The sequence below is a fragment of the Paenibacillus sp. Cedars genome (assembly GCF_003184205.1).
Lineage (GTDB): Bacteria > Bacillota > Bacilli > Paenibacillales > Paenibacillaceae > Paenibacillus_AQ > Paenibacillus_AQ glucanolyticus.
Window position 1 is genome coordinate 6,133,186 of record NZ_CP020866.1, and the last position, 115,343, is coordinate 6,248,528.

General features: G+C 52.5%; 95 protein-coding genes, 1 pseudogene and 1 riboswitch (2 of these 97 only partly in view). Of the genes and pseudogenes, 69 read left to right on the forward strand and 27 right to left on the reverse strand.

The annotated features are described in order from the left end of the window. The 9 genes from B9D94_RS29555 to B9D94_RS29595 form a co-directional block, all read left to right on the forward strand. A protein-coding gene (locus tag B9D94_RS29555; protein WP_148248609.1) for an endo-1,4-beta-xylanase crosses the window boundary here: on the forward strand, positions 1–1,005 show its 3' portion. Its footprint begins 12 nt before the window's first position; 1,005 of the gene's 1,017 nt are visible here — the last part of the coding sequence; the start codon falls outside the window, past its left edge; the stop codon is at positions 1,003–1,005. 192 nt (positions 1,006–1,197) lie between these two features. Next, positions 1,198–3,288, forward strand: coding sequence for an alpha-glucuronidase family glycosyl hydrolase (locus B9D94_RS29560; RefSeq protein WP_036640604.1), 2,091 nt, complete (start codon positions 1,198–1,200; stop codon positions 3,286–3,288). 232 nt (positions 3,289–3,520) lie between these two features. Then, a complete protein-coding gene (locus B9D94_RS29565; RefSeq protein WP_006207111.1) occupies positions 3,521–3,844 on the forward strand; it encodes a metal-sensitive transcriptional regulator in 324 nt (107 codons plus the stop codon). Between the two features lie 300 nt (positions 3,845–4,144). Continuing rightward, a complete protein-coding gene (locus tag B9D94_RS29570; RefSeq protein WP_036640228.1) occupies positions 4,145–4,345 on the forward strand; it encodes a cation transporter in 201 nt (66 codons plus the stop codon). A 36-nt stretch (positions 4,346–4,381) separates the two neighbouring features. Further along, positions 4,382–6,814 (forward strand): heavy metal translocating P-type ATPase, encoded by a 2,433-nt coding sequence (locus B9D94_RS29575; protein WP_148248610.1) that lies wholly within the window; start codon positions 4,382–4,384, stop codon positions 6,812–6,814. A 69-nt stretch (positions 6,815–6,883) separates the two neighbouring features. Next, positions 6,884–7,528, forward strand: a complete 645-nt coding sequence (locus B9D94_RS29580; protein ID WP_006207107.1) for a nitrite reductase — start codon at positions 6,884–6,886, stop codon at positions 7,526–7,528. Between the two features lie 456 nt (positions 7,529–7,984). Next, the gene (locus B9D94_RS29585; protein WP_036640223.1) at positions 7,985–8,416 is read left to right on the forward strand and encodes a MarR family winged helix-turn-helix transcriptional regulator; all 432 of its coding nucleotides are present in this window, start codon (positions 7,985–7,987) and stop codon (positions 8,414–8,416) included. 20 nt (positions 8,417–8,436) lie between these two features. Beyond that, positions 8,437–9,189, forward strand: coding sequence for an SDR family NAD(P)-dependent oxidoreductase (locus tag B9D94_RS29590; RefSeq protein WP_036640221.1), 753 nt, complete (start codon positions 8,437–8,439; stop codon positions 9,187–9,189). 34 nt (positions 9,190–9,223) lie between these two features. Beyond that, positions 9,224–9,982 (forward strand): SDR family NAD(P)-dependent oxidoreductase, encoded by a 759-nt coding sequence (locus B9D94_RS29595; RefSeq protein ID WP_036640218.1) that lies wholly within the window; start codon positions 9,224–9,226, stop codon positions 9,980–9,982. Positions 9,983–10,046: 64 nt separating this feature from the next. On the opposite strand, the gene B9D94_RS29600 is transcribed toward B9D94_RS29595, so the two are convergent. Both B9D94_RS29600 and serS read right to left on the reverse strand, forming a co-directional pair. Next, positions 10,047–11,084 carry an LLM class flavin-dependent oxidoreductase gene (locus tag B9D94_RS29600; RefSeq protein WP_148248611.1) on the reverse strand — a complete coding sequence of 346 codons (1,038 nt, stop codon included), beginning with the start codon at positions 11,082–11,084 and terminating at the stop codon, positions 10,047–10,049. A gap of 329 nt (positions 11,085–11,413) precedes the next feature. Then, positions 11,414–12,715: a serine--tRNA ligase gene (gene serS / locus B9D94_RS29605; RefSeq protein ID WP_148248612.1), complete on the reverse strand. Its 1,302-nt coding sequence runs from the start codon at positions 12,713–12,715 to the stop codon at positions 11,414–11,416. 427 nt (positions 12,716–13,142) lie between these two features. On the opposite strand from serS, the gene B9D94_RS29610 reads away from it, so the two are divergent. From B9D94_RS29610 to B9D94_RS29660, 11 genes are all read left to right on the forward strand, one after another. Further along, positions 13,143–14,126: an aldo/keto reductase gene (locus B9D94_RS29610; protein WP_006207101.1), complete on the forward strand. Its 984-nt coding sequence runs from the start codon at positions 13,143–13,145 to the stop codon at positions 14,124–14,126. A 200-nt stretch (positions 14,127–14,326) separates the two neighbouring features. Further along, positions 14,327–15,082, forward strand: coding sequence for a threonine/serine exporter family protein (locus B9D94_RS29615; RefSeq protein WP_036640211.1), 756 nt, complete (start codon positions 14,327–14,329; stop codon positions 15,080–15,082). 25 nt (positions 15,083–15,107) lie between these two features. After that, a complete protein-coding gene (locus tag B9D94_RS29620; protein ID WP_006207100.1) occupies positions 15,108–15,563 on the forward strand; it encodes a threonine/serine exporter family protein in 456 nt (151 codons plus the stop codon). Positions 15,564–15,923: 360 nt separating this feature from the next. Then, positions 15,924–17,687 (forward strand): LytS/YhcK type 5TM receptor domain-containing protein, encoded by a 1,764-nt coding sequence (locus tag B9D94_RS29625; protein WP_063478094.1) that lies wholly within the window; start codon positions 15,924–15,926, stop codon positions 17,685–17,687. After that, positions 17,674–18,471: a LytR/AlgR family response regulator transcription factor gene (locus B9D94_RS29630; protein ID WP_036640207.1), complete on the forward strand. Its 798-nt coding sequence runs from the start codon at positions 17,674–17,676 to the stop codon at positions 18,469–18,471. Before B9D94_RS29625 ends, B9D94_RS29630 begins: the two co-directional genes overlap by 14 nt. A 183-nt stretch (positions 18,472–18,654) precedes the next feature. Then, on the forward strand, positions 18,655–18,954 hold the full coding sequence (locus tag B9D94_RS29635; protein WP_006207097.1) for a DUF485 domain-containing protein: 300 nt from the start codon (positions 18,655–18,657) through the stop codon (positions 18,952–18,954). A 6-nt stretch (positions 18,955–18,960) separates the two neighbouring features. Next, positions 18,961–20,472 carry a solute symporter family protein gene (locus B9D94_RS29640; RefSeq protein WP_036640205.1) on the forward strand — a complete coding sequence of 504 codons (1,512 nt, stop codon included), beginning with the start codon at positions 18,961–18,963 and terminating at the stop codon, positions 20,470–20,472. A 156-nt stretch (positions 20,473–20,628) separates the two neighbouring features. Then, positions 20,629–22,161, forward strand: coding sequence for a solute symporter family protein (locus B9D94_RS29645; RefSeq protein WP_063479717.1), 1,533 nt, complete (start codon positions 20,629–20,631; stop codon positions 22,159–22,161). 204 nt (positions 22,162–22,365) lie between these two features. Then, positions 22,366–23,661: a GntP family permease gene (locus tag B9D94_RS29650; RefSeq protein ID WP_006207092.1), complete on the forward strand. Its 1,296-nt coding sequence runs from the start codon at positions 22,366–22,368 to the stop codon at positions 23,659–23,661. Positions 23,662–23,712: 51 nt separating this feature from the next. Beyond that, positions 23,713–24,861, forward strand: a complete 1,149-nt coding sequence (locus tag B9D94_RS29655; protein WP_006207091.1) for a glycerate kinase — start codon at positions 23,713–23,715, stop codon at positions 24,859–24,861. A 173-nt stretch (positions 24,862–25,034) separates the two neighbouring features. Next, positions 25,035–26,069, forward strand: coding sequence for a CdaR family transcriptional regulator (locus B9D94_RS29660; RefSeq protein WP_036640200.1), 1,035 nt, complete (start codon positions 25,035–25,037; stop codon positions 26,067–26,069). A gap of 224 nt (positions 26,070–26,293) precedes the next feature. On the opposite strand, the gene B9D94_RS29665 is transcribed toward B9D94_RS29660, so the two are convergent. Further along, positions 26,294–27,178, reverse strand: coding sequence for a class I SAM-dependent methyltransferase (locus tag B9D94_RS29665; RefSeq protein WP_148248613.1), 885 nt, complete (start codon positions 27,176–27,178; stop codon positions 26,294–26,296). Positions 27,179–27,384: 206 nt separating this feature from the next. Between B9D94_RS29665 and B9D94_RS29670 the strand changes: the two genes are divergently transcribed. The 3 genes from B9D94_RS29670 (at position 27,385) to B9D94_RS29680 (ending at position 28,844) form a co-directional block, all read left to right on the forward strand. Beyond that, entirely contained in the window at positions 27,385–28,125 is a 741-nt protein-coding gene (locus B9D94_RS29670; protein WP_006207088.1) for an HAD family hydrolase, read from the forward strand. A gap of 81 nt (positions 28,126–28,206) precedes the next feature. Then, complete coding sequence (locus tag B9D94_RS31715; RefSeq protein WP_234972725.1) at positions 28,207–28,368, forward strand: hypothetical protein; 162 nt, start codon at positions 28,207–28,209, stop codon at positions 28,366–28,368. 74 nt (positions 28,369–28,442) lie between these two features. After that, positions 28,443–28,844 (forward strand): VOC family protein, encoded by a 402-nt coding sequence (locus tag B9D94_RS29680; RefSeq protein ID WP_006207086.1) that lies wholly within the window; start codon positions 28,443–28,445, stop codon positions 28,842–28,844. Positions 28,845–29,023: 179 nt separating this feature from the next. Here B9D94_RS29680 and B9D94_RS29685 read toward each other — a convergent pair whose 3' ends face one another. Continuing rightward, positions 29,024–29,848, reverse strand: coding sequence for a helix-turn-helix domain-containing protein (locus B9D94_RS29685; protein ID WP_006207085.1), 825 nt, complete (start codon positions 29,846–29,848; stop codon positions 29,024–29,026). Between the two features lie 136 nt (positions 29,849–29,984). On the opposite strand from B9D94_RS29685, the gene B9D94_RS29690 reads away from it, so the two are divergent. Continuing rightward, entirely contained in the window at positions 29,985–31,946 is a 1,962-nt protein-coding gene (locus B9D94_RS29690; RefSeq protein ID WP_148248614.1) for a glycoside hydrolase family 127 protein, read from the forward strand. Between the two features lie 87 nt (positions 31,947–32,033). On the opposite strand, the gene B9D94_RS29695 is transcribed toward B9D94_RS29690, so the two are convergent. Next, positions 32,034–32,513, reverse strand: a complete 480-nt coding sequence (locus B9D94_RS29695; protein WP_006207083.1) for a glutathione peroxidase — start codon at positions 32,511–32,513, stop codon at positions 32,034–32,036. Between the two features lie 271 nt (positions 32,514–32,784). On the opposite strand from B9D94_RS29695, the gene B9D94_RS29700 reads away from it, so the two are divergent. Both B9D94_RS29700 and B9D94_RS29705 read left to right on the forward strand, forming a co-directional pair. After that, the gene (locus B9D94_RS29700; RefSeq protein WP_148248615.1) at positions 32,785–33,693 is read left to right on the forward strand and encodes an ABC transporter permease subunit; all 909 of its coding nucleotides are present in this window, start codon (positions 32,785–32,787) and stop codon (positions 33,691–33,693) included. A gap of 18 nt (positions 33,694–33,711) precedes the next feature. Beyond that, the gene (locus B9D94_RS29705; protein ID WP_006207081.1) at positions 33,712–34,611 is read left to right on the forward strand and encodes an ABC transporter permease subunit; all 900 of its coding nucleotides are present in this window, start codon (positions 33,712–33,714) and stop codon (positions 34,609–34,611) included. Between the two features lie 132 nt (positions 34,612–34,743). Here B9D94_RS29705 and B9D94_RS29710 read toward each other — a convergent pair whose 3' ends face one another. Together B9D94_RS29710 and B9D94_RS29715 are read right to left on the reverse strand one after the other, a co-directional pair. Further along, a complete protein-coding gene (locus B9D94_RS29710; protein ID WP_063478084.1) occupies positions 34,744–36,213 on the reverse strand; it encodes an alpha-amylase in 1,470 nt (489 codons plus the stop codon). A gap of 365 nt (positions 36,214–36,578) precedes the next feature. Further along, the gene (locus B9D94_RS29715) at positions 36,579–37,622 is read right to left on the reverse strand and encodes a YeiH family protein (protein ID WP_076150694.1); all 1,044 of its coding nucleotides are present in this window, start codon (positions 37,620–37,622) and stop codon (positions 36,579–36,581) included. Positions 37,623–37,781: 159 nt separating this feature from the next. Here B9D94_RS29715 and B9D94_RS29720 point away from each other — a divergent pair, with 159 nt between their 5' ends. Together B9D94_RS29720 and B9D94_RS29725 are read left to right on the forward strand one after the other, a co-directional pair. Continuing rightward, positions 37,782–38,678, forward strand: a complete 897-nt coding sequence (locus tag B9D94_RS29720) for a LysR family transcriptional regulator (RefSeq protein ID WP_076150695.1) — start codon at positions 37,782–37,784, stop codon at positions 38,676–38,678. Positions 38,679–38,844: 166 nt separating this feature from the next. Continuing rightward, positions 38,845–39,063: a DUF378 domain-containing protein gene (locus B9D94_RS29725; protein WP_036640179.1), complete on the forward strand. Its 219-nt coding sequence runs from the start codon at positions 38,845–38,847 to the stop codon at positions 39,061–39,063. A gap of 467 nt (positions 39,064–39,530) precedes the next feature. On the opposite strand, the gene B9D94_RS29730 is transcribed toward B9D94_RS29725, so the two are convergent. Further along, positions 39,531–40,568, reverse strand: a complete 1,038-nt coding sequence (locus B9D94_RS29730) for a glycoside hydrolase family 18 protein (protein ID WP_036640177.1) — start codon at positions 40,566–40,568, stop codon at positions 39,531–39,533. Positions 40,569–40,999: 431 nt separating this feature from the next. On the opposite strand from B9D94_RS29730, the gene B9D94_RS29735 reads away from it, so the two are divergent. The 8 genes from B9D94_RS29735 (at position 41,000) to B9D94_RS29770 (ending at position 52,194) form a co-directional block, all read left to right on the forward strand. Further along, entirely contained in the window at positions 41,000–41,971 is a 972-nt protein-coding gene (locus B9D94_RS29735; protein ID WP_006207076.1) for an ABC transporter permease, read from the forward strand. A gap of 16 nt (positions 41,972–41,987) precedes the next feature. Then, positions 41,988–42,896: a carbohydrate ABC transporter permease gene (locus tag B9D94_RS29740; protein ID WP_006207075.1), complete on the forward strand. Its 909-nt coding sequence runs from the start codon at positions 41,988–41,990 to the stop codon at positions 42,894–42,896. A 40-nt stretch (positions 42,897–42,936) separates the two neighbouring features. Continuing rightward, positions 42,937–44,544 carry an extracellular solute-binding protein gene (locus B9D94_RS29745; protein WP_006207074.1) on the forward strand — a complete coding sequence of 536 codons (1,608 nt, stop codon included), beginning with the start codon at positions 42,937–42,939 and terminating at the stop codon, positions 44,542–44,544. A gap of 131 nt (positions 44,545–44,675) precedes the next feature. After that, positions 44,676–46,064: an alpha-L-fucosidase gene (locus B9D94_RS29750; protein WP_148248616.1), complete on the forward strand. Its 1,389-nt coding sequence runs from the start codon at positions 44,676–44,678 to the stop codon at positions 46,062–46,064. Positions 46,065–46,128: 64 nt separating this feature from the next. Then, positions 46,129–47,415, forward strand: a complete 1,287-nt coding sequence (locus tag B9D94_RS29755; protein ID WP_148248617.1) for an alpha-L-fucosidase — start codon at positions 46,129–46,131, stop codon at positions 47,413–47,415. A gap of 63 nt (positions 47,416–47,478) precedes the next feature. Beyond that, complete coding sequence (locus B9D94_RS29760; RefSeq protein ID WP_148248618.1) at positions 47,479–48,501, forward strand: carbohydrate-binding family 9-like protein; 1,023 nt, start codon at positions 47,479–47,481, stop codon at positions 48,499–48,501. A 7-nt stretch (positions 48,502–48,508) separates the two neighbouring features. After that, on the forward strand, positions 48,509–51,142 hold the full coding sequence (locus B9D94_RS29765) for a transglutaminase domain-containing protein (RefSeq protein ID WP_148248619.1): 2,634 nt from the start codon (positions 48,509–48,511) through the stop codon (positions 51,140–51,142). A gap of 5 nt (positions 51,143–51,147) precedes the next feature. Then, entirely contained in the window at positions 51,148–52,194 is a 1,047-nt protein-coding gene (locus B9D94_RS29770; protein WP_076150699.1) for a glycoside hydrolase family 18 protein, read from the forward strand. 238 nt (positions 52,195–52,432) lie between these two features. On the opposite strand, the gene B9D94_RS29775 is transcribed toward B9D94_RS29770, so the two are convergent. From B9D94_RS29775 to B9D94_RS29805, 6 genes are all read right to left on the reverse strand, one after another. Next, on the reverse strand, positions 52,433–54,733 hold the full coding sequence (locus B9D94_RS29775) for a helix-turn-helix domain-containing protein (RefSeq protein ID WP_036640164.1): 2,301 nt from the start codon (positions 54,731–54,733) through the stop codon (positions 52,433–52,435). A gap of 325 nt (positions 54,734–55,058) precedes the next feature. After that, positions 55,059–56,636, reverse strand: coding sequence for an amidase (locus tag B9D94_RS29780; protein WP_148248620.1), 1,578 nt, complete (start codon positions 56,634–56,636; stop codon positions 55,059–55,061). A 371-nt stretch (positions 56,637–57,007) separates the two neighbouring features. Further along, entirely contained in the window at positions 57,008–57,781 is a 774-nt protein-coding gene (gene tatC, locus B9D94_RS29785) for a twin-arginine translocase subunit TatC (RefSeq protein WP_082834270.1), read from the reverse strand. Further along, complete coding sequence (locus B9D94_RS29790; RefSeq protein WP_006207066.1) at positions 57,738–57,959, reverse strand: twin-arginine translocase TatA/TatE family subunit; 222 nt, start codon at positions 57,957–57,959, stop codon at positions 57,738–57,740. Before B9D94_RS29790 ends, tatC begins: the two co-directional genes overlap by 44 nt. Positions 57,960–57,984: 25 nt before the next feature. Beyond that, a complete protein-coding gene (locus B9D94_RS29795) occupies positions 57,985–59,613 on the reverse strand; it encodes a PhoX family protein (RefSeq protein ID WP_006207065.1) in 1,629 nt (542 codons plus the stop codon). Positions 59,614–59,950: 337 nt separating this feature from the next. Next, positions 59,951–60,802, reverse strand: a complete 852-nt coding sequence (locus B9D94_RS29805; RefSeq protein WP_006207063.1) for a lipoate--protein ligase family protein — start codon at positions 60,800–60,802, stop codon at positions 59,951–59,953. Positions 60,803–61,198: 396 nt separating this feature from the next. Between B9D94_RS29805 and cysK the strand changes: the two genes are divergently transcribed. After that, on the forward strand, positions 61,199–62,113 hold the full coding sequence (cysK, locus tag B9D94_RS29810; protein WP_148248621.1) for a cysteine synthase A: 915 nt from the start codon (positions 61,199–61,201) through the stop codon (positions 62,111–62,113). A gap of 761 nt (positions 62,114–62,874) precedes the next feature. Here the strand turns inward: cysK and B9D94_RS29815 are convergent. Both B9D94_RS29815 and B9D94_RS29820 read right to left on the reverse strand, forming a co-directional pair. Continuing rightward, complete coding sequence (locus tag B9D94_RS29815; RefSeq protein ID WP_148248622.1) at positions 62,875–63,450, reverse strand: AAA family ATPase; 576 nt, start codon at positions 63,448–63,450, stop codon at positions 62,875–62,877. A 102-nt stretch (positions 63,451–63,552) separates the two neighbouring features. Then, the gene (locus B9D94_RS29820; protein ID WP_006207060.1) at positions 63,553–64,701 is read right to left on the reverse strand and encodes an epoxide hydrolase family protein; all 1,149 of its coding nucleotides are present in this window, start codon (positions 64,699–64,701) and stop codon (positions 63,553–63,555) included. Positions 64,702–64,890: 189 nt separating this feature from the next. Between B9D94_RS29820 and B9D94_RS29825 the strand changes: the two genes are divergently transcribed. From B9D94_RS29825 to B9D94_RS29845, 5 genes are all read left to right on the forward strand, one after another. Next, the gene (locus B9D94_RS29825; protein WP_148248623.1) at positions 64,891–65,448 is read left to right on the forward strand and encodes a CGNR zinc finger domain-containing protein; all 558 of its coding nucleotides are present in this window, start codon (positions 64,891–64,893) and stop codon (positions 65,446–65,448) included. 268 nt (positions 65,449–65,716) lie between these two features. After that, entirely contained in the window at positions 65,717–66,148 is a 432-nt protein-coding gene (locus tag B9D94_RS29830; RefSeq protein ID WP_006207058.1) for a YciI family protein, read from the forward strand. After that, positions 66,148–67,410, forward strand: coding sequence for an RNA polymerase sigma factor (locus B9D94_RS29835; RefSeq protein WP_006207057.1), 1,263 nt, complete (start codon positions 66,148–66,150; stop codon positions 67,408–67,410). Before B9D94_RS29830 ends, B9D94_RS29835 begins: the two co-directional genes overlap by 1 nt. Positions 67,411–67,531: 121 nt before the next feature. After that, positions 67,532–67,930: a VOC family protein gene (locus B9D94_RS29840; protein ID WP_006207056.1), complete on the forward strand. Its 399-nt coding sequence runs from the start codon at positions 67,532–67,534 to the stop codon at positions 67,928–67,930. Between the two features lie 66 nt (positions 67,931–67,996). Further along, positions 67,997–68,338, forward strand: coding sequence for a DUF1801 domain-containing protein (locus B9D94_RS29845; RefSeq protein ID WP_006207055.1), 342 nt, complete (start codon positions 67,997–67,999; stop codon positions 68,336–68,338). An 89-nt stretch (positions 68,339–68,427) separates the two neighbouring features. On the opposite strand, the gene B9D94_RS29850 is transcribed toward B9D94_RS29845, so the two are convergent. Further along, complete coding sequence (locus B9D94_RS29850) at positions 68,428–68,559, reverse strand: DUF4023 domain-containing protein (protein WP_006207054.1); 132 nt, start codon at positions 68,557–68,559, stop codon at positions 68,428–68,430. A gap of 138 nt (positions 68,560–68,697) precedes the next feature. Between B9D94_RS29850 and B9D94_RS29855 the strand changes: the two genes are divergently transcribed. Further along, the gene (locus B9D94_RS29855) at positions 68,698–69,210 is read left to right on the forward strand and encodes a hypothetical protein (RefSeq protein WP_006207053.1); all 513 of its coding nucleotides are present in this window, start codon (positions 68,698–68,700) and stop codon (positions 69,208–69,210) included. Positions 69,211–69,372: 162 nt separating this feature from the next. Here the strand turns inward: B9D94_RS29855 and B9D94_RS29860 are convergent, their stop codons facing one another. Both B9D94_RS29860 and B9D94_RS29865 read right to left on the reverse strand, forming a co-directional pair. Continuing rightward, a complete protein-coding gene (locus B9D94_RS29860) occupies positions 69,373–69,678 on the reverse strand; it encodes an antibiotic biosynthesis monooxygenase (RefSeq protein ID WP_006207052.1) in 306 nt (101 codons plus the stop codon). Between the two features lie 152 nt (positions 69,679–69,830). Then, complete coding sequence (locus B9D94_RS29865; RefSeq protein ID WP_006207051.1) at positions 69,831–71,060, reverse strand: DUF418 domain-containing protein; 1,230 nt, start codon at positions 71,058–71,060, stop codon at positions 69,831–69,833. Positions 71,061–71,201: 141 nt separating this feature from the next. Here B9D94_RS29865 and B9D94_RS29870 point away from each other — a divergent pair, with 141 nt between their 5' ends. The 12 genes from B9D94_RS29870 (at position 71,202) to B9D94_RS29930 (ending at position 87,710) form a co-directional block, all read left to right on the forward strand. Next, complete coding sequence (locus B9D94_RS29870) at positions 71,202–71,918, forward strand: response regulator transcription factor (RefSeq protein ID WP_006207050.1); 717 nt, start codon at positions 71,202–71,204, stop codon at positions 71,916–71,918. After that, positions 71,915–73,690, forward strand: coding sequence for a sensor histidine kinase (locus tag B9D94_RS29875; protein WP_148248624.1), 1,776 nt, complete (start codon positions 71,915–71,917; stop codon positions 73,688–73,690). Before B9D94_RS29870 ends, B9D94_RS29875 begins: the two co-directional genes overlap by 4 nt. 63 nt (positions 73,691–73,753) lie before the next feature. Next, positions 73,754–74,344, forward strand: coding sequence for a TetR/AcrR family transcriptional regulator (locus B9D94_RS29880; RefSeq protein WP_172964016.1), 591 nt, complete (start codon positions 73,754–73,756; stop codon positions 74,342–74,344). A gap of 58 nt (positions 74,345–74,402) precedes the next feature. Further along, positions 74,403–74,981 carry an NAD(P)H-dependent oxidoreductase gene (locus B9D94_RS29885; RefSeq protein ID WP_148248625.1) on the forward strand — a complete coding sequence of 193 codons (579 nt, stop codon included), beginning with the start codon at positions 74,403–74,405 and terminating at the stop codon, positions 74,979–74,981. A gap of 105 nt (positions 74,982–75,086) precedes the next feature. Continuing rightward, positions 75,087–75,188: riboswitch (purine riboswitch) on the forward strand. Between the two features lie 378 nt (positions 75,189–75,566). Next, a complete protein-coding gene (gene ade / locus B9D94_RS29890; protein WP_148248626.1) occupies positions 75,567–77,369 on the forward strand; it encodes an adenine deaminase in 1,803 nt (600 codons plus the stop codon). 288 nt (positions 77,370–77,657) lie between these two features. Further along, positions 77,658–79,061 (forward strand): cytochrome ubiquinol oxidase subunit I, encoded by a 1,404-nt coding sequence (locus B9D94_RS29895; RefSeq protein WP_006207046.1) that lies wholly within the window; start codon positions 77,658–77,660, stop codon positions 79,059–79,061. After that, positions 79,048–80,064: a cytochrome d ubiquinol oxidase subunit II gene (gene cydB / locus B9D94_RS29900; RefSeq protein WP_063478066.1), complete on the forward strand. Its 1,017-nt coding sequence runs from the start codon at positions 79,048–79,050 to the stop codon at positions 80,062–80,064. Before B9D94_RS29895 ends, cydB begins: the two co-directional genes overlap by 14 nt. Next, positions 80,064–81,839 carry a thiol reductant ABC exporter subunit CydD gene (cydD, locus tag B9D94_RS29905; RefSeq protein WP_148248627.1) on the forward strand — a complete coding sequence of 592 codons (1,776 nt, stop codon included), beginning with the start codon at positions 80,064–80,066 and terminating at the stop codon, positions 81,837–81,839. The genes cydB and cydD overlap by 1 nt, the downstream gene beginning before the upstream one ends. Continuing rightward, on the forward strand, positions 81,836–83,632 hold the full coding sequence (gene cydC, locus B9D94_RS29910; RefSeq protein ID WP_148248628.1) for a thiol reductant ABC exporter subunit CydC: 1,797 nt from the start codon (positions 81,836–81,838) through the stop codon (positions 83,630–83,632). The genes cydD and cydC overlap by 4 nt, the downstream gene beginning before the upstream one ends. A gap of 168 nt (positions 83,633–83,800) precedes the next feature. Further along, positions 83,801–84,829 carry a DUF2332 domain-containing protein gene (locus B9D94_RS29915; protein WP_063478063.1) on the forward strand — a complete coding sequence of 343 codons (1,029 nt, stop codon included), beginning with the start codon at positions 83,801–83,803 and terminating at the stop codon, positions 84,827–84,829. 299 nt (positions 84,830–85,128) lie between these two features. Further along, positions 85,129–86,517: a class II fumarate hydratase gene (fumC, locus tag B9D94_RS29925; protein ID WP_006207041.1), complete on the forward strand. Its 1,389-nt coding sequence runs from the start codon at positions 85,129–85,131 to the stop codon at positions 86,515–86,517. 155 nt (positions 86,518–86,672) lie between these two features. Beyond that, complete coding sequence (locus B9D94_RS29930; protein WP_040680055.1) at positions 86,673–87,710, forward strand: hypothetical protein; 1,038 nt, start codon at positions 86,673–86,675, stop codon at positions 87,708–87,710. Positions 87,711–87,811: 101 nt separating this feature from the next. On the opposite strand, the gene B9D94_RS29935 is transcribed toward B9D94_RS29930, so the two are convergent. Continuing rightward, on the reverse strand, positions 87,812–88,366 hold the full coding sequence (locus B9D94_RS29935) for a hypothetical protein (protein WP_231887956.1): 555 nt from the start codon (positions 88,364–88,366) through the stop codon (positions 87,812–87,814). A 522-nt stretch (positions 88,367–88,888) separates the two neighbouring features. Here B9D94_RS29935 and B9D94_RS29940 point away from each other — a divergent pair. After that, positions 88,889–90,811, forward strand: coding sequence for an amidase family protein (locus B9D94_RS29940; protein WP_148248630.1), 1,923 nt, complete (start codon positions 88,889–88,891; stop codon positions 90,809–90,811). A gap of 103 nt (positions 90,812–90,914) precedes the next feature. On the opposite strand, the gene B9D94_RS29945 is transcribed toward B9D94_RS29940, so the two are convergent. Together B9D94_RS29945 and B9D94_RS29950 are read right to left on the reverse strand one after the other, a co-directional pair. Beyond that, positions 90,915–92,504, reverse strand: coding sequence for a hypothetical protein (locus B9D94_RS29945; RefSeq protein WP_063478059.1), 1,590 nt, complete (start codon positions 92,502–92,504; stop codon positions 90,915–90,917). Positions 92,505–92,656: 152 nt separating this feature from the next. Further along, on the reverse strand, positions 92,657–94,009 hold the full coding sequence (locus B9D94_RS29950; RefSeq protein WP_063478058.1) for a hemolysin family protein: 1,353 nt from the start codon (positions 94,007–94,009) through the stop codon (positions 92,657–92,659). Between the two features lie 115 nt (positions 94,010–94,124). Between B9D94_RS29950 and B9D94_RS31220 the strand changes: the two genes are divergently transcribed. Beyond that, positions 94,125–94,427, forward strand: a complete 303-nt coding sequence (locus B9D94_RS31220; protein WP_172964017.1) for a hypothetical protein — start codon at positions 94,125–94,127, stop codon at positions 94,425–94,427. A 375-nt stretch (positions 94,428–94,802) separates the two neighbouring features. Here B9D94_RS31220 and B9D94_RS29960 read toward each other — a convergent pair whose 3' ends face one another. From B9D94_RS29960 to B9D94_RS29970, 3 genes are all read right to left on the reverse strand, one after another. Beyond that, complete coding sequence (locus B9D94_RS29960) at positions 94,803–96,662, reverse strand: LTA synthase family protein (RefSeq protein WP_006207033.1); 1,860 nt, start codon at positions 96,660–96,662, stop codon at positions 94,803–94,805. 269 nt (positions 96,663–96,931) lie between these two features. Continuing rightward, positions 96,932–97,621 (reverse strand): CidB/LrgB family autolysis modulator, encoded by a 690-nt coding sequence (locus tag B9D94_RS29965; protein ID WP_006207032.1) that lies wholly within the window; start codon positions 97,619–97,621, stop codon positions 96,932–96,934. Beyond that, positions 97,618–97,989, reverse strand: a complete 372-nt coding sequence (locus B9D94_RS29970; protein WP_006207031.1) for a CidA/LrgA family protein — start codon at positions 97,987–97,989, stop codon at positions 97,618–97,620. The genes B9D94_RS29965 and B9D94_RS29970 overlap by 4 nt, the downstream gene beginning before the upstream one ends. 126 nt (positions 97,990–98,115) lie before the next feature. Between B9D94_RS29970 and B9D94_RS29975 the strand changes: the two genes are divergently transcribed. The 11 genes and pseudogenes from B9D94_RS29975 to B9D94_RS30025 all read left to right on the forward strand — a co-directional run bounded on the left by B9D94_RS29975 (position 98,116) and on the right by B9D94_RS30025 (position 112,810). Continuing rightward, entirely contained in the window at positions 98,116–99,006 is an 891-nt protein-coding gene (locus B9D94_RS29975; protein ID WP_148248631.1) for a cidABC operon transcriptional activator CidR, read from the forward strand. A gap of 174 nt (positions 99,007–99,180) precedes the next feature. Beyond that, positions 99,181–100,734 (forward strand): annotated as a pseudogene (locus B9D94_RS29980) (catalase); the annotation flags it as partial. A 189-nt stretch (positions 100,735–100,923) separates the two neighbouring features. Further along, positions 100,924–101,967 (forward strand): oxidoreductase, encoded by a 1,044-nt coding sequence (locus tag B9D94_RS29985; RefSeq protein WP_006207027.1) that lies wholly within the window; start codon positions 100,924–100,926, stop codon positions 101,965–101,967. Between the two features lie 142 nt (positions 101,968–102,109). Further along, entirely contained in the window at positions 102,110–102,904 is a 795-nt protein-coding gene (gene pdaA, locus B9D94_RS29990) for a delta-lactam-biosynthetic de-N-acetylase (RefSeq protein WP_006207026.1), read from the forward strand. A 149-nt stretch (positions 102,905–103,053) separates the two neighbouring features. Beyond that, positions 103,054–105,342 carry an ATP-dependent DNA helicase gene (locus B9D94_RS29995; RefSeq protein ID WP_148248632.1) on the forward strand — a complete coding sequence of 763 codons (2,289 nt, stop codon included), beginning with the start codon at positions 103,054–103,056 and terminating at the stop codon, positions 105,340–105,342. A 395-nt stretch (positions 105,343–105,737) separates the two neighbouring features. Beyond that, the gene (gene rsgA, locus B9D94_RS30000) at positions 105,738–106,853 is read left to right on the forward strand and encodes a ribosome small subunit-dependent GTPase A (RefSeq protein ID WP_172964018.1); all 1,116 of its coding nucleotides are present in this window, start codon (positions 105,738–105,740) and stop codon (positions 106,851–106,853) included. Between the two features lie 226 nt (positions 106,854–107,079). Continuing rightward, on the forward strand, positions 107,080–107,562 hold the full coding sequence (locus B9D94_RS30005; RefSeq protein WP_148248633.1) for a MarR family winged helix-turn-helix transcriptional regulator: 483 nt from the start codon (positions 107,080–107,082) through the stop codon (positions 107,560–107,562). A gap of 11 nt (positions 107,563–107,573) precedes the next feature. Next, positions 107,574–109,301 (forward strand): ABC transporter ATP-binding protein, encoded by a 1,728-nt coding sequence (locus B9D94_RS30010; protein ID WP_036640103.1) that lies wholly within the window; start codon positions 107,574–107,576, stop codon positions 109,299–109,301. After that, positions 109,298–111,172, forward strand: a complete 1,875-nt coding sequence (locus B9D94_RS30015; protein WP_076150728.1) for an ABC transporter ATP-binding protein — start codon at positions 109,298–109,300, stop codon at positions 111,170–111,172. The genes B9D94_RS30010 and B9D94_RS30015 overlap by 4 nt, the downstream gene beginning before the upstream one ends. A 208-nt stretch (positions 111,173–111,380) precedes the next feature. Beyond that, entirely contained in the window at positions 111,381–112,274 is an 894-nt protein-coding gene (locus B9D94_RS30020) for a diacylglycerol/lipid kinase family protein (protein WP_172964019.1), read from the forward strand. Positions 112,275–112,357: 83 nt separating this feature from the next. Continuing rightward, on the forward strand, positions 112,358–112,810 hold the full coding sequence (locus tag B9D94_RS30025; RefSeq protein WP_006207019.1) for a hypothetical protein: 453 nt from the start codon (positions 112,358–112,360) through the stop codon (positions 112,808–112,810). Positions 112,811–112,901: 91 nt separating this feature from the next. Here the strand turns inward: B9D94_RS30025 and B9D94_RS30030 are convergent, their stop codons facing one another. After that, complete coding sequence (locus B9D94_RS30030) at positions 112,902–113,090, reverse strand: hypothetical protein (protein WP_006207018.1); 189 nt, start codon at positions 113,088–113,090, stop codon at positions 112,902–112,904. Between the two features lie 183 nt (positions 113,091–113,273). Beyond that, a complete protein-coding gene (locus B9D94_RS30035; protein ID WP_148248634.1) occupies positions 113,274–114,827 on the reverse strand; it encodes an FAD-dependent oxidoreductase in 1,554 nt (517 codons plus the stop codon). A 235-nt stretch (positions 114,828–115,062) separates the two neighbouring features. Here B9D94_RS30035 and B9D94_RS30040 point away from each other — a divergent pair, with 235 nt between their 5' ends. After that, positions 115,063–115,343, forward strand: partial view of a spore germination protein gene (locus tag B9D94_RS30040; RefSeq protein WP_006207016.1) — the start only. Its footprint extends 1,090 nt past the window's final position; only the first 281 of its 1,371 coding nucleotides appear in the window; the start codon lies at positions 115,063–115,065; its stop codon lies beyond the right edge, outside the window.

Sequence of the window (115,343 nt, forward strand, 5' to 3'; positions counted from 1 at the left end):
CATCGTAGTGAACCAAAGCTGAAGGAAATGTTCGCGGATGACTTTCTCATTGGAGCGGCCGTAAACCCGCTGACGATCGAAACGCAGGAGGAATTGCTATCCTATCATTTCAACAGCATTACGGCGGAAAATGAAATGAAGTTTGTCAGTGTGCATCCCGCGGAGGATACGTATACGTTCGAGGATGCGGATAAACTCGCTGCCTTCGCCCGCAAGCATGGAATGAAGATGCGAGGCCATACGCTGGTATGGCATAACCAAACGACCGACTGGCTGTTCCAGGACAAGAATGGGAACATGGTGGATAAAGCGACGCTGTACGAACGGTTGAAGTCGCATACCGATACGGTCGTGAAGCGATACAAGGATGATATTTATGCCTGGGATGTCGTGAACGAGGTGATCGCGGATGAAGGAGAAGAGCTCCTTCGTCCATCCAAATGGCTGGAAATCGCGGGTCCGGAGTTTATCTCCAAGGCGTTCCAGTTTGCGCATGAAGCAGATCCGTCGGCTGTATTGTTCTATAACGATTACAATGAGTCCCATCCGAACAAGCGGGATAAAATCTACACGCTGGTCAAGTCCTTGCTGGATCAGGGAACCCCTATCCATGGCGTAGGATTGCAGGCACATTGGAATCTGTACGATCCTGGCCTTGACGATATCCGCGCAGCGATTGAGAAGTATGCATCGCTCGGTCTGCAGCTTCAGCTGACGGAGCTCGATGTTTCGATGTTCCGGTTCGACGACACCAGAAAGGATCTGACCGAGGCGCCGGAGGAGCTTCTGGAGGCTCAAGCCAAGCGGTATGACGAGAAGTTTGGCATTCTGAAGGAGTATCGGGATCATATTACGTCCGTTACCTTCTGGGGTGCAGCCGACGATTACACCTGGTTGGACAACTTCCCGGTGCGGGGGCGCAAGAACTGGCCATTCCTGTTCGATGAGCTTCATCAACCGAAGCGTGCGTTTCACCGCTTGGTGGAGCGTATGGTCAAGTCGTAATTGCTTTTACAAGGATTCCTACATTCAATTTAATTACCATAGCTAATATATGAAGCGGCTGAGGCTGCCATCAGCTTGTCGTGCCGGTCCTTGTGGCCGGCATCTGTATTTTACTGCCTCAGGGCAGCAGGAACTAGTGGAGTGAGAAGCTGGGAAATCATTGGCCTTGCCCAAACGAAGGGGGAACTTACGTTGAACAGCACTTTATATAAAGCGTGGCTGCAATATGCGCCCATCGAGGATCGGGAGCTTGCTGCCGCCTACAGCAGGCAACTCGGCACCATTGTTGTGGATCAGCAGCAGTCCCGAGTTGCGAACGCGGCTGTCCAGGAACTGAAGCATGCGTGTCAATCCATGCTTGGCATCGTCCCGAATATCACCTCGGAAGCCTTGAACTCCTCCCATCTGGAGGTTCGTATTCATGTGGGGGCAGCTGCAGCAGCCGAAGGAGCCGCAGAAGGGATAACCGAGGCTATGGATAGGGGCCGGGCTGATACACAGCTGGATCCGGAGGGCTTCACGCTGGTACATTCAGGCCAAGGGCAGCAGGAGAAGCTTGTCCTGATCGGGGGATCAGGCAAAGGTATATTATACGGGGTGTTTCATTTGCTGCGGTTGCTGGCCTCCCATCAACCGCTAACCGGTTTGAAGGTGGCTGATCAGCCTGTGAATCGTCTGCGGATGATTAATCAATGGGATAACGTCGACGGCACCGTTGAACGCGGATATTCGGGTCAGTCGATTTTTTACGAGAACGGGCGGTTTACCGACAATCTGGAACGAGTGAGGGACTACGCCCGATTGCTGGCTTCGGTAGGCATGAATGCAATCTCCATTAATAATGTCAACGTGCATGAGATCGAGACGCGATTCATTACGGCCGAATATTTGCCAACGGTTGCGAAGGTGGCTGATATTTTCAGAGAATACGGGATTACACTGTATCTTAGCATCAACTTTGCGGCTCCGCTCCACATAGGGGGCGTATCCACCTCCGATCCGCTGAATGAAGAGGTTCGGCAGTGGTGGAAGGATGCGGCGGATGAAATCTACGATCATATCCCGGATTTTGGAGGCTTCCTGGTCAAGGCGGACTCCGAGCATCGGCCGGGTCCATTCGCTTATGGCCGGGACCATGCCGACGGCGCCAATATGCTCGCCGAAGCGCTGGAGCCGCACGGCGGACTCGTGATTTGGCGCTGCTTCGTATATAACTGCATGCAGGATTGGCGCGACCGCAGCACGGACCGTGCACGTGCGGCCTATGATCATTTTACCCCGCTGGATGGACGGTTTAAGGACAATGTGCTGCTGCAGATTAAGAACGGGCCTATGGACTTTCAAGTACGAGAGCCGGTATCGCCGCTGTTCGGCAGCATGAAAGAGACCAATCAGGTGCTGGAGTTCCAGGTTGCCCAGGAATATACCGGCCAGCAGCGTCATGTGTGTTATCTGGTGCCGCAGTGGAAAGAGGTGCTGGATTTTGATACCTATGCGGATGGGGCCGGGTCTGAGGTGAAGAAGATAACAAACGGCTCGCTGCATGGCATGAAATATAGCGGGATTGCTGCGGTGTCCAACATCGGGAATGATGAGAACTGGACGGGCCATACGTTGGCACAAGCGAATCTGTACGGCTTCGGACGGCTGATCTGGAATCCTGAATTATCCTCAGAGGGGATTGCAGAGGAGTGGACGAGGTTAACCTTCGGCAATGACGAGTCAGTTGTAAAAACGCTGTGCCGCATGCTCATGCAGTCGTGGCCGATCTATGAGAGTTATACGTCACCGCTCGGCGTGGGTTGGATGATTACACCGCATACGCATTATGGTCCGGATGTGGATGGCTATGAATATTCCCGGTGGGGTACGTATCACTTCGCGGATCGGGACGGCATGGGGGTGGACCGCACGATGGCGACGGGTACAGGCTACACTGCTCAGTACTTCGAACCAAATGCCGCTCTGTATGATTCACTGGAGGACTGCCCGGACGAGCTGCTGTTGTTCTTCCATCATGTCCCGTATTCCCATATGCTGAAATCCGGCAAAACCGTGATTCAGCACATATATGATACTCACTTCGAGGGAGCCGAGGCTGCCGCTGGACTGCTTGACGCCTGGACCTCGCTAGAAGGCAAAGTCGATCCGGAGCGTTTCGCTCAAGTGGCACAGCGGCTGGCCGATCAGGCTGAGCACGCCAAGCATTGGCGGGATGTAATCAATACGTACTTCTACCGCAAATCAGGCGTACCGGATGACTCGGGACGGATCATATATTAATTTGGGCGAAAATATAGGGGGTGCCCCATCAGATATTCCATCTGATGGGGCACCCTTTGGTTATAGCGATCCACAGAACCATTCATGTATCGATTCAACGAAATCTCATCCGTTCGGATAACCTCATTCCATAAACTGGGCTTTATAGGGTGGGGGGCTATATGATATACTAGGTTCAGGATAGATTAGATTCAAGATGAAGGAACGGGATTTAAAGGAGGGGGAAATGGGCATGACAACTGAGAACCATGTACATGATGCTTGTGCTGTAACCAGCGAGCGGAAGAGCCATCATTCCGATAAAACGAAAAGCAACCTCATCAGCCGGTTGAACCGGATCGAAGGGCAGATTCGCGGTGTGAAGGGCTTAATTGAGAAGGATACGTACTGTGACGATGTATTAAACCAGATTTCCTCGATCCAGTCGGCATTAAACGGTGTCAGCAAATTACTGCTGGAACATCATATGAAGAGCTGCGTCGTGGAGCGCCTTCAGGAAGGCGACGATGAGGTTATTACCGAGCTGTTAACAACGATGAATAAGCTGATGAAGTAACGGGGATGGGACTCTCAGCTGGAGAAGATCCGGTTGAAGTGAATAATGTATGGAGCTGCCACCTTCCGAAGGTGGCAGTATGTGTTTAGTCAAGGATGAATTCCGCACGGTTATGCGATGTATCCATGATATTGGAATTATTTTATAAAAAATCGATAATAACTGGTTGACTAAATATAGGGTAGGGGGGTATACTAACTTCAAGAAATAGAAATTACAAGTAAAGTTCAGCGGGAATCCGAATCGAGTTTCTTGGATGATTCATCAACAATAAAACCAAACCTAAAGGAGAGATTTAGAATGGAACAGGTAACCATGAAAGTAGAAGGCATGTCCTGCATGCATTGCGTGAATTCAATTGAAGGGGCACTGAAGCAGCAGAACATCGAGGGCCATGTAGACCTGAAGGCGGGCACCGTTTCCGTCAAATATGATGAAGCTAAGTTCAATCTGGAAGAAGTCAAAGAGATCATTGAAGAACAAGGGTACAACGTAGTTTAACCAAATGGCACGAGGATGAAGAGGGGTGAGGAGAAGATGGAAGCAGGAGCAACAATGGAGCCGAAGAAAACGTCGCTGCAGTTAAAAGGCATGACATGTGCCGCCTGTGCGAATCGGATCGAGAAGGGCTTAAGCAAAATGGAAGGTGTGCAGGAAGCCAATGTGAACTTTGCGCTGGAGAAGGCATCCGTGACTTTTGACCCGAAGGTGGTTACCGTCCAGGAGATGGAAGAGAAAATCGAGAAGCTGGGTTACGGAACAGCCAAGGAAACGGTTGATTTGCAGCTGATTGGCATGTACTGCGCGGCTTGCGCCGCGAAAATCGAGAAGGTTGTAAGCCGGATGCCGGGAGTTAGCGAAGCGAACGTTAACTTTGCCATGGAGACCGCCCGGGTGGAGTACAATCCTGCCGAGGTTAGCCTTGGCGATATCCAGCAGCGGGTCGAGAAGCTGGGATATCAAGCCGTATCGAAACGGGAGACGCTGGATCAGGAAGGTCACCGCAAGGAGGCCATCACCAAGCAGAAACGGAAGCTGCTCATATCGGCCATTCTGTCTCTGCCATTGCTATGGGCCATGGTGAGCCATTTTTCCTTCACCTCGTGGATCTGGATACCGGATCTGTTCATGAACCCTTGGTTCCAGCTGGCCCTGGCAACGCCCGTACAATTCTATATCGGAAAACAGTTCTACGTGGGGGCTTACAAAGCGCTCCGCAACAAAAGCGCCAATATGGACGTTCTCGTTGCACTCGGCACCTCAGCCGCTTACTTCTACAGCCTTTATCTAACGATCGATTGGGCAGCGGCCGGAGCGAGCGTACACCATGGGCCCGAGATGTACTATGAAACGAGTGCGGTTCTGATCACATTGGTGATTATGGGCAAGCTGTTCGAATCTATGGCGAAAGGCCGTACCTCAGAAGCCATCAAAACGCTGATGGGTCTTCAGGCCAAGACAGCCCTGGTCGTTCGTGGCGGACAGGAGATCACCATTCCGATTGAACAGGTGATGGCGGGAGATCTCGTATTGGTGAAACCGGGCGAGAAAATTCCGGTGGACGGGAAAGTAGTGGAAGGCACGTCGGCGGTGGATGAATCCATGCTGACCGGTGAAAGTATTCCTGTTGAGAAAAAAGCGGGCGATGCTGTCATCGGTGCCACCATGAACAAGAATGGACGCTTGACACTTGAAGCGACCAAAGTGGGCAAAGAGACAGCTCTCGCCCAAATTATCAAGGTGGTGGAGGAAGCACAGGGCTCCAAAGCCCCGATTCAGCGGGTGGCGGACGTCATCTCGGGAATTTTCGTTCCCATTGTGGTTGGAATTGCGGTGGTTGCCTTCCTCGTGTGGTTCTTCTGGGTAACACCGGGTAACTTAGCCCATGCGTTAGAGATTGCCATCGCCATACTGGTCATTGCTTGTCCATGTGCGCTGGGTTTGGCTACGCCAACCTCGATTATGGCCGGATCAGGCCGCGCGGCAGAGCTGGGCGTGCTGTTTAAAGGCGGGGAGCATCTGGAATCCACGCATAAAATCGACACGATCATTCTGGACAAAACAGGCACGGTCACCAAGGGTAAACCCGAGTTGACGGATGTTGAAGTGAACGACATTGACGAGGAGCTGTTCCTGCGTCTGGTTGGATCTGCGGAGAAGAGCTCCGAGCATCCGCTGGCTGAAGCGATTGTTGCCGGAATTGAGGCAAGAGGGACACAGCTCCCGGCTGTCGAGCATTTTGAAGCCGTTCCGGGCTATGGCATCCGTGCCAACGTGGAAGGACACGAGGTGCTTGTCGGTACACGTAAGCTGATGGCACAGCATAACGTGGCAATCAACTCGGTTCTGGCCCGAATGTCGGAGCTGGAGACCGAGGGCAAGACGGCTATGCTTACCGCGGTAGATGGCCGATATGCCGGTCTGGTGGCCGTGGCGGATACCATTAAGGAGACGTCCCGGGCAGCCGTAGCCAGACTGAAGCAAATGGGAATTGAAGTGATCATGATTACCGGTGACAACGAACGCACGGCTCAAGCCATTGCGAAGCAGGTGGGCATTGACCATGTGCTTGCTGAAGTGCTGCCGGAAGGTAAAGCGGACGAAGTGAAGAAGCTCCAGCAGCAGGGCAAGAAGGTCGCCATGGTTGGCGACGGCATTAATGATGCGCCGGCGCTTGCCGTTGCCGATATCGGCATGGCTATCGGGACAGGTACGGATGTGGCGATGGAAGCCGCGGACGTTACGCTGATGAAGGGTGATCTGAACAGCATTCCGGATGCCATCTATATGAGCCGCAAAACGATGAGCAACATTCGTCAGAACCTGTTCTGGGCGCTCGGTTATAACTCGCTTGGCATTCCGATTGCCGCCATCGGTCTTCTGGCACCTTGGGTGGCCGGGGCCGCCATGGCACTCAGCTCCGTATCGGTTGTGCTGAACGCCCTTCGTCTGCAGCGCATGAAGGTGTAACGGCAACGGATGAAGGATATTCGTAGAGCAAGGAAAAGATACTATGGTGACTTGATGGGAGTGTAGACATTGGCATCGCAAAAGTTTGCCGTAACCCCCGGCTTTGAAGTGGGCGGGACGCTGTTCCGCCCGCAGCAGCTGGCGGTACTGGGCTCCATCGTAGGTGAGGATGCCCGCATAGAGATGACAACCTTTAAGCAGCTGTACGTGGAGATGGATGAAGAGCGGGCGGAGGAGGCGAAGGCGAAGCTGGTGGCCGCAGGCCTTCAAGTTCATCCTGCCGGTTTTGTCTCCAAGAGCCTGATTACCTGTAATTTTTGCCGGGGAGCAGAGGATTCGGGCCTGGATGTTGCAGCTATGCTGGATGAAGTTATATCCGATCATCCGGTACCCAATCCCCTGAAAATCGGGTACGCCGGCTGTGCACTGGGAACGAGCGAGCCCCTGCTTAAAGATATTGCCGTCATCAAGATGAGGGATGCCTTTGATCTCTATGTTGGCGGAGAGCCAAGAGGGTTGAAGGCTGCTCTGGCGAAGCCGCTGCACACGGATTTGAAGGCTGAGCAGCTGGCGCCGATCATCTTGAAGCTGATAACCATTTATCAGGAGAACGGGAAGAAGAAAGAGAAGTTCTCGCGGTTTGTGGACCGCATGACACTCGATTACCTGCAGGAAGCAACGCTTCACGAGCGGATGGATACCGCTGCTGGATAATCGACCGGATCAGAGTAGGCATCACCTTAGGGTGGTGCCTTTTTTGGTGCAGGATGAGGTCAACCAGAAATAACTTAATGCTATGCTGAAAGATAGTGCTGATCAGAGACATAACGCCAAGTCGAAACATAACAGAGAGTAGATAGCCTCCGCAAGAGCTACCTAACACCTAACGGGATACTCCGAAATGGGGATGGATATACTTTACAAAAGCACCGGGAGGTGCTTTTTTTATCTATCAGAACCTGAATCTGAATCGAAATACAGCAATTGAAATCATGGAAATAACAACCAAATCGGGCATTTTATCGCGGTTGACGAGCTATGTGAAAGGGTATACAATTTAATTGTTAAAAGCTTTTAACTATTTAAATTTGTAATATATAACGATGACGGACTTCGTCAGCACCGAGGAGATGAATACTGATACTGGATAAGCGGGAACAACTATCGAACATGATGGCTCGTCAGATGATGACACTTGTGGCGAACTATGCCAAGATCTTGGACAACGATTTGACAGCTCCTCAGTACTTCGTGCTCCAGACCTTGGCTTACGAGGGGCAGCAGACCAGCTCGTATTTTGCCAATGCTTTGAATGTTACACTCTCTGCTGTGACCAATTTAAGCAATAAGCTGGTCAGCAAAGGTTACATTGAGCGAGTGGCTTCAAGTACGGACAGGCGTCAGGTCTATCTTAAGATTACGGAGCAGGGCCGTGAAGTGGAGGCCCGAATGATTGCGAAGTACCGTGAATTGAACGAAGGTTTATGGTCGGATTTCTCGGATCAGGAGATGGATGTGCTGATCGCCTCGTACGAGAAGATGATTGAGCATTTGCAGCTTAAGATCAGTCAATCCAAGGCGGAAGACGGGTCCAATGACTAACAATTTCAGGAGGTATTCCTATGGGAAGATTAGATAATAAAGTAGCGGTGATTACGGGTGCAGCAGGCGGTATGGGTAAAGCTGACGCTCTTTTATTTGCGCAAGAGGGAGCCAAGGTGGCCATCACGGATCTTCAGGAAGACAAGATCAAAGACGTGGTTGCCGAGATTGAAGCGCTTGGCGGCGAAGCCATCGGATTGAAGCACAACGTGGCTTCCGAAGAAGACTGGATTCGCGTCGTGGACGAGACGATGAAGAAGTTTGGCAAGATCGATATCCTGGTCAACAATGCCGGTATCTCCAATGCTACGCCGTTCATGGATTTGACGGTGGAAGGCTGGGAGAAAACAATGACCATTAATGTGACGAGCATTTTCCTTGGCCAAAAATATGTCATCCCGCACATGATCGAAGCCGGCGGCGGTTCCATCGTCAACATCTCCTCCATTGCCGGTCTGACCGGCGGCAGCGGCGCAGGTCCCTACACGGCGAGTAAAGGCGCTGTACGTATGCTGACCAAAGCTACGGCTGTTGACTACGCGAAGCACAACATCCGCTGCAACTCGATTCACCCCGGATTTATTGAGACTCCAATGACCGTTGATATGTTCAAGGATGAACAGATGACGCAGTGGTTCCAATCCCAGACTCCGCTTCCACGCCTGGGCAAAGCGGAAGACATCGCGCGCGGTGTATTGTTCCTGGCTTCCGACGAATCTTCTTACATCACCGGCGTTGAGCTGCCGATTGACGGCGGATATTACGCGAAGTAAATCACTATAGATTTCAACAGGGGAGTGTTGATACATGTCCGATAACCAAACAATTGCTGTCATCACGGGTGCAGCCAGCGGAATCGGTAGAGCCAGCAGCTTGAAATTGGCAGAGAATGGCGCAACGGTTGTGCTGGTCGATTTCAACAAGGAAGCCGGTGAAGAAACGCTGCGCATGATTAAGGAGCGGGGCGGGGACGGCATTTTCGTGCAAGCCGATGTGACCAAGACCGAGGATGTTCAGAACTATGTGAACAAGGCAGTTGAAAGCTACGGCAGAATTGACTTCTTCTTCAACAATGCAGGGATCGTGCAGAAGTTCTCGATGCTGGACGATATTGACGAGAACGAGTTTGACCGTCAAATGTCCGTGAATGTAAAGGGCTGCTTCCTCGGCATGAAGTATGTCCTGAAAGTGATGAAGGAGCAGGGCAGCGGGCATATTGTCAATACCGCTTCGACAGCAGGTATTCGCAGTGAGCATAGTGCTGCCGCTTATTCGGCAAGCAAGCATGCGGTGGTCGGCTTGACGAAGGCCGCAGCACTGGAATACGTCAAGATGGGCATTCGCGTGAACGCGATCTGTCCAGGCGGCGTTCAGACGCCGCTTACCGCAGCGGTGGCCAAGTCCTTCACGGAAGGCGGGTACGTGCCGGAAGAGATTGGCAACATGCGGATGGGTCGTCCGGCTGAGGCGGATGAAATTGCCGACGTGGTAGCTTTCCTGGCTTCCCAGGGCTCCAGTTATATGACAGGATCCCTGGTGACCATTGATGGCGGGCTGACGCTATAAAAAAAGAGAAAGACCAGTTAAGCGCCGGGTTCCGGGCTTAACTGGTCTTTTTGGATAAGGGCTGTTATTTGATGCCGACGGCATCCGCCAGCAGCTCATAAGAGTGCAGACGCGCCTTATGATCATAGATCGCGGCGGCAACAATGATCTCGTCCGCGTTTGTTGTTTGCTGGAACTGCTCCAGCTGCGCACGGACGGTGGCCGGGCTGCCGATCGCGGAGAAGCTGAGCTGGCGCTTCACAATGGCCTGCTCCTGCAGGTTCCACAGATCATCCATGCTGTCTACCGGCGGACTCAGCTGGCCGGTGCGGCCCCGGATGATATTCAGGAACTGCTGGTACGGCGATGTGGCAAGGCGCTGCGCTTCCTCATCCGTGTCCGCACAGATCACGTTCACGCCGATCATGGCGTACGGCTTGCTTAGCTCGGCAGAAGGCCGGAAGCTGCTGCGGTACAAATCCAGCGCAGGCATCAGATAATCCGGGGCGAAATGGCTCGCAAATGAGAATGGAAGCCCCAGCTGTCCTGCCAGCTGGGCACTGAATCCGCTGGAGCCGAGCAGCCAGATCGGAACATGCAAGCCTTCACCGGGAATCGCCCGAATGCGCATGGACGAGCCGGAGGTGGGCTGGAAGTAATTTCGGAGCTCGCCGAGACGGTCAGGGAAATCCTGGCCATCACTGCCGGGTCCGCGGCGGAGTGCCCGGGAGGTTAGCTGATCCGATCCCGGCGCACGGCCAAGACCGAGGTCGATCCGGCCCGGGTAGAGCGACTCCAGTGTACCGAATTGCTCGGCAATGACAAGCGGTGCATGGTTGGGCAGCATAATTCCGCCGGATCCCACGCGAATGGTGTTGGTGCCTCCAGCGACATGCCCAATGACCACGGATGTGGCAGAGCTGGCAATCCCCGGCATGTTGTGATGTTCGGCGAGCCAGTAACGGTTGTAACCCCATTTCTCGGCATGCTGGGCAAGATCAAGCGTATTCCGCAGCGAATGTGCAGCGGTGCTGCCCGCTGTAATCGGTGCGAGATCCAGAATGGATAGAGGGATATCGCGGAGCGCTTTAGGCGCTGTATGATCAAGATGTGGTTCTGTCATATTGGAATGACCTCCTTATGCGTACGTAGTGCACGGTGAGTGAGATTATATAGATAACCGATAATGGTACATTAACAGTTGGAGATGGTATCTCTATATAACCCATATTATATACCTACTTAATCGATATGAAAAATAAGTATGTAATTACTCTTATATAATATATGCTTATTCACCTGATCTAAGTATCGTTTAAAAAGGATTCTGTGGATGCATAATAACGAAAACTTCGGCTGGCGTTTTACCTGCACGACCAATAGCCCAAAAAACAACGCGACCCTGCAGCGGCCGCGTTGTTGAATGTTCAGATAGGGTAGAGCTTGTTGTAATCAGTCTGTCTCGCTTGGCGGCGTAATTCGCTCCATTCCGTTCAGGTAGGGTCTCAGCGCTTGCGGGATCAGAATCGAACCGTCCTCCTGCTGGTGATTCTCCAGCAGCGGGATCAGAATCCGGGGCGACGCCACAGCCGTATTGTTCAGTGTATGGCAGTAACGAAGCTTGCCTTCCGCATCCCGGTAGCGGATGTTCGAACGGCGCGCCTGAAAGTCCAGCAGGTTCGACGACGAGTGGGTCTCTCCATAAGCTGCGCGGCTTGGCATCCAGGTCTCGATGTCGTATTGTTTGTACGTCTTCTGCGACATATCGCCGGTACAGACGGCAACGACCCGGTACGGCAGCTCGAGCATCTGAAGCATTTCCTCGGCATTCGCCGTGATTTCCTGAAGAAGCTGCTCCGAGGTTTCCTCACTCGCTTCGCAGAGAACCACTTGTTCCACCTTGGCGAACTGATGAACACGGTACAGACCATGGACATCCCGGCCACCCGAGCCGACCTCGCTTCGGAAGCATAGCGATGCGGCAGCCAGACGGATCGGCTGCGTGACGTCAACGATTTCCCCGCTGTAAAACGATACTAAGGGGACTTCCGAGGTGCCAACGAGCCACTTGTCTTCCTCGGCTATGTGAAAGGCCTGATCCTGACCCAATGGGAAGAAGGCCGTATTCTGCATAGCCTCCGTCCGTACGGTCAATGGTACATCCATGAGGGTAAAGCCTCTGGCTGTCAGCATATCAACCGCAAGCTGCTGAACGGCCCGGTGCAGCATCGCCCCGATGCCGGTCAGGTAATAGCTGCGCGTGCCGGCGGTTTTGACGCCGCGGGGAATATCGATCAATCGGTGCAGCTCACCGAGTGTTACGTGATCCCTGTATTCAAACTCAAACTCGGGTGGCTGGCCTACGCGTTTAACTTCGACATTGTCTTGATCCGAAGCGCCTACAGGCGTATCCGGCGAAACGGTATTCGGTACAAGTATGAGCAGCTCGTTGTAAGCAGCGTCAACCTCCCGGTGCAGCCCTTCCTGTATATCCAGCTCTGTATTGATAGCCTTGACCTGCTGCTTCAGCAGCTCTGCCTCTTCACGCTGCCCCTGCTTCATGTGGTTGCTAATATCGAGCGACATCGTATTGCGCTTCTGCCGCAATCCCTCCACGGCAAGCAGCAGGGCTCGCCGCTGTTCATCCAGCTCGACCAGTTCGGCAACCGACAGGGCGATGCCCTTCTGGTCAGCTACACGCTGCAATTGCTCCTGATTTTCTGCACTTTCCCGGACCCATTTCATGTCTAACATGATCACCGCGCTCCTTTTCTGTGGAAAAAATAAAAAAGCGTCCTAGTCCATATGGGACGAGGGACGCTTATGCGCTCGCGGTGCCACCCAAATTGATTGAACAGTAACCTGCCGCGAAAGCACGCCGGTCCTGGTTCAATCCACTTTGATTCCGCGGTAACGGGCGGTGCCGGTTAACTTAGGGGGATGGTTGATCAATTAAGGATCAATTCCCCTTGACGAGAACGCCTCAGAGTTGGAAGCTCTTCATTGGCCTGATGTTCATATTGTTGTTCAGTATACCGCATGAGCTGTCTTTTATACAAGGGCAGCAGGTTTTTTCTGTTGTTGAATGTTAAACTCGGTATTGAATGAAAGCGATTTAACGTTTAGTCTATTAGTGTAGTGCAAACTAGTATGGCAGTTGGATGAGGAGGCTATGGAGTCTATGAATTACAGACAATTAGGCAATACGGAACTTCACATTAGCGAGATCAGCTTCGGCACATGGGCCATCGGCGGCTCATGGGGGCAAACCAATGATGAGGAAGCTTTGAAGGGACTGGATCGCGCCATTGGGGAAGGCGTGAACTTTTTTGATACAGCCGACGTGTACGGCGATGGACATGCAGAGGATTTACTCGCAATCGCAACCAAAGGCAAAGAAGATTCGGTGCATATTGCCACCAAGTTTTGCCGTGCTGGAGATATTCATGATCTTCAGACCTATTCCGAGGCGTCGATTCGCCGCTATTGTGAGAACAGCTTGAAGCGGCTCAAGCGGGAGCGGATTGACCTCTATCAGGTTCACTGTCCTCCCTTCGAGGTGCTGAAGGACGGACGGGTGTTTGAGACGCTGGACAAGCTGCAGGCTGAAGGAAAAATCCGCCATTACGGTGTAAGTGTGGAGACGGTGGAGGAAGGACTCTACTGCCTTGGGGTTCCCGGGGTGAGGTCCTTGCAGGTCATCTTCAATTTGTTCCGCCAAAAACCCCTGGCAGAGCTCCTTCCGAAGGCAAAAGCGTCCGGTGTGGGCATTCTGGTGCGCCTTCCGCTGGCCAGCGGCCTGTTAACCGGGAAGTTCACGGAGACAACCGTCTTCCATGAAGGGGATCACCGGAATTTCAACGCCAACGGCGAGCAGTTCAATGTGGGCGAGACCTTTGCCGGACTTCGTTTTGAAAAAGGGGTTGAGCTCGCCAGAGAGCTCGCCTGGATCGCTGAGGGCAGAGGCGACATGGCTCGTGCATCCATGCGCTGGATTCTGGATTGCCCTGAAGTCACCGCCGTGATTCCTGGTTTCCGAAACGTCCGCCAAATCGAGGACAATCTCGGAACCCTGGATGTGCCTTCGTTTACGATGGAGGAGAAGGAACGACTGTCCCGATTCTATCGGGAGCAGGTGACGGAGCATATCCGCGGCGCTTACTAAGCACGATTTTCTTGAGGTAGAATAATAGAGAAGCCTCCCGATCATTCGGGGGGCTTTTGCTTGGGATGACGGCCTCCGGGAGAGCAAAACAACGGTTACAGCGCTGCTTTAAAGCGTATCCTATGCTTTATCATGGCAATGATACTATAATATAGGCAAGTATTCGGATTCGGAATGAGTTCATCAGGAGGATTGTCGTTTTGAATGATTTGTTGAAGCGGGAGCATGACATCATCAAGGTCTGTCTGTTAGCAGGCAAAATCATGCTGCAGAGCGGGGCCGAGACCTATCGTGTCGAGGACACGATGATGCGGATCGCCGCGGCTTATGGCGTGGAGAACAGCCACAGTTATATGACCCCGACCGGGATTATTTTCTCGGTGGAGGAGCCTCAGCACATTACCCGGCTGATTCGGATCTCGGATCGGACAACCAATCTGTACAAGATCGATCAAGTCAACAGCGTTTCCCGGAGGGTAAGCATCGGAGAGCTGACGATTGAAGAGGCCCGAACGGCTCTGGAGAAAATCGAGCATGAGCCGGCAATCTATCCAACGTGGCTGCTTATCCTTCTCTCAGCGGTGGCCAGTGGCTGCTTCCTCATCATGTTTCGCGGGATCTGGCCGGACTTCATCCCGGCGGCCATCGCGGGCGGACTCGGCTTCTCCTGCTTTGTATTTATGCATCGGGTCATACCGGTGCGATTTTTTGCCGAGTTCTCGGGAGCGCTATTGATAGGGATTGCATCGGTATGGATGGTCAGATACGGATTCGGTCATCAGCTGGATATGATCATTATCAGCTCCGTGATGCCGCTTGTCCCGGGCCTGCTGATCACCAATGCCATTCGCGACCTCATGGCCGGGCACCTGATCTCCGGTCTGTCCAAAGGGGCGGAGGCCTTTGTCACGTCCTTTGCCATCGGCGCGGGGATTGCATTTACTTTGTCATTCTAAAGGGATGGAGTGGAGGAACAGGATTATGGCAGCCTTTTACATACAGCAGCTCATCACGAGTTTTATTGCTTCGGCGGCATTCGGGATGATGTTCAATGCACCCAAAAAAGCACTGCTGCAGTGCGGATTTGCCGGAATGGTGGGCTGGCTGCTCTACATCATGCTGCAGGACATGATGGTTCAGCCGGTGACGGCCACCGTTGTGGCGGCTTTTTGCGTCACGATGATCAGTCATTTTTTTGCGAAAAAGTACAAGACCCCCATTATCGTGTTCAGTGTGTCGGGAATCATTCCGCTCGTCCCGGGCGGTGTCGCCTATAATGCGCTTCGCCATGTGGCGCAGAATCAATTCGATCAAGCCGTTCAGCTGGGGGCCCAGGCGTTCATGATTTCAGGCGCCATTGCGCTCGGTCTGCTGCTCTCGGAGGTCATCAACCAGGTCATCCGGAAATGGTCGATATCCCGGTCCATATCCCGGTAGAAGCAGGTGCAGCGCATTTCAATCCGAACGCAAGGCGCAAGCTCTTGGCAGACGCTGCAGCATCAGGAAGAGGCAGCCTTACCTGTCTTGAGATGAAACCATGAACCAGCCGTATTTACGCGTTGCTGCGGGATACGGTTGTTTTGGTGCTTGCGAAGATAAGGATCTTTTTGCATCTTTATTTACATAAGTTTCATGTTATTCCTTTTTATTGTCCTATCGCTCGCGGTGCTATATAATCTTCTTGCATCCAATGAAACCGTATTCAAATCAAACCTTTGTGTAACTATACTGCATTGCATTGATTGTAAGCGGACTGCAGATGAAGGGACCAATAGTCCATCGGGAAGAGGGTTATCTATGCAGGAGCTGACTCTGCATCTGTTCGAACGGATGGGCATGCTGCTCATCCTGACTTTCATACTGACGAGAATTCCGTTATTCCGCCAGCTGCTGGATCGGAAGGAGATGTCCGGCAAGCGGATGTTCACGTATTCATGCTTGTTTGGACTCTTCGGCATCCTTGGAACGTATGCAGGCGTGGTCGTGGAGAATGGCGAGTCCAGCTCCTCCTTCTGGCTGATGCGGCTGACAGAGAATCAGGCCTTGGCCCATTCCGCTTTGGTTGGCGTGGTCATCGGCGGGCTGATCGGCGGACCGCGCGTCGGAATCGGGGGCGGACTTCTGGCGGGAGCCCATCTGCTGTACATTGGCGGATATACCGGGCTGGCCGGTGTCATCGCGGTGCCACTGACGGGAGCCTTGGCAGGAGGCGTGGCGCGATTTTTCTCGCAGGAACGGGTCGTCTCCCCCGCCAAAGCCTTATTCGTTGGGATGTTTGCACCGATCCTCCTTATGGGGGTTATCCTGATCTCTGCAACGGAGCCGGACCGGGCGATTGAGCTGGTTAATCTGATCGGTCTTCCAATGGTGCTGACAAACAGCATCTCCATTGCCATCTTTACGACCATGCTGCGGGTTGCGCTCGCCGAGGAGGAGCGGGCAGCGGCCTATGAGACGGAGAAGGCATTCCACATCGCCGAAGCCGCGCTTCCGCATCTGAAGCAGGGGCTGACGTACCGGACGGCGCAGGCCGTGGCAGCGCTGCTGCTGCGGGAGCTGAAGACCACAGCGGTAGCCATAACCGACACAGAGCGATACCTGGCCCATGCCGGGGCCGCCAGCCGTACCATCGATCCGGGAGAAGAGATCCGGTCAAGCCTGACGAAGAACGTCATCTTAACCGGCACACTTCAGATCGTGGATAATGCGGAAGATATTCAGCCCCGCCATCCGTCACTTGGCGCCGCCATCCTGGTTCCGATCATCGAGGGGAGCCAAGTCGTGGGCGTCATTCAGTTCTACTTCAAGCGGCCGCAGGATATCCGCCGTGTGGAGCTGGTTATGGCCCAGGGTCTGGGACAGCTGATCTCCTACCAGCTCGGTGCCACATCCCATGAGAAGATGGGCCATTTAATGAAAGAAGCAGAGCTGAAGCTTCTTCAGGCCCAGATCAACCCCCACTTTTTGTTCAATACGTTAAATGCGATCCATTCGCTGATTCGCACCGATCCGCATCTGGCAAGACATGCCACGATGCAGCTCGGAGCATTCATGCGCCTGAACGTAAAGGTTATGGCTTCACGCAGAACGACCATACGTGAGGAGATGGAGCTGTTGAATGCGTATTTGGATATTATTCAGATCCGGTTCGAGGACCAATTTACGTTTGAGTGCCAGTTGGATCCGGCGCTTGAAGAGCTTCTGATTCCGCCTGCCACGCTGCAAATGCTGGTGGAGAACAGCATCAAGCACGGCTTGCGTGACAAGGCAAGCGGCGGCATCATTCAGCTGACGCTGAGGCAGGTCGATGATATGGCGGTCATTCAATTGAAGGACAACGGGGTCGGTATCTCACCCGAGGTTCTGGATCGTCTCGGTGAACAGCCTGTCATCGGCAGCGAGGGTACCGGAATCGGCATCTACAACATTAATCAGCGTTTAATCAGCATGTTCGGCAAGGAAGCCAGACTGAGGGTGGAGAATCTGGCAGAGGGCGGCTGCGGCATAACTTTCAGCTTCCCCTGCATATCGGAAGGGAGTCGGTACCGTGAAGCGAATTAAAACGATCATTGCGGAGGACGAACGATTGGCAAGGGAGGAGCTGGCTTATCTGCTCGAACAAGAGCCTGATATCGAGCTGCTTCCTCATGCCGTGAACGGCAGAGAGCTGCTGGAGCTCGTTCCGTTGTGGCAGCCGAATGTCGTCTTTCTCGACGTTCATATGCCAGAGCTGGAAGGACTGCAGGCGGCACGAATGCTAAAGGCATCGCCTGCTTCACCCTTGATTGTGTTTACGACGGCTTATGATGAATATGCTGTCGAGGCGTTTGGTCTGGATGCGATTGACTATTTATTGAAGCCATACAGCCATATGCGGTTGAAGGAAACGCTGCAGCGAATCCGTAACCGGCTTCTGGAGGGGCACGCTTCCCCCCGCCCGGAGGCCAGCGCCTCCACTCCTCAGCGGGCCTCCAATTCCCAGGCAGACGCAGCTGCCCGAAGCATGCGCGGCAAGCTGCTGTTCGATGATGGAGACAAGCATGTGCTGGTTGATCCCGAGGGGATCCTGTACGCGGTGCGCGAGGAACGGGTCATTCGCATTTTGACAACGGAAGGCCAGCGGATCACGAGCAAGAGCACGCTTCAGGAGCTGGAGGAGAGGCTTGAGGGTTATTCATTCTTCCGTCCTCATCGCAGCTATTTGGTTAACGTGAACCGGATTGCAGAGTTATCGCCCTGGCAGAATGGGGCTTACAATATTGTGATGAAGGATGAGCAGCGGACGATGATTCCATTGTCGAGGGAGGCAGCCAAGGATTTGTTCCGTTTGCTAAGAGAAGCATAGCCTACGTGCGCAAGAAGGGTATTGTCCCCTGTTCAGGCGGCATATCCGCCTTTTCACGCTTCATATCGGGCGTTTCGCGCAGGAGCCGTAGTCGGCTGCGGACCTCCCGTATATAATCATTCTAAAGCGCTTTCAAGTGTTGGAGCCGCAATAGAATCTGGATCATTAATGGAGGGAAAGGCAATGGAGGAAAAAAGCTATACCGAAGTATGGCATTCTGAAAAATTCAAAACGCTGCTCTCCCGCAAGAAACGGTTCATTATTCCCATGACCGTCTTTTTTCTTCTGTTTTACTTTGCGCTGCCGATCCTCACTTCGTATACTGAAGTGTTGAATCATCCTGCTATAGGACCGATTACGTGGGCATGGGTGTTTGCCTTCGCGCAATTCATTATGACGTGGGTGCTGTGCATATTATATTCCCGCAAGGCAGCCCAATTCGACCGAATGGTAGACGATATCAAAAAGGATATGGGGGCGTAATCGACTATGGCTATCGCGTTATTTTGCGGGATTGTACTTCTCACGCTGATCATTACCTATTACGCCGCCAAGAAAACAACCAACACCAGCGATTTCTATACAGCTGGCGGAGGACTGAAGGGCTGGCAGAACGGGACGGCCATTGCCGGCGATTATATGTCCGCGGCTTCCTTTCTAGGTATCGCCGGCTCGATTGCTTTGGTCGGATTTGATGGTTTCTTCTACAGCATCGGCTTTTTGGTTGCTTATCTGGTTGTACTGTATCTCGTAGCAGAACCGCTTCGGAACCTCGGCAAATATACGGTGGCCGATATGATCGCCGCCCGTTTCTCCGACAAGAAAGTGCGCGGCGTGGCAGCGTTGAACACGATCTCCATCTCCATCTTCTATATGATCGCGCAGCTCGTCGGGGCGGGTGCGCTCATCAAGCTGCTGCTGGGCCTGGACTATGTAACGTCCGTACTGATCGTGGGCGTGTTGATGACGATCTATGTTGTGTTTGGCGGCATGCACGCCACAAGCTGGGTCCAAATATCCAAAGCCGTGCTGCTCATGGCAGGCACGTTCATTATTTCGCTCATTGTATTTGCCAAATTCGATTTCAGCCTGACTCAAATGTTCCATCATATGAAGACGGCCACGCCGCTTCAGGAAGCCTTCCTGAACCCTGGCAACAAATACAAAATCCCGCTGGAGACGCTGTCGCTCAACCTTGCCCTCGTGCTCGGAACAGCAGGACTGCCGCATATTCTGACTCGCTTCTTTACCGTGAAGGACGCCAAGACGGCACGCAGCTCGGTTGTATACGCCACATGGATTATCGGCATTTTCTATGTCATGACGATCTTTCTCGGATTCGGTGCAGCGGCCTTCGTAGGCGCAGCGGATATTACAGCGGTTGACAAAGCAGGCAACATGGCTGCACCGCTGCTGGCTAAAGCCATAGGCGGCGACTTCCTGTTTGCGCTGATCTCGGCGGTTGCGTTCGCGACCATTCTTGCTGTGGTGACGGGGCTTGTGTTGTCCGCCGCATCGGCCTTCGCCCATGATTTTTACGGTCAAATCTTGCGCCGCGGCGAATCTTCGGAGAAGGAACAGCTGAAGATGGCGCGTTACGCATCGATTGGCGTATCCATCGTCTCCATTCTGCTTGCCTTGTTCGCTCAGAAGATGAACGTGGCGTTCCTCGTCTCGCTGGCCTTCGCCGTTGCAGCCAGTGCCAATTTACCGGTTATCCTGTTCACGGTATTCTGGAAAAGATTCAATACGACAGGCGCGATCACAGGCATGCTGACCGGATTGATCAGCACGGTGATTCTCGTAGCCCTGAGCCCGAATATATGGGATCCGGCCGGCAAAGCGATTCTGGTTGGCGATCCGATCTTCCCGATGAGCAACCCGGGCATTATCTCCATTCCCCTTGGCTTCCTGGCAGCTTATGTCGGCACGCTCCTGTCCTCCTCCAAGGATGAGGCCAAATATGCCGAGGTGCTGGTCAAGGCAAATACGGGCGCTTGATTCGATTTGAGCGTGCTTAAGACATTTGTTGAAGAAAAAAGGGCGTATCCTGCTGCTCGTCAGAGCAAAGGATTGTCCTTTTTTTGCCATTTTATCGTAGAATGGGAGAATAACAGCACCTCTGGGGCTGAGCGGAAGGAGGTCATCCAAGTGAACATGTCCGGCATCGTTTTTTTTCTGGCGATTGTGGTTGGCACGTTAATGATTACGTATTATGCCGCCAGGCGAACCACCAACACGAACGATTTCTATGCGGCGGGCAACCGGCTTAGCGGCTTGCAGAATGGACTGGCCATCTCCGGTGACTATATGAGCGCGGCGTCCTTCCTTGGCATTGCGGGTTCCATCGCGGTTTACGGCTTCGACGGTTTCTTCTATTCGATCGGCTTCCTCGCCTCCTATGTCATTGTCCAGTACATCATTGCCGAGCCGCTCCATAATCTGGGCAGGTATACGATGGCGGATGCGGTGGCGGTCCGGTTCGGCGAGAAACGGCTGCGCGGGTTTATCGCTGTCAACAATATGATGATTACCGTGTTCTATATGATTGCCCAGCTGGTTGGGGCCGGATGGCTCATCCATTTGCTATTCGGCCTTGAAACGTCGCTTGCCATCGTGCTGGTTGGCAGCTTAATGACTATCTACGTCACGTTTGGCGGGATGCTTGCGACGTCCTGGGTGCAGATCGTCAAGTCCATACTGCTGGTAAGCAGCACCTTTATCGTGAGCCTGATTGTGTTGGCCCGATTCGATTGGGATCTGCTCGGCTTATTCGCTTCCATGAAGCAGGCAACGCCGCTGCAGGAGCGGTTTCTGATGGCGGGCAATATGTTTGATCAGCCGCTCGATATGCTGTCCTTCAATATGGCGCTTGTGTTAGGGACGGCCGGACTGCCGCATATTATTGCGCGCTTCTACACGGTCAGAGACCCGCTAACGGTGCGCGCTTCGGTAAAGACGGCGACGTTTACGATCGGCATCTTCTACGCAATGACAATCTTTCTAGGCTTTGGAGCCGCCGCTTTTGTTGATTGGTCAGTTTTGTCCGAGCGGGTGGATCTGGCGGCGCCGCTGCTCGCAAGCGCGCTGGGCGGCGAATTCCTGATGGCGTTTGTATCGGCCGTCGCGTTTGCGACTATACTGGCCGTGATCTCCGGGCTTGTGCTGACGGCATCCTCAGCGTTTGCTCATGATGTCTACAGCAGCATCTTCCGCAGCGGGCAGGCGACGGAGGCACAGCAGATGCGAGTGGCCAAGCTTTCGGCCATCGTGGTTGGCATGGCCTCAATTGTGCTCGCGCTTGGCGCGCAGAAGCTGAACGTGGCGTTCCTTGTGTCGTTTGCCTTCGCAGTTGCCGCCTCGGCCAATCTGCCGGTGCTGCTGTTCACGCTATTTTGGCGGAAATTTAATACGTACGGCGCCATGTCGAGCATTGCGGCCGGTTTGATATCTTCCCTGCTGCTCATGGCTATCGGGCCTAATGTAATGGACCCGGAAGCAGGCTGGATTCGGGCAGAAGCGATCTTCCCGCTCAAGCATCCGGGCATCGTGTCGATACCGATCGGATTCGCTGGGGGCATCATCGGCACCGTGCTGTCGGGCAAAGCCAGCTCTACGGGCCAATTCAAGAAGATGCAGGCGATCGCCCATGTCGCTCCGGATGAGATCCGTACGCGTGAGCTTGGCTAAGGCTGACTCCATATGTTTTTTTGAAAACGAGGCTCATCCCATGTCCCATACTTTGTGCATATGCACAATAAAAACCGTTATGGCGTCAATAGGCTTGAATGCGGCATTCCGGTTATACTGAATCCTGTAAGCGCAATCATAGTTTCATAAAGGATGAATACATCATTGTTCACAAGCTATATTGCTTAAGGAGGCATACACAACATGGATGGGACTGTTATACATTGGGGCGGAGCCGTTGTCGGTCTGATTATCGCCATTGTCTTGATTTTTAGAAAAGTAAACCCGGTTTACGCCTTGTTTGGAGGCGCTGTCATTGGCGGTCTGCTGGGCGGAGCCACCATTGATCTGACCGTGCAGTATATTATCGAGGGCACCAACAGTGTCATGGGTGCTGTCGTCCGGGTCTTGGCTGCAGGGGTGCTCGCAGGGATATTGATTGAATCGGGAGCCGCGGAGCGCATTGCCGAGACCATTGTTGCCAAGCTGGGCGAGAAGAAAGCGCTTTTATCCATCGCGCTGGCAACCATGATTATCACCGCGGTAGGGGTATTCATTACCGTTGCGATCATTATCGTAGCGCCCATCGCTTTGTCCGTCGGCAAGAAGATCGGAATTTCCAAAACAGCCTTGCTGCTCGCGCTGGTCGGGGGCGGTAAAGCGGGGAACATCATTTCCCCGAACCCGAATACCATTGCTGTCGCCAAGGGTTTTGACGTCGATCTGGCTCAGGTCATGATCCATGGTTTCCTGCCGGCGGTTGCCGGACTGATTGTCACCATCATCGTGGCGAAGATGCTCACAAACAAAGGGGTTATGGTATCGGATAGCGATCAAGTGGCGGAGGAAGCCGGCAAGAAAGACAAGCCAAGCTTCGGACGTGCGATGGTTGCACCCATCGTGGCCATCGTCTTGCTGGCGCTGAATCCACTGGGAAGCATTCTGGGCATTGAAGCTCTTCAAGCCATCAAGATTGATTCCATGATTATTTTGCCGGTTGCCGGTATCATCGGTTTGATCGCCATGCGACAGACAAAGAGCATCATTGCTTATACCACCTCCGGTTTGAACAAAATGACCGGTACCGCAATCATCCTGATTGGTGCCGGCGCCATTGCCGGCATTATCTCCAAATCCAATCTGAGTGCCGTTGTGGTACAGGGTATCGATGTCATGGGCGTATCCGGCACATTCCTTGCGCCGCTCGCCGGTATTCTGATGGGAGCCGCTACGGCATCCACATCGACGGCATCCATTGTGGCCGCAGGTTCGTTTGGTGAAGCGATTCTGTCCATGGGGACAGCGCCACTTGCCGCAGCCGTCATGGTACACACGGGGGCAACGGTCATTGACCATCTGCCGCACGGGAACTTCTTCCACGTCACCGCAGAATCGGTGAAGATGAGCATTAAGGAACGGATGAAGCTGATTCCTTACGAAAGCATTGTCGGTCTGACCATGGCCATTGTCGCTACGATATTGTACGGATTTGTATTTTAAAGAGACTACAGCATAGATTTGAAATCAATAAGGATAGGCAGGGGATAAACCATGAAGCAGGATTATGTAATTGTACTCGCGCCCGATTCATTTAAAGAGAGCATGACCGCCAAGGAAGTCTGTGAGGCGATGGAACGCGGCATTCTGAAGGCAAACCCGAATGTGACCTGTATCCATGTGCCGATGGCGGACGGCGGTGAAGGCACGATGCAGTCCCTCGTGGATGCAACGGGCGGCACGGTGCACACCGCGATGGTCACGGGTCCGCTGGGCAATCAGGTGGAGGCGTCCTACGGTGTTTCGGGAGATGGCAGCACCGGCGTGCTGGAGATGGCCAGTGCAAGCGGGATCCACTTGGTGCCCCCGGCTGAGCGGAATCCGCTGGTAACCACGACTTACGGGACGGGTGAGCTGATTAAAGCTTGCCTGGATCATGGCGTGAGCAGGCTGCTGATCGGCATCGGCGGCAGTGCGACGAATGACGGCGGAGCGGGAGTTGTTCAGGCGCTCGGCGGCAAGCTGCTGGATGCGGAAGGGAGGGAGCTTGCTTTTGGCGGCGGGGGCTTGGGCAGGCTTGCAAGTTTTGACTTGACCGGCCTGGATTCACGACTGCAGCATGTGGAGGTCGAGGTGGCCTGTGATGTAACCAATCCGCTCTGCGGCGAGACGGGAGCCTCTCATGTGTTCGGACCGCAGAAGGGTGCTACGCCGGATATGATCGAGCAGCTGGACAGCAATCTGCGGAACTACGCCGGGGTTATGAAGCAGCAGCTGGGCAAAGATATCGTGGACTACCCAGGGGCTGGAGCGGCAGGCGGCCTTGGCGGGGGACTGATGGTCTTCCTGAACGGGACGCTGAAGAAGGGCATCGATATGGTTGTTGACTATACAGGTCTTGAAGAGAAAGTGCGCCAGGCGGATATGGTGTGGACCGGCGAAGGCGGGATGGACTTCCAGACGCAGTACGGCAAAACCCCGCTGGGCGTGGCGATGGTTGCGAAGAAGCATGGCAAGCCTGTTGTTGCCTTGGCCGGACGGATCGGTGACGGGATCGAGGTGCTGTACGATAAAGGAATGGACGCTATTTTTGGCATTATGCCGGGTGCGGCTACGCTATCGGAAGCACTGGTGAACGGACAGCAGAATGTGGAGAGAACATCGGAGAATATTGTCCGTCTCATGAACTCCTTGAACAAGTAATCATTCATTTCATAGTGAGAGAACAAGGGGGAGCTGACCTTTACGGGTCGGCTTCTTTTTCTACCGGCAGGATATGGATTGGAAGCGGGATGTGTAAACTATAGAGAGTAACTCTTGTATTGGGATCTTATACAGGACAGTACATGACAGGCAGGTAAGGAGGGACATAATGCATGAAACTATCACGTCCGCTGGCGGAGAATATCGCCAAAGAAATGATGCGTGTCATTCCTTACAATATTAATGTAATGGATGAGAACGGGGTCATTGTGGGCAGCGGGGACCCAGCACGGATCGGCACGCTGCACATCGGTGCCCAGAAAGCCATTCAGACCGGGAGAATCTATGAGGTCTATGAAGAAGGCGGCGGCATGAAGCCGGGGGTGAACGAGCCTATTGTAGTGAAGGATGAGGTGATTGGCGTGGTCGGCATCACGGGGCATCCCGATGAGGTGAGACCGCTCAGCAATTTGCTGCAGGTGACCGTCGTTCTCCTGATCGAGCAGGAGCGTCAGAACAAGGCCATGTTGAACCAACGCCAAAATCGGGAGAAGTTCTACCATGAGTTATCCTATCGCAAGACACCTTACGATGAACCGTTTCTGGAGCGTGCCGAAGGCTATGGACTGGACCTGACGCGAAAATGCCGGGTGCTGCTCGTGCAGGGCTCTGTGGGAGGCAAAGTATTCCGGGGGCTGCAGCAAGCGTACCCTCAAAGCTGGAATTTGGAGAACGACAAAACCGTATTCTTCATGACAGACGCCATGAAATACCGGAGCCTTCTGGACAAGCTGACCGAGCTGGATGAAGTCCACAGCTTGGGGATTGGGGAGCGGGAGGAGCTGGCTGCCACATCGCTGGAGCAGGCGGTATCCGCTCTGGAGCTGGGCATGAACATCGACCCCCGCCGCAAAGTGAATTTCTACGAGGATTTAAGGTTTCTCATCAGCCTGGCTTATAATTCGGATGACACACAGGCTTCGCTGTATTCGCTTCTGGAGCAAGGCGGAGACAAGCTGGACCTCATTGAGACGCTTCAGGTATATATTTCCGAGAATGGGGATCACAACAATACGGTCAAAAGGCTAAATATCCACCGCAATACCCTGCATTACCGGTTAAACCGAATTAAGCAGCTGACAGGCAAAAATCCGCGCCATGTGCTGGACCTGTTCGAATTGTTGTGCAGCTTAATGTGGCGAAAATAAGCAGTGAGGCTGAGCGCGGTCTCGATCTGGAAGGGCTACCGGTTCTCGCTGACTCTTCCTGCAGAAATATTTCACGGCATATCATCGGCAGGGGCGGTGAAGGGCTGAGAAGAGGTAATGAGAAAGGCGCGCGGCTCTTTTTTGTCTTATGGCAAAAGAGTCCAATGAACAACAGGGCAGCTTCAAAGGCCATTATGACCTTGGAGCTGCCCTGTTGTCTGACTTTATTTAATGCCGAGCCGCATGCGGTAGCTGAGCATCACGGGGAGAGTACGCCCTTGAAAATGCTCCTCGACCAGCGTATGAAACAGTGCAATTTTGTCGTTGATTTCGTTTTGCTTCAGCTTGAATACGGTTTGGATGCCGCCTTGACTGACAGCAAGGCCGGTATAGCGTTCCGCGGTGAACGGCTCCATATGGTGGAATACAATTTCCTTGGAGAAGCGGAACACACCGCTCTCGCGGATGTGCTTCAGATGCTCGTTCTTATTCCCTTTATAGGCCTGCTCCTGAGTATCCACATGGCGGTCAATGATGGTTTCAGCCAGTTCAATCAACTCAAGATAGGTTTGTTCAACTTTCCGGGTGAGGCTTGGCGGCCAGTCGCAGTCATATACAGCGAATATACCGTCCTCGCGCAGCACACGGGATACCTCTTTTAACGTACTGGCAGGGTCCATCCAGTGGAAGGACTGGGAGCAGGTAATGATGTCTGCGGATTGATCCGGCAGTGCCAGCTGATTGGAATAACCGGAGACGAACTTGATATCGGCAGCGTTTCCATGGGGACTGCTGGCTTGCTCTTGCTGCAGCGACTGCCATTTGGCGATAGCTTTGCCCCGCATATCGTCATTCGGCTCGACGCCGATGACTTGGTCCGCGGTATCTCTCCATGCAAACGAGGATAACCCCGTCCCGCAGCCCAAATCGACAACAAGCGAGGGCTTGTGTTCCAAATATCCTGTTAGAAGTGTAACAACCTCCTGAGGAGCTTCCGGGCGATGCTGGTCATAGGTATCCTCAAAGCCGGTGAAACGATCCACATTACTGGCCCGATTGCCTTCGGGAACGAAATCCTTGCTCCACACTTCGGTCATATCCTTGGTCATCGTTATTCATCTCCTTATCCGGGTACATAAGCTGGGCATTGCAATTTGAGCTTGCTTGGCTGTGCGCGAGTCTGGATGAGGACTCCATTGCCGTATCCTGCTGCTTTAATGCCATCATATCACAGCAAGGGAGCTTATCAACAGACGGACTTGACCCAAGCGGTGCCTGTACAGGTACAATAGAGGGACAGGGAGAAGGAAGAGGGATGAATATGAAGAGAACAACATCACCGAAGGGAATCTTCTTCGATGTGGATGATACATTGTATGACCATTTGGCGCCTTTTCGCGAGGCTGTTCAAGAGACGGCCCGTCCAGGCGAGGCATTTCCCTATGAAGCGGCATACCATCGGATGCGATATTACAGTGACCGCTTGTCCGTTGAGCTGGGAGGTGCTGGCACGGCAGCTTACGGGGAAGCCGTCGAGGAGATGCGCAGACGCCGATTTCAATTAGCGCTGGCTGAATTCGGCATCCCACTGTCACTGGAGGCGGCCGAAGTGGTACAGCAGACCTATCTGGATCGGCAGTATACCATCAGAATGTTTGCCGGTGCCCGGGAGCTGCTGAAAAAGTTGGCGGACGCCGGGCATGTGGTCGGCTTGATTACCAATGGACCGGCGGATCACCAGATGAACAAAATAGCGGCTATGCAGCTCGGTGATCTAATCCCGCCGGATCGTTTGTTCGTATCCGGCGCCGTTGGCTGGGACAAACCCGATCCGCGGATATTCCGCCATGTGAACCAGCTGACCGGCACTGCGCCGGAGAGTTCTTATTACATCGGGGATTCATGGCGCAATGATGTGATTGGCGCACTCGCCGCGGGCTGGAATATCATCTGGTTCAATCACCGGAGCGTTGCTCCCGAGTCGGAACATGAGCCGCACCATATTGTCACGAGTTATGGCGAGCTGGAGCGGCTGCTTGATGAGCTGATTGGATAAGGATGAAATGCCGCTTCTAGGCTGCACCGGAGAGTGTTTGATGTTTGGTTAACCCCCCAGACGATGCCCAGGTGGTTGTTTATGATGGAGACCACGAACAAAATGGCCCGAAATGAACCGCGTGTGGATGGAACCTGGGAGATCACTGTGCCTCATGAGGAAGACTGGTTGGCAGAGGATATCGAGCAAGCACGGACCGAATACATCACCAAACCGAGCATGGCTGGGGTAAAAGATGTTTGAAGGGCTGGAGCAGCGTCTGGAGACAGGAAAGATGAATGATCTCGATCTAATGAACTAGGGAGCGTGTTTTATAGATGAAGAGTATAACCCCGTTTCTGATGTTTCAGGGCAATGCGGAAGAAGCCATGAACCATTACATTTCCATAATCGAGGATTCCGAGATCACGAGTATCGACTTGTACGGCCCGAATGAGCTGGGAACCGAGGGAAGTGTCAAACATGCGACCTTTACATTAAAGGGACAGACCTTTATGTGTATTGACAGCAATGTGCAGCATGGTTTCACGTTCACGCCTTCATTCTCCATCTATCTGACCTGCGAGTCGGAAGCGGAGATCGAGAAGCTGTACGGGGCATTAATCGATGGCGGGAGTGCTATGATGCCGCTGGGCAACTATGGCTTCAGTGAACAATTTGGCTGGATCGCGGACAAGTTTGGCGTGTCATGGCAGCTGGATCTGCCAAACAAAGCATAGTGTCAGGCAGCCGATCTAAACAGGACGGGCCCAAGTGGGGCCGTCTTTTTTTATGTGCGGGTACTGCAAGATGCCGTGCAGCCGCTGCCGGGTGTCCAGAACCAAGAACTATCTCCTTGTTGTCCTCTGACCTAAATGATCACTTCATGTGGTCATGATCATGACTCTCCATATCCCGCTTATTCCGTATACTGCTTACGGAATTGCAGCGGCGATAGGCCGAAACGCGCGGAGAAGCGGCGGGAAAAATAGGGCGGATATTGAAACCCAACATGCTCTGCAATATGCGACATGGACCACCTTGTGGTCAGCAGCAGCCGCTTTGCCTGATCCAGGCGGTATTGAAGCAGATACTCTGTTGGGGTTACGCCATGGGATTCTTTCATGCAGCGCGTCAAATAATTGTAGTGAAAATGCAGGTCTGCTGATAACCGCGCATTGCTGATGGGTTCGCGATAGTGCATTTTGATATAGGATTCCACTTGTTCCGCCACTTTGCGCACCCGCGACTGTTCCTGGTCGGACCTCGACGGATCAAGCAGCTGCAGCAGTTCAATAAACAAGGTTTGTTCCCGCCAAAATGCGGTAGACCTCGGTTCGGTTGCCAATAGGTGCAGAGACTCGAACTGTTGGTAAACTTGCTCCGGATAGGGTATACGGCCTTGTTTGGGCAGCTCAATATTGTGTGAGATTGAATCATGTCCGGTTATATCCGGTGTCAGGGTCTGAAAATGCAGCCAATAGAAGGACGTTTCTTCTCGGCAATCCTGTACCGCGAAGTGGTAAGCATCGGGGAGCAAGACGACCATATCCCCCGCACACAGTTTCCAGTGCTGCCTCTCTTCGCCCAAGAACAGGCAGCCGCTTTGCACCAGGATGAGATCGAAGACGCCAAGGTTTCTTCGGTTCGGATGCGACTCACCCGGCATATAGTGTGTTTTACCTGATTCAAGGAAGAAGGGCAGCGGCAGGGAAGGGAAGGCAAGAACGCTTCGTTCCGTCACGGATTCACCTCCAAGGGATGTGTGAGATTGTATAAGAAATTAGGTCATTTTTGATATCGTTTTCATCCTATCATAGATCGTAGAATGGGAAGTGTCGAGGCTTTATCCTATCGAATCTCAAAGGAGTGTATTGAAGATGATGACTCTTGCTTCGTGTTCTGCTGCCGTACCTCTTAAGCAAGTGAAACTGACGGACCCGTTCTGGGCCCGTTACATAGAGCTGGTAAGGGATGTGGTGATTCCGTACCAGTATGAAGCCCTGCATGATCGAATCCCGGGTGTCGAGCCAAGTCATGGCGTCTCCAATTTTCGAATCGCTGCCGGCAGGGACAAGGGCGAGTATGGCGGGATGGTATTTCAGGATAGCGATGTTGCCAAATGGCTGGAGGCTGCGGCGTATTCGCTTGCCATTCACCCGGATCCGAAGCTGGAAGAGCAGGTGGATCAGCTGATTGAACTTGTGGCCGCTGCCCAGCAGCCCGATGGATACCTGAATACGTATTTCACGGTGAAGGAGCCGGAGAAGCGCTGGACCAATCTGACGGATTGCCATGAGCTGTACTGTGCCGGACATATGATGGAAGCCGGGGTAGCGCACTATCTGGCAACAGGGAAGCGGAAACTGCTGGATGTGGTGTGCCGCCTGGCGGATTATATCGATTCCGTTTTTGGGCCTGAGGATGGCAAAATTCACGGATTTGACGGGCATCAGGAGATCGAATTGGCGCTTGTCAAACTGTATGAGGTGACCCGGGAGCCGAGATATTTGAGCCTGAGCCAGTATTTCATAGATGTGCGCGGCACGGAGCCTCACTTCTTCCTTCAGGAGTGGGAGCAGAGAGGGCGGAAATCATTCTACTCCTCGGTAGCCAACCCGCCGCACTTGCCTTATCATCAGAGTCATCTGCCCGTAAGGGAACAGAGGGAGGCGGTTGGACATTCGGTCCGGGCCGTGTACATGTACACGGCCATGGCGGACTTAGCGGCCAGAACAAAAGACCCCGCTCTTCTGGAGGCTTGCGAGAACCTGTGGTTTAACATGGTCCATAAACAGATGTACATTACCGGAGGCATCGGTTCAACCCATCATGGAGAGGCGTTCACGACGGATTATGATCTGCCGAACGATACGGTGTATGCCGAGACCTGTGCCTCCATTGGTTTGATCTTTTTTGCCCGGCGCATGCTGGAGCTGGCTCCCAAATCGGAGTATGCGGATGTGATGGAGCGCGCGCTGTTCAACACGGTCATTGGCAGTATGGCTCAGGACGGGCGGCATTTCTTCTATGTCAATCCGCTTGAGGTATGGCCTGCGGCCTGTCGCCATAATCCGGGCAAGTTCCATGTGAAGCCGGTTCGGCCGGGCTGGTTCGCCTGCGCTTGCTGTCCGCCGAATGTGGCGAGACTGCTGTCTTCGCTGGGTGAATATGTGTATACGATGAACGAGGATACGCTGTACACCCATCTATACATGGGGGGTGAAGCATCGGTTCAGTTCGGGGATGTGCCTGTGAAGGTCATTCAGAACAGTGCGCTGCCTTGGAATGGGGACGTCACACTTACTATCCAGCCGGAGAAGGCTGTTGAGTGGACGGTGGCTCTCCGCATGCCGGATTGGTCCCGCGGCAAAGCAGATTTGCGCTTGAATGGGGAAGACGTGAGCATAGAGGATGTTATGAAAGACGGCTATGTCTACATCAAGAGAGTATGGGCGCCGGGAGATACCCTGGAGCTGGAGCTCTCCATGGAGATCCATCAAGTAAGGGCTAATCCGAATATACGGGCTAACGCCGGTAAAGCCGCAATCCAGCGTGGACCGTTGGTATACTGCCTGGAAAGCGTAGATCATGGAGCGCCGATGTCGTCCGTATCGCTAGCTCGCGAGCCTAAGCTGAGCTCACGGTTTGATCCCGATTTTCTCGGAGGGGCGGTTGTCATTGAAGGGGAAGGCTGGCGTGAAGAATCCGGTGACTGGGGCGATGATCTGTATCGAACTTCGCCAACGCCGCTGCGTCCCGCAGCGCTCAAAGCCATTCCGTATTATTTATGGGGCAATCGTGGCGAGAATGAGATGACGGTGTGGATGCATTTGCAGTAAATGAAGCCAAACAGCAGAAAGGGCTTGCTCAAGGTCGGTTGACCTCGCGCAAGCCCTTTTTTTATTCGAATGTATGCAGCTCCAGATTTATTTCAGCAGCTTCTTGATATCTTCTTCCATCTTCTCCGGGGTATCCGTTGGCGCAAAGCGTTTAACCACCTTGCCGCTGCGGTCCACCAGAAACTTGGTGAAGTTCCATTTGATTGCTTTAATGCCGAGCGCGCCGGGGGCTTCACTGGTCAGGTGTTTGTAGAGGGGATGAGCTTGCGAGCCGTTCACATCAATCTTGGAGAATAAAGGGAAGGTTACGCCATGATTGAGCTTGCAGGCTTCCTCGATCGCGGAATCCTCCTCCAGCTCCTGATTCATGAATTGGCTGCTGGGGAAGCCAAGCACGGCCAGTCCCTGATCACGGAATGTCTGATGCAGCTTCTCCAGACCGTCAAATTGAGGGGCAAAGCCGCATTTGGTTGCCGTGTTTACGATGAGCATCACCTCACCCTTGTAGGGCTCGAGTGTTTGGGACTCGCCGCGTATCGTTTTTACTTCATATTCATAAATGGACATCGCCGTAGAACCTCCTCTGATAGGATGTATATAGAAACAGAGTATATCCTTTTACCATGGATTGCAATTTAATAGAACCGTGATATCAGGTTATACATGCTATAAATATGACAGATCAAGGAGCGCAATACATGATGTGGAAAATATAAAGTAAAAATTTGTATTTTTATCTGGACGTATTTAGGAAATATGTGATAGTAGTAGAATAAGTAGTTAAGCAGATGAAGCAAGACAAGAGGGGTCTGCTGAGACTTTTGTTTGGGAGGACAATATGAGATTAAGAACACAAATGCTCAAAACGACGGTGACCAGTCTGCTCGCTTTTATGTTCATCGTCCTGATTGTGCTGGTTCCAAGGGATTTGAATCTGTCGCTGGACGGCAATTTAGTGGTGACCAATTATTCCTTTGATCTGGGCCAGTATGTTACGTACATCCGTGACTATTTTGCAAGCGCTATTCAGAACGGGACGCTCGGGGGAACGCGGTATATCGGCCAGTCCTCGGAAGCGGCTGCTTTTGAAGCTGTTGGCAAAAGCATGCTGGTTATTGTATCCGCTTTACTGATAGGATTCGTGTTAGGTATTCTGAAGGGAGTTTTGGACTACAAATTGTCCAAGACCAAATTCAGCGTGCTGGGGCACTGGACGACATGGTTGTTCCAGTCCATTCCGGATTTTTTCCTGATGCTGATCGCCCAATGGGTGCTCATTAAGCATGTTCCGGCTATCCGTTATTTTGCGGTTGACGGCTGGGAGGCTTTCGTGCTGCCTTCGCTGCTTGTCTCAATTTACCCGATATTTTTTATTGCCCGGATCACGTCGGCTTCGCTGCTCGCACAGGAAGGCAAACTATACATACTGCTGGCTAAAGCCAAAGGGCTGAGTGACCGGAAGGTCGTCTACAAACATATGCTGCGAAACGGCATCGCAACCATCCTGACCCATCTTCCGGGTCTGCTGGTCTTCATCTTGTCGAACCTGCTCGTGGTGGAATATTACCGCAACTATCCGGGAGCGGCTTGGAGATTGTTTCAGGCGCTGGATTTCAATACGTTCAGCGGCACCGGCGGCAACTATGAGCCGGGTGTCATTATTTATATCGCATTTTCCTTCATGGTGCTGTTCATGATCGTTCAATGGATCAGTCATTCGGCACGCAAGTACTTTGATCCGCGATAAGAAACGAGGTGAGTTATCTTGAAGAATTTCCCTTTATGGATTGGCGGCATTCTGCTTGCTTTCTTTGTCTTTGTTATGCTGGCGGGGCCGTACATGCCCTTCATTGATAAGGATTTGAAGAATGAACCCTCCAGATGGGTCATGAAGGACGGCAAGCAGAAGCTGACCCTTCCGCCTTATAAACCTTCTTCGAAGAACTGGCTTGGATCGGATAAGAGGGGGGTCGATAACTTGAGCAAACTGGTTGTGACCGCCAAGGATACGATTCTGCTGGTGCTCGCGATTACGGCTGCCCGATATGCGATCGGGGTGCCCCTGGGACTGATCGCTCGTAAGAAAAAGGGCTTCACCCACCAGTTCATTACCTTCTGGAACCAGATGTGTTCCTATTTGCCGCCGGTCTTCGCATCCGCGCTGCTGCTTGCGCTTCCGTTCTTTCTCTTCTCCCAGCAGCGGATGGGCTGGGCCATACTGATTCTGGCCAGCGTTGAAGCCGGGCGGGTGGCCATCACGATTCAGCAGCAGGCCCACAAGATGGCAAGCGAGCCTTACATGGAAGCCGGAACCGCGTTAGGTCTTCGCACGAGGACGTTGACGAAGAATTACTATATCCCGGTCATGTTCCCCGAAGTTATCGTCAACTTCTGTTTGGATATGGGGAAGGTGATGCTCCTCCTCGGTCAGCTTGCGATTGTGAACATCTTCCTTGGTCACGAGTGGAAGGAAGTCAACTATTATGTCATGGAATTCGTGGAGACCGGGTACAACTGGGCGACGATTCTGTCCAAGAATCGAGCGGACATCTGGTTAGGAAAGTTCCAATTCGTTGTGTATCCGGCATTTGCCATGATGCTGCTGATCATAACGTTCAACCTGTTAGGCGAAGGCTTGCGCCGTCGTTTTCAGGTTAAGGGCTGATTAGAGCCCGGCCGTTAACGTCAAAAAAACCGGAAGAATGAAGGCTATCGCAAGGCGCTTCCCATGTGGAGCCATACCTGGCGGAGAGCCATTCTTCCGGTTTTTATAGTCTCTGTATAATGCGTCCGCTGTTTAAGCTTCTACGGGAAGCTCCGGATGAGCCCAGACAGATACACTGCCTCCGTTAACCGGAAACAGAGCGAACCCGTCCTCACCGATCGTGATCCGGTCCTTCCGGGTGCGAGTCAGATCCACCCATATCTCTCCGGCGCGATGCTCACCAACAAACATTCTCTTCTCCCCGGCATCCCCGTTAGCGATCACCACGGCACAGCCGGAATGCTCGATTTCCTCGATCCCCCGGCGGACCCAGCCAATCGTGTTCGGATGGTCAAAATAATCATCTTGCTCGCCATACGCCCGGTTCACCCTGGCATACAGCAGCGGGTCAATGGCCTCTCTCTTGCCGGGAATGGGCTTCTCGCCGCCGATCCCGTAATAATCTCCGTAGAAGACGGAAGGATAACCGTCCTTGCGCAGCAGAATCAGCGCATAAGCGCTCTGTTTAAACCAGTCCTCCACCCACGATTCCAATGATTCCTGCGGCTGTGAATCATGGTTGTCCACAAACGTAACGGCATTCATGGGGTGCGATGCGACGAGTGTATCGTCGAAGATCTTTCGCAGATCGAAGGAACGGCCGGCTTTGGAAGCAGCTTGGAGTTTGTAGTGGAGGGAAACATCAAACAGATCGATTTTGTAATCCACCGTATCCAGGAAATGCCGGCAGTCCTCAAGCTCGGGATTCCAGAACTCGCCCACGATGTAAAAATCCTCTCCGCGTTTTTTCTTCATGGCTGCGGCAAATTCTTTAATGAAATCATGGTTGATGTGTTTGATGGCATCAAGCCGGAACCCGCTGCATTGCAATGTATCCACGAGCCACTGGCCCCAGGCGGTCATTTCCTTGCGTACATCCGGATGACCGTAATCTATGTTGGCAAACATCAAGTAGTCGTAATTCCCGAATTCATTGTCCACCTTGTCGCTCCAGGATTTATTCTCGCCCACAATTCGGAATATGCCGGAGCGCTTGCTCTTATCATCATAGTCGGTTCCGTTAAAGTGATTGAAATTCCATTGGAACGAGGAATACTGATCACCGCGGCCAGGGAAGGTGAATTTGGTCCAGCCCTCGATCTCGAACGGCTTGGATATATCCTTCGTCCGATCCATCTCATCAACCTGGATAACCTGAAACCGCTCGGTTTCATCAGCACCCGCCTTATGGTTCATCACCAGATCCACATAGACGGCAATCCCGTGCTTGTGGCAGGCTGCAATGGCATCGGTTAGTTCCTGCTTGGTCCCGTATTTGGTGCGAACCGTTCCCTTCTGGTCAAACTCCCCCAGATCGTACAGGTCATACACCCCATACCCGTTATCCTCGGCGGAGGATGCTTTGGTCACGGGGGGAATCCAAACCGCATCGATTCCTGCCTTGCTCAGCTCCGGTGCTGCGCTTTTGAGTCGGTTCCAGTGCGAGCCATCGGCTGCAACATGCCATTCGAAGAATTGCATAATCGTATGATTTCGTTGCATACTTCCATCTCCTCTACAATGATAGCTCTGTATAAATACTGCGTGCTAAATCTCAAATACCCAAGAAAGCAGGGGAGCTAAACCTTTGTGCCCGATGAGTGGGTCCAATTGCTTTAGTTTTACCCTAAAATGGAAGGAAAAAGACGGGGGTTCTTCATCGACAGAAGAGCAAGAAACGGACATGACACCGGAGGCATTTTCTTCAAATATAAGGTTGCAGCTCTCTTATTCCAATAGTTCCCGCAATTCGGCATCCACACACCTCTTCGGCTTGGTTCATCTGTGCAAAAAAAACCATCCCCTGCGCATGAATATGCGTGAGGATGGTTTTTGGTTCGTACACAATGGCTGCCGATCCCGCTCACTCAAGCCATAGCATAGGTAAGCAGGATTAGCAGCGCAGTGGTGATGGACATGGCCAGCAGCGGCCGCCATGCGCTGCGCAGATCCTTCAAGTGGACATTCAGGCCAAGTCCCACCATCGCCATGGCAAGAAGGAAGGAAGCTGCCTGAGAAATCGTATCCTTGATCGGCAGAGGAATGATCGGTTGTCCGGTCCATTCCCAGCTTCCCAGTATACTCGCTGCAATGAAGCCGAGCAGGAACCAGGGGAACTCCATTTTCGTGTGGCTCTCGATGCGCCCGGTACGTTTCATCCAGAGCATGAGCACGACACTGAGCGGTACGAGCAGAAATACCCGTCCCAGCTTGGCAAGCAAGCTAATGGCCAGCGCATCCTCACCCGCCGGAGCGGCTGCTAGGGCTACATGGGCAATCTCATGCAGACTTACTCCCGACCACACACCATACTGGGTGTCCGTCAGAGGAAGCAGCGGCTGAACGAGGGTGTAGCCAATGGCAACAATGGTTCCAAGAAAGGCGATAAGGCCCGCTCCAAGCGCCGTGTCCTTCTCCTTGGCCTTCACAATGGGGGACACGGCGGCAATGGCAGCCGCGCCGCAGACACCGGTTCCAATGCCGAGCAGAAGGGACAGGGACATGTCGGCTTTAAGCCATTTGGCAATTAGCAGCGTCAGCCCAATGGCTACAACAACGCTGATCACATCCTTCAGCATCAGGCCAAGGCCTTGCTGGAACACGATGCCGATATTCAGCTTCAGTCCATACAGAATGATGGCCAGACGCAGCAGCCGCTTGGCTGTGAATTGAATGCCGATGCGCAGCCGCTCCGGGTAGCCGCGCAGCTGCCGGTATAAGGCGGCGATCAGAATCGCCCAGGCAAGCTGGCCGAGGTAGCCAAGACCCGGGATGCTTGCTAGTGCGTAGCCCATGAGGGCAATGATAAAGGTGAAGGCAATGCCGCCTGCGGCGGCAGGCAGTGTATCATGTATCCAACGAACCAGGCGATGGACGGTTGCTTGTGATTTGGAATAGGCTGGTTCAGTCATAAGGTCTAACCTCCGATTCGTTCGGTTGGTCTGAACCCATCGTATCCCATTCGGCTGGATAAGAAAAATAAATCATTATAATAGTCATCATAAGTAATCAGTTATGGTAATATCATCTCATATTGATGAGGGACGCTGGAGAAGTGAAGGAGGTCCAAGATGGATCAAGCACTAGAGGTATTTGTAACGGTCGTGGAGAAGGGGAACTTCACCCGCGCAGCCGAAGAACTGCTCATGACACAACCTGCGGTAAGCCAGTATGTCCAGGCATTGGAGCGGTCTGTTGGCACCAAGCTGCTGGATAGAACCAATAAATACGTCCGCCTCAATAAAGCCGGAGAAATTGTATACCATCACGCGAAGGAGATTCTGGGCCTGTACACGCGCATGAATTCACTTGTGGATGATTTGATGCACCGTGCTGGCGGGAACCTCTCCATTGGCTCCAGCTACACCTTCGGGGAGTATATGCTGCCGCATTTGATCGCATATATGAGAGAGCATTATCCGCTGATTCGCCCTACGATCACGATCGGGAATACGACCGAGGTGGCGGAGATGATTCTGCGCCATGAAGCGGATATCGGTATCGTTGAAGGGGATTATCATGATGAGAAGCTGCATATCGAGGCTTTTGCAGAGGATGAAATGGTGGTGATGGTTCCCCGCGACGGGCGGTATGATCATCTGCAGGAGCTGGCGCTTTCCGAGCTTGCCAATGAGACCTGGATTGTAAGAGAGGCCGGATCAGGCACGCGGGAGGCCACGGAGCGGATGTTTACCCGGTATGGTGTTCACCCTGAACATATCGTGGAGTTCGGAAGTACGCAGTTGATCAAGGAATCCGTAGAGGCAGGTCTCGGCGTTACCCTGCTGTCGCGATGGGTAGTGCGCAAAGAGGTTCAGCTCGGAACCCTGCATATGCTGGTACCCAACGGTAAGCCGGTAGCGCGGCAGTTCTCGTGGATTACGCAGAAGACACCCTATCATACAAAGGCGGTTGAGGTATTTCTGGAGCTGCTGCATCAGCGGCGCGGATTTCCGAAGGAAGTGTGAATATGCGTGAAATGATCGAAGAGAATGGACATCCCTGACAAGGGATGTTTTTTTTGTTAGGACATGATTACAAATGAGATAAATGGTCAAAAATAAATACTAAAATCCATAGATAAGCTATTCATGATGAATTGATATGAAAATCGGGCGTAAGGAGGGTTAAACGATGAAAACATTTAATACCATTGCTTTGCTGTTATTGATCGTTGGGGGCATTAACTGGCTGCTTGTAGGCCTGTTTCAATACGATTTGGTAGCTGCATTGTTCGGTGGGCAGAGTTCTGCAGGCTCCCGTATCATCTATACGATTGTGGGTCTGTGTGCATTATACTCGATCCGCTTTTTCGGTGATGTTACGAATGATGATAGAGATCCAGCTAGATAAGTCATGTTTCATAACATGTACATATCATAATTCGGGATTTAAATCGATATTCGCATCTGGTAATAAAGCTGCTCCGTTTCACGAGGCGGCTTTTTTTTCTGCCCTTACTCCGATATTGTCCATGGCTGCACAATCTCATGTCAGGTGCAAAATCAACATATATTCCTTGTTTTTCCCAGTGTTTATCAGTGTCTATATGGCCTATACTCCAAGTTAAAAACGACATATTTACGGAGCAGGGAAGGAACTCATAGAATAAAACCAAGTCATAACGATGCTTGAAGGAATGATAGATGAATGATAGATAATATAACACATATTTTATCGGGATTTCTTCTTGCACAAACAGAGAAAGGTCTGCCTCGCACATATAAACATGAACGGAGCAGACCGGAAGAACGGTGGACACCAAATATACATGAGGAAGGGAGCGAGATAGCTGCAAAGCAGGCAAGCCTCGATTTCGTTTAGGAATGAAATGCTCTGTACATGGCATCCAGCAGACTGTGTGTCGCATCGCAGCTGTATTCCCAGAACATGATACCCGCCAGCCCCTGATCCTGAATGTATTTGCATTTATGGGTTAACGATTCCGGATCATCGTATGTAATGAAGCTGCTGCCATCGAACAAATAAGGGGCTTTGGCTTCATCATCCCAGAACCGCTTGAACTGAGGGTTATTGAAATAGTCGGCCGTGAGTTGGGTGTAAGTCGGACCATAGCCGCCCGAGGATGGAGCGATCTGGAGATAACCGTTGTTTACATCCGGCACGTCCTTCCATCTTCTGGAGTAGAATGCGGCACCGATCACGATTTTCTCTCGCGGCACGCCCGCTAGGGTGAACATGCGTACGGAAGCATCCGCACTAATTCGAAACAGATCGCCAGTAGAGGTATAGAGGTTGGCATGATGGCCTGTTATTGTCTGGAACCCGCCGCGCATGTCGTAGGTCATGAGCTGGATGAAGTCGAGATAAGGGTGGATGTCGCTTATTTCGGTACCCTCAATATAATACTGATCGGCTCCGGCAGCGATGGTCAGCAGATAGCGATGATTCCTCCCCTGTCCGTAGTGATCGAGCGCTTCCCGCAGCTCCTTCAGCAGCACGGTAAAGTTCCCCTTGTCGTTAGGCGATGCAGTCGTTCCGGCTATTGAGTAGCAGGGATATTCCCAGTCCAGGTCGATGCCGTCAAAAGGAAACTCCTGCAGCAGAGCTATCGCTGATTCGCACACGCTTTGTCTTCCCGTTGCCGTGGATGCAGCTTCCGAGAATCCGTCTGAGCCCCAGCCGCCAACGGATAACAGGATCGTGAGCTTGGGATTGATGGATTTCAGGCGCTGGATTTCGTGAACGGTATCCGTGTCAGCATACGTAATCTTGTCTTCTTGGATATGAGCGAAAGCAACGTTCAGATGAGTGAGCCGCTGGGCATCCTCGGCAGTGATCTGGGATAAGACCTTGCGCCCTGCATAACCGGCCAGAATCCAGGATGATGTCTGCATACGTGAATACCTCGTTTCGTGAAGAATATGTGGGTTTTGTCTTTACGGTTTATTTTTCCAACTTACGTTCAGATCTGGCATCTGTCAAGCTTGTGCACGATGCTGTAATGACAACTTCAGGTGGGAAAAGGGTCAAATTCTACATGTTTTACTTCTCCGAAATGACAATGGCAAGTTGGGGCCAAAAGCCCAAAACCCCGTGATGACAGCACTTTCCGGGTCTTAAGGTGACAATTGAAAACGACATATTTACGGATGAGCCCGCGGTTCATACACTTGGGATGTAAGCGTTAACAATTTTCCGAAGCGAAGCAGAGCCGCACGATATCGAGGTGTGGTCAGTGGCCTCATTCCTTACATGTAAACAGGAGTGTTATTCGCTTTTCCTGCAAAGACGGCCGGATTTTCATTAGAAAAGGAGGGAGCAACCGATGCAGCCAGATGGGAAGTCCGCCTTGTCGCCAGACCTATCGGTGAACACGATTCCGAATCGCAAGAAAAATACGTTATGGAGGAGGATGATTCGAAACTGGGAGTTGTATCTGTTTATCGCGCCAGCATTTTTGTACTTTGTGATTTTCCATTACGGGCCGATGTACGGCATACAAATCGCATTTAAGAACTTTATCCCTACATTAGGGGTTACGGGCAGTCCGTGGGTTGGATTCGATCATTTCGTACGCTTCTTCAATTCATATTATTTCTGGGATTTGCTGTGGAATACCCTCAGCATCAGCTTGTACGAGCTGGCTATAGGCTTTCCGCTGCCCATTATTCTGGCCTTGGCCTTCAATGAGGTAAGGGATTCCTTCTTCAAGCGCACCGTGCAGACCGTAACGTATGCGCCGCATTTTATTTCCGTTGTGGTCATGTCCGGTATGATTATTACCTTCTTGTCTCCATCGTCAGGGATGATTGTCAATCTGGTGGAGGGCCTTGGATTCCAAGCGCCTCAATTTCTAACAGATCCTGCATGGTTCAAGACCGTGTATGTGCTGTCCGGTGTCTGGCAGAGTACAGGGTGGGGCACCATTATATACCTTGCTGCCCTGTCGGGGGTGGACCCGCAGCTGCATGAAGCTGCTGTGGTGGACGGTGCAAGCCGGTTCAAACGGATTCTTCATATTAACATCCCGGCCATTATTCCTACGATCACCATTTTGTTAATTCTGAACATGGGCAGCATTCTCGGCGTCGGCTTCGAGAAAATCCTGCTGCTGCAAAATCCGCTGAACATGGGCTCGTCCGATGTCATCTCGACATTCGTCTACCGTTCCGGTCTGGTTGATGCGCAGTACAGTTTCTCCACAGCTGTCGGATTGTTCAACTCGGTAGTGAATGCGATTCTGCTGATCGCGGTGAACCAAATTGCACGCCGCACCAGTGAAAACAGTCTGTGGTAGAAGGAGGGGAAAACACATGTCATCCGCGGTTAAGGAAAGCAGAAGCGACAAATTGTTCCTGGTATGCAACTACATCTATCTGACGATAGCGCTCGTCATTGTGCTGTACCCGCTGCTATACATCGTCAGCGCCTCAATCAGTGATCCCAAGTATGTCAGCTCCGGCGAAATGTGGCTTATTCCAAAAGGGATTACGTTTGACGGTTATGCCCGGGTGTTTGAGAACGCCAACATCTGGATCGGTTATAAAAATACGATTATTTATACGGTGGTAGGCACCATCGTCAACCTCATTGTCACCCTGCCGGCAGCGTATGCGCTGAGCCGCTCGGACTTCGTAGGACGGGGCTTCTTCATGGCGTTGTTCCTGGTAACGATGTTCTTCGGCGGAGGGCTCGTCCCGAGCTATCTGCTGGTTAAGGATCTTGGCATGGTGAACAGCATGTGGGCACTCATTCTGCCAGGCGCCGCATCTATCTGGAATATTATCGTATCCCGCACGTTCTTCCAGTCCACCATTCCGAAGGAGCTGCAGGAAGCGGCCCATATCGACGGGTGTACTAACTTCCGGCTGTTCATCCGAATTGTGCTTCCGCTCTCCATGCCTATCATTGCTGTCATGGCACTCTTCTACGGAGTCGGACACTGGAACAGTTACTTTAGCGCCATGATCTATCTGAATGATTCAGCGAAGTACCCGCTGCAGCTCTTCCTGCGCCAGATCCTGGTGCTTCAGGAGATGGCAGCGCAGGGCGGCGGAGCCATTGATGCCTCTTCAGCGACGGCGATGAATACCAAAGCGGAAATCGCTGCGCTGGTCAAATATGCCGTCATTATTGTTGCGACCGTTCCGGTCATTGCGATTTATCCGTTCCTTCAGCGTTACTTTGTGCAGGGTGTTATGATTGGTTCCGTCAAGGGCTGATCTTAAACCATAATCCACACTAAAAAGGGGAGTTGTTGTCATGAAAAAGCTTCGCAAGGCTTCATCGATTGTACTCTGCCTCACCTTATCAGCAGCATTGCTTGCAGCCTGTGGTTCACCCAAAGAAGAGGGAGGTTCCTCGACTTCCGGTACGGCCAGTACCGAAGGGGTCAAAAAAGAGGGATTCCCGATCGTTGACAAACCGCTGACGTTAAAGGTTATGTCCCAGGATGCGGGCGTAGCCGACTGGAACACGATGCCGGTCCTTCAAGAGATGGAGAAATTGTCGGGTATCAAGCTGGAATATCAGTTATCGCCAATCGACAGTTTTGAAACGAAGAAGAATCTGGTGTTCGCAAGCGGCGATTTGCCAGATATGTTCTACGCTGCGGATCTCAAGCCGGCTGAGCAGGTGACTTACGGCAGCCAGGGCATTCTGATCCCGCTGGAGAAATACATTGACGAAGGATATGCCCCGAATATCAAAAAGATTCTCGACGAGCATCCGGATGTCCGCAAATCCTTTACGACGCCTGACGGACATATGTATGCGCTGCCGTTCATCGATACGGCCGCCGTGTGGTACAGAGGTCCGATGTGGTATAACGGCGAGTTCCTGAAGGCGCTTAATGTGGAAGAGCCTAAGACTACGGAGGAATTGTATACGTATCTGAAGCGTGTGAAGGAAGAGGATCCTAACGGCAACGGTCAACCGGATGAAATTCCGCTTACTTCCGTAAAACTCGATGATCTTCGAATGTTTTTCTTCGGCTTCTGGGGAATGTACAACGAAGGAATCTATGCCGATAAAGACGGAAAAGTGCACTATCCTTACCAGGAAGAAGGCTACAAAGGCTATCTGACGTTCATGAACCGCTTGTGGAAGGAAGACCTGCTGGATCATGAGACCTTCTCGCAAACCGGCGATCAGAAAAAAGCAAAAGGCGAAAGCAACAAGCTTGCGCTCTTCAATGACTACCATCCGTACTTTACGCTCGGCGGCGAGCCTAGCACGGATCACCCGCTGATGACACCTGTGAAGAGTGAGATCGCAGACTCTCCTGTATACGGCAAGCACCCGGGTATGTCGGCCCGCGGCACCTTTGCGATTACCAGCAGCAATCCGTCCCCGGAGGCGACGATGCGCTGGATCGATTATCTGTACAGCTATGAAGGTGCGACCCTGTTCAATCAAGGTCCTGAAGGCGTGCTGTGGAAATTCAAAGACAAGGAAAACCGGGTGAAAGAGTGGCTTCCTGTCCCTGGTGGTGGAGACCGTGAGGAATACCGCGGCAAAATCACACCGAACTACGGCATTTTGACTCCGGGCATTAACGATCCGGATGTCGCGAAGGGTCTTCGCACCGAATTTGATGAGTGGATTGACCAGCAGAACCAAGAGAAGCTGGTGCCAATCGGAAAGGCTCCATTCCCTAACGTTTATTTGACAAATGAAGAGCAAAGCGAAGCAACCGCTCTATTGTCTGACCTGGATACGTATGTCAAGCAGATGGAAGCGAAATTCGTGACCGGTCAGGAACCGATGGAGAACTGGGATAAATATATAACGCAGATCAAGAAGATGGGCAGTGACCGTATCGTCGAGCTGTATCAAGGGGCATACGACCGCTGGAACACCGGAAAATAAGAAAATAGATCCAAAATAAAAGCCAACTCATCCCGGTCCCTCCAGGCCGGGGGTTGGCTGTTGTTTTTAACGGGCAAGCCCTCATCATCTTGTTAAGGCCATAATCACAAATCAGATATCGGAGGTACACCATGTCGGAGAATAAGCTGGTAGAGGAAGAAGAGCAAGCGGTAGTAGAGCAGGGCGTACACAATTTCAGCAGTGAGGATAAGTGGGTGAAGCCGGAGGATCCGCTGCTTCTGGAACGCCTGGAGTGGTTCAAGGACCAGAAGCTTGGGCTGATGATGCACTGGGGACCGTATTCCCAGCTGGGTCTCGTTGAATCTTGGGCGCTGAGCGACAAGGATGCGGATTGGTCGCGTGACGGCATCGACTGGGATATCGATGCGGAGGAGCTCAAGCGGCAGTATTTTGACCTGAACAAGACCTTCAATCCGCTTCGCTTTCAGCCTGAGCTGTGGGCTGATCTTGCCGCGGATAACGGCTTCAAATATTTGAACTTTACCACCAAGCACCATGATGGATTCTGCATGTGGGATACGCATACGACCGACTATCGTGTCACGGGTCCGGATTGTCCGTTCCATACGCATAAACACGCCGATATCACCAAGGAGCTGTTCGATGCCTTCCGTGCGAAGGGACTCGGCATCTCTGCATATTTCTCCAAGGCCGACTGGCATACGCCATACTACTGGGCGCCGGGGATGGAGGCAGGCAGCTTCACGTCCAGGGGCCCCAGCTATAACCCGCAGGAATACCCGTGGCTGTGGGAGCAGTTTGTCCAGTTTACGCACGAGCAGATTATGGAGCTGATGACCCGTTACGGCCGCATTGATGTGCTGTGGCTGGATGCAGGCTGGGTGAACGACTACCGGGATCAAAATATCCGATTAGGCGAGGCAGTGGAAAAGGCACGCAAAATTCAGCCTTGGCTCCTCTCGGCAGACCGTACGGTTGGCGGACCTTACGAGAATCTGATTACGCCGGAGCAGACGCTGCCTGAACACGCTCTTCATGTGCCATGGGAGAGCTGCATCACGATGGGAACCTCCTTCTCCTTCCGCTATGAGGATCGTTATAAATCGGTGCGTCAGCTCATCCATCTGCTAGTCGAGATTGTGGCCAAGGGCGGTAATCTGGCGCTCAATGTGGGCCCGCAGCCGGATGGAAGACTGTCCGAAACGGCGATTTCACGCATGAAGGGTATGGGAGCCTGGCTAAAGGTCTATGGGGAGGCGATTTACGGAACGCGTATTTGCGAGCCGTACTCTTCCGGTGCCGTTCAGTTTACCCAAAAAGGCGATACCACCTATGCCATCTACCTGTATCGCAGCGAGCAGGAGTCGGTTCCCGAGGAACTGCATATTCCGTTGCAGTCGCCGTTTGGCTGCATTGATCTGGTAGGGGGTCAGGAGGCATTGGATTACCGTCGCACGGAGAATGGCATTGCCGTCCGTCTTCCGGAACAGGAGCGACAGGGTCTGGCGCCGATCGCGCATGTATTGCGGTTTCGTTAAGGAGCGGGAACAACAGCATTACGGATTTTTCACATACAAGGACTTCGGAGAGGTGTGAACAGAGATGCAGAAATGGTTCCAGGACGCCAAGCTGGGGATATTCATTCACTACGGTATCTATGCCGTGGACGGGGTTTCGGAATCGTGGTCCTTCTACAACGGACGGATTTCGTACGAAGAATACATGAAGCAGCTGGACGGCTTTACGGCATCGAGATTCAATGCGGAGAAGTGGGCGGACTTGATTGAGAAATCCGGTGCCCGATATGCCGTGCTGACAACGAAGCACCATGACGGTGTTGCACTGTGGGATACGCAGTACAGTGACCTCAATGTGGTGAAGCGGACTCCGGCCAATCGGGACATCGTGCGGGAGTATGCGGAAGCGATCAGGGAGAAAGGGATTCACCTGGGTATGTATTTCTCCCTGATCGATTGGTCGCATCCGGATTATCCGAGTGTGTTCGAAGGAGGCAGGGTGCCGGAGGATCTCAGCGGCGTCAACCCGCATTCAAGTCCCGTGGACGGCGTTCAGGATCAGGAGAATTGGCAGAAATTTCTGGAGTTCAACAACAACCAACTGCGGGAGATTCTGACGAATTACGGAAAGGTGGATCTGCTGTGGTTCGACGGCGACTGGGAACGGAGCGCCGAGCAGTGGAATCTGCCGGAGTTCAAGCATTACCTGCAATCCTTTAACCCGGACATCATCATCAACTCCCGTCTTCAAGGCTACGGCGATTATAAGACGCCGGAGCAGGGCATACCGATCACGAGACCGGAGGGGCCATGGGAATTCTGCACCACGATCAACACATCCTGGGGCTATGTGCCAACGGATCATAAATATAAATCGTTACACCAGATCATTCGGATGTTCTGTGACTGCATTTCGATGGGTGGCAATATGCTGCTGGATATCGGTCCGCGCGAAGACGGCACCATCGATAAGAGGCAGGAGGATATTCTGCTTGGGCTGGGAGCATGGATTCGGACCCATGAAGAGGCCGTGTTCGGAACGGGAGAAGGCATCATGTCTCGCTATTATCTGGGAGGCAGCACCGTATCCGAGGACAGAAAGACACTGTACCTGTTTGTGTATGACAATCCGAAAGAGAGTGTGTGCATCAAGGGGCTCTGCAACAAGATCAGGAAGATTACCGTGCTGCATTCAGGGAAAGAGCTTGCTCATGAGATTCACGGGGGCGTGCCCTGGTTCAACATTCCGGGAACGACCTGGATCAGGATGACCCCGGAAGACACGCATGAGCAGGTGACGGTGCTGAAGCTGGAATTGGAGGAGGAGCTGGAGATGTACGGCGGCTCAGGAGCCGTTGTGACTCATAACTAATCATACGGGGAGGGCCAAGCGCCGAGGGGTGCAGGGTCTCCCTTACGAAGCGGAGAGAGCGACATGAACCAAAGTGGAGTGCCGGAGCCGAGGATTGAGTATGCTCCCAAGCATTATATATGCCAGCGTGCGGGGCAGCCGCTGGTGCTGGACGGCCGCGTGGATAAGGCATTCTGGGATGCGGCCGATTGGACTGAGGACTTCGTTGATATCGAAGGGGATCTTCGTCCTTTGCCTGGGAAGCAGACACGGGTAAAAATGCTGTGGGATGACAACTATTTCTACTTTGCTGCCGAGCTGATCGAAGATCAGATATGGGCTACCTTGACGGAGCGCGATTCCGTTATTTTCTACGATAATGACTTTGAGATTTTCATCGATCCGGACGGGGATACCCACCAATATTATGAATTCGAGATCAATGCGCTCAACACGGTGTGGGACCTGCTGCTGGTGAAGCCGTATCGGGACGGCGGGCCTCCGGTCAACGGCTGGGATATCAGCGGTCTCAAGACGGCGGTGTTTATCGACGGGGAGCTGAACCGTCCTGACGCCGATAACCGGAAATGGAGTCTGGAAGTGGCGATTCCCTGGACCAGTCTTAAGGAGTGTGCCGAAGGCGGGCGCCCGCCTGCTCCGGGAGAGTTCTGGCGCGTCAACTTCTCGCGGGTGGAATGGCAGGCTGAGGTGCAGGACGGTGAGTACCGGAAGGTGCTGAACCCGAAGACGGGGAAGCCTTATCCGGAGGATAACTGGGTCTGGTCGCCTATGGGCATTATCAATATGCATTATCCGGAGCTGTGGGGATATGTCGTATTCGCGGACGGCGAGGGGCACCAGTCGTTTACGCTTCCGGATGACGAAAGGATCAAGTGGGAGCTTCGCAGGCTCTACTACCGGGAACGTAATTATTATGAAGCCCAGGGTGAATTTACACAGGATGTGAAGCTGCTCATGGGTGAGGATTCATGGAGCATCGAGCCTGTCATTGAAACGACTCGCAGCCTGTTCCAGATTAGTGCGCCTTCCTCGGATGGAACAGCCCTAATCTGTGTACGGGAAGACGGAAAGTTATGGAGGGAGTGAACGGAGGATGACCAGCCAAACCTTGGTGTTCTCAATGGATTCGCAGATGCTCGAGCGGATCGAGCAAAAATTCCGGGAGAAGGTCGTGTTTGCGGAAGGCCGCAAAGATAAGCTGTTCCATGTTTTTGGGCAGGAATTAACGGAAGAAGAGACTTGGGCCTTAAAATATTTGTTTGCCTACATGCCGGTGAACGATTTGGCCGACTATGACGGAGAGTTGTTCCTCAGCCATGTGCGCAGAACGCTGGACACCCGCAAGCGCGTCCCTTGGGGAGACCGCGTGCCGGATCATTTGTTCCTGCATTTTGTGCTTCCCTACCGGGTCAATACGGAGAATATTGAGGATTACCGCGGTATTCTCTACAACGAATTGGCAGAACGGACAGCCAAGTTATCCATGGCAGACGCCATTCTCGAAACCAATTACTGGTGCCACGAGAAGGCAACTTACATCGGCAGCGATCTGCGTACGATATCGCCGCTGACCTTGATCCGCAATGCGCGCGGGCGCTGCGGCGAGGAGTCCACACTGGCGGTGGCCGCTCTTCGAAGCATTGGCATACCTGCGCGTCAGGTCTACACGCCGCGCTGGGCTCACTGCGACAGCAACCATGCCTGGGTAGAAGCTTGGGCGGACGGCCAGTGGTATTATATCGGGGCATGCGAGCCGGAAGCCCGCCTGAATCAAGGCTGGTTCAGTCCGCCAGCCCGCAGGGCGATGCTGATCAATACGAGGATTTTTGCCGATTATCCGGGACCGGAGGATGTCACGCTCTCCGAGAAGGGATATACGGAGATTAATTTGCTGGAGAACTATGCACCGGCTCGTACGATCCATATACAGGTAAAGGATGTGCAGGGAGAACCTGTTGCCGGAGCAAGTGTTCGCTTTGAGCTGTACAATATGGCGGAATTTTATCCCATTGCCGAAATCAAGACCGATGAGCAAGGGGAGGCTGCCTTTAAGACAGGTTATGGCGATCTCTTGATTCGTGCGGTCAGCGGCGGCCGGTGGAATGAAACCCTCTTTAAGGCTCAGGACGGCGAGTGTGTTGAGCTTGTGCTGGACTCATCAGAGCAGCCGGCAGGGATTGTGGATTTCGATATGGTCCCTCCCCCGGAAGGAGAGGGGGAAGCGGCGATTGCGTTACCGGAGGAGAAGATCCGGGATCACAACCGCCGTCTTGAGGAAGGGGCTAAGACCCGGAGCGAATATGAGCGTACATTCCCGAGTGAGGAAGAGGCTTTCGCACTGGCTCATAAGGCTGAACTACCTCCGGAGCGGGTATGGGATATTCTGCGGAAGGCACGGGGCAACAGCCGCGAAGTCGCAGCTTTTCTGGAGGGGCGCTCCAGTGAATACGGCGAGTGGCCGCTGCGGCTGCTGGAGTCGCTGAACGAGAAGGATTTGATCGATACCTGTCGGCAGACGCTGGATGATCATCTGATTGGCGCACTCTCGCAGCGCGGACAATGGGCAGAGGATACGTTCGCGAAGTACATCCTGTGCCCGCGGGTTTCCTATGAAATGGTGGTTCCTTACCGAAGCTTGTTTCAGAATGCCTATTCAGCGGGCGAGGCGGCGGCATTCAGGGAGGAGCCTTCGAAGCTTGCCCGCCTTCTGGAACAGGGCTATACGCATTATGAGGATCTTCCCAACTTGAAGGGCAAAGGAAATCCCGCAGGGACCTACAGTCTGATGAAGGGGGATCTGCAGTCGCTTGATATTCTGTTTGTGGCTGTATGCCGCAGCTTGGGCATTCCGGCCCGATTGCATCCGAGCGAGCAGAAGCCGCAGTACTTGGTCGACGGAGGCTGGGAAGATGCCGTGTTCAGTCTCGGCTCGCCTCGCAATCAGGAGAGCTCCGGTTGGGGAATGCTGCAGCTTCTCAGAGATTCCGAGGCTCCACAGGATGCGCCGGCCGCATCCTATGCCGAGAACTTCTCGTTGGCCCGCCTGGAAGATGGCGTGTATAAAACGCTGGTTTATCCGTATGGCAGCACCGATGTCTACGATGAGCCATACGAGGTTGAACCGGGAGCCTATCGCTTGACTACAGGCATCCGTCTGAAGGATGGAACCGTAAGCGTGCGCTTCCTTTACTTTACCGTGCGTGCCGGGGACACCACGGAGGTTGTGCTGACTTATCGGCAGACGGTGGTCGATATCCCCGTGCTGGGCAAACTGGCAACAGGCAGTGTACTGACCCGTCTGGATGGATCAGAGGTCGTACTGGAGGATCTTCTGGAATCGGCGGGTTCCATTGCTGCCTGGATTGAACCGGAGCGGGAGCCGACCAAACATCTGATTCGCGAGCTGAGCGAGCTGGCTGAATCGTTCGATCAGCTGGGAATGCCGATCGTGCTGGTGATCGGAGATGCGGAATGGAACGTTTCCTTCGACCCTGCGGGTTATCCGAGGTTGCCGGTACGCACGGTTTTTGTGCGGGATTCCAGTTATGCCTCCTTGTCCGGTTTCATTCCGAAGCCCGCGGCTCACGAAGCTGGCTATCCTCATCTGTTCGTGCTGGATAGCCGGGATCAAATCCGTTATACGGCTTCCGGGTACAAGATCGGTACCGGGAAGGAAGCTCTGCAGATTGCAGCGGCGATATCTCAATTTTCGAATGGAGCGGAGTGAAGAATATGACGAACTATATTGCTGCAGGTTATGCCGTCGATGCTGTTCTTCCCGACATGGCGCATGAGGATCTGTTGAAGTTAACCCACCTGAACGTCGCCTTCGGCCACGTCAAGCATGATGAGATCACGACCGAGCATTTGAAGAACGGCGAGGTTGTCCGGAACATCAAGCGGGATCACCCGCATCTTACGGTGCTGCTGTCCGTTGGAGGCTGGAGCGCCGGCGGTTTCTCCGAAGCCGCCTCCACCGAGACAGGCAGGAACAGCATGGCCGCATCGGCCGTCCGGGTGCTGGAAGAATACCCTTTTGACGGGATCGATCTGGACTGGGAGTATCCTTGTTACGGTGAAGCCGACATCGCCTCGAGTCCGGATGATAAACGGAATTTCACCTTGCTTCTCAAGGCGATTCGGGAGGCACTGGATGCCAAGGGATCCGGGGATAGCCGCCATTATCTGCTTACAATTGCGGCAGGTGCAGACCAATACTACCTGGACGGTACAGAGATGGACGAGGTGCAGCGCTACCTCGACTTTGTCCAGTTGATGACCTATGATATGCGCGGCGGTTTTCAGGTTCTGACCGGTCATCATACGAATCTGTACACGCCAACCGGCGATCTGTTCCGAATCAGTACAGATGCGTCTGTGAACCTGTTCGCTCGCGCGGGCGTCCCGAAGGAGAAGATGGTGATCGGTGCCGCATTCTACTCGCGGATCTGGACCGAGGTTCCGGATCGAAACCAGGGACTTCACCAAATGGCTGGCAGCACAGGCGGCTACGGTCCGGCCTTTGCCGAGCTGGACGCGAATTACATCAACAAGAACGGCTACGTTCGATATTGGGACGAGGAAGCCTGTGCACCGTACCTGTTTAACGGGTCCAGCCTAATTTCTTATGATGATGAAGAATCGATCCGGTGCAAATGCGATTATGTGAAGGAGCAAGGCCTGGCTGGGATCATGTTCTGGGAATACGGCTGCGACCCGACTCGCCGCCTGCTGGATGCAATGCATCAAGGACTTCAAGGCATCCCTGCTGCAAAATAGAAGGGGCTTGGCGTACGACGTAGTTTGGCTGGCTCGAAAAGTGACCGTTAAAATATACGAAAACCTCCCCTTAACTGTACGGCTAAGAGGAGGTTTTTGATTTATTGGGCGAATCGCTTACCCGATGGGATCTTCGTCGCCGTCGTTCGAAGCCGTTACCCGATGCGCTCTTCGTTGCTGTCGTTCGAAGCTGTTATCAGATGCACTCTCCATCGCGGTCGGCCGAACCCGTTACCCATCACCCGATACACTCCTCTTCGTCATCATCCGAGGAATCGGCCGAGCCGTTGGGACTGTGCATCTTGCGGTATTGTCCGGGCGTATAACCCGTCTCTTTCTTGAATTTACGGATGAAGTTCGGTGTATCCAGGTAACCGACACGCGTGATGATATCCTTTAACGGGTCGGTGGTATGCAGCAGCAGCCGGATGACCTCATCCATCCGTTTCTGCCAGATGTATTGAGTGAAATTCATGCCGATTTTCTCTTTAAAGGAGCGGCTGAAATACGATGAAGAGATGGTGAATTTGGATGAGATCGTGCCCAGGCTGAGGTCGTAATCCGTGAAATTGGCATCGATATAAGCAACGATTTCGTCCATCAACGAGCTTTCTTCCGTCTCGCTCTTCGCCTCGACATGGGCGCAGATTTCGGCGGCCAGGCCTGCCAGTTTCTTCTCCAGATCCTCCAGCGAGTCGTAGGAGGTAACCCTTGGAAGCTGATGAACCACATGATGGATGCCAAGCTCCGAGGCCGTTTTTAGCATCGTATTCAGAATATCGAAGCAGATGCAGCGGAGCAGCGGTACGGACGGCATTTCCGCTTTCAGGTTATTCAGCGCGGTGGATACCATCTGAACAGCCACATCGTAACTGCCCTGTTTCAAGCTCTGAACCAGCTTCAGCAGTACATCCTTGGGAACCCAGAAGGAGGAATCCTGTGTGCCGGAACCGGAAAGGGCGTTGAAGAAGGTGCTGCTGCCCTGTCCGTGCAGCATGGACGACTCCAGAGCGGTCGACGCCTCGATGTAGGACTGATTCAGCTGCTCGGGATAACTGTAGCGGTTGCCTATCCCGATTGCGGGTGCAGCGCCGGTATGCTCTGCCGCCATCGATTGCAGTGCTTCGACGATGGGCTCCATACGGGCATTCAGACTGGCTTCATGCCCGGTTTCGGCATCAAACCCGACAATAAGTGCCAGTTGATCTGGCTGTGGCAGCTCCACACCATAGGCATAGGCGGAAAACTCCGGCAGTTCCACATCGTTCATCAGCTGCATGACAGGTCTCCGCTCAGGGTTATCCCCGATGGGGAAGGCATGCGTTTCCCAGCCCATGGTCACCACAAAATAATGGGACCTGCTGAAGCGGATGCCGAGCTTCTCCGTAAACTCTGAGGGGAATTCTCCGGTATGACCATGCTTCAGCAGCATGAGCAGTATATGATTGCGAGCGTAGGGCTCCTGAAGATCCACGCGCTGGCTGTAATCGTGAAGCGTTTTCTTGATCCATTCCAGCTCGTTGCTGGATGTGGATGGTTCCGGGTTGTTCTTCAGTCGGATGAACTCCATCAGGTCTGATATCGGATGGTATTGTCGCCGGGCCAGCATAATGGCCAGAATGGTGCCCATCACCACCACGAAGGAGAACACCAGAATAATAAAGGTGCGAATATGGACGATCCGGCTGAAAAACTGGTTGCTCGGCATCGCGGTTACATAAGTCCAGCCAGCTTCAGATTTGACGGATACCACCGAATGCGGTTCTTGATTTAGTGAGAGGCTGTGCGTGCCGGGCTCAAGCGCAAACAACGCATTGACTTCCTCTTCGGTAATGGTTTCCCCTTTGTAATTGGCGGCCAGCACCTGTCCGTAATTATCGAAGATATAAGTCATCCCATGGTAGTCGCTGAGAATGGAATCAATCAATCCGGTGAGGTTGGATTCGTGAATCAAGTACATGACGGTTCCGTGGGCGGGCGTGTTGTTAGGTGCAATCGGTACAAGGTAGGCCAGCATGGAATTCTGGATTTTGGTGCCTTGCACGACCTGCTCCGCCGGGCGCATGGTGGGGAATTGCACGTTATTCAGATCGCGGACCATGTCCGCTTCGTTCCAGGTATTGAATTTGTAGCGGCCTGTGAATACATCCAGGTTCTCGAAGCCCTGAGAGGAGTAGATGCTATCATCTCCGCGGAAGAACAGGAATAGTTCATCGATAATGGAACTGTTGGCTTTGTATTTGACCAGGGCTCCAATCGATTCCCGGCTGTAGTAGGGATGGTGGGTCCAATACCGCGTTAACTGCTCGTCATAGGCAATGCGAAAGGCGATGTCCTGCAATTCTTTCATGCGGTCATCAATGACGGTTTTTGCCTGGGTCAGCTGATTGACATTAGTTTGTTCGATCTCTGATCGGAGGGTATTGACGGCATTATGATAAATAATGATGGTTAATATAACAAGAGGTATAAGGAAAATGGAGATATAGGACAGCGTGTATTTAAGCAGAAGCTTGGACTTGAAGTGATTCCATTTCATATCTGCAACCCCCCGTATTTTAAACAGCAGCAGCGATAGCGCTCTCATAAAGACAGCGAAGCTATTGCCATAGTGCCAAGCCGCTAGATGTTCCTACTAAAAATACTAGGAGAACTTCTCTAATAAATCAATGGATCATTGCTAAATTTCAGAGGAATCATGCCAAAAGTCTCAGACCAGGTACGGATGCACATACAGAAGCAGCTAAGGGTGGAATCCGAGGACATCTGTCAGACATATCAGCTTGTTTATCCTGTTGATTGCCAAAAAAACCGGAGCCGTCCATGGCTCCGGTTGGTCTGTATAAGCTTGATATAGACAGCGATTAAGGTTTTGCGAGAAGCGTTGGTGCAACGCGGTGCTTCGTTGCCTGTTCATAGTCGTAGGCCATTCCGAGCAGATCGGCCTCGCTCCACATTTTGCCGACAAAAGCGATGGCAAACGGGGAGCCGCTCTTATAATATCCTGCAGGTACTGTAACCAGAGGAACCCCCGCAATGTTAATCTCGGGAACGGTGGTATCCGCGATTTTGTCTTCGCTGTGAAGAAGCGGCGTTTCTTTGTACATTTGAGGAAATACGAGTGCGTCCAAGCGATGTTGATCCATTACACCGTTAAAAATATGAAGATACTTTGTTCTGGCCTCTGTGAATTTGGATAAATCGGGAATGGCATCTGGATTTTTCAGGGCTTCCTCGTATTTAGCGAGTGCCGAAGGGGTCTCGCCGGTCTTCTTGATCAGTTCGTGAACTGATTTAATTGCTGCATTTGGCCCTAAACGCTTTAGATACTGTTCCATGTCATACACGATCGATTCAATGCCAATGGAGCCGGCCGATTTGGCGAATTCGGCAAATTCCGTATCGGCAAATGGATCGGTAACCACGATGGCCCCCTGGCTCTCCAGCTCCTTCACGGCACGGTCATACAGCTGCTGCGTTTCCGCTGTCAGTTCCTCGCCGAGCCATCCCGGTCCATAGAGACCGATGCGCTTGTTCTTGAGCGCGAGCGGGTTGAGCTTGGATGTGTAGCCTTTGCGGGGGATGTTGCCGATCGAGGCCACGGTCTTGGCATCTTCGGCCGTGTAGCCGGCAATGACGTCCAGCATCACGGCTGCATCATGGACCGTTCGGGCATGCGGACCGACAACGTCCCTGGTACTTCCGGCGAGAGGAACAACTCCGGCATTTGGCACCAATCCGAAGGTTGGCTTGATGCCAACCAGCGCTTGGGCCGCCGCCGGATTCTGGATCGATCCGCCGGTTTCCTCCGCAATGCCGAGCACGGCAAAATTGCCCGAGATGGACATGGCTGTGCCGGAACTGCTGGCGCCCGGCACCAGCTTCCGGTCTACGGCATTATAGGTGTCGCCAGCCCAGCTGGAGCTGGCGCGCGTGCCGTCGGAGCTGAATGCCGGGATATTGGTCTTGCCCAATATAATCGCACCGGCTGCTTTCAGCCGGGCAACGACAGGGGCATCCTTCTCCGGAATCAGCTCGATCCCTCCGAGCTCTTTGCTGAGCGGAGCCCAGCCGAAGGTGGACGGAAAGCCGGCGACGTCAACGGCTTCCTTAATGACAATTGGAACACCGGCAAGGGGGCCGAGCTTCTCGCCAGCCGTCCGGCGGCGGTCAATCTCGCGAGCTTCCTGGAGCGCATTGACATTCATCATGGTAAACGCATTGTAATTGGATTCATAGATGTTGATGCGGTCAAGGTATGCCTTCACGATATCTTCGGTCTTGAACTCTCCTGCGGCGTAACCCTGCTCAAGTTCCTTCAATGTAATTTCCTCATAGGTAAACCGCTCGGCCGCCGCCGCGGTAATGTTGTTCATCACCAATCCAAGCAGAAGTGTCATGGACATCGCGCGTTTGAACAGCTTGGTTTGTTTTCTTAACATCAATGGCTTCCCCCATTCGCAGTTTTTTTCGCATCTCCCGTTCGATCGTAGGTGACTCGGAAAAATGGAACATATCGCATATGTTATTATTCATAACATATGTTAATGATCCAGACTCTCGCCACTCGTTTTCACCTCCTGTATCTAACATAATAATGACAATAAAGTAGATAATTCCTTTATTACTAAGTAAAGCTAATGCAATTTCTTGAAGGTGTCAATCATTTTAGAGCAAATTCAGTATAAATTATGTAAGATAATCTTACATTTGGTTCATAAAAAAGAACCCGTGAATATGACACCCTATTCGCATAGGCGTCTGTTCACGGGTTATAAAAGGTTCCGTCCTATTTCGGGGGAAACGAACGGTTTTAGGATATGCTGCCTTCCGCTTGCGACAGCAGCTGCTGCTTCCGGTAGATGAGTTTGGAGATAGAAACGCTGATCTCGTACAGCAGGAACAGCGGAACGATCACAATCAGGTCGGACATGATATCCGGCGGTGTGATGGTGACAGCTACGATACAGAGCAGGAAGTAGGCCGATTTACGTATTTTGGCCAGACGATGCGGATTCACGATGCCAAGCTTTGTCAGAAATACGACGATTGCGGGCATTTCGAACAGGAATCCGAACGGAACGGTCATATGAATCATGAACGTAAAATACTTTTGCGCCGTGTACATGGTCTGGAATTGTCCCTCGGCCATACGCTGCATGAACTGGAGCACCATGGGAAAGAGCACAAAGTATCCAAAGCATATGCCTGCAATAAATAACAGGCTGATTACGGGAATGAGCTGCATGGCAGAGCGGTGTGTCCCATCAGGCAATGCCGGCTGCACGAACCGCCATATTTGATAAGCGGCAATCGGAAGTGTAACGGTAACGGCAACCACACCGGCAATGATCATATACACCCACATTACCTCGGAGGGACCAAGCAGAACGAGCTGCTCGTCCATGCCTCGTACCAGCCAATGGTAGATCTTCTCAACATAGATGAAGGCGGCCGTCATCGCTACGAGAAACGCAATCAGCGTGCGGATCAGGCGCTTCCGCATTTCTTCCAGATGCTCGACCGCGCTCTGGTCGTTGGGATCAGCTGTGCTGCTTACTGGCTGCTGCAGTAGTTTGCGTAGCATCGTCTTTCTTCTCATTCTCATCGTCTCCGTTCATCAAGTTGCGGGTTGCGCCCTTGAATTCACTTAGAGTTCGCCCGAAAGCGCGACCGAGCTCGGGAAGTTTGGAGGGACCGAATATAATGAGTGCAATAATCAAAATGAGAACCAGGCCACCGATTCCGATATTTCCAAACGGCATGATGTTAACCCCTTTCTATGCTGGATTATGATTCTAATTTGAATCCGCTAATCGCCACGACGGCACAGCGCGCCATGTTCTCGCCGGAGCGGTGAGGCCATGTGCTGCTTGGCTTGCTGAGGTCCTCCGTATTCTCACCTGGGTGTTGAACGGACAGGAAGAGCGTCTGCTCATCGGGTGTGAAGAAGGGACCGGTAAGCTCCGACTCTACCGGACCAGAAGCAAATTGCAGCGCAGCTCCTTGATCCGGTCCGCTTGTTGGAATGACGAACAGTCCGTTATTCATAAAGGGTTTGTGAACACCTTTGTTCTGGCTGCTGCTGGAGATGTCCGTCACGACCCACAGATCGCCGTTCGAGTCGAAGGCCAGGTTGTCTGGTGAGCTGAAGCCGGATTGGCGTCCGCCCGCAGCAAAGATTTCAAAGTCGAATTCCATGGCCGCCAAATCGTTGCCCGCTTCAAAAATGCGCGTGATATGACCGTGGATATTGCCGTGATTGTCGTTGTTTGTATGGCAGATAAACACCGTGTTATCGAACGGAGAAATTTCGATGTCTTCCGGACGGTCTGTCGGCGTTCCACCAACAAAACGCGCAGCTTCCTGACAGTAAGTCACGACGTCGCCTTGGGACTTGAATTTGGCTTGTGCCTCTTTGTCCTCTGCAATGGCTTTTGTTACAGCTTCCAGAGTGACCGGCTGCCATTTGCCCGACTTCAGGTTGGCAACATACAGGGTTCCCTCTTCCAGAAGTGCGGAGTTGGCGCGGCCTTTGCTTTTGTCATATTTGTTCTTGCTGATAAATTTATAGACACAGGCATCCTTCTTGTCGTCGCCCATATAGACAACGATCCGGCCGTCTGCGGCAAGGCCCATGGCCGTATTTTCATGATTGAATCTGCCGAGAGCGGTGTGTTTTTTCAAGAAGGATTTGTCGAACGGATCGACCTCAACGACCCAACCGTAATGGGTATCCGGCAGCTTCGAGACCGCTGCGGTTTCCTCAAAGTTCTCTTCACAAGACAAAACCGTGTTCCACAGCGTTACGCCGCCGGAGCAGTTGGCAAATGTGCCTGTTGCGGTTGTGGCGCCTTTCAAGGCTGGAATGCCTTTGGCAGGGCCGGTAATGTCGAATTTAGTGAAGCCGTTGATGCGGCGGGCATGGGTGGAGGTGGTGTCCATTTTCCATACACCCTTCTCGTCGCGGTATACTTCGATCACTGACATGCCTTGGTAATACAGGTTTTTATGGATTTGATCCGCGGACATTTTACCGTCCTTCACCGGTCCGATCGAGAATATGGTCGAGTACTCGTGATTGTTGACCAGCAGGCCGCGGACATTGGAGCCCTTAATCGGGAAGAAGGCGTTGTAGTCACAGCCGGAGCCGAATTTTTCGCCAGCGGGATTAATCACATCGTCGAAAGCTGCAATGACATCGTATTTAAAATTTTTAGGCAGGACGAGCTGATCTGCTTTGGTTGGCTCGATAGGCTCGAAATAGCCGCTGACCCGATTCGTTTTGAATCCGAACAGATGATTTGCGGTTCCGGACATAGCGGAAGCCTTGCCTTCTAATACGCCCAAGCCAGCGGATGCGGCTGCCAATGCGGTTGCGCCGGTACCCAGATAAGACAGAAACGTTTTGCGGTCCATTGTTTTACTCAAGCTTATCCACCCCTAATATAAATTGCCATCAGGACAAGTGTATAGGGGAAGTGTTATGAGAGTATCATCCATTATTGGTGCAATTGTAAAAATAAAGTAATCTGAGGGGGTGTTATACCTTAAAGGGGCGGTCAGAACAGGTTGTTAGCGGCGCCCCCGTACATTTCTGGATTTACGGGATTTGGGGATAGTGCCAGGGGGAGTCTTGCGGATCCAGCTACGTGAGCCGGATCAACAAGCACTATCATCCCCAAGCATTAGCGACTGCGTGCATGTCACCGCATGAATCCGCCAGCCACATGCAGCGGCATTCCCACCCTTATATCTACTTGTTGTTATATCGCTGCCGCATCTGGTCAGCCATCATCCGGATTTCCTCGGTTGTTGGCATAACGAATCTGGAGGCGACTCCTGTTAAATCTTTGTCCGACTGCCCATTGCGGATAACCTCTCTTACCGCTGTTATAAACTGCTGTACCGCTGCTGCGCCGCTCCCGATATTTGTCAGTTCCTCGAGACTGGCCGTGCTGGTAGTTTCTACGATAGGGTACTGCTTCGGATCTGCTGTTTCCGCTGCAATATCATAGAAAGAACGAACGAGGCGGGCGCGTTCGCTGCCTGAGCCTTGGGCGATGATAAAAGCTTGAATGATAAAAGCTTTTCGCTGCCTGCGCTGGGCTATGCCGCAAAATTTAAGACCTCGAATGCTCAAATCGAATGTCCCGGGGCAGAATGCTCCGGCAATCTCGCCGGTATCGACCCTTTGCCCGGTGCTGTGCAGCGCTTCCCGGATCAGCTCCACCATGATCTCAAAGTCCTGATGAAAATCAGGCGCAGGTCCCTTGGATGCAAACGGAAGAATAAGGGACAGGTTTACGACCCCGGAGTCCAAGGGAACCGCAGCCCCGCCTGAATGACGGACGGCGGTATCATAGCCGAGTGAGCGAAGCAGGGCTTCCCCCTGTGCAGCTTGGGGCAGTCTGCTGTCGCGCACACCCATGACAAAAGCGCGCGGATGCCGCCATATATGGCAGATCGCGGGTCCGCCCTCTCCGGTCAGTCTGCATAGGAGCTCGTCCAGCGCAAAATGGCACAGCACGTCCTGCTGTGTTAAATCATCGGTTCGGTCGAGCAGCAGTATGGGTTGATCTTCAGGTAGTAACAGGGGGATATTCACGCTTTTCTTGCGCCTCCTTTATGAGTCCAGATATAAGTTTATAGATTCATGAATGGATTTGAAGGTAGGGGATTTAAGGAGAATGAAACCTTGTTCTTGTAGAAGAAGTACCTTAGCATAGGGTTTGTCTTCTTCATGCAGATCGAAGGGAATTTTCCTTAAAACAGCATACCATAAAGTCATGGTGGAGCGGCGAACCATGCTCTTGCCGAGCCAAAGATTTTGCAGCGAGTAAAGGACGTAACACCTGGTGCATAGTCATCCTGACAGAGTTTGGCGGCATGCTGAGCTTCATTGACAATAGGGGAGGAACTTGCATATAATCCGAGTAAGTTTATTGTCTTTGTTAGAGATTTGGTGGGGAGTTCCTTCACTTCATATATAAAGGAGAACGTCATGGAGATTTATAATAGCATTGTTGACATGATCGGTCAGACGCCAATGGTAAAACTTCAGCGGCTGGCGTCTTCAGAGGCCGCCGATGTTTATGTAAAGCTGGAGAGATTCAATCCTTCGGGAAGCGTGAAGGACCGCGCAGCCTACAATCTAATTCATACCGCGGAGGAGCAGGGCCTGCTCCAGCCGGGCGGCACGATCATAGAGCCGACCAGCGGTAACACGGGCATTGGTCTGGCGATGATTGCGGCAGCTAAGGGCTACCGGGCCATATTGATTATGCCGGATAACATGTCCAAGGAGCGGATTAACATATTAAAGGCATACGGGGCGGAGGTCGTGCTGACGCCGAGCAGCGAGCGTATGCCGGGCTCAATTGCCAAAGCGCTTGAGCTTAGAGAGCGGATTCCGGGAAGTTTCATCCCGCAGCAGTTCGAGAATGCCGCTAACCCGGACATTCACCGGGTGACTACAGCACCGGAAATATTGGAGCAGATGGAAGGGCGGCTGGATGCTTTTGTTGCGACTGCTGGAACGGGCGGTACGGTAACCGGAACCGGAGAGGAGCTGCGAAAGTCTCTGCCGAGCCTGCATATCGCGGTGGTCGAGCCGAAGGGCTCGCCTGTGCTTTCCGGCGGACAACCGGGACCGCACAAGCTGGTTGGCACAAGTCCGGGCTTCGTGCCGAAGATCCTGAACACGAGTGTGTATGATGAGATCATACAGATCGCTGACGAGGATGCGCTGCAAACTGTTCGGGATTTGGCACGCAAGGAAGGAATTCTGGTCGGACCGTCCTCCGGCGCTTCGGTATTCGCAGCCCTTCGCGTGGCAGAACGGCTGGGGGAAGGGAAGCGAGTCGTCTGCATTGCGCCGGATACGGGAGAACGGTATTTGAGTATGGATATTTTCTGAATGATGAACAAGCTGCCCAGGAGCTGCAGAGTACGGAGATGCTCAACCGGTTAGCGGCTGAGTTCGGAACTCCTGAATCGGTGAAACGGAGGCTGGATGGTGACACAAACCGGTAAGCAATTACGCTCCCAGCATACGGAAGCCGGGAAGCCTTTGTTGCGGGCGGGGTGCATGATTGCCCTGGTTTGAATCTCTAATGGACCCAGCGGACGTTATTTACCGTAAAAACGCACAATCCCAAATGTAACGGACACCACAGTCGTTATAAAGAGTTTTCGCTGTTCAAACACCTGTGATATTACGAATTAAGGTACCTCAGGTCCGTTGCGATTTTAAAAGGAGCTTTTTACCTCCAATAGCGTCAACTGTGTCTGTTAGCAGTAGAGGACCTCCGTTAGGAGGTCCTCTTGTGTCTGCCCATGATCAACGGCCACGCTCTCGAGAGCCGAAGTACATTAGCAACGATCATGCTCTCGATATGCCTGCTATTCTGCCCTCACCAACGGCCATGCTCTCGAGAGCCGAAGTACTGCCTATTAGCAACGGTCATGCTCTCGATATGCCTGCTATGCTGCCCTCACCAATGACCATGTTCTCGAGAGGGCCAAAGCTACCGCCACTAACGACCACGTTCTTGAAGGGCCGCCTGCCCTGATGCTTCTCTATGTCACGCACAATTCGAAATCGGTACTTTGCGTTCCGATAGTAAGCATGGTTCCGTTAAGCTATGCCTGCTATGCTGCCCATTTCATCCGCATCTTCTAAGTTCCGTTTTTTAACTTGATCTCTGCGACCGGGTTGTTTCCTCCGGTTGGAGGTGACCACAGCTCCAGCTGCTGCATGAGCTGTTTATGGTTTTTCACAAGGAGCACTTTATCGGGATAGCTCCTAAGCGTGTGCTGGATCCGGTGCCTGCCCTCGCGCTGAAAAGACGCGCTCCATTTGAACATGTTCAGGAGCATGATCCAGACGGGTTTATAGTGCGCCTGTTCCAGTCCAAGCCGCTGTTTGATGAATCTGGTGATGATCCGGTAGGTTCTTGTGGAGTAGGGAGGATTCAGGAAAACGATGAGATCCGCCTGCTGGAAGCTGGGGCTGACACATTCAAGATGGGCGCCTTCAATGATCCAGCGTTCCGTCTTCACGATGTCCAGCAGCAGCGCATCCCGGTCCGCCTCGCTCCTTCGGATATCGTCAGGGTTGGCTCGCTCCCAGACCACATTGTCGAGCTCGTAATAGGGGATGCCATGCCGGGCGGAGAGCGCCCTGGCAAGCGTCGTTTTGCCGCTACCGACCGAGCCGATGATATGTATTCGATTCGGAATCATACTGTTCATGGAGATCACCGCATTCAAGAGAATTAGTAGCTAATCCTTTCTGCACCGAGACAGCAATCTCCTGTTTCTAACATTCGAGGGAGTTACCGTACCTCGTGAGAATTACCTTAGCGCATCGAAGAACGCCACGATTTGCTGGGCAACCGATGCGGGTTGTTCAGCCGCAATAAAGTGCCCGCCCGAATTCAGATCCTTCCAGCGGATCACATTCGGAAATATTCGCTCCACGTATTCTCTCGGCGGACGCTCGTTTCGCTGTGCATTTAAGGTGACCGCATGCGGTACAGGCGAGGTTTCTCCCGGTCCCGGCCATCTCGTATGCGTGCCTTCATAATAGTAGCGGTTCGAGGCATTGATGGTCTCGGACACCCAATAGATGGAGACGTTGGAGATGAGCAGCTCTTTGCTGAAATGCTGCAATACGTTGTTATCTTCGGGGGATGTCCAATAATGCCATTTTTCAAGAATGAAAGCGGCCAGTGCCACAGGAGAATCATGCAGGCCGTAGGCTGCCGTTTGCGGTTTTGTACCTAGAATATGGGCGTAGCCGCCTTCTTCACGGTACCATTGCTGCTGATATTGGAGGAACGCCCTCTCCTCATCCGAAAGCGGGGAAGTCGAGTCCACGCAGGGGCTCGGGTTGCCGGGGGATGTGGTGTGATAACCGATGAACCGGTCGGGATGGTCAAGACACATGAGCCCAAGAATGCTGGCTCCGATATCATATCCATGGGCACCGAATCGCTCATAACCGAGCCCCGTCATTAATTTCATAAGCAGTTCTCCTGCCTGTCGGTCCTCAAAGCCTGGACGCAAGGGAATACCCGAGAAGCCGTGACCCGGCAGGGAAGGAATGATGAGGTCGAAGGAAATATCCGCACGACCCCCGATTGGCCCAGGATTCGTAAGGCAAGGGATCAGCTCCAGCATTTCATAGAAGGAGCTGGGCCATCCGTGGGCGATGAGGAGCGGGACGCGGTTGTCACCGCTGCCCTTAATATGTATATAGTGAATGTCTACCCCATCGATTTCAGCGACATAACTCGGATAAGCATGAATGGAGCGACGGAAGGCTTCCCAATCGAACTCATGCCTCCAGTAAGCGATTATATCCTTCATGAAATCAAGCGGGATTCCGTAATTCCAGCGGCCACCCGGGATTTCGTCAGGCCACCGGGTCATATCAAGGCGTTGGTACAGGTCATCAATCGCAGCGGGTTCAATTGGATAAGAAAAGGGTCTGATCTTCATTCACTTCACCTCTTAGGAAGATTGGAGTCTGCTATACTGATAACAACATACTTGCAGTGGATAGATATAAACAGGTAACAGGGAGTTCAACAACACGTGATGACTGTTAAAATAAAATTAATGGTTAGCTAACCGATAAATTCATTTTACTGGTTTGTCATGAAAACATCAATAGGAGGTTTGTTTGTTGTGGGAGCAGAATTGGAGCAGCTGGAAATCATAGCAGACTATATTAATACCCATGATAGACGGATGAGATATGAGGGCGATCCGGGCGTGGAGATTCTTGAAGGCGTAAATGACCTACGATCCTGGCTCTTGGAGTATGGCTTTATTCATGATTTGGACAGCGTAACCGAAGTGGATTTGACGTTGGCTCGTGAACTGCGCAGCAGCTTAAGGGCAGCCATTCCATATAACCCGCATGAACCTAAGGACGACGATTTCCAGACGTTGAATCGTATCGCGGGCCAATTCCGTTTCTTCTATCGTTTCGGTGAAATGTCCGATGTGATGGAGTCCGTGGAGGAACAGGGAAAGGGAGGTTTGGCACGGTTGTTGATTCTGGTGTTCCGACTTCGTGAAAACAATCTGTGGAGCAGATTGAGGGTGTGCACGGCGGCGGATTGCCAGTGGGTATTCGTCGACCGTTCCCGGCCGGGGACGGGCAAATGGTGCTCGATGAAAGCCTGCGGCAATCGCGCGAAGAATAAAACGTACCGGGAACGAGCCAAGTCCATGGGATGAATGCATTACAGGAATTCGTGAAGAATCATAGCCTTACAAAGGCCAATCAAGCGATGTACTTGGTTGGTCTTTTTTTCATGGAATCGAATCACGTAAACAGGAATATGTGATCCCATAACGAAATGGTTGTTACTTAATTATTTTTGTTGCTGCTTATTATTTAGGAAGAATGAAGATTTATGAAATGCATGTCGATTAGGCAATTCTCCATTCGTTGTATAAGTATAGAACGGGAATGCAAGGTTCCTATAACAGGAGGGAATATACCATGAGATTTATGATGATTGTAAGGGCAACCGAGGATTCGGAGGCAGGTGTGCTGCCAAGTGCAGAGCAATTGGATGCCATGATGAGGTACAACATGGAGCTGGCCAGAGCCGGTGTGCTGCTTGCTGCGGACGGACTGCATCCAAGCTCCGGTGCCATCCGGATTTCCTATCCGGAGCCTGGAGGCAAGGCGAAGATTACCGACGGGCCTTTTACGGAAGCCAAGGAATTGATTGCGGGTTATACCTTGATTGAAGTGAAGACGAGGGAAGAAGCGATTGAATGGGCCAAGCGCATGCCGGACCCTCACGGCTTCGGTGCAGGCCAGATCGAGCTCCGGCAGGTGTTTGAACCCACGGATCTGACGCAGGATCCACAAGCCCAGGCCAAACAATATGAGATGCGCGAACATATCCAAAGGCAGAATCCCTAATGCCGGCTGCAGATACACATCGTGCGATCGAGGCGATATGGAGAATCGAATCCTCCAAGATTATCGCCTATCTCACGCGAATGGTTCGTGATATCGGTCTCGCCGAGGATCTGGCGCAAGATGCGTTGATCACTGCGCTCGAGCGATGGCCAAAGGAAGGAATACCGGATAATCCTGGCGGATGGCTGATGACCGCCGCGAAGCGAAAAGCACTTGATGTGCTGCGCCGAAATAAAGTGCGCGATCAGAAGTACGCATTATTGGGCCGCGAGCTGGATGTCCGGATGGATTCGGACATGGAGGTACCGGAGCCGGGGGAAGTGAATGACGATCTGCTGCGGCTCATCTTTATGACCTGTCATCCGGTTCTTTCCCCCGAAGCCCGTGTGGCGCTAACACTCCGCCTGCTTGGCGGATTAACGACAGTGGAGATCGCCCATGCTTATCTTGTCCCTGAAGCTACGATAGCGCAGCGCATTGTTCGTGCCAAGCGGACGCTGTCGGCAACGAGGGTCGCGTTTGAAATTCCGCAAGGAACGGAGCTCAAACCGAGATTGTCATCGGTGCTTGAGGTCATTTATCTCATGTTTAATGAAGGCTATGCAGCATCGTCCGGCAGTCAGTGGATTCGCCCGCTGTTGTGTCAGGAAGCGCTTCGGATCGGGCGGGTGCTGGCTGAGATTGCCCCACTGGAGCCCGAGGTGCACGGGTTGGTTGCGTTAATGGAATTTCAATCTTCCCGATTCAAATCCCGCGTCAATACGGGCGGTCAGCCTGTTCTGCTCCTGGACCAGAATCGGGCGTTATGGGATTATCTATTGATCCGCCGAGGCTTTGCCGCTCTCGATCGAATCGAGCAACTGGGAGGCATGACGGGACCTTATGCCCTTCAGGCCGCAATCTCCGCATGTCATGCCGGAGCGGCCAGTGCCGCAGAGACGAATTGGATTCGCATCTCCGCGCTATATGAAGCGTTAGCCCAGGTTTCTCCCTCCCCTATTGTGGAATTAAACCGTGCCGTTGCCCTCTCCATGGCTTTCGGTCCGGAGATTGGGCTTGAGATCGTGGATGCTCTGCAATCCGTGCCTGCCTTGAAGGGATATCACCTGCTCCCGAGCGTAAGGGGAGACCTGCTCTTTAAGCTGGGACGGCTCGAAGAAGCCTGTGCCGAGTTCAAACGGGCAGCATCGCTGACGGACAATCAGAGGGAACGGGAGCTGCTGCTCGATCGAGCGGCGGAATGCTTGACTGGTGAACCTTGAAAATGAGCGCAAAAAAAGATCTGAAATTTTTTTGATAAATATTTAAAAATGTGTCGATTACGCCGAATCCTGTTCGTCATCTATATGTAAAACCATTAAACGAATAGAGAGGAAGACGAACATGCAAGCACAGATGGTACCGTTTATTATTTCCGAGGATGCAAGAGGACAGGCGGATTTTTACATACAGGCGTTGGGAGGAGAAATCGGCATACTGACTACTTTCGGGAGCATGCCGGGCATGCCGGAAGCCCATCAGGATAAGGTCATGCACATGTCGTTGACCCTGGCTGGCGGCAATCGACTCATTCTGACGGATGCTTTTCAGGAGACTCCCAAGGGCTCGAATATGGGGCTGGCTTTAACGTTTAGTCATGAGGAGGACGCCCGCGCCGCCTATCGTAATCTCAGCCAAGGGGGTACAGAGAAGTATCCTTTTGAGCTGCAGCCATGGGGGGCTTATTACGGAGAAGTCATTGATCGATACGGCATGACCTGGCAGATGGTTTTTCAGGGCTGATCATCAACAATGAGAATTGAATGAATAATAGGTTGGACACTATGATACGAAAGGGAGTTAAATCAGATGAATCAAGAAGTGACGGACTACATTGCGGCAGTGAATGATTCCTGGAAGGTTGAGGTCAGCGAGCGGCTTCGGGAACTCGTGCACAGCACAATCCCGGGCGTTGCGGAACGGCTTCAATATAAAAAGCCCCATTTTCTGAAAAATGGGAAATATGCGGCGGTGATCAGCATCTCCAAGACGGCCGTGAGCTTTACGATATTTAATGCGACGGGCCTGGATTGGCCGCAGCCGCTATTCGAAGGTCCGCCTGAGCGGAAAACGATCAAAATCACGGCTGGGCAGCAGGTGGATTATGATGCGTTGGCATCTTTACTGAAGCAGGCGTCGGAAGGTTTGTAATCCATATGTAATAGGGGAGACGGTGGTCATGAGATCCCGAACAACCTGATCAAATAACCGCGATCCGTATGGATCGCGGTAAGTTCATTTTATTTCTTGGTGCTGTGTTGTTTGCCCGGGAGCTTGTCGCTAGGCGTACCTTTGCCGTGATTCTCTTTGTTGTGGCGGGCTTTTTCCGCGTTCTCGTTCATTTTTTTCACAAAATCATGCGTGCTTTCCATGGGATGTCAGCTCCTTTGATTCTGAATGTATGGCATTTTGCCTGATCGTGCTTAATATAACCATTTTGTTGTTATTGTATTTTATAATGTGGTTATAGGAGTTTAAGTCTGCCTCTCTTTGCAGAAGGAGGAATACATATGTTGTTCAAGTACGGATTCATCTCGGTGCTGTTGGCAGCCGCCTGTTTGCTCGTGATCGCGGGCTGCAAAGGCTCAATCCAGGATACAGCTGACGACGAAATCAGCCTGGTATCCGTTCCATCGTTAATCGGTCTGAAATCGGCGGAGGTTGATGCCATCCAGGTTTTTTTTGGGGACGGCACGCGTTTGACCCTGGATAAGGAGGAGGAGCTTGATCAGATCATGCAATGGGTGAATTCGCTTCAAGCCTATAAAATAGAAGGAGCTCGGGGCCCGGGGTTCCTGTATGCCATGGACATGGTGCAGGGGAATCAGAAACTTCGACTTGCCAATGAATTCGAGGTGGAGGGTCAGTGGTACGCGCTCTCAGGGCCGGAACAAGAGTTGCTGAGTCGTTATCTGATCGAGCAAGGGCGGGCGCACAATCCGGAGTTGCTGCCGGGGATCACCATGGAAACGCCAGAGGCATCCGGATACAACTACATGGATTACGCGCAGAGCGTTAAGTGAGAATGCCACGCTTCATGAACAGATCATCCTATTTCTCAAGTCGCTCCATTCCACCCCCCATCATAAAAAAAGATTCAGCCCGGCTAAACGCCCCCTGGCTGAATCTTGGATATGAAGCGGTACTTCGAGCCCGGTGCTATAAAGCGCCAGGGCATTGTTCCATTACTTGGTATGGCTGATCAGCAGCTCATATTTGTTCAAGGATGCGCCCAAAATATTCTCGTTGCGGCCCTGACCATGGGATTGCCGGAATGACTCGCTGGATGTCCAGCGTTTGAATGCTTCCTCATCCTCCCACACCGTGGAGACCTTCAATTCCTCAGCCTCTGCGCCTTCCTTTGCCTCATGCCATAATTCCATCCGCACGAAACCTTCAATCTCCTGCACACCCTTCGCTTCGGCGAATCGCTGCGCAATCTCTTTACCGAAGCCCGGTTTGACCTTAATCGAGTTTGTAACAACCAGCATATGCGTGATTCCTCCTTCGGTTGATGACCGGAAAAATTCCAGAAATGTCTAGCACCTTGCATGTATGTCCATTATACATGAAGGAACCGACTGATTTCATCTCGGGCTTGGGAGGAACCGGCTTCTGCATGCAAAAGAAACATACGGAACGCTTAAGTAGCCGGAGGGCCATCCCCCGGAAACTCTGCTGCAGGTACGGCTGCAACCGGAGCTGCTTCCTTGGGTTTAGCCCTTCCGCTCCAAGACCAGTAGGTGCCCATGCGGAGCAGTCTCTCCACCGGACCGCTGCGGAACCTTTTTAGCCAGAGCAGGCTGCCCGCTGCCAGCACGCTATAGATCAGAACCGCCAGCAGCGTTCCTTGCAGCACGCCCAGCTTGCCGAACCATCCCAGCCCGAATCCGTAAAAGATCAATACGCATACAACACTCTGCGACAGATAATTGGTCAGCGACATGCGTCCCACCGCTTCAAAAGCCCGAATTACAATGGATTGCTGAGACGAGAACGCGTACAGGGAGGCGAAGAGGTACAGATAACCCAGCGCCAGCAGAGGACCGCCAAGCATGGTGAACACGCCGCTCCAGCTATGGGTTGCGCCGAGCATGACGGCTGCAGTTTTTAATCCAAGCCCGACCGGAACGAGCAGAGCCCATCTAAGATACAGCTTGATTTCCATGGAAGGATGGAGAAAGCGTCCGCGTTTCGCGGCCACCATGCCAAACAGGAACATCGGTGCACTCATCAGCGGAGCAATCAAGATGACCAGCAGCATCAACCAGTCGGGCAGATCGATGGGCATCTCCTCCGTTGATCTGAAATTCAGAATTTCGCTGTAAGTGCCGCTGCCGTAGACTTCAATCGACTGCTTCACATAACTCTCCATGCGCTCTGTTTCACCTGCAACCGGCTCGACGGAGCCGTATCCAAAGAGGGATACCAGTGTGAGCAGGAGAACACCCCAGATCATAATGGTTTTGACCTTTCTTTTCACGAACAGCACAAGGAAGAGACCGATCGCTCCGTAAAACAGCAGAATGTCGCCTTCCCATATGAATATTGAATGCAGCAGACCCAGAACGATTAACAGAACCGATCTGCGGAAGAAACTTCGACCGTACTTGAGCCCTTTGTTGATCAGGCTTTCCCTCATTTTGATCATGCTGTAGCCGAACAGAAACGTAAAGATCGGCATAAAGCTGCCCTCGACGAATACTTTCAGCATGTCATGGCTGATCTGATCCAGCGTGGAAGGCTGGAAGTAATGCAGCTCGTCTTTGCCGAACATGCCGTACTGAAAAATAAGCATATTGGCCATCAGAATACCGAGCAAGCTTAATCCGCGAATGGCATCGACCGCCGTTGAACGTTTGTTTGAATTCATGTATGTCACCTCTAACCCCAAGTATAAAACTTGAACATAAATAACGCGGAAACGGCTTCCTAACTTTTTCTTAACACTTCCAGCATTTGTTTAACTCCTGTTAAGGTTGCTGTGCTAGCATAAATAGCGGGTGAGGATAAAATGGATACACGAATTTTAATTGTTGATGATGAACCTTCCATCGTAAAAATGCTGCAGATGGTGCTGCGCAAGGAAGGCTTTAACCGCATATATACAGCTTCAAGCTGCAAGGAAGCCCTGAGCGAGATCGCCGCTCATGGAGCGGATATCGTGCTGCTGGATGTCATGCTGCCCGACGGCACGGGGTTTGATCTTTGTCCGCAAATCCGTTCGTATGGCAGTCCGCACATTCTGTTTCTGACGGCCAAAGCGTCCGATCTGGATGTGCTGACAGGCTTTGCAATGGGCGGGGACGATTATGTCACCAAGCCGTTTAATCCGCTGGAGATTGCCGCAAGGATCAAAGCGCGTCTGCGCCGGGGCGGCTTCGGGATGATGCCATCGGCCGAGCAGCCGGTTATTCAGCGTGCATGGGACTTCGGCCGGTTCAGGGTCGATGAATCCGCTGGCGAGCTGACGGTGCTGGGAGAGCCTGTGCCTTGTCCGGCACAGGTCTTTCAGCTGCTGCTTTATTTTTGCAAGCACCCGGGGGTAGTGTTCTCGAAGTCCCAGCTGTATGAAGCCGTATGGGGCATCGATGGCATAGGTGAGGACAACACCGTTATGGTGCATATCCGGCGCATTCGGGAACGAATCGAGGAGGACCCTAGCAACCCGCAGTATTTGCTAACGGTTCGAGGACTCGGTTACAAGCTGGTTAAGGAGAAAGGGCGATGAGACTGCGCAGAAGGCTGGCCTTTCATTTTACATACCAACTGATTGCGTTCTCAGCATTTATGTTCTGCTTTCTCATCGTTCTCTTATTCTTCCTGATCAAGCATATCAGTGATGAAGAGATGAGGCGCAACTTCCCGACCGGCGTCCTGAACAGCATTGTAACGGAGACGGTGACGGAGAACGGGAAGGTTCTGCTGGATGACCATTGGAAGCAGCTGCTCCAGGACAAAGAGATGTGGCTGCAGGTGGTGGATATGAAAGGGAATGTGATTCACGCCACCAACACCGAACCGGATGTTCCCTCGGAATACTCGGTTAGCAGCCTGCTTGAGATTAAGGAGAAGCGGCGTCTTGGGGAGTATACAATGGATTGGCAGATGGATCTGACTTATAAGGACCCGCTGCTGTATCTCGCGGGGCGAATTGACGAGAGCTCGGATCATCTTAGGGAATGGTATACCCGGTATCAAGCGGGCGGCAGGGTGAACCCGGCGCAAGCAGCAGAATTGAAGCGCGACTTGGCAAGTCTGGGCGGATATCTGCATGTCATTGACCGGGATGGCCAGATTGTGCAAGCGATTGGAAAGGGAAGCGAGTATAAGGCAAGCTACCATCCGCTGGAGATCATTACGATGCAGGAGCAGCCCGGTACTTACTCCACGCATATTGCGGTTTATCGCGACCCGGCTACCGGCAGCACCTGGGTGTACCATACACCGCAGGATGAGACGCTGGAGAAGCAGCCTATTATGAATGAGCTGATCCGTGTGGCGCTGTGGACCTTGCTGTGTGTACTGATCTTGTCGCTGGCGGTAGCGATTTGGCATGGATACCGGTACAGTCGGCCATTGCTGCTGTTTACCGGATGGTTTGAGCGCATGGGGAGCGGAGCTTATGAGGAAGTGCTGACGCCCAAGGACCGGAAGCGCGTATTTCGCAAGAACGGGAAGCTGCGCATGCGCTTCAAGCTGTATAAGGAAGTGATTCACTCCTTCTACAGGATGGCCGAGAAGCTTGCCGAGACCGAACGGGAGCGCGAGCGGCTGGACCGGAATCGGGAAGAATGGATGTCGGGAATATCGCATGATTTGCGTACGCCGCTGTCCTCGATCCAGGGATATGGTTATATGCTGGAGAACGCGCCGCAGGACTGGAGTCAGGAGGAGCTGCGTGAGATGGGAACCGTCATTCGGGAAAAGGGCGATTACATGCTGGAGTTGATCGATGACTTCTCGCTTGTCTTTCGTCTTAAGAGCGAGATCCGGCCGCAGGAACTGACCCGGCTTGATCTGAATGAACTGGTGCGGCGCTGCGTGCTTAAATACGTGAATGATGTAACGCTGGATGCGAATTTTTCCTATATCGGAGGCGAAGAGCCGCTGCTCATTGATGGCAATGCCAAATGGCTGAAGCGGTTGATGGATAACCTGCTTACGAATGCCGTGAAGCACAATCCCGAGGGAGTTCATGTTGAAGTACGGGTAGAGAGACGTCCCGGCGGCGCGGCGATTGTGGTCGCGGATCAAGGCGTAGGGATGGACGAAGAGACTCGCCGCAACCTGTTTGAACGCTACTACCGGGGGACAAACACCGAGGAGAGCATGGATGGCTCAGGGCTTGGAATGAGCATTGCCAAAGCGATTGTCGAAGCACATCGAGGCCGAGTGGGCCTGTGGTCGGAAGTCGGCCGCGGAACAACCATCACTGTTCTATTGCCTGAGGTTTCCGTGCAAGATGGTGCGGATTGCACGGCACATGGTAAGGATGATTGACGTCATCACACGATTTTTTTCATTCCCATTGCAATTTGGTTAGTGTTCACTTATGATATGATTATGAAAAAGAAACCGCATTTCGATAGCAAGAAGAAGGAAATATTGCAGGCGGCCATGAAACTCTTTGCCGAGAAGGGCGTTGACGGGGTATCGGTGAAGGAGATCGGCGCGGCAGCTGGTGTGACGGATGCAGCGATCTATAAGCATTTTACGAATAAGGATGCCGTTGCTGCGGAGGCATTCGAGGAATACTGCGGCAGTTACACACGTTTGGTGGATGATTACGCTTCCCAAACCGGACTGTTCGCAGAGAAGTTGTCCGCCTTGGTCACCCGTGTATTGGAGTCTTATGACGAGGATAAATACGGCTTGCTGCTGTTGTCCCAGCATCACGAGCTGTTTACGGAGGTGCTCAAGAGCAGGGGGCGTCAGCCGCTCGATGCATTATGCGATCTGCTCGATCAAGCGGTGTTGCAGCGGGATATTCCGCCGCAGAATATACGCTTAACCGCGGTGTTGATCATCGGTGCATTCAATCAGCTGGCCGTTTCAACGATGCAAGGGGAGCTTGAGGAACCGCTCTCGGCGCTGGCGCCTGAGGTGACGGCACATCTACTGGCTTTGACAGGTTTAGGGAAGGGTCCGGTGTGACCTTTTCTTTTTACCTTAAGGTTAGTGTTTATTAACCAAATTAACAGGGGGAACGTGTATGAAAAAGATTTTGATTATTCAGGGCAATCCGATTGAGAACAGTTATGGAAGTCATTTGGCCAAGGGATATGCGCAGGGGGCAGCCGAATCAGGGGCAGAGGTGCGTGAGCTGGTGCTTGGAGAGATGGATTTTGATCTGAGCCTATCCGGCGGCTATAAGGGGAATCAAGCTCTGGAGCCCGATCTGCAAGAAGCGCAGAAGCTCATCGCATGGGCGGATCATCTGGTATTTGTGTACCCGAACTGGTGGGGCGGCATGCCGGCACTGCTGAAGGGGTTTATCGACCGAGTCTTTTTGCCGGGCTTTGCGTTTAAGTACCGCCGGAACTCTCCATTGCCGGAGCAACTGCTCAAAGGGAAAACCGCCCGATTGATTGTCACGATGGATTCGCCCTACGTTTACTATCGCTTCTATCTGGGTCAGCCCGGGCATCAAATGATGAAGCATTCCATTCTGAAGTTCTGCGGCGTGAGCTCGGTTCGTGCCACGAACATCACGCAGCTTCGCAAAATGCCTGAGAGCGCAAAAAAGCAATGGCTTGAGCGCGTACAGAACATGGGGAGGAAACTGGCGTAGAGGCCGTTGCCGCCGATGTGCAGTTCTTTCCAAACACTTGACTTCTCGGGCAAGAAGATTATAATTCATACAACAAATGAAACAAAAGAGAATTGAAGGGTAAACAGGATCAAAATCAAATCTTAATGTATATGCCGGGGAATAGGGCCCAGGCGTTTCTACCAGGTTACCGTAAATGACTTGACTACATGAAGGATGAGAGCCAGAGTCCAGCGCCCGGCTTCGAATGGAATGGAGAGGCGGGCGGTAAGATCACCTTGGAATCCGGGTACCGGCAGGTTTTAACGGATGGGGTGTTGTGCAGACTATTAGCAATGCATTGCTGATGCACCGGGCTTCTCTTCCTCTATGGATATAGTTAGTTCAGGCAACCCGGGCAGATACGCTGTCCGGGTTGTTTTACGTGCTTGCGCGTAGAATTGATTTTGTACTTTTACCGTTTCATCATAAGAAAAACGTCTATTGACGTACTTTCACAGATGACAGACCGCAGTTAGAAGAAGTTTTTATTGCGATATCAGGAAGTCGCAAGCTTTGAAGTTTATACTTTCTGATATCTAAAAAAAAGGGGAGCGTGCATTCATCATGAGTTCAAGCAAGAGACAGAAACGATACGAGGTCAGCCGGGAGCTGGGGAAAGTGGCGTTAGGACAGGCACCGGCCGACCTGGTTATCAAGAACGGCACGCTGGTCAATGTGTTTACAGGCGAGCTTCAGGAGCAGGTGGACGTGGCGATGGCATTCGGACGCATCGCTTATATCGGCAGCGCCAATCATACGATCGGGGAAGGGACCCGGGTCATCGAGGCGAATGGCCGTTACATCTCGCCGGGTCTGCTTGACGGCCATATGCATGTGGAGAGCACGATGCTGACCGTGACCGAGTTTGCGAAAGCGGCCATCGTTAGCGGAACCACCGGGATCTATATGGACCCTCATGAGATCGCCAATGTATTCGGTATGGAAGGTGTGCGGTGGATGCACGAGGAAGGACAGCAGCTGCCGCTTAAGGTATTCACCACCATCCCTTCCTGCGTGCCGGCGACGTTTGATCTGGAGGATGCAGGAGCCCAGCTTGGCGTGGAAGATATCGAAGAAGGGCTGACCTGGCCTGGAGTTGCCGGGCTTGGCGAAGTCATGAACTTCCCGGGCGTGGTATATGGCGATCCGACGATGAGCGGTGAGATCGAAGCCACGCTGCGTGCCGGCAAGACGGTGACGGGACATTTTCCCGCAGAGGACGACCGGATGCTTCAGGCGTATCTGGCAACCGGGGTAAGCTCCGATCATGAAACGGTGACGAGAGAGCAGGCGCTAGAGAAGGTTCGCCTCGGGATGCACCTGATGATCCGTGAAGGATCGGCTTGGCAGGACGTGAAGGAAGTCATCAAGGTGGTGACGGAAGACAAGGTGCGTACGGACAATATCTCCTTGGTGACGGATGACGTGTATCCGCAGACGCTGCTGAGGCTTGGCCATATGAACCATGTGGTGCGCCGTGCGATCGAAGAGGGTGTGGATCCGGTGACGGCCATCCAGATGGGCACGATCAACGTGGCTCGGTACTTCGGGATGGATCTCGAACTCGGGAGCATCTCGCCAGGTAAAACGGCAGACATTCTGCTGCTTGATGATCTGAACAGCATGGTGCCGTCGATTGTGATCACCGATGGTGAGGTGGTTGCGGAGAACGGCCAAGTTGTGAAGCTATTCCCTGTATACCAATACCCGGAAAAAGCGTTCCATTCGGTTCGCCTGCAGCGTCCGTTGACAGCGGAGGATTTCCTGCTCCGCAGCAAGTGGGATACCGCACGCACGGAAGTCAACGTGGTGCGGGTCATCGAGAACAGTGCCCGCACAGCCAAAATGACAGCGGTGCTCCCCGTGCAGCAGGGCATCATTCAGCCTGATCTTAACCAGGACGTGGTTCAGCTTGCGTGCATCGAGCGCCATGGCGCAACCGGACAAATCTCGCTTGGCTTTGCGAGCGGCTTCGGATTGAAATCCGGTGCGGTCGCTTCCACGGTGGCGCACGACAGCCATAATCTGCTGGTGATGGGCACGAGCGCCGAGGATATGGCACTAGCGGCGAATGAGCTGGCAGCTTGCGGCGGCGGGATGATCGTGGTGCGTGACGGTCAGGTGCTCGCGAAGGTGGCCATGCCCATTGCCGGCTTGCTGGCGGATCGTCCAGTGGAGATCGTAGCGGAAGAAGTTGCTGCACTGGAGGAAGCCTGGAAGGAGCTGGGGTGCTTCATCCATGCGCCGTTCATGACCTTCTCCCTGATCGCGCTGCCGGTGATTCCCGAAATCCGCATTACCAATCGCGGCATCGCGGACGTGACGGAGTTCAAGCTCATCGAGACGGAGATTCGCGCGGTTCAATAAGGTGGTGGTATGCATTAAAGCAGGTTGGCCTACATGGCGAACCTGCTTTTTTTGGTGCGTAAATACCGGGCTTGACCTGTGAGGGGATGCGGCAAGTCATGCTCCAATGGATAAACCTCACATAATTCCATTCACACTTAGTGATTTTCGTCACAAATTTATAACTTTTTGCCCCTAATCCTTCCTAATATTGTGATATTGATCACAATCCTTTCTGCCGCAGTCTGCGAAAATACAAAAAGAATCAAATTTAAAGTGATCACGTGAGCTAAAGGAAGGGGTATCTTTATGGATCCGGTTATGCTGGCGCGAATTCAGTTCGCATCGACAACCATTTTTCACTTTATTTTCGTACCGTTGTCTATCGGATTAGCGTTTTTGATTGCCATCATGGAGACGATGTATGTTGTCAAAGGCCAGGAAGTATACAAGAAAATGGCCAAGTTCTGGGGGAAGCTGTTCCTGATTAATTTTGCGGTCGGGGTAGTGACAGGAATTCTGCAGGAGTTCCAGTTCGGCATGAACTGGTCGGATTATTCGCGATTTGTTGGGGATGTGTTTGGCGCGCCGCTTGCCATCGAGGCCTTGTTGGCCTTTTTCCTCGAGTCAACATTTATCGGGTTATGGATATTCGGCTGGGACCGGTTATCGAAGAAGGTCCATCTGCTCAGCATCTGGCTGGTGTCCTTCGGCACCCTGATGTCGGCCTTCTGGATTCTGGCGGCCAATTCGTTCATGCAGCGTCCCGTTGGGTTCGAGATGAATAATGGACGAGCGGAGATGAATGATTTCCTGGCATTGATCACCAATGGGCAGCTGCTGGTAGAATTCCCGCACACGATCTTTGGGGCACTGGCCACCGGGGCGTTCCTGGTAGCAGGCGTGAGTGCCTACAAGCTGATGAAGAAGCAGGATCTGGATTTCTTCAAAAAATCATTCCACATCGCCATCGTGGTGGGGCTCACCACCTCCATTCTGGTTGCGGTCTTCGGTCACCAGCAGGCGCAGTATCTGGTGGATACGCAGCCGATGAAGATGGCTGCTGCCGAGAGCCTGTGGGAGACGAGTGACGATCCTGCGGCTTGGACGGTCATTGCGTCCATCGATCCGGAGAAGCAGGAGAACAAGATGGAGCTTAAAATTCCGTATTTGCTCAGCTTTCTGTCTTATAGCAAATTCTCCGGCGAAGTGATCGGAATGAAGGAGCTGCAAGCCCAGTACGAGCAGCAATACGGTCCCGGCGATTATATACCTCCGGTGCGGACCACCTTCTGGAGCTTCCGGATTATGGTGGCCGCAGGCAGCGTGATGATTCTACTCGGATTGTACGGAGCTTGGCTGATGCTGCGCAAGAAGGTCGAGCACGCTGGCAGATGGTTCCTGAGATTGATGCTGTTTGGCATTTCATTGCCGTTCATCGCCAACACGTCGGGGTGGATCATGACGGAGATCGGGCGGCAGCCTTGGACGGTATTCGGACTGATCACCACGGAGAATAGTATATCTCCGAACGTAAGTGCAGGCTCCATCCTGTTCTCGCTCATTACGTTTACAGCCATCTATGCGGTGCTTGCTGCCGTTATGGCGTACTTGTTTATTAAAGTCATTAAGAAAGGGCCGTATGCGGCGGAGGAAGAAGACCGCCACGCAAGCGATCCGTTTAATAAGGAGGGCTACCATGCTGTCTCTTAATGAACTGTGGTTTGTGCTCGTTGCCGTGTTGTTTATCGGGTTCTTCTTCTTGGAGGGCTTTGATTTCGGAGTCGGGATGTCCACTCAGCTGCTCGCCAAAAGCGACACCCAGCGCCGGGTGCTGATCAACTCGATCGGCCCGTTCTGGGATGCCAATGAGGTCTGGCTGCTGACAGCGGGCGGCGCGATGTTCGCCGCCTTCCCGAACTGGTATGCCACGCTGTTCAGCGGATTCTATATTCCGCTTGTTTTTCTTCTGTTGGCCTTGATTGGACGGGGAGTGGCCTTTGAATTCCGCGGCAAGGTAGGCGACGTTCGCTGGAAAAGGGTGTGGGACGGTGCAATCTTCATCGGCAGCGTGCTTCCTCCGTTCCTCCTGGGTGTTGTTTTTGCCTGCCTCATTCAGGGGCTTCCGATTAATGAAGAGATGCAGATGTATGCCGGATTCTTCGATGTCGTGAATGCCTATACCGTTGTTGGCGGGCTGACGATGGTGATGCTCTGCTTGCTGCATGGGTTAATGTTTACGACGCTGCGCACCATAGGGGATCTTCAGGAGCGTGCGCGCCGCATGGCCCGGAGATTGCTGCTCCCGGTGGCGGCACTGTTCGTGGCATTCGGGGTCATGACCTATTTCATGACGGATATCTTCGAGAAGCGTGGTGCGGTGTTAAGCGTGCTGCTCGTGCTGGCTCTGCTTGCATTCCTGCTGGGCGGGTATTTCATGAACGTCAAGCGGGACGGCTGGGCTTTCGGAATGACCGGGGCCGTCATTGCTCTGCTGGTTACATCCGTGTTCGTGGGATTGTTCCCTCGCGTAATGGTCAGCTCCATCCATTCGGCGTTTGATCTGACTATCTATAATGCGGCCTCCGGACCGTATTCCTTAAAAATCATGACCATTGTGGCTGTATCGCTGCTGCCATTCGTATTGGGATATCAAATTTGGAGTTACTTCGTTTTCCACAAACGGGTACATGAGAAGGAGCATCTGGAGTACTGATGGGAAAAGATCTGCTGGGATACAAGGGCGCCAAGATCGTATTCTTCCTTGTCGCCGTATGTACCCTGGCACAGAGCATGGCCATCCTCCTGCAAGCCAAATGGCTGGCGGAAGCCATATCCGCCCTGTTCGCGGGATCCACGCTGCAGGAGCAGGGGGAGACCATTGCCTTGTTCCTGCTTGCTTTTCTGGCACGCCACGGCATTTTCACCGTGCAGCAAGGAATTGCACAGCGTTTTGCCGAGGAGACGGGCACGAGCCTGAGGAAGCAGCTTCTGGAGGAGCTGTTTCGGAACGGGCCGTCCTTTGTCCGGTCGGAAGGAACAGGCCATGTGGTTACGCTTGTGCTGGAGGGCATCGGCAAGTTCCGCAAATATGGGGAGCTGACCATACCTCGCATGATGGGGGCGGGCATTACCCCTGCGCTGGTATGGCTGTACGTATTCATGACGGACCGGATCTCGGGCATTATTCTGCTGGTGACCATGCCGATCCTGATCGTGTTTCTCATCCTCGTGGGACTTGCCGCGAGAAAGCAGACCGAGCAGCAGCTGGATTCCTACCAGATGCTGTCCAATCATTTTGTGGATTCGCTGCGGGGTTTGACCACTCTGAAGTTTCTGGGACAGAGCCGCAAGCACAGCGGGAGCATAGGGCAGGTCAGCGAGGGATATAGGGCTGCGACCATGCGGACCTTGCGCGTTGCGTTTCTGTCTTCCTTTGCACTGGATTTCTTCACGATGCTGTCGGTAGCGTCCGTAGCGGTAAACCTGGGCTTGCGTCTCATTAACGGCAGCCTGGAGCTGCTGCCTGCACTCCTCATCCTGATCCTGGCACCGGAGTATTTTCTTCCGGTGCGCATGGTCGGGGCTGACTTTCATGCAACGCTGGATGGCAAGCAGGCAGGGGAAGCGATGCAATCCATCATCCGGGAGGCCCGGAAAGAGCGCTTGGAGGCCCAAACCGGTGCAACATTTAAAATTAAAGATAATATTCCGGTACGTACTGGCTCCACGCCGCGGTTCCAATGGGAGAAGAGCAGCGTACTGGAGCTGTCCGGCATCGGACTGCAGCATACAGGGGCGGGTCCTGCCTCCTTGGAGGACGTCAGCTTCCGAATATCGGGTCAAGGCCGGATCGGCATCGTCGGAGAGAGCGGGGCGGGTAAATCCACGCTGATCGAACTATTAGGCGGGTTTATGACGCCTACATCCGGTGAGATGAAGCTGAGCGGCGTGAAGCTGGGGCATTCCAGCCGGGGCGAGTGGCGAAGTGAGGTCACCTATATGCCGCAGCAGCCGTATTTATTCAGCGCCAGCTTGGAGGACAATGTGCGCTTCTATGCGCCGGACGCTTCAAGGGCTCAGGTTGAAGCGGCTGTTGAAGCGGCCGGCCTGGCCGATCTGGTGAACAGCCTGCCTGGCGGTCTGGCCGAGATGATCGGCGGGGGCGGGCGGACTTTAAGCGGCGGTCAGGCACAGCGCGTTGCCCTTGCCCGAGCGCTCCTCGGCGGTCGGCAGGTTCTTCTGCTCGATGAGCCGACGGCACATCTGGATATTGAGACCGAATACGAGCTGAAGGAGACGATGGTGTCCCTTTTTCAGGATAAATGGGTATTTCTTGCAACGCACAGGCTGCACTGGATGCGGGATATGGATTACATCATCGTTCTGCATCAGGGACGCATAGCCGAAACAGGAACCCATGACGAGCTTATGGCAAGACGGGGCGTATACCATGGATTGATTACATCGCTGATGGAGGGAGTACAATGAAGCAGGAATCGTGGTTTCGGCCTTATGTGACAGCAAACTTCTGGCGTTTTCTGCTGATTGTCGTACTGGGTGTGCTCACCATCCTGTTTGCGGGGATGCTGATGTTCACATCCGGGTATTTGATCTCCAAATCGGCGCTCCGTCCGGAAAACATCCTGATGGTGTATGTGCCGACGGTAGGGGTTCGCACCTTCGGCATCGGACGCGCGGTTGTCCATTACGTGGAGCGGCTGGTGGGCCATGACACCATTCTTCGCATCCTGTCCCAAATGCGTCTGCGGCTGTATCGCATCCTGGAGCCGCAAGCCCTCCGCTTATCCTCCCGATACCGCACCGGGGATCTGCTGGGCGTGCTCTCTGATGATATCGAGTATTTGCAGGATGTATACATCCGAACGGTCTTCCCATCCATCGTTGCGCTTGTGTTGTATGCTGGAATCATTCTGGCCGTCGGTCAGTTCGACCCGGCATTCGCCCTGCTGCTTGCGCTGTATGTTGCGGTGCTGATTCTGGTGCTGCCGCTGATATCCCTGCTGCTCACCAAACGGAAGAACCGGGAGATGAAGCAGGCACGGAACAACCTGTACCAGAAGCTGACCGATGCGGTGCTGGGCATCCATGAATGGTATGTCAGCGGCAGACAGACAGAATTCCTGGCGGGTTATGAGGCGGATGAAGCCGAGGTAGACCGGACGGACAGATCGCTGAAGCGATGGTCGCGCCTTCGGGGCTGGATCGGCCAATGCATCGTTGCCGTAACGGTGGTGTCGATGGTGTATTGGTCAGGACGGCAGTACGCGGATGGATCCATGGATGTTACGCTGATTGCAGCTTTTGTGCTGGTTGTGTTCCCGTTTATGGACGCATTCCTGCCCGTATCCGAAGCCGTGGAACGGATTCCGCAGTATGGCCAATCGGTGGCGAGGCTTAAGGGCATCGAAAGCGCCGATGAATTCGATGAGAAGCAGGCACCGCTGCAGCTGCTGAATAACGAAGAGACCGAGGCGGTTATACGCGGCGGTGTTCACGTGAAGGCGGATGGCATCATGTTCAGCTATGATAGGGCAGCCGCTGGCTCGTTTGCCTTGGAGCCTGTCGGTGCGGGAGAGGCAGGACACACCTTAACCGAGGTATCGCTGGACATTCCCCCTAGGGCCAAAGTGGCCGTTATCGGCCGTTCAGGTGCCGGGAAGTCCACCCTGCTGCAGCTGATTCAGGGGGTGCTGGCGCCATCGTCGGGAAGTCTTACCCTGGGTGGTGTGGAGGCGGCGCGGTTTGGCGACGAGATCTCTTCCGTTATTGCCGTACTGAATCAGAGCCCGCACTTGTTCGATACGACACTTGCGAACAACATTCGGCTTGGCCGGCCGGAAGCCACGGAGGAAGAGATACGCGATGCTGCTGCCATGGCGCGGCTGGAGCCGCTGGTGGCTTCTCTCCCGGGTGGACTCGACACCCGCATGCAGGAAGCAGGTCAGCGATTCTCTGGCGGTGAACGCCAACGCGTGGCTTTAGCCCGAATCCTGCTGCAGGACACGCCCATTGTTATTCTGGACGAACCTACGGTCGGACTGGATCCCATAACCGAGCGGGAGCTCCTGTCCACCATCTTCTCCAGCCTGCAGAACCGGACATTGATCTGGGTGACCCATCATCTGGTGGGCGTGGAGCAGATGGATGAGATCATATTCATGGAACACGGCCGAATCGCCATGCGTGGCACGCATGATGAACTGATGCGGCACTATCCGCGATATCAACAATTGTACCGGCTGGATTCTCCGGAACTATAGAAGGTCCATGGGAAGAACCGCCCCTTTTTTCACAGGGGCGGTTCTTTTTGTTCCCATCTTATTTTTCTTATAAGTCTGATAAAAGATCGGAATCCCCGTTCCTTCTGGAAAGATGTAACATAGTTGTAGCCGATATAAAGGGTTAATTCTCTATTAGGGGTGTGGCGTATGGTGGATTTAGAGCGGTTAACCAGCGTGTTCTGTCATTTTGCTGAACGGGAATGTCAGGGCTCCAGCGATTTATATGAGTATTTGGCGAGGCATATCGCTGATGATGAAGAGGTGCTGCGGGTGGCCTCGTTTGTTCCGTCAGGTCAGCCGGTACCCAATATGCTGTTCGGGGCTGTTCAATATTTGCTGCTCCAAGGCGAGGGGGCCGAGCTGAGGTCGTATTATCCCGGCCTGGTAGAGCAGCCGCAAGCGATGAATTCGTGTTACCCCCATTTTCGCTCGTTTGTGCTGAAGCACGAAGGGGTACTCATCGAGATTCTGGAGAGCAAGCGGGTTCAGACGAATGAAGTCCGCCGCTGTGCTTACTTGTATCCGGCGTTCTGCTCGATCTACGACAAAGTCCGCAAGCCGCTTGCCTTGGTAGAGCTTGGCTGCAGTGCCGGATTGCAGCTGTTATGGGATCAATACAGCTATTCCTATGGTGATGGAGCGAGTTATGGTCATAACGGCTCAAAGGTTCGCATGACTTCAGAGATCAGGGGGGATCGCCTGCCGCTTCTGCTGCCTTCCAGCCCTCCGGTGGTCTACCGGATGGGGATTGATCTGCATGTGAATGATGTACGGAACGCGGAGGATTTCTTGTGGCTGCGCGCCTTAATCTGGCCGGGCTATCATGATCGGGTGACGATGCTGGAGCAGGCTGTGGAGGTGCTCAAACATCAATCGGGGATACAGTTTCGGGAAGGGGACGGGACCGAGCTGCTGCCTGAAATTGTGAGGGTCATCCCGGAGGAGGCCGTTATCTGCGTATTTCACACGCATGTGGCCAATCAGATTCCGGAGACGTCCAAACGCCGCCTGCTGCAGCATCTGAGCGAGATCGGGAAGACGCGTGATATTGTACATGTCTACAACAATATGTGGGATGGCGATCTCCATGCCGATTATATTCTTGGGGGCGTGCTAAGCGAGTATACGATCGCGCGGACGGATGGGCATGCACGCTGGTTCGAGTGGTTGTTATAAAGCGCATGAATCTATATTTTTTCTTGGGCAAGTCTGTGTCATAATAGGAGAGATGGAATATAAAGCGTTTACGTTATTTCATGGAGCGGAAGACAGCGCGGCTTCAACGACAAGCGGCGGAAGCTTGCCCATGAAGTCTGGTTTCCAGGTTGTTTTTGACAAGAGCCATCATGTTATCTTAGAGAACTTGGAAATGAGGGCAAGACGGAGTTCGATCTGCCGATTCGAGAGTGAGGACAGGCAATAAGCTCCCGTTCCATGGATAGCCTAAACTAAAGATGCCAAAGGAGGAAGTTGGGATGGATTACCGTATTGAGAAGGATACCTTAGGTGAGGTTAGAGTGCCTGCGGACAAGCTGTGGGCGGCACAGACGCAGCGCAGCTCCGAGAATTTCCGGATTGGAACCGAAACGATGCCGAAGGAGATTATTTCGGCGTTTGCAATATTGAAGAAAAGCGCGGCGATTGTGAATGGCAAGCTGGGCAAGCTGGATGCGGACAAAGTGGATGCCATTACGACCGCAGCCGATGAGATTGTGGCCGGCAAGTGGGATGCGCATTTCCCGTTGGTCGTTTGGCAGACAGGCAGCGGCACGCAGTCCAATATGAATGTGAACGAGGTCATTGCGAATCGGGCCAACCAGCTGCTGGAGCAAAAGGGCAGCGCCCTGCGTGTTCATCCCAACGATGACGTCAATAAATCCCAAAGCTCCAATGATACCTTCCCGACGGCGATGCATATGGCATCCGTTGTCGCTGTAGAAGAGCATGTACTGCCTGCGCTTCGCCGCTTGAAGAAAACACTTGAGAAGAAAAGCGAGGAGTACAAAGACCTGATCAAAATCGGCCGCACGCATCTTCAGGATGCCACCCCGCTGACGCTTGGACAGGAGATCAGCGGATGGCATCGGATGCTGGAGAAATGTGAATTGATGCTGTCCTCATCCGTAGAACCGATGCGCGAGCTGGCGATTGGCGGCACGGCCGTTGGTACCGGGATTAATGCCCATCCGAAATTCGGAGAAATGACGGCAGCCGAAATCAGCATGCAGATCGGAAAAAGCTACACCTCTGCCAGCAACAAGTTCCATTCGCTGACAAGCCATGATGAGATTGTATTTGCACACGGGGCGCTGAAGGCACTGGCTGCCGATTTGATGAAGATTGCCAACGACGTTCGCTGGCTGGCAAGCGGTCCTCGTTCCGGCATCGGCGAGCTGACCATTCCTGCCAATGAGCCTGGCAGCTCCATTATGCCGGGCAAAGTGAATCCGACCCAGAGTGAAGCACTCACGATGGTGGTCTGCCAAGTGATGGGCAATGATGCAACCATCGGCTTTGCGGCAAGCCAGGGTAATTTTGAGCTGAACGTATTCAAGCCGGTTATCATCTATAACTTCCTGCAGTCCGTACGTCTGCTGGCAGATGCCATGGATTCGTTCGACCAGAACTGTGCGATCGGCATTGAAGCCAACCTGGATGTCATCCGGGGGAACATGGAACGGTCGCTGATGCTGGTGACGGCGCTGAATCCGCATATCGGATATGAGAATGCAGCAGCCATTGCAAAACAAGCGCACAAAGAAGGCACAACGCTCCGTGAAGCGGCTCTGGCCAGCGGACTGTTAAGCGCGGAGGATTTCGACCGGATTGTCCGTCCGGAAGAAATGATTCATCCGAAGGAATAGGCGCCGAGCTTTCGCGAGGCATCTGTTTGACTACGAGCCCATTTCACTGCGGTGAAGTGGGCTTATTGTTTATCCATCGGCCGAAGGCGGTTATAATTAGGGTGTCAGATTTTACAATCATACATAAATCATGGGGATAAAGGATGGATGATAACTTGAGGAAACATCAGTGGTTTGCAGCATTGCTCTCCCTGATCTGCACCGGGCTCGGGATGTTTTATATCGGGACACCGGGCATGATCATCGGCGGGGTGCTGCTTATGGCGCTTCAGGGAGCGGCTCTTTATATTTTTTTCATCACATTAGGTTTCTTGGGCTTGATTATTGGCCCGCTGGTCATTGTCCTTCATATTGTAGGACTCATTATACCCATCGTTTACTTCAACTACCGATCGCCGAAGAAACCGATGTTCGACGAGAAGCGGCGGCGCCAGCTCTCCTCACCTTGGAAAATCATCCTGAGGACGTTAATCGGACTGGCCCTGTTCGCCGGGTCCATATATGGCGGGTACACCTGGGGATCTTCCCCTTTCATGAAGACGGCAGCGGAGAAACGGGTGGTTCAGGAAGCGGCTGAGTCTTATCTGGAACAGAAGTACAGCGAGCCCTTCAAGGTAACGGAAGTAAGTTATACCTGGGCTGTCAGTTCGTATAATCTTAGAGCCCATTCTGAGCAGGCGCCTGATCTGGAGTTTACCCTAAACAGTGATGATGGCAGCCCGCCTACCCTATCGAATGATACTTATCTGAACTTGCTCTGGGGGAAGCAGCTTGAAGAGCAATTGAAGCCACTGCTGGACGAGCTGTATCCAAACCAGGCTTTTGCGCAAGCCTACGTATTCTCGGATTCCGAGACGCTTGAGCGCAATTATAACAGTCTTGGCCAGGAGGCGGATGGGGCAGTTCGTCAGAATGTAAGTTTAATCGTATTTGCGGATCTCACCGCAGCTAATCTTCCAGAGGAGCAGGAGCGTGTGCTGGAGCTGATACGAAAGCTACCTTCCGTGACCGTAAAGGGGGAAACGGACCTTCAGATCAATTACTATCCTTCGGATTTGAATACGCCCGATACTGCGAAGAAGATAGGGCAGGATTTTGATTATATGAGAGGGTTTCCGAGTACCCATTTTTTCAGAGAGTTCGATATTTCGAAAATGGCGTCTGCGGATGATATCGAGATCAGAGAGATGTAATCAAGATGACGGAGTTCAGCTCTTCTTATGATAAGAAGCCTGGCAGAGTCTATGACTCGGCTTGGCTTCTTTTTTTGATTGTGTGAGTCATCATCGTACCGTTAGTTCCTGGACAGATCAATTACGTGTTCTTTCTTTGTTCGTGAAATGGTCAGTTTCAGGTTGAAGGCCTTGGCCATGTCGCGTACAGGGACGTACAGGGTGTTTTTTGTGAAAACAGGTCCTTCGTATTTGCTCTCATCCAGCCTGCAAGAGTCCGATGCTTCCGGGCACAGCAGCTCCGGTTCATAGATGTTGATGTCATTGACACTCATCTCTTGGGTTGCCTTCCGCACGATCGTATACCCCCGGCTTGCGTTGCCCCATACCGATATGTGGGGAGCGCTTGGAGCCTTCAGATCATATTGATGGAAGTGGTCCAGTTCCGCTTGCAGAGAATAGGAAATCTCGTACCCGAGTGCCTCAGCTAACCCTTGGAGAGGAACATAGGCCTTGCCTTGGCGAATATACACGTCATTCATGAGTGTGCCTGCTACGTTTACGGAATAGCTCGGAGCGGCGGCGGCGTCAACGTCCGCTTGCTCGCTGCTCCAGATGAGCGAAGTTGCTAACAGGACGCTTGTGAGGGCAAATAGAGATATTTTTCTGAATGTCACGGCAGTGATAACCTCCTTGAATACGGGATGAATTCAGGCATTCGGTAAGCTGCCAGTATAGGGCAGCCAGCTCCTACTATAATAGACGCTCCTTCTGGCTGATTGGTTAGCTGTCATATCGGAAAAAAAGGTATGTTTGTAAGGTATGCTTGTTTTATTCTGCCAAGGAGAAGATGAGAGAGGATGCTGTGGTTTGCCCTAGTTGCTAGATTCATTTCAATAGGCACAGATTTATATTTTATGTTATGTAATATAACATATTATTTATGATAGGAAATGTTTGTTTATACTATTTAGAGTATAATGTTATTTTAATTAACATATATATCCTTCTTTCATTATACTATACGAATCTATAAAAAGAGGAAATTGTTTAATAAATGAATGAAAATAAGTGATAATTACCGATATACATATAATAATGCGCTTACATTATCGAATTCAAAGATTGTTAGGTTAATTTACATGATCTATGATAGTCACTAACTACCTAACAACATCGATAGATTGGAGCGTGCGTCAATGCGTAAAATGACCTCATGGAAATTAAAAGGGAGTGCGGCACTGCTTAGTGCCTCATTGCTGGCCGGATCGTTCATCCTTACTGGTACACCTGCGGAAGCTAGTTCCAGCACGAGCACGAACGCTGGACAAGTGAGCAGCATCCAGAAGAGCAGCTTAACGTCACCTATTACGGTTCAGGAATTCTCCAAACTGCTGAACGCGGTTGCGAAGGGGAATGGACTTGAATTCAAAGGCCTGGACGGAACCGGAACCATCAAGCGCAAAGACGCTGCAGCTGCCATCTATGAATGGATTGAATTGCCGGAGAGCACAAGCGAATATACAGATTTGTCAGAGGCTGAATCCGAGATTGCAGGTGCCTTGCTGAAGGCAGGGATTATGAACGGTTATAGCAGTACGGTATTTGCGCCCAATCAGCCGGTGACGATTTCCGATGCTCATGTGCTGATCGATCGGATCGAAGCCTATTTAACTCCTTTTGACATTACCGAGGCAACGATTGCAGAGATGCAAACGGCGATGGAACAGGGGAAGGTGACTTCCGTCACACTGGTTCAGCTCTATCTGGCAAGAATCCATCGCTACGATGATCAGCTCCATGCCATCCTGACCGTGAACGACAAGGCGGTGGAGGCGGCTAGAAAGCTGGATGAGGAACGCAGAACGACAGGCCCGCGCGGTCCGCTGCATGGCATCCCGATCATTGTGAAGGATAATTATGATACAGCGGACATGCCGACAACGGCAGGCTGCGTGTGTCTGAAGGACTCCATCCCGGATAACGATTCGGAGCAGGTCGCCCGATTGAAGGCTGCCGGAGCGATTATCATTGCCAAGGCGAATCTGGACGAATTCGCTTTTAATATTACCACGTCCAGTTCACTTGGCGGACAGACGCTAAACCCTTATAATCTGGGGCATTATCCTGGCGGCTCCAGCGGCGGAACCGGGGCGGCGATTGCAGCCAACTTTGCAGCGGCCGGCCTTGGCACGGATACAGGCGGCTCCATTCGGATTCCCTCCTCCTTAAACAGCCTGGTAGGCATCCGGCCTACCATTGGACTGTCCAGCCGTGACGGGATTATACCGCTGGCGTTAACACAGGATGTGGGGGGACCGATGGCCCGGACCGTAGCGGACGCGGCAGCCGTTCTTGAAGCTACCGCAGGTTATGATGCAAAGGATCTGGTGACCACGCAGAGCGTGGGTCGTGTTCCAGACAGTTATTTGAGTTATCTGGACAAGGAAGGTCTTCAAGGTACGCGGATTGGGGTTGTCACGCAGCTTCTGTCAGGCACGAAGGCCGAGCAGAACGAAGTGAATGATATCACTTTGCAAGCTGTGAAGGATATGGAGAAGTTAGGCGCGACTGCCGTTCATATCGAAATTCCGAATTATGAGGCTATCATGAAATTCCCAAGCCTCAGCGGTTGGGAGTTCAAATTCCAGCTGAATGATTACCTGGAGAGTCTGGGTGAGGATGCACCTTACCATTCCCTGGAGGAGATTATTGCTTCCGGTGAATATCTGGAATCGCATAAGAGCTCCATGGAAGCCAGACAAGCTCGCGAGACCCTGGACGACAACGAGTACCGCAAAATTGTGCTGGACCGTACAAAGCTGACGCAGGAATCGCTGCTGAAGGTGATGGCCGAGCACAATCTGGATGCGCTGGTCTATCCAGCCTCGGCCGAACCGGCTGGCAAACTCGGCGAGGGTCAGAACTCGGGTGTGAACAACAGGCTCAGCCCGTTCTCCGGCTTCCCGGCAATTACAGTTCCAGCGGGCTTTACGGATGGCGGGCTTCCCGTTGGCGTGGAGTTCCTCGGGAAGGCATTTGATGAAGGCACATTGATCAAGCTGGCATACAGTTATGAGCAAGGCACCCTGCATCGCAAATCGCCAGCCCTGACTCCGTAAGGCTGATGGGGCAAATATCATGAGGGAAACGGACGGATCAAGAGGATAAACCTTGATCCGTCCGTTTGTTGTTATGGGCTCCTGGAAGAGGAGTCCTCACATTTTACATACTCAATGTATTCTTAGCTTCACGGTACCCGGACAGCTTGTTTACGAAGAACGTAATCAGGAACGAGCAGAGCATGCTGGCTGCCATGGAGACCAGGAAGCCGACGGTGTTATTCGATGTGATCGGACCAATGAAAGAGGGGACGTATGCGGTGCCACGAACCCCGAATATGCCGACAAGCATGCCGCCAAGTCCAGCGGAAGCAATGGCGCCCGCAAATACAAATTTATTCGAGAACATGAATGGATAGGCAGCTTCAACAAAGGTGCCAAAACCCATATTGATGGCAAATCCGGGAGCGGCTACAGCGGCCTCCCCTTTGTCGCGGGGTGCAATGATGTTGGCCAGCGTAATTCCTGCGGATACCATGACCAAGCCGACCATATCCACCGCGCCGAGGAAGCTGTTGCTCGTGGTTTCCATCTCAAGCAGTACGATCGGCAGAATGGCCGCATGATAAACGCCGCCAATGATTGCAGGCCAGATCAGCAGTCCTGCAATCAATCCGGCAATGGCCGGGCTCCAGGAGACCAGCGTTTCGATCAGCATGCGGATGCCCTCGCCAGCACTCAGCGCAATCGGTGCGATGAGAAAGTAGACCAGCAGACCGGCAATCAGCCCTGAGACGCCGCCTGCAACGATGTTGACCGTCGTAGCCGGGAAACGCCACTCCACACATTGACGGAATATGTAATGGACAATGATGCCTGCGCCAATTCCGCCGATGATACCCCCGATAATGCCGCCTTCAACGGACAGGACACCGGCCACGATCCCGGCGACAATGGAGACCTCGTCCAGCTCGGATACCTGCTTGGCTGCAATAACGGCAACGATGACCGGCAGCGCCTTGATCATCAGATCAAACACCTCGGTCAGTGCCGATAAGCCCGGAATTTTGCTGACCGCGAGGATCAGGGCCATACCAATGAAGCCGGGAAGCGAGGCCATCATAATGCCTCGAATATTGATGCGGCGCCATGGAGATGAGCTTCCGGCTGCCGCGTGGATGCTCGCTGCTGCGTTCCCGATGACCGGCCGATACGGAAGCCGCCAATGCTTGCTGAGGGAAGTAGCAAACGTGACCGCTCGGGTGCGGTTGGTGGTGCCGGTTGTGCCGGAAGCGGCAATGACGTATGCGCCTTTGGTCTGAATAATCGCCATGGACGTTCCTCCCGTACCGGTCACCGGCAGACGGAACTTGGCGGCAGCCTCAATGGCGTGTCGGTTGCTGCCCTCCGGGTCGGCACTCATTACAATGAGACCGTCAATCTCGCCGAGTTCAATCTGCTCGGCAATTTCCCGGTCAAGCCGCTCAGCAGCCTGATTCACTTGCTGAAGGGTGCCTTCAGCGATAATGACCGGCTCGCCTTGACTAGAATTCCAGCCGTAAAGTGCAGCGGGCGTTGAGTCCTTAGCTGCATCCATGGAGACCTGGGCTGCGATGAACTGTAGAGCCCCGCATGACAGACCGGCGCTCTCCATCTGCACCAATATCTCATCCAGTAGCTTGAGCGGGTCCCTGCCGCCCAGATTGTACAGATTGCCGCCACTGCTTCCTATAATAGCTATTTGACGATTCATGTCTTGCTGCCCCCAATACGATAACAGATTGTAATTTCTATATTACAGCAGAGTTATAACTTGTTAAAGTGCTAAAATGTCGGCAAAGCATGCAAAAAGCCGCCGTGCATCACCCCGTAAGGGCTGCATGGCGGCTATGGTTCATGGTTCGCTTACTCGTTATGTTCCGTTGTTGCTGCCACGGCAGATGTTTCTTCAGCCGTATTTTCTTCCGTTTCCTTGACGATTTGCAGCTTCGTATAACGGTGGGTTTTCTTCTCGATGACGGTAAACGTCAGATCACGGTAGCTCCATGTATCGCCTTTGGAGAGCTCGGAGTTGTGTCCGTACAGCCAGCCGCCGATGGTATCCAGGTCATCCGTGCTCAGATCGGTATGCAGCAGATCATTGATCCGATTGATGGACACCTTGCCGTCAGCGATGATGCGGTTCGGCTCAGGCTGGGTCAGCTCGCGTTCCTCATCCTCGTCGAATTCATCGCGGATCTCCCCGACGATCTCCTCCAGAATATCCTCAATGGTGATCATGCCGGACGTACCGCCATACTCGTCGATTAGGATAGCCATATGCGTGCCTTCCTGCTGCATTTTGCGAAGTAATTTCTTGATCGGAATCGCTTCGGATACTGTCATGGCCGGATGAATCAGCTTGGACAGATCGATGCTGGCATTGTCATCAAACTCCAGGAAGAACTGCTTGGTGTTAACTATACCGACGATCTGATCCTTGTCGCCGCGTACAACCGGGAAACGGGTGTACTGCTCACGCTTGATAATCTGCAGGTTCGCTGCAAGCGGCTTGTCAACATACAGGCAGATCATATCGGTACGTGGCACCATGATCTCCTTGGCAAGCATATCATCAAAAGCAAAAATTCGGCTTACATAACCATACTCGGCTTGGTTGATCTTCCCGCTCTCATAACTGTCACTCAGGATCATGCGAAGTTCCTCTTCCGAGTGAGCTTCCTCATGTTCACTGGCCGGATGCATGCCGAACAGACGAACGATTTTGTTGGCGGATCCGTTAAGCAGCCAGATGAACGGGTACATAATGCGGTTGAACCATATAATAGGCGTCGCGCATAAGAACGACACAGCTTCAGCTTTATTGATAGCAATCGTTTTCGGTGCAAGTTCACCGATAACAACGTGGATATAAGTCATAATAACAAAAGCAAGCAGGAATGAGATTAGCGAAGCTACAGCTGACGGGATGGAAAAGTTATCAAACACCGGATGAAGAATCTTCTCGATGGTCGGTTCCCCGAGCCAGCCGAGACCGAGTGCCGTGATGGTAATCCCAAGCTGACACGCAGACAGGTACCCATCCAGATTCGAAGTTACCTTTTTAACGGCAAGAGCGCCTTTACGCCCTTCCATAACCAATTGGTCTACTCGACTGGGACGAAGTCTTATGATAGCAAATTCCGTCATAACGAAAAAAGCGGTAGCTGCAATAAGTACAGCGACTAAAAATAAATTTATGCCTATACTGTCATCCAAACAAAACACATCCTTTTTTTATCTGATCTGAATTAGTTTTTAAATAACCATGGTTTACTATGCATGGCTGTCAACATAATTCGACCTGAATTTCAAAGGTTCCAGCAGCATGTGCTTGAGGATCAGAAACATATCGGTTTCAGTACAGCATGTAACGTTATTCAAGGAAAGCAGAGACACATGGCGCTTATCTTCCAGCTTCAACCGAACAGGCTCCGGCGTTTTGGGGACCGGCGTCGACTCAGGCAGATTGCCTTCGGAAGCTTCCATTCCGTGCGTAGCCGCAGCGGAATCGGTTATGTCCACTAGAGGGACGGGCGTAACGGAAGCGATCAGCAGAAGGCCAAGTGTTGAACATATAATTCTGATTATCCTTCGTATGGGGTCCAAGTCGGATCGTCACTCCTACAATTCGTAATCGAGTTGCTCTAAAAAAATATATGGCTAAAATGTCATCCTATGAATGCGTAATTTGAGTTGTTGTACGTAATTTCACCACGAATGCGGTTTTCAAAACAAGGTATATTGTTAAGATTATAAAATTTATAGTTTTCAGCGAAGCTGAACAAATTCGATGATCGCAAGAAAAAATTCCTCTAAACGCGGTCTGTCTACTGAAAGTAAGTCGATAGAGTTTTTCTTATTAATCATAAGAAAAAGTAAGCCACTATGTCAAATGCCAGTTGCTTTCCGTTGTGTAATCCCATAGGGAACAAGGATTGCAGGGTGAGCTGTCTATGAAAAAAAGGACAACTCTCTACGAACCTGGAGAGTTGTCCTGTCATGAAACGAATTATTTATGGAGTGGCAGCTGTCTGACATAGCTGTCGGACAGGTGGAGCAGCTGCAGCGCCCGTTCGAACTCCTCCTGGGAAGCCTGCGTCGACTTCTCATCTGAGCTCGGCAGCGGGTGCTTGGTTCCATCCTCAAAGCCGATTCCCGGGATGTACAGGGTGGTATTGTTGATAAACGTCCCGGAAGGAAGGTAATACCGTTCCGGCAGCAAGTTGTTATCGGTGTTGTTCAGCAAATCCTGACCAAAATGAAGCTGTTGGTCCAACGATACGCCGAGCAGGTTAGAAACCGTTGGCAAGAGGTCGATCTGCCCGCCGACTTGCTCTTTCACTTCCGGTTGAAGGCCTTCGCCATGGATTATGAGCGGAATGTTGATCATATCGCCTGAATTATAGTCCCGGCCATAAATTTCGCGCATCAGCTCTTTATCTTTGTTATCCAGTGAGTAGATCGGCAGTCCAAGGTGATCTCCATAGACAACAACCATGCTGTTATCCCATATCCCGTCCTTCTTCAACTGCTCAATGAATTTGCCGAGCGCGTCATCTGCATAGTTCTGGGAGCGGATATAATCGCCGACAAACGTACCATCATACCGCTCTGGGAGCGTCATCCGGTACTTCTCTTCAGGAATGGTATAAGGATGATGTGCAGACATCGATATGACCTGAGCATAAAACGGCTTTCCTGTATCGTGCATCTTTTTCAGCTCGGCGGCTGTCTTGGAATACAGGGCATCATCCGAGGCGCCGAAGAACAGCTTATCATCCTCACCGAAAAAGGCTTTATCATAATAACGGTTAAAACCGAGCGCTTTATACAGCTCTCCGCGGTTCCAGAACTCCACCACATTGGTATGGAAGGTGGCCGTATCGTAGCCTTCAGCTTGCAGCAATTTCGGCAAGCTAGGGAGGACCCTGTCCGCATAATGCTGCGTTGCCGCCCCCCGCGGCGGGATGTAGAAGGAGGTATTTACAACAAACTCGGCATCGGAGGTATTACCCTGCCCGACATTCTGGAAGAAGTTCGGGAAGTACAGGCTTTCACGAGCCAGCTTGTTCATGTGGGGCGTAATTTCCTTGCCGTCAATCTTCAGATTCATCAAGAACTGCTGGTAAGATTCCATCTGGATGATGATCAGGTTCTTGCCCTGGGCTACACCGGAGAGCAGTGCTTCCTGATCCGATGCTCCAAGTCCCTTCAGTTCATTGATTTTATCCTGCGTGATGGTCTTGGCATCTGCAAGCTCGGTGTTTTCCTGTTGGAAAATCGTGTAGGCTTCGTAATTGAGAATTCCCATCTCCTGCGCCTTTACGATTTCGTTCATGCTTGCGCGGTTAGGCATAATCTGGAACAGGCACAGCATCAGGGAGAACACAAACACGATGGGAACGAATTTGCGTTTCTCTTTTTTGGCATGCCGAATCTTCCACTTCTTCACGCGGTCACTGCGCCACAGCAGTACGAACATGACAATGATATCCGTAAAAATCAGCAAATAATAGGGGTCCATTAAGGAGAACACGCTGTTGCTGACTGCGGTTACCTGGTTGACTTGCTCCAGCGCGTGATACGTCACGATAACGCCGTAGTATTTATAATACATAATAGCTGCAAAGAATATGGCGGTCAGCAGCAGGTTAACGCTCATATAGGCAGCAAGTTTCCGCTTGGAGGCAAACCATTCAATCAAGCTGAACACAAGCCAGATAAAAGGAATTTCTGTAATGAGTGGTTTCCAAGGCATCACATCATCAAAAATGACCATCCAGGCTAAGTAGCTTTTGAGCAGCATAATGACAGAGAAAAATATAAAAGGCTTCGTCATCGTTAACCGAAACCGCGAGGTGGAGAGCACCTGTATCGCCTTCCTTTCAATGCCGCCCAATATTAGGTTCAGGAGCTTTCAGCGGCTATTCGTTTTTTTACCATCGACAGACGTTATTCTTACGGTTCGTTTACATTAGACATGACATTAATTTAACAAAACTTATGAACAGAACTTATTATGACCTCTTCCGCGGAGGTTGTCAAAGAGTTAAAGTAAGTTCCGGAAATGCGCATAACAACACAAAAAAGACAACGAAAAAACCGGTCATCGCCGGTTTAGTCAGAGTCATGCCAATATTAGTGCAGAAATGCCATGATTAGTGGTGCGGTCCCGAGGGTGAAGAGGGCAGCAACAATCATCGAAATGCTGGAGATTGTGCCGGAGAGGGAGCTGAATTCGAATGCTTTGGATGTGCCGGTTCCGTGGGCGCTGGTCCCGAACAGAACGCCTCTTGCGATATCGCCCCGAATCCGGAAAATTCGCATGACGGCCGGTCCGATCATGGAGCCCAGAATGCCGGTCATGATGACAAAGACAGCGGTCATGTTGGGCACCCCCCCGATGACCTCAGATACGTTCATGGCAATGGGCGTTGTAATGGAGCGCGGCACAAGGCTGGTGGCCAGAGAGCTGTTCAGGTGCATCCATTTTGCAAGAAACGCAGAGGATACCATCGCCAGCACCGACCCGGTCAGCACGCTGAGCATAATCTCGGCAGCATGCTTCTTCAGGGTTTGAAAGTTCTTGTACAGCGGAACGGCAAAGGCGATCGTTGCCGGTCCCAGCAGCTTGCTTATCCACTGCGCACCTTCATTGTATGTTTCATAGGATACGCCCGTTTGTGTCAATATCACAACAAGGAGCACCGGAGTAATCAGGAGCGGAGACAAATAGACCTTGGGAAAGCGGCGGTACAGCCTTTTGGCGCCCGCATAGATACCGATCGTTAACAGCAGTCCAACGAATGCAGACAGCAGGATGTTCATGGCGTTCTCCGCTCCTTTCGAGTGGAGATGAAGCCGGCTGTCAGCCCCGAACTCACCATCACGATAACGGTGCTGAACAGAACAACAACTAGAATCTGGAGCCCTTCGGCTTCCAGCATCGGGAAATATTTCATGATACCGACTGCAGCAGGGATAAAGAACAGCAGCAATTCGGCGAGCAGCCAATTAGCGCCAAGCTCAATCCACTCCAGACGCAGGATCTTGGTTTCGAGCAGAATAAACACCACGGCAATGCCGAGTATGCTTCCGGGTATCCCCAGATGCAGCCATTCGGCCAGTTTATCCATTCCCATGGAAAGAAGCATGAAACCGGCCACTTGCAGAGTTCCTTTCAATATGTTGATCATGACCGGCCTCCTATGTTTTCAGTATTAATGAAATTTTACAACGATAATTTTCATAGGTAAAATGCATATATCGAATGATAACTATTCCATTTATCTATACATAGAAGAATCAGGAGGGTGGATCGGATGGACATACGGCATCTGGAGTATTTTCTTGAGGTCGCCAGGAATCAGAGCTTCACCAAGGCGGCGGAGAAGCTTTATATTACGCAGCCGACAATCAGCAAGACCATTCGCAACATGGAGGATGAATGGGGCGTCACCTTGTTCTACCGGCAGGGCAAGCGAATCGAGCTGACGGATGCGGGCCATATCATGTACCAGCAGGCACAGCAGATGGTGGATTCCTTCCAGCGCGTATCCGCCGAGCTGGAGGATCTGATGAACCTGAAGCGCGGACATCTCCGAATCGGTCTTCCGCCTATGGTGGGCTCAAGCTTTTTTCCAGAGGTGATCGGGCAGTTCCACCAGGAATACCCAAAGATTACCATTCAGCTTATTGAGGATGGCGCCAAGAAGGTGGAGGCCGATGTGGAGAGCGGCCAGACGGACATCGGGGTTGCCGTGCTGCCGGTTAACGAAGACGTGTTTCACTATTATTCCTTTGTGAAAGAGAAGTTGAATCTGCTTGTACATCCGTCCCATCGGCTTGCAGGCAGAGATCATGTGAACCTGAATGAGCTTGCGGAGGAAGCGTTTGTGTTGTTCCGCGAGGATTTCACGCTCCATGACCGGATCATCCGGGAATGCATAAGCGCAGGCTTCGAGCCTAGAGTGGTCTACGAAAGCTCGCAGTGGGACCTCATCAGCGGCATGGTGGCTGCGAATCTGGGGATAGCCCTGCTGCCGGAAACGATCTGCAAAGAAATCGATTCCTCACGCGTTACAATTCTGCCGCTGGATAATCCGGTGATTCCTTGGCAGCTCGGCATGATCTGGAGGAAGGACCGGTATCTGTCCTTTGCTGTCAGGGAATGGATCAGCTTTACACGCGGGCTGCTGGGAGAACGGGGATAAGTTTGTTTTGAATTGAGCTGCATTTCATACATTTTCACTCCTTGGACATAATATCCATAGTAAGAGAACCAATTACAAGCTATCTTCCAAGGAGGAATGACATTCGTGAGTGGCCAAGAACATGAGGGGAATAATGGGATTAACCAGGAGCGCACAGGTTTTGCACAAAACCGGGGTGAGACGGAGCGGGAGGATACACTGACTAATCGTCAGGGGCATCCGATATCAGACAATCAGAATGTGAGAACGGTTGGAAACCGGGGACCGATGACACTGGAGAATTATCATTTTCTCGAGAAGATTACGCATTTTGACCGGGAACGCATTCCGGAACGCGTTGTGCATGCCAGGGGAGCAGGGGCCCACGGCTACTTTGAAACGTATGGAAAAGTGGGCGATGAGCCCGTCTCAAAGTATACGCGCGCGAAGCTGTTTCAGGTTGAAGGCAAGCGAACTCCGGTATTTGTGCGGTTCTCGACCGTAGTCCACGGCTCCGGCTCGCCTGAAACGTTACGTGACCCACGCGGATTTGCCGTCAAGTTCTATACGGAGGAAGGCAACTGGGATTTGGTGGGCAACAACCTGAAAATATTTTTCATCCGTGATCCGCTCAAATTCCCGGATATGGTGCATGCGTTCAAGCCTGATCCGGTATCCAACGTCCCGGGGCCGGTCGGCATGTTCGACTTCGTATCCCGTTCTCCGGAAGCGACGCATATGATCACGTTTCTGTGGTCCCCTTGGGGTATCCCGGCGAATTACCGCCAAATGCAGGGCTCTGGTGTGAATACATACAAATGGGTCAATGCAGATGGAGTCGGTGTGCTGGTGAAGTATCACTGGGAGCCGCTCAAGCAGGGGATCAAAAACCTGACGCAGGAAGAAGCAAACAAGATTCAGGGCATGAATGACAGCCACGCCACCCAGGATCTATATGAGGCGATTGAGCGCGGAGAATATCCGGAGTGGGAACTGTGCGTTCAGATTATGAGCGACGACGATCATCCGGAGCTGGAATTTGATCCGCTTGATCCGACCAAGCTGTGGCCGGAAGATCAGTTCCCGTTCTTAAAGGTTGGTAAAATGGTGCTGAACCGCAATCCGGAGAACTACTATAACGAGGTGGAGCAAGCGGCCTTCGGAACCGGCGTGCTTGTGGACGGACTTGACTTCTCGGACGACAAGCTGCTGCAGGGCCGTACCTTCTCTTACTCGGATACCCAGCGGCATCGCGTAGGCACGAACTATCTGCAGCTGCCAATCAACGCACCGAAGAAGCGGGTAGCGACCAATCAGCGCGGCGGACAAATGTCTTATTTTGTGGATAAGGCGCCAGGGCAGAGCCCACATGTGGATTATGAGCCTTCCATGACGGACGGCTTGGTGGAAGCCTCGCAGACAGCGAAGCCGCATCAGCCTCACTACGATGCGAATCTCGTGCGCCAGAAGCTTGATCGCACGCTGGACTTTAAGCAGGCTGGCGATACGTACCGAGCATTCGAGGACTGGGAGCGCAATGAACTGATCAACAATCTGGTGGGTGCGCTAAGTCAATGCGATGTTCGCATTCAAGAGAAAATGGTGGAGCATTTCACGTACGCGGATGAGGATTACGGACGCCGCGTTAGGGAAGGCCTGGAACAGGCGAAGAAGGGCTCGGATGGAGATTCACGTGAACAAGCGGTAGAGGATGCCAGCCGCATGGGGCATGAGGCTGATCCTTATTAATTGTATCGCTTGTGCTTGTACACAGCGTCACTTTGATAACGAGAGAATAGAGAAGCCGCCTGCAACAAAGTTAGCCGCAGGCGGCTTTTTTCCGGTTGTAAAATATTTGCGGGATGTTAAGATGTTGCAAGGAATCACAGCGATCCTTATAGAATCAACATAGAACCATGGGAAGAGGAGGCTTGCGTTATGGCAATACAAGCGGGGATCATCGGATACGGCCTGTCCGGATCGGTGTTTCATGCACCGATCCTGAGAAGCGTGCCGGATTATAAGGTACACACGGTTGTGTCATCGGATCCGGATAAGGTTCACAAGGATGTGCCGGATACGGCTGTTGTCGACAGTGTGGATGAACTCTTGTCGGTTTCGGAGATTGACGTTGTCATCATTACGAGTCCTAATACAACACATTATGAATATTCACGGTTGGCCCTTGAGGCTGGCAAGCATGTGGTTGTAGAGAAACCGTTCACCGTAACCGCTGCCGAAGCGGACGAGCTGATTGAGCTTGCCAAGCAGAAGGGCGTCCTGCTTACGGTATACCATAACCGCCGCTGGGACAATGACTTTCTGACCGTCCGCAACCTGCTGGAAACGGGAGCGCTCGGCAAGCTTTCCATTTATCAATCACAGTTCAGCCGCTACCGTCCTGAGGTGCAATCCGAGCGGTGGAGAGAGCAGGCAGCTCCCGGTTCAGGCATATTATACGATCTGGGCTCGCACCTGATTGATCAGGCTCTGTTCCTGTTTGGTCTGCCGGAGACGTTATGGGCAGATTTAAGAATAGAGCGCAAAGGTTCCAAAGCGCATGATTATTTTCATCTGGTGCTGGGTTACGCAACGTTCCGCGTCATTCTGCACTCCGGCTCACTGGTACGGCAAGCCGGCCCGAAATTCGAGCTGCATGGCGATAAGGGAAGTTTCCTGAAATATGGGATGGACCCTCAAGAAGGCCAGTTGAAGCAGGGCATGCGCCCAGGGGATGCAGGCTGGGGGGAAGACTCGCCGGATCAATACGGAGAGCTCGCTACCGAGCTGAGCGGGCTGGCAGTCCAAGGTGAGATTGAGACGCTGCCAGGACGTTATCAGGCATTCTACCAGGGACTTGCTGAAGCCATTCTTAAAGGGGGGGCTTTACCCGTCCAAGCGGAGGAAGCCCGCAACGTGATCCGGATGATCGAGTATGCGCTGCAAAGTCATCAGGAGGGACGTACCATCCAAATTACGTAGCAAAGGATCTCTCTTGTGTCAGGTTAACGTTGGTTTACACATAGTTTGCTCCGATTTGTGGGATATTAGGTGATGCAACCCTGGGCACGTCTTTCATAGGGGCGATTGATCCATATCACTACAAAGAAGGAGAGAGGCGGATATGAAGAAACGTGGAGTCCTTCGGTCGGCGCTTGTGCTTCTGATGAGTTTGGCGATAGTGCTGACCATCTCTGGAGCAGTCTTGGCGGCCGGAAGCGGTCCGTTTCACTTTGGATTTAAGAAAAGCGTCAATGGCCAGCTGCCCTCGATCAATGAGGAAGGCTTTAAGGAGCTTCTGCAAAAATACGATGCCATCTTCATGGGCGATGCCGAGCAGAAGGAGCTTTATCTCACGTTTGATAACGGCTATGAGAATGGTTATACCTCCCGTATCCTGGATACGCTCAAAGAGAAGAAGGTGCCCGCCACCTTCTTCGTGACCGGACATTACGTGAAGACACAGGCGGATCTGCTGAAGCGGATGACGGCGGAAGGCCATATTATCGGCAACCATTCCTGGAATCACCCCGATGTTACCACGATTTCGGCAGAGAAGCTGACTGAGGAGCTGGAGCGGGTGAAGAAGGAGGTCATGAGCATAACCGGCCAGCCGGACATGAAGTATTTGCGTACACCGCGCGGCATATTCGACGAGAAGTCCCTTGCAACCAGCAAACAATTGGGATATACCAATGTCTTCTGGTCGCTGGCGTATATGGACTGGGATGTGAAGTCACAGCGCGGCGCACAGTATGCTTACGACAAGGTGACCGCACAGCTGCACCCGGGTGCAGTCATCCTGCTTCATTCGATCTCCAAGGACAATACAGAGGCGCTGGGGCGAATCATTGATGAAGCGAAGAACCGGGGCTACGAGTTTAAGAGTTTGGATCAGATGCAGAAAAAAGCTCCATAAGTGACCGTTTCGCATAGCGTGCAGATGGTATCCGCGAGGATAACCGTCCGCACGCTTTTTTCTGTATCGATCTGCGCGGATGCTTCGCATTCAGGAACGAATGTTTGGTATAATACGCTTCATAAGAACATGAACGATAGGAGACCATCATGCCTCATACTATCCAAATATCCGTAAGGCCGCTGGTGGAATACGTCTTTCGCAGCGGCAGCATTACCTCGGGCTTTCGCACGGCGACCTCCCTCACCGAGGGTACCCGCGCGCATCAGCAAGTACAGCGCGATTATGGCGAGAACGATCAGAAGGAAGTGCAGCTTGAAGTCGAGATTCCGTACGAGGATCTGCTGTTTGTGGTGGAGGGTCGCTGTGACGGCCTGATTCGGGAGGAAGAACGGATCATGATTGATGAGATCAAGTCGACCTCCGGAGATTTGGGCGAGATTACCGAGCACACCTACCCGGTTCACTGGGCGCAAGCCAAAATGTATGCCTATATGTATGCGAAGTTGCATGAGATGCCAAGGATGGCAGTCAGATTGACCTATTTCCAAGTGCCGAGCGGAGAGCGGAAGCAGTTCGTGCAGGAATGGAGTTTGCCTCAGCTGGAATCCTTTGTGCTTGAGGTCGTGGGGGCATATGCTCCCTATGCGAACCTGTTAAGAGAGCATGCCGAGCAGAGAGATCGGAGCATCCGCGAGCTTAAATTCCCGTTTCCTGCCTACCGGGAGGGACAGCGGAAGCTTGCTGGTGCCGTATATAAAAGCATCGGTGAAGGACGGAGATTGTTCGCCAAAGCGCCGACCGGCATAGGCAAAACCATATCCACGCTGTTTCCTTCGGTTAAAGCGATCGGTGAAGGACTGCTATCGCGGATCTTTTACCTGACAGCCAAAACGATTACCCGAACCACTGCAGAGGAAGCCATGGCGCGCATGGAGCGTCAAGGGCTCTGTATGCACGCAGTCACGCTGACGGCGAAGGACAAGATCTGTTTCAGCGAAGCGGAAGGCTGCAGTCAGATGGGCTGTGCGTTCTCGGAGGGCTACTATGACCGGATCAATGACGCCATACTGGATCTGCTCTCGAATGAAACGTTGATCACGAGGCCCGTCATTGAGGATTATGCCCGCAAGCATACGGTCTGTCCGTTTGAGTTCTCGCTGGACGCCGCTTATGCGGCTGATGCCGTCATCTGTGATTACAACTATGTGTTTGACCCGCGTGTATCCTTCAAGCGTATGCCGGAGGAAGTGAAGAAGCGCAGCGTGCTGCTCGTTGATGAGGCGCATAATCTGGTGGACCGCGCGAGAGGGATGTTCTCGGCTGAACTGAATAAATCTGCGTTCTTAGAACTGCAGAGGGCTTATAAAGAGAGCAATCCCACGCTGTACAATACGGCTAAACGGGTCAATAACCGCTTTAAGATTCTGCGCAAGGCCGGTGAAGAGGAAGAGCGGATTGTAGGCTCCCAGCAGCCGGAGATGATGGTCGAACTATTGGAGGACTTTGCCCTCCAGGCGGAAGCCGAACTGATGACAGGCAAAAGCGGGGATGAGGCCGATGCGCTTTTGGAGTGCTATTTTGCCGTACAGGGCTATCTGCGTATCTCCAAGCTGTATGACGACCGGTTTGTCACCTATGCAGAGATGAGTCAGAGCGAGGTGTTTCTCAAGCTGTTTTGTCTGGATCCCTCTTATTTGCTTCAGCAAGCGGCCAAGAATTATCGGTCCAGCGTGTTTTTCTCGGCCACCCTGATGCCGCTCGGCTATTATCGCGATATGCTGGGAGCGGAGGAAGAGGACTACAGCCTCTCGATTCCGTCCCCATTCTCGGCCGAGCAGCTGGATGTGCGAGTTCTGCCATTGTCGACGCGGTTCAAGGATCGGGAGCGGAGCCGTGAGGCCATCGTGCGGATGCTGAGTGCTCTGGTTCAGGAGCAGCCGGTGAATACCTTGATTTTTTTGCCGTCCTACCCCTACATGCAGGATATTCATGAAGACTTCGCCCGAATGAATCCCGGGGCACGCACGCTGCTTCAGGGACACGGGATGAGCGAGGAGGAGCGGGAGGCGTTCCTGAATGCATTTCAGGCGGATGCAGCCGATCCGCTGATCGGCTTTGCGGTAATGGGCGGCATTTTCTCGGAGGGTATTGATCTGAAGGGAGAACGGCTCTCCAGTGTTGTAGTGATCGGCGTGGGATTGCCGCAGTTGTCTTTCGAGAATGACATCATCAGGGATTATTTCGACCGTACCGGCAAGAGGGGATACGATTACGCTTACGTGTACCCGGGGATGAACAAAGTGCTGCAGGCCGGAGGACGCCTGATTCGATCAGAGCAAGACAGCGGTACGCTCACACTTGTCGATGACCGTTTTCTGAATCGCCAATACGGGATGCTGCTGCCAGAGGAGTGGAGAAAGTTTAGGCGAATCTAAATTTTTCATGGGATGTTGACACCTGGAAATTGGAACTCTATAATACGGATATATTAATTAAGCAGAAGGAGGCTGATGTCAAATGGTTATGATGCATAGTGGATGGGTCGCATTGACGTTGGTCTCTTTGGACGGGAAATTCTAATGGTAACGAAGAGGTGAGGCTTCAGATCGAGCCCTCACTTCCATACCTGGAACCCGCAGGAGACCGTGTTTGGTATCCTGCGGGTTTTTTGTGTCTATACTCGGGGTTTGGTACTGTCTTCACGGGGTAACCGTAGGGGCATGATGCCTTCTTCTGGTGTATATTCAGATCAGCCGCAGATACAAATCTGCGGTTTTTTTGTGTTTTGATATAACAACCAAATTGATAATGATAAGGGGATATAACGAATTTGACTAAACAAGAAATGACACCGTTACACACATATGGATGGAATGAACACTGGAGCTTGATGGCTGAGCAGATGCCGAAGCAGGACAAAGAGCTCGTGCCGGCGCGCGTGACAGCCCAGTTCTCAAAGCAATACCGCATTATAACCCAAGAAGGTGAGCAGACGGCTGTTGTCACAGGGAAGTATGAATACGAAGCGGGCAGCAAAAGCGATTTCCCGGCTGTCGGCGATTGGGTGCTGGTCGAGCCGCTCCAGGGCGAATCGCGGGCCGTCATTCATAAGCTGCTGCCCCGCAAGTCCGCTGTCACGCGCAGGGAAGCAGGCAGCGTGCCGGATGAGCAGGTTATCGCCGCGAACATGGATACCGTGTTTATCATTAATGCGCTGAATAAGGATTTTAATGTCCGCAGAATTGAACGCTATTTAATTGCTGTCTGGGAGAGCGGAGCTGCACCGGTCATCCTGCTCACCAAGGCGGATCTATGTGAATCGCCTGAAACATATGTCTCGCTGGTGGAAGAGGTCGCTCTCGGTGTGCCGGTGTTTGTGGTGAGCTCCTTAAAGGACCAAGGGAAGGAGCAGCTTCAAGATTACTTGGTGCAAGGGAAGACAGTGGCAATAACGGGCACTTCCGGGGCGGGCAAATCCACGTTATTGAACTGGCTGTCCGGTCAGGAGATGCAGCGTGTTCAAGGGATTCGGGAAGAGGATGCAAGGGGACGCCATACCACGACACACCGGGAGCTGTTCGTGCTGCCGGGAGGTGCTATCATGGTGGATACCCCGGGCATGAGGGAGCTGCAGCTGTGGGATTCAGAGGAGGGGTTTGAGACTGCCTTTGCGGACATCTCCACGCTCTCGCAGCAGTGTCGATTCCATGATTGCCGACATGAGAACGAAGCAGGCTGCGCGGTCCGGGAAGCATTGCAGGACGGGACGCTGGATGCAAAGCGTTATGCGAATTACAAGAAAACAGAGCGCGAGCTCGCTCATATCGCCCGTAAAGAAAAGGCAAGCACCCGGCGGCAGAACAAGAGCTCTGGCAAGTCGTCACGCAAGAGCGGCAGAGTGCACCAAGGGGCTTATCAGCAGCTTCTATACGACGAGGAATTATAGTGTTACGGGAAGACCGAAGTCGATTTGACTTCGGTCTTCTCCAGGTATATAGTTAGGTAACCAAATAGATTGGCAAACTATCTATTTAAGGAGAAATGGTCTGTACCATGTCAATTCAAGCTTTAGTGCTGTAGAGAAGAGGTGGCCAATGACACAGGATAAACAACCAGACTCACATAATGGAGATACCGTTGACGAGGAAAGACAGTCACGAGAAGAAAGGTGCATGAAGGGGGGCATGCGGGAAGACAGCGTAGCCAGCAGGCTCCTGTACAGCATCCGTATGTTTCATAAGCAGGAGTGGGATCAGCACATGATTTCCGGCTATACCCCTGGTGAAATTCGAGTTCTAATGGGGCTCAGACATCATATCGAGCCTGACGGACCCGGTATGAAGGTGTCGGAGATCAGCAGCATGATGAACGTTACGTCACCAACGATCACGCAATTCATCAACGGCTTGGAGAGTAAAGGCTTGGTGGAGCGAGTGATGGATGCACAGGACCGACGCGCGGTTCGCGTACAGCTTACGGAGGCAGGGAACCGTATTGTCCAGCAAACCTACCTGAAAGTCAAAAACAACTTTAACGAGCTGGTTGATTTTCTCGGTGAAGAGGATAGCGTCAAGCTGACGGAGCTGCTGACGAAGATTTACCAATTCCAAGAACATAAGCGCAATTCGAATGAAACAACATCAGACAACGAGTAGGGGTGGGGGATTTGTTAAAGCTGTTTCAATACATGAAACCATACCGGACAGCGGTCATTTTTGTTCTGCTGTTCACATTTTTCCAATGTCTGTCTGATCTTTACTTGCCGACCTTGATGGCTGACATTGTGGATATCGGCATCGTGAAGGGAGACGTTCCTTACATTTGGAGTGTGGGAGGTTTTATGCTCCTGGTTACAGCAGGCGGCATGGTCTGCTCCATTGCGGCAAGTTATTTGGCATCCAAATCGGCAACCGGTTTTGGCCGGATTCTGCGTGGTCGCGTATTCTCCCATGTCGAGAATTTTACGCTGCAGGAATTTGACAAGATCGGAACAGCTTCCCTGATAACCCGTACCACCAACGATATCACACAGGTGCAGCAGGTCACGATCATGATTCTTCGCATGATGGCCATCGCGCCGATGATGTGTATCGGGGGCATCGTGATGGCGATATCGAGAGATCCGGGACTGACAACGGTGCTTCTGATCGTCCTGCCGATTCTCGCGTTGGCTATTTTCATCATTGCCAAAAAAGGGATTCCGCTCTTCAAGGCCATACAGATCAAGATTGATACACTCAGCCGCGTGCTGCGTGAGAATCTGACCGGAATGCGGGTCATCCGTTCGTTTAACCGCATGGACCATGAGACGGTCCGGTTTAATGATGCCAATGAGGATCTGACAGCCACCTCGATCAAGGTTAACAAAATCATGGGTGCCATGATGCCCGTCATGATGCTTGTCATGAACTTCGCCACGCTGGCGATTGTTTGGTTCGGAGCCCACCGCATAGAAGCCGAACACATGAAGGTCGGGGACCTCATGGCCTTCCTTCAATACGCGATGATGATCATGTTCTCACTGATCATGCTGTCCGTCATGTTTGTCATGATTCCGCGCGCGCAGGCATCGGCAGTCCGGATCAATGAGGTATTGAACATGATACCGGAGATCCATGATCCGAAGCAGCCGCGGAATACCGGCATTCAGACGGGTTCCATTGAATTTCAGGACGTCACCTTCTATTATCCGGGCGCAGAGGAGCCGGCCATATCCGATATCTCCTTCCAGGCAGGCCCGGGTGAGATTACCGCGATTATTGGAGGAACAGGTTCAGGCAAATCAACGCTGATCAGCTTGATTCCGCGTTTCTATGATGTGACCTCCGGGCGGATTCTTGTCAACGGGACGGATATTCGGGACTTGATGCAGGAAGATCTGCGGAACCGGATCGGATTTGTGCCGCAGAAGGCGCTGCTGTTCACCGGTACGATTGCAGAGAATATCCGCTACGGCAAGGAAGACGCAACGGACGAGGAGATTCAGCATGCCGCGAAAGTTGCCCAGGCGGCTGATTTCATCTCTTCAATGGAAGGCGGTTATGATGCCGAGATTTCCCAAGGCGGCAGCAACGTATCCGGAGGCCAGAAGCAGCGGCTCTCCATTGCCAGGGCGCTGGTCCGGAGACCTGAAATCTACGTGTTCGATGACAGTTTCTCTGCGCTGGATTTCAAGACCGATGCGAATCTTCGTGCAGCGCTGAGGGAGGAAACGACCGAGGCTACGGTTCTGATTGTGGCCCAGCGTGTCAGCACCGTCATGGACGCTGACCGAATCATCGTGCTGGAACAGGGACGCATTGCCGGAATGGGCACGCATGGGGAACTTATGGCATCAAGCGATGTGTACCGTGAAATTGTCACCTCACAGCTGTCAGAGGAGGAGATCGCATGAGCGAGAAGAAACGGGGAGGACATCCTCGGGGCCAGGGCGGTCCCTTCGGCGGCGGGCCGCATGGTGCCGGGATGGCAGCCGAGAAAGCCAAGGATTTCAAGGGGACTTTGCGCCGGCTTACACGATACCTTAAGCCCCATACGGGGAAACTGCTGATCGTCTTGACCGCAGCCATCTTGAGTACGATATTCAGCATTGTGAGCCCGAAAATTCTCGGTGATGCAACCACGATCCTGTTCAAAGGATTCATGGCCAAAATGCAGGGCGTACCGGGTGCCGGGATTGATTTTGATGCCATTCGGAATATCATGCTCTGGCTGGCAGGCCTGTATCTGCTAAGCTCGCTGTTTGCTTATATCCAGCAATATGTCATGGCTGGTGTGGCACAGCGGACTGTTTACGATCTGCGCAAGGATGTCTATAACAAGCTCGGACGCCTGCCGCTTAAATATTTTGACGCCCGTACACATGGGGAGACGCTGAGCCGGGTCACGAACGATATGGACAATATCAGCAGTACGCTTCAGCAGAGTCTTACACAGATGATTACCTCTGTGGTAACACTGGTCGGGGTTATCATCATGATGCTTACAATCAGTCCGCTGCTGACTCTGGTGGTTATATTGACCCTGCCGCTCAGCGTGGTGGTCACCATCATGGTTGCCAAGCGCTCTCAGAAGCATTTCGTGGCACAACAGAAGCATCTGGGCCAACTGAACGGACATGTGGAAGAGATGTATACAGGTCATAAAGTGGTGAAGGCGTTTGGCCGGGAACGACAATCGATGGAGCAATTCGATGAAGTCAACGACAAGCTCTATGATGCCGGATGGAAAGCCCAGTTCATCTCGGGAACGATCATGCCGCTGATGAGTTTTGTTGGCAATATCGGGTATGTGATCGTGAGTGTTGTCGGTGGCGTTCTGGTCACCCGCAGAGCAATCGAGATCGGGGATATCCAGGCGTTCATCCAATATTCACGCCAGTTCACACAGCCGATCACGCAGCTTGCCAATATCGCGAATGTCATTCAATCCACGATTGCATCGGCAGAGCGCGTATTTGAAGTGCTGGACGAGGAAGAAGAAGTGTCTGAGCATACGGCTCCGGCAGCCCTCAAGAAGCCGCTCGGCGATGTGTCCTTCCAGAATGTGAGTTTTGGTTATAAAGCGGATCAGCTTCTGATCGAGGATATGAACGTTGATGTGAAGCATGGACAGACGGTGGCTATTGTCGGTCCAACCGGTGCAGGGAAGACCACGCTTATTAATCTGCTGATGCGGTTCTATGAGCTTAACAAGGGCAAAATTACGATAGACGGAACGGATATTACGTCCCTTCGACGGGGTGAGCTTCGCAGCCTGTTCGGAATGGTGCTCCAGGATACCTGGCTCTTTAACGGGACGATCCGGGAAAATATCGGATACGGCCGCGAGGGGACCACGGAGGAAGAGATCATCAGAGCAGCGGAAGCGGCTCATGCCGACCACTTCATCCGGACGCTGCCGGACGGCTATGACACCGTTCTGAACGAGGAGGCCTCCAACATATCGCAAGGGCAGAAGCAGCTGCTCACAATTGCGCGGGCCATTCTGGCGAATCCGTCGATTCTGATTCTTGACGAAGCGACCAGCAGCGTGGATACCCGGACCGAGCTGTACATTCAGAAGGCGATGAATGAGCTGATGAAGGACCGGACCAGCTTTGTCATTGCGCATCGTCTATCCACGATTCGCGATGCGGACCTTATTCTGGTTATGAACAAGGGCAGCATCATTGAACAGGGAACCCATCAGGAGCTGCTGTCGCAAGAAGGCTTCTATGCGGACCTGTACAACAGTCAGTTCAGCGATCAGCATGAGGCTGGATAACAGAATGCAGGCATAATTGAAGTCCCTGAAGACCCCTTCGATTGCAGAAGGGGTCTTCTTATTCCAGCATGGAGGACTGATTTAAAGCTGCAGCATGATGGGTCGGAGGTGAACGGGGACCTATTCAAGCTGTACTGATTAATAGGTTCACGACAAAGGGTAATAATAGAAGCAAGACATTCCGGTACGGATATGAGGGGGTCATGGAATGATGTATAGTCGGGCATTGCTGGTGTACAACCAGAACGCAGGCCAGCAGGAAACGCTGCAGCAGCTGGCGGCGGTAATTCCAGTATTGGCGAAGAACGTGAAGGAGCTGGTGTTGTATCAGACCTTTAAGCCTGGCGAGGGGGAGGCATTGTGCAGGGATCAAGGCGGGACATACGATCTCATTCTCATTATGGGCGGGGACGGCTCGGTCCATGAGTGTGTTAATGGCATTGCAACGCTGGATCATCCGCCGCTCGTAGGGATTTTGCCTGTAGGCACTTGCAATGATTTTGCCCGCTCCATGAATCTGCCGGTGGAGCTTGTGCTCGCGGCTGACGAATTAATGAAGGGACATGTTCGGGAATTGGATATCGGCATGGCTCAAGGCCGGGTGTTCACGAATTTTTTCGGAGTGGGCCTCATTACGGACACGTCGGAGAATATCAATCCGGATTTGAAAGGGAAACTGGGCAAATTGAGTTATTTTATCAGCATGCTGCAAACCGTACGTGCTGCTGAACCCTTCTCTTACAGTCTGGAATATGACGGACATACCAGCGAAGGCGAGGCCGTCATGATCTACATTTCGAATGGCCGTTACCTCGGGACTCGTCCGCTTCCCTTTACGCTCGATTCGCTGTGTGATGGTTTACTGGATGTGCTGATTATCCGTGAAGCCGGACTTCCGCTGTTAAAAGAACTGTTAAGCCGCAAGGTCGAAGGGGAGTGGAAGCCGGCCAATGAGAGCATAGAGTATGTGAAGGCCGCTTCGGTCAAGCTGACCACGGCAAAGCCCATGAAGGCCGATACGGATGGTGAGGTCTATATGGAGGCCCCGGCTGACGTGTCTGTCAGGCCCCGCGGCTTAAGGTTTTTGGTCGGGGGAGAGTGAGTCGGCAGGCATATTTGATATTGCATTTTCATATGGTTCTTTTATAATGATGTTTATATCTTTAAAGGGAGCCATGATCATCATTGAATAAGTCCGAACTGAACCGAATTACGCAAGAGCTTCTACGTCGGTCGGGCAGCAGTGTCACCGTGGAGATGGATACGTATTTTCCAGGGGGCCGGTTAATCGGCGGGAAATATGTGATGCATTCACATCGTGTGACGATGTATACCGAGGTCATACGCCAGCAGTGTCTTCAGCTGTTTGGATCACTTGAGTCGTTTAATGCTTATTATGCGGTGGTGTTTGCCCATGAGCTGGGCCATTCGATGGACCTGAAACTCACGGAACTGTGTGACCGGATGGATGGAACGATCGATGAATGGGATCAGAAGCAGATTGCGCTACAAATCGAGGAAAATGCCTGGAATAATGCGATGCCGTGGATCCAGGATATTGATCCGGCTTTCATTCGTGTCATCGTAGACCGGTCGCTCGAGGCCTACCGGGACGAGCTGGCCCCGGAAATCGCTTAAGCTTGGGCCAGCCCATATCCACTGCCTTCCGCAATCACATGTCCACAGGCACCCGCGAGGGTGTCTTTTTTGATTAGACTGCAGGTGTGATTTAATATCGAATGTGATGCAGAATGAAACCAAAGATGGCAGCCACCACAATGAAAGCGCCTGCTGCAGCGAGGGTCATTAAAAAATCACGGATCAGGCCATGCTGCTGGATGCCGCCTAATTTTTCCTTCGCTTTCCGTTCGGAAACCTCTTCTTTAATGCGATCCAAATATTCAGGGCCAAGCACCATGGCGATTCCTCCTATAACGAATTTATTACGATTATACCAAAAATAGGATGATTTTGGTGTTGATTAGGGAATTAAGGCGGTTTAGAAGCCCGCTATTAAACGAATAACCAATTTAGAGTAAAAAAACGAGGCGGGACCCTTGGTTTCCGCCTCGTTTTTTTATGCGTTACAGCCTCATGATATTTAGTCCTCAGCGTCCAACTGCTTCAATGGCTCTATGGCCGGGCCTTCCAGCACCTTGCCATCATAACGGAATCGGGACCCGTGACATGGACAATCCCAGGAGCGCTCGCCCTCGTTCCATTCCACCTCGCAGCCGAGGTGTGTGCAGGTCGTGTCCACGAGATGCAGATTTCCCTGGTCATCCTTGTAAGCTCCTGCCCGTTGGCCGTTATGACGAACGACGGCACCTTCGCCTATCTTCAGTTCGGTAATGTCGGCATGGGACAGGTCCACTTTGCCAGCCACAAAATCTTTGGCAACCGTCGCATTTTGCACAACAAATGTTTTGATGCTCGGGTCTGCCTTGAATCGGGACGGGTTGAACATGTCGGCATAACGGTTCGTTTTCCCCAAGATTTGATCACTGATGATGTTCGCGGCCAGTGTTCCTGTTGTCATGCCCCACTTGCGGAAGCCTGTCGCAACATAAATCCGGTCATGCTTCGAAGTGATTGGTCCGATGTATGGCAGATTGTCCAGTGTAATCAGATCCTGCGTCGACCAGCGGTAGGGAATGGCGGAAGCCCCCATCAGATTACCGGCAAACAGCTCCAGATTCTCATAATGCTGATGGGTGCAGATGCTGCGTCCCGTGGGATGATTCTCCCCGCCGACAATGACCAGATCCTCACCGTTATAGGAAGCTGAACGCAGGGAGCGCTTTGGCTTATCCACACTCAGGTACATCCCGCCTGGATAGGCCGTCTCAGGTTTAACGGCAATCGCATAGGAGCGTTCCACGTGCAGCCGTGTGAAGAACAATCCCTTCCCGTCATAGAACGGAAAATGGGAGGCGGAAACAGCGTGGTTGCAAGTTATGCGGTGGCCGCCCCGCTTGGTCAGCAGTGTAATCGGTCCTTCGGTTTCAGCCTTTTCATCCATGGTGGTGTTTTCATAGATCCGCCCCCCGAGCATGAGAAACTGTTCGGTCAGGTGCTTTAGATACTGCAGCGGGTGGAATTGGTATTGCCCCGGCATCTTGATAGCTCCCCGTATCGGCATGGGCAGGGGAAGGCTGTCCTGCCATTCTCCCGGAATCCCGAGCTGCTCATAGGCTTTGATTTCGTCCTCCAGCTTCGCGAGATACTTGTCGTCCTCCTGGGCGTAGATATAGGCGTCCTCCAGCTTCAGCCCGAACTTCTCTTCATCCCCGCCAACGATATTCCGTATGAATTCGATCGCTTCCCGGTTTCCTTCGTAATAGAGCCGGGCGTTCTCCTCGCCAAAATGACTCGTCAATTCATGGTAGATCAGCCCATGCTGGGCCGTTACCTTGGCTGTTGTGTATCCCGTCGCTCCGTTCAGTATGCGGCCAGCCTCAATCAATACGACATCCTTGCCGGCCTTGGCCAGCAGGTAGGCGGTTGTAATCCCGGTGATGCCGGCTCCGACAATGGCAACGTCTGCTTCTATATCTTCGGCCAGACGGGGAAAAGTAGGCAGCTCGGTTGTCGCTCTCCACAGCGATTCCGGATATCGCGGCAGCTCTTGATATGATGGATTGGATGGGTTCATTCCGATTCCTCCTCGGCTTCTTTAGGCATTATCCTCAAACTTAAGGCTCCTTGTCTCCATTATTACCACAGAGGGATGATTAGAAACGAAGCCCGAGCTGTGAATGGCGACTTAATCTACCCTTCTCCTGAATTTGCATGAATTTCTGAATACTCGTAATAATTTGGAACATTTGTGCAGAACCTAGAGAAACGACATGATCATCGGAATTCTATGAAAAACGAGGGGAATTATCATGAGCAGCGAGACACATAAGACACATCTAAATGCCTCACACGCTAAACAATGGCTGCAGAAGCAGCTCCATAAGGTCGGGGATATCGAGGAGCGGGAGCTTAAGAATCAGGAGGATCACGCGTTATTGCTTTATTTCAAGAGCATGTGCGATCCCGTTGTGGTGAATGAGGACCTGATTAACCGGTTTTATGAATTGAACTCTCTGAAGATTTACGAAGAATTCATTCGATCCTTCCCTTCAACGATTGAGCCAGCAGAGGAATCGGAGCTCATGCGCAA

Coding starts and splice junctions, on each gene's coding strand:
- B9D94_RS29565 (WP_006207111.1), top strand. CDS start 3,521: ATGACAACTGAGAACCATGTACATGATGCTTGTGCTGTAACCAGCGAG.
- B9D94_RS29570 (WP_036640228.1), top strand. CDS start 4,145: ATGGAACAGGTAACCATGAAAGTAGAAGGCATGTCCTGCATGCATTGC.
- B9D94_RS29575 (WP_148248610.1), top strand. CDS start 4,382: ATGGAAGCAGGAGCAACAATGGAGCCGAAGAAAACGTCGCTGCAGTTA.
- B9D94_RS29585 (WP_036640223.1), top strand. CDS start 7,985: ATGATGGCTCGTCAGATGATGACACTTGTGGCGAACTATGCCAAGATC.
- B9D94_RS29590 (WP_036640221.1), top strand. CDS start 8,437: ATGGGAAGATTAGATAATAAAGTAGCGGTGATTACGGGTGCAGCAGGC.
- B9D94_RS29595 (WP_036640218.1), top strand. CDS start 9,224: ATGTCCGATAACCAAACAATTGCTGTCATCACGGGTGCAGCCAGCGGA.
- B9D94_RS29600 (WP_148248611.1), bottom strand. CDS start 11,084: ATGACAGAACCACATCTTGATCATACAGCGCCTAAAGCGCTCCGCGAT.
- serS (WP_148248612.1), bottom strand. CDS start 12,715: ATGTTAGACATGAAATGGGTCCGGGAAAGTGCAGAAAATCAGGAGCAA.
- B9D94_RS29610 (WP_006207101.1), top strand. CDS start 13,143: ATGAATTACAGACAATTAGGCAATACGGAACTTCACATTAGCGAGATC.
- B9D94_RS29620 (WP_006207100.1), top strand. CDS start 15,108: ATGGCAGCCTTTTACATACAGCAGCTCATCACGAGTTTTATTGCTTCG.
- B9D94_RS29625 (WP_063478094.1), top strand. CDS start 15,924: ATGCAGGAGCTGACTCTGCATCTGTTCGAACGGATGGGCATGCTGCTC.
- B9D94_RS29635 (WP_006207097.1), top strand. CDS start 18,655: ATGGAGGAAAAAAGCTATACCGAAGTATGGCATTCTGAAAAATTCAAA.
- B9D94_RS29640 (WP_036640205.1), top strand. CDS start 18,961: ATGGCTATCGCGTTATTTTGCGGGATTGTACTTCTCACGCTGATCATT.
- B9D94_RS29645 (WP_063479717.1), top strand. CDS start 20,629: ATGTCCGGCATCGTTTTTTTTCTGGCGATTGTGGTTGGCACGTTAATG.
- B9D94_RS29650 (WP_006207092.1), top strand. CDS start 22,366: ATGGATGGGACTGTTATACATTGGGGCGGAGCCGTTGTCGGTCTGATT.
- B9D94_RS29655 (WP_006207091.1), top strand. CDS start 23,713: ATGAAGCAGGATTATGTAATTGTACTCGCGCCCGATTCATTTAAAGAG.
- B9D94_RS29660 (WP_036640200.1), top strand. CDS start 25,035: ATGAAACTATCACGTCCGCTGGCGGAGAATATCGCCAAAGAAATGATG.
- B9D94_RS29665 (WP_148248613.1), bottom strand. CDS start 27,178: ATGACCAAGGATATGACCGAAGTGTGGAGCAAGGATTTCGTTCCCGAA.
- B9D94_RS29670 (WP_006207088.1), top strand. CDS start 27,385: ATGAATATGAAGAGAACAACATCACCGAAGGGAATCTTCTTCGATGTG.
- B9D94_RS31715 (WP_234972725.1), top strand. CDS start 28,207: ATGATGGAGACCACGAACAAAATGGCCCGAAATGAACCGCGTGTGGAT.
- B9D94_RS29680 (WP_006207086.1), top strand. CDS start 28,443: ATGAAGAGTATAACCCCGTTTCTGATGTTTCAGGGCAATGCGGAAGAA.
- B9D94_RS29690 (WP_148248614.1), top strand. CDS start 29,985: ATGATGACTCTTGCTTCGTGTTCTGCTGCCGTACCTCTTAAGCAAGTG.
- B9D94_RS29695 (WP_006207083.1), bottom strand. CDS start 32,513: ATGTCCATTTATGAATATGAAGTAAAAACGATACGCGGCGAGTCCCAA.
- B9D94_RS29700 (WP_148248615.1), top strand. CDS start 32,785: ATGAGATTAAGAACACAAATGCTCAAAACGACGGTGACCAGTCTGCTC.
- B9D94_RS29710 (WP_063478084.1), bottom strand. CDS start 36,213: ATGCAACGAAATCATACGATTATGCAATTCTTCGAATGGCATGTTGCA.
- B9D94_RS29715 (WP_076150694.1), bottom strand. CDS start 37,622: ATGACTGAACCAGCCTATTCCAAATCACAAGCAACCGTCCATCGCCTG.
- B9D94_RS29720 (WP_076150695.1), top strand. CDS start 37,782: ATGGATCAAGCACTAGAGGTATTTGTAACGGTCGTGGAGAAGGGGAAC.
- B9D94_RS29725 (WP_036640179.1), top strand. CDS start 38,845: ATGAAAACATTTAATACCATTGCTTTGCTGTTATTGATCGTTGGGGGC.
- B9D94_RS29730 (WP_036640177.1), bottom strand. CDS start 40,568: ATGCAGACATCATCCTGGATTCTGGCCGGTTATGCAGGGCGCAAGGTC.
- B9D94_RS29735 (WP_006207076.1), top strand. CDS start 41,000: ATGCAGCCAGATGGGAAGTCCGCCTTGTCGCCAGACCTATCGGTGAAC.
- B9D94_RS29740 (WP_006207075.1), top strand. CDS start 41,988: ATGTCATCCGCGGTTAAGGAAAGCAGAAGCGACAAATTGTTCCTGGTA.
- B9D94_RS29745 (WP_006207074.1), top strand. CDS start 42,937: ATGAAAAAGCTTCGCAAGGCTTCATCGATTGTACTCTGCCTCACCTTA.
- B9D94_RS29750 (WP_148248616.1), top strand. CDS start 44,676: ATGTCGGAGAATAAGCTGGTAGAGGAAGAAGAGCAAGCGGTAGTAGAG.
- B9D94_RS29755 (WP_148248617.1), top strand. CDS start 46,129: ATGCAGAAATGGTTCCAGGACGCCAAGCTGGGGATATTCATTCACTAC.
- B9D94_RS29760 (WP_148248618.1), top strand. CDS start 47,479: ATGAACCAAAGTGGAGTGCCGGAGCCGAGGATTGAGTATGCTCCCAAG.
- B9D94_RS29765 (WP_148248619.1), top strand. CDS start 48,509: ATGACCAGCCAAACCTTGGTGTTCTCAATGGATTCGCAGATGCTCGAG.
- B9D94_RS29770 (WP_076150699.1), top strand. CDS start 51,148: ATGACGAACTATATTGCTGCAGGTTATGCCGTCGATGCTGTTCTTCCC.
- B9D94_RS29775 (WP_036640164.1), bottom strand. CDS start 54,733: ATGAAATGGAATCACTTCAAGTCCAAGCTTCTGCTTAAATACACGCTG.
- B9D94_RS29780 (WP_148248620.1), bottom strand. CDS start 56,636: ATGTTAAGAAAACAAACCAAGCTGTTCAAACGCGCGATGTCCATGACA.
- tatC (WP_082834270.1), bottom strand. CDS start 57,781: ATGCTACGCAAACTACTGCAGCAGCCAGTAAGCAGCACAGCTGATCCC.
- B9D94_RS29790 (WP_006207066.1), bottom strand. CDS start 57,959: ATGCCGTTTGGAAATATCGGAATCGGTGGCCTGGTTCTCATTTTGATT.
- B9D94_RS29795 (WP_006207065.1), bottom strand. CDS start 59,613: ATGGACCGCAAAACGTTTCTGTCTTATCTGGGTACCGGCGCAACCGCA.
- cysK (WP_148248621.1), top strand. CDS start 61,199: ATGGAGATTTATAATAGCATTGTTGACATGATCGGTCAGACGCCAATG.
- B9D94_RS29815 (WP_148248622.1), bottom strand. CDS start 63,450: ATGAACAGTATGATTCCGAATCGAATACATATCATCGGCTCGGTCGGT.
- B9D94_RS29820 (WP_006207060.1), bottom strand. CDS start 64,701: ATGAAGATCAGACCCTTTTCTTATCCAATTGAACCCGCTGCGATTGAT.
- B9D94_RS29830 (WP_006207058.1), top strand. CDS start 65,717: ATGAGATTTATGATGATTGTAAGGGCAACCGAGGATTCGGAGGCAGGT.
- B9D94_RS29835 (WP_006207057.1), top strand. CDS start 66,148: ATGCCGGCTGCAGATACACATCGTGCGATCGAGGCGATATGGAGAATC.
- B9D94_RS29840 (WP_006207056.1), top strand. CDS start 67,532: ATGCAAGCACAGATGGTACCGTTTATTATTTCCGAGGATGCAAGAGGA.
- B9D94_RS29845 (WP_006207055.1), top strand. CDS start 67,997: ATGAATCAAGAAGTGACGGACTACATTGCGGCAGTGAATGATTCCTGG.
- B9D94_RS29850 (WP_006207054.1), bottom strand. CDS start 68,559: ATGGAAAGCACGCATGATTTTGTGAAAAAAATGAACGAGAACGCGGAA.
- B9D94_RS29855 (WP_006207053.1), top strand. CDS start 68,698: ATGTTGTTCAAGTACGGATTCATCTCGGTGCTGTTGGCAGCCGCCTGT.
- B9D94_RS29860 (WP_006207052.1), bottom strand. CDS start 69,678: ATGCTGGTTGTTACAAACTCGATTAAGGTCAAACCGGGCTTCGGTAAA.
- B9D94_RS29865 (WP_006207051.1), bottom strand. CDS start 71,060: ATGAATTCAAACAAACGTTCAACGGCGGTCGATGCCATTCGCGGATTA.
- B9D94_RS29870 (WP_006207050.1), top strand. CDS start 71,202: ATGGATACACGAATTTTAATTGTTGATGATGAACCTTCCATCGTAAAA.
- B9D94_RS29875 (WP_148248624.1), top strand. CDS start 71,915: ATGAGACTGCGCAGAAGGCTGGCCTTTCATTTTACATACCAACTGATT.
- B9D94_RS29880 (WP_172964016.1), top strand. CDS start 73,754: ATGAAAAAGAAACCGCATTTCGATAGCAAGAAGAAGGAAATATTGCAG.
- B9D94_RS29885 (WP_148248625.1), top strand. CDS start 74,403: ATGAAAAAGATTTTGATTATTCAGGGCAATCCGATTGAGAACAGTTAT.
- ade (WP_148248626.1), top strand. CDS start 75,567: ATGAGTTCAAGCAAGAGACAGAAACGATACGAGGTCAGCCGGGAGCTG.
- B9D94_RS29895 (WP_006207046.1), top strand. CDS start 77,658: ATGGATCCGGTTATGCTGGCGCGAATTCAGTTCGCATCGACAACCATT.
- cydB (WP_063478066.1), top strand. CDS start 79,048: ATGCTGTCTCTTAATGAACTGTGGTTTGTGCTCGTTGCCGTGTTGTTT.
- cydD (WP_148248627.1), top strand. CDS start 80,064: ATGGGAAAAGATCTGCTGGGATACAAGGGCGCCAAGATCGTATTCTTC.
- cydC (WP_148248628.1), top strand. CDS start 81,836: ATGAAGCAGGAATCGTGGTTTCGGCCTTATGTGACAGCAAACTTCTGG.
- B9D94_RS29915 (WP_063478063.1), top strand. CDS start 83,801: ATGGTGGATTTAGAGCGGTTAACCAGCGTGTTCTGTCATTTTGCTGAA.
- fumC (WP_006207041.1), top strand. CDS start 85,129: ATGGATTACCGTATTGAGAAGGATACCTTAGGTGAGGTTAGAGTGCCT.
- B9D94_RS29940 (WP_148248630.1), top strand. CDS start 88,889: ATGCGTAAAATGACCTCATGGAAATTAAAAGGGAGTGCGGCACTGCTT.
- B9D94_RS29945 (WP_063478059.1), bottom strand. CDS start 92,504: ATGAATCGTCAAATAGCTATTATAGGAAGCAGTGGCGGCAATCTGTAC.
- B9D94_RS29965 (WP_006207032.1), bottom strand. CDS start 97,621: ATGAACATCCTGCTGTCTGCATTCGTTGGACTGCTGTTAACGATCGGT.
- B9D94_RS29970 (WP_006207031.1), bottom strand. CDS start 97,989: ATGATCAACATATTGAAAGGAACTCTGCAAGTGGCCGGTTTCATGCTT.
- B9D94_RS29975 (WP_148248631.1), top strand. CDS start 98,116: ATGGACATACGGCATCTGGAGTATTTTCTTGAGGTCGCCAGGAATCAG.
- B9D94_RS29985 (WP_006207027.1), top strand. CDS start 100,924: ATGGCAATACAAGCGGGGATCATCGGATACGGCCTGTCCGGATCGGTG.
- pdaA (WP_006207026.1), top strand. CDS start 102,110: ATGAAGAAACGTGGAGTCCTTCGGTCGGCGCTTGTGCTTCTGATGAGT.
- B9D94_RS29995 (WP_148248632.1), top strand. CDS start 103,054: ATGCCTCATACTATCCAAATATCCGTAAGGCCGCTGGTGGAATACGTC.
- B9D94_RS30005 (WP_148248633.1), top strand. CDS start 107,080: ATGAAGGGGGGCATGCGGGAAGACAGCGTAGCCAGCAGGCTCCTGTAC.
- B9D94_RS30015 (WP_076150728.1), top strand. CDS start 109,298: ATGAGCGAGAAGAAACGGGGAGGACATCCTCGGGGCCAGGGCGGTCCC.
- B9D94_RS30020 (WP_172964019.1), top strand. CDS start 111,381: ATGATGTATAGTCGGGCATTGCTGGTGTACAACCAGAACGCAGGCCAG.
- B9D94_RS30030 (WP_006207018.1), bottom strand. CDS start 113,090: ATGGTGCTTGGCCCTGAATATTTGGATCGCATTAAAGAAGAGGTTTCC.
- B9D94_RS30035 (WP_148248634.1), bottom strand. CDS start 114,827: ATGAACCCATCCAATCCATCATATCAAGAGCTGCCGCGATATCCGGAA.